The 115,343-nt window shown below is 36.1% G+C and carries 116 protein-coding genes, 1 tRNA gene and 2 pseudogenes (1 of these 119 running past the window's edge); 55 read left to right on the top strand and 64 right to left on the bottom strand.

Going from position 1 to position 115,343, the window contains the following annotated elements; translation table 11 throughout:
• From CY0110_RS03975 to CY0110_RS03930, 10 genes are all read left to right on the top strand, one after another.
• A protein-coding gene (locus tag CY0110_RS03975) for a glycosyltransferase (RefSeq protein ID WP_008274005.1) crosses the window boundary here: on the top strand, positions 1-711 show its 3' portion. It extends 207 nt beyond the left edge of the window; the window shows 711 of its 918 coding nt (coding positions 208-918); its start codon lies beyond the left edge, outside the window; the stop codon is at positions 709-711.
• 26 nt (positions 712-737) lie between these two features.
• Entirely contained in the window at positions 738-2,015 is a 1,278-nt protein-coding gene (locus tag CY0110_RS03970; RefSeq protein ID WP_008274004.1) for a glycosyltransferase, read from the top strand.
• 16 nt (positions 2,016-2,031) lie between these two features.
• Positions 2,032-3,057, top strand: coding sequence for a glycosyltransferase family 2 protein (locus tag CY0110_RS03965; RefSeq protein ID WP_008274003.1), 1,026 nt, complete (start codon positions 2,032-2,034; stop codon positions 3,055-3,057).
• Between the two features lie 5 nt (positions 3,058-3,062).
• Positions 3,063-3,638, top strand: a complete 576-nt coding sequence (locus CY0110_RS03960) for a Uma2 family endonuclease (RefSeq protein WP_008274002.1) — start codon at positions 3,063-3,065, stop codon at positions 3,636-3,638.
• Positions 3,632-4,729: an endo-1,4-beta-xylanase gene (locus CY0110_RS03955; protein WP_008274001.1), complete on the top strand. Its 1,098-nt coding sequence runs from the start codon at positions 3,632-3,634 to the stop codon at positions 4,727-4,729. The genes CY0110_RS03960 and CY0110_RS03955 overlap by 7 nt, the downstream gene beginning before the upstream one ends.
• Positions 4,730-4,818: 89 nt before the next feature.
• Positions 4,819-5,673, top strand: coding sequence for an ABC transporter permease (locus tag CY0110_RS03950; RefSeq protein WP_008274000.1), 855 nt, complete (start codon positions 4,819-4,821; stop codon positions 5,671-5,673).
• 1 nt (position 5,674) lies between these two features.
• A complete protein-coding gene (locus CY0110_RS03945; RefSeq protein WP_008273999.1) occupies positions 5,675-6,952 on the top strand; it encodes an ABC transporter ATP-binding protein in 1,278 nt (425 codons plus the stop codon).
• Positions 6,949-7,863: a glycosyltransferase family 2 protein gene (locus CY0110_RS03940; protein WP_008273998.1), complete on the top strand. Its 915-nt coding sequence runs from the start codon at positions 6,949-6,951 to the stop codon at positions 7,861-7,863. Before CY0110_RS03945 ends, CY0110_RS03940 begins: the two co-directional genes overlap by 4 nt.
• A 6-nt stretch (positions 7,864-7,869) precedes the next feature.
• Positions 7,870-9,429 carry a GMC oxidoreductase gene (locus CY0110_RS03935; protein ID WP_008273997.1) on the top strand — a complete coding sequence of 520 codons (1,560 nt, stop codon included), beginning with the start codon at positions 7,870-7,872 and terminating at the stop codon, positions 9,427-9,429.
• A 31-nt stretch (positions 9,430-9,460) separates the two neighbouring features.
• On the top strand, positions 9,461-10,228 hold the full coding sequence (locus CY0110_RS03930) for a sulfotransferase family 2 domain-containing protein (RefSeq protein WP_008273996.1): 768 nt from the start codon (positions 9,461-9,463) through the stop codon (positions 10,226-10,228).
• 72 nt (positions 10,229-10,300) lie between these two features.
• On the opposite strand, the gene CY0110_RS03925 is transcribed toward CY0110_RS03930, so the two are convergent.
• Together CY0110_RS03925 and CY0110_RS03920 are read right to left on the bottom strand one after the other, a co-directional pair.
• Entirely contained in the window at positions 10,301-11,476 is a 1,176-nt protein-coding gene (locus tag CY0110_RS03925; RefSeq protein WP_008273995.1) for a hypothetical protein, read from the bottom strand.
• Between the two features lie 6 nt (positions 11,477-11,482).
• On the bottom strand, positions 11,483-12,013 hold the full coding sequence (locus CY0110_RS03920) for a hypothetical protein (RefSeq protein WP_008273994.1): 531 nt from the start codon (positions 12,011-12,013) through the stop codon (positions 11,483-11,485).
• Between the two features lie 87 nt (positions 12,014-12,100).
• Between CY0110_RS03920 and CY0110_RS03915 the strand changes: the two genes are divergently transcribed.
• The 3 genes from CY0110_RS03915 (at position 12,101) to CY0110_RS03905 (ending at position 13,671) form a co-directional block, all read left to right on the top strand.
• Positions 12,101-12,985: a glycosyltransferase family 2 protein gene (locus tag CY0110_RS03915; RefSeq protein WP_008273993.1), complete on the top strand. Its 885-nt coding sequence runs from the start codon at positions 12,101-12,103 to the stop codon at positions 12,983-12,985.
• A 103-nt stretch (positions 12,986-13,088) separates the two neighbouring features.
• Positions 13,089-13,325 (top strand): type II toxin-antitoxin system RelN family antitoxin, encoded by a 237-nt coding sequence (locus tag CY0110_RS03910; RefSeq protein ID WP_008273992.1) that lies wholly within the window; start codon positions 13,089-13,091, stop codon positions 13,323-13,325.
• Positions 13,315-13,671 carry a type II toxin-antitoxin system RelE/ParE family toxin gene (locus CY0110_RS03905; protein WP_008273991.1) on the top strand — a complete coding sequence of 119 codons (357 nt, stop codon included), beginning with the start codon at positions 13,315-13,317 and terminating at the stop codon, positions 13,669-13,671. Before CY0110_RS03910 ends, CY0110_RS03905 begins: the two co-directional genes overlap by 11 nt.
• Here the strand turns inward: CY0110_RS03905 and mnmA are convergent.
• A complete protein-coding gene (gene mnmA / locus CY0110_RS03900) occupies positions 13,668-14,717 on the bottom strand; it encodes a tRNA 2-thiouridine(34) synthase MnmA (RefSeq protein ID WP_008273990.1) in 1,050 nt (349 codons plus the stop codon). The genes CY0110_RS03905 and mnmA overlap by 4 nt on opposite strands.
• Before the next feature lie 140 nt (positions 14,718-14,857).
• Here mnmA and CY0110_RS03895 point away from each other — a divergent pair, with 140 nt between their 5' ends.
• From CY0110_RS03895 to CY0110_RS03835, 13 genes are all read left to right on the top strand, one after another.
• Positions 14,858-15,478, top strand: coding sequence for an SPOR domain-containing protein (locus tag CY0110_RS03895; protein ID WP_008273989.1), 621 nt, complete (start codon positions 14,858-14,860; stop codon positions 15,476-15,478).
• Between the two features lie 149 nt (positions 15,479-15,627).
• Positions 15,628-16,623, top strand: coding sequence for an ABC transporter ATP-binding protein (locus CY0110_RS03890; protein ID WP_008273988.1), 996 nt, complete (start codon positions 15,628-15,630; stop codon positions 16,621-16,623).
• A gap of 15 nt (positions 16,624-16,638) precedes the next feature.
• Entirely contained in the window at positions 16,639-17,424 is a 786-nt protein-coding gene (locus CY0110_RS03885) for an ABC transporter permease (RefSeq protein WP_008273987.1), read from the top strand.
• 38 nt (positions 17,425-17,462) lie between these two features.
• A complete protein-coding gene (locus CY0110_RS03880; RefSeq protein WP_008273986.1) occupies positions 17,463-19,412 on the top strand; it encodes a Gldg family protein in 1,950 nt (649 codons plus the stop codon).
• A gap of 23 nt (positions 19,413-19,435) precedes the next feature.
• Positions 19,436-19,996, top strand: a complete 561-nt coding sequence (locus CY0110_RS03875; RefSeq protein WP_008273985.1) for a DUF4340 domain-containing protein — start codon at positions 19,436-19,438, stop codon at positions 19,994-19,996.
• Positions 19,997-20,104: 108 nt separating this feature from the next.
• Positions 20,105-21,796 carry a caspase family protein gene (locus tag CY0110_RS03870; RefSeq protein ID WP_008273984.1) on the top strand — a complete coding sequence of 564 codons (1,692 nt, stop codon included), beginning with the start codon at positions 20,105-20,107 and terminating at the stop codon, positions 21,794-21,796.
• Between the two features lie 442 nt (positions 21,797-22,238).
• Positions 22,239-24,050, top strand: a complete 1,812-nt coding sequence (locus CY0110_RS27865) for a hypothetical protein (RefSeq protein WP_008273983.1) — start codon at positions 22,239-22,241, stop codon at positions 24,048-24,050.
• A gap of 621 nt (positions 24,051-24,671) precedes the next feature.
• Positions 24,672-26,393, top strand: a complete 1,722-nt coding sequence (locus tag CY0110_RS03860; protein ID WP_008273982.1) for a hypothetical protein — start codon at positions 24,672-24,674, stop codon at positions 26,391-26,393.
• A gap of 379 nt (positions 26,394-26,772) precedes the next feature.
• The gene (locus CY0110_RS03855) at positions 26,773-27,618 is read left to right on the top strand and encodes a type IV pilus modification PilV family protein (protein ID WP_008273981.1); all 846 of its coding nucleotides are present in this window, start codon (positions 26,773-26,775) and stop codon (positions 27,616-27,618) included.
• Positions 27,539-28,147: a pilus assembly FimT family protein gene (locus CY0110_RS03850; RefSeq protein WP_408605570.1), complete on the top strand. Its 609-nt coding sequence runs from the start codon at positions 27,539-27,541 to the stop codon at positions 28,145-28,147. Before CY0110_RS03855 ends, CY0110_RS03850 begins: the two co-directional genes overlap by 80 nt.
• Before the next feature lie 9 nt (positions 28,148-28,156).
• Positions 28,157-29,578: a pilus assembly FimT family protein gene (locus CY0110_RS03845; RefSeq protein ID WP_008273979.1), complete on the top strand. Its 1,422-nt coding sequence runs from the start codon at positions 28,157-28,159 to the stop codon at positions 29,576-29,578.
• Positions 29,579-29,968: 390 nt separating this feature from the next.
• Entirely contained in the window at positions 29,969-32,218 is a 2,250-nt protein-coding gene (locus CY0110_RS03840) for a glycoside hydrolase (RefSeq protein WP_008273978.1), read from the top strand.
• Between the two features lie 75 nt (positions 32,219-32,293).
• Entirely contained in the window at positions 32,294-32,983 is a 690-nt protein-coding gene (locus CY0110_RS03835) for a glutathione binding-like protein (protein ID WP_008273977.1), read from the top strand.
• Between the two features lie 54 nt (positions 32,984-33,037).
• Here CY0110_RS03835 and CY0110_RS03830 read toward each other — a convergent pair whose 3' ends face one another.
• On the bottom strand, positions 33,038-33,604 hold the full coding sequence (locus CY0110_RS03830) for a DUF4126 domain-containing protein (RefSeq protein ID WP_008273976.1): 567 nt from the start codon (positions 33,602-33,604) through the stop codon (positions 33,038-33,040).
• A gap of 88 nt (positions 33,605-33,692) precedes the next feature.
• Between CY0110_RS03830 and CY0110_RS03825 the strand changes: the two genes are divergently transcribed.
• The gene (locus CY0110_RS03825; RefSeq protein ID WP_008273975.1) at positions 33,693-34,433 is read left to right on the top strand and encodes a DUF1995 family protein; all 741 of its coding nucleotides are present in this window, start codon (positions 33,693-33,695) and stop codon (positions 34,431-34,433) included.
• Between the two features lie 85 nt (positions 34,434-34,518).
• Entirely contained in the window at positions 34,519-35,208 is a 690-nt protein-coding gene (locus CY0110_RS03820; protein WP_008273974.1) for an SDR family oxidoreductase, read from the top strand.
• A 36-nt stretch (positions 35,209-35,244) separates the two neighbouring features.
• On the opposite strand, the gene CY0110_RS03815 is transcribed toward CY0110_RS03820, so the two are convergent.
• The 7 genes from CY0110_RS03815 to CY0110_RS03785 all read right to left on the bottom strand — a co-directional run bounded on the left by CY0110_RS03815 (position 35,245) and on the right by CY0110_RS03785 (position 39,272).
• Positions 35,245-35,691: an Hsp20/alpha crystallin family protein gene (locus tag CY0110_RS03815; RefSeq protein WP_008273973.1), complete on the bottom strand. Its 447-nt coding sequence runs from the start codon at positions 35,689-35,691 to the stop codon at positions 35,245-35,247.
• A 119-nt stretch (positions 35,692-35,810) separates the two neighbouring features.
• Positions 35,811-36,656: a uroporphyrinogen-III synthase gene (locus tag CY0110_RS03810; RefSeq protein ID WP_008273972.1), complete on the bottom strand. Its 846-nt coding sequence runs from the start codon at positions 36,654-36,656 to the stop codon at positions 35,811-35,813.
• A gap of 37 nt (positions 36,657-36,693) precedes the next feature.
• The gene (locus CY0110_RS03805) at positions 36,694-37,029 is read right to left on the bottom strand and encodes a metal-sensing transcriptional repressor (protein ID WP_408605569.1); all 336 of its coding nucleotides are present in this window, start codon (positions 37,027-37,029) and stop codon (positions 36,694-36,696) included.
• A gap of 218 nt (positions 37,030-37,247) precedes the next feature.
• Positions 37,248-37,748 carry a phosphoribosyltransferase gene (locus tag CY0110_RS03800; protein WP_008273970.1) on the bottom strand — a complete coding sequence of 167 codons (501 nt, stop codon included), beginning with the start codon at positions 37,746-37,748 and terminating at the stop codon, positions 37,248-37,250.
• Between the two features lie 119 nt (positions 37,749-37,867).
• Complete coding sequence (ribH, locus tag CY0110_RS03795; protein WP_008273969.1) at positions 37,868-38,419, bottom strand: 6,7-dimethyl-8-ribityllumazine synthase; 552 nt, start codon at positions 38,417-38,419, stop codon at positions 37,868-37,870.
• An 82-nt stretch (positions 38,420-38,501) separates the two neighbouring features.
• Positions 38,502-38,690, bottom strand: a complete 189-nt coding sequence (gene psbZ, locus CY0110_RS03790) for a photosystem II reaction center protein PsbZ (RefSeq protein WP_008273968.1) — start codon at positions 38,688-38,690, stop codon at positions 38,502-38,504.
• Positions 38,691-38,855: 165 nt separating this feature from the next.
• Positions 38,856-39,272, bottom strand: coding sequence for a hypothetical protein (locus CY0110_RS03785; protein WP_008273967.1), 417 nt, complete (start codon positions 39,270-39,272; stop codon positions 38,856-38,858).
• Between the two features lie 559 nt (positions 39,273-39,831).
• On the opposite strand from CY0110_RS03785, the gene CY0110_RS03780 reads away from it, so the two are divergent.
• The 4 genes and pseudogenes from CY0110_RS03780 to gcvP all read left to right on the top strand — a co-directional run bounded on the left by CY0110_RS03780 (position 39,832) and on the right by gcvP (position 46,407).
• A complete protein-coding gene (locus CY0110_RS03780; RefSeq protein ID WP_008273966.1) occupies positions 39,832-41,232 on the top strand; it encodes an aromatic ring-hydroxylating dioxygenase subunit alpha in 1,401 nt (466 codons plus the stop codon).
• 34 nt (positions 41,233-41,266) lie between these two features.
• Positions 41,267-42,322, top strand: coding sequence for a signal peptidase I (gene lepB, locus CY0110_RS03775; RefSeq protein WP_008273965.1), 1,056 nt, complete (start codon positions 41,267-41,269; stop codon positions 42,320-42,322).
• A 473-nt stretch (positions 42,323-42,795) separates the two neighbouring features.
• Positions 42,796-43,155 (top strand): annotated as a pseudogene (locus CY0110_RS28345) (transposase); the annotation flags it as partial.
• Between the two features lie 294 nt (positions 43,156-43,449).
• Positions 43,450-46,407: an aminomethyl-transferring glycine dehydrogenase gene (gene gcvP / locus CY0110_RS03770; RefSeq protein WP_008273963.1), complete on the top strand. Its 2,958-nt coding sequence runs from the start codon at positions 43,450-43,452 to the stop codon at positions 46,405-46,407.
• A gap of 82 nt (positions 46,408-46,489) precedes the next feature.
• On the opposite strand, the gene CY0110_RS03765 is transcribed toward gcvP, so the two are convergent.
• The 7 genes from CY0110_RS03765 to dxr all read right to left on the bottom strand — a co-directional run bounded on the left by CY0110_RS03765 (position 46,490) and on the right by dxr (position 52,504).
• Complete coding sequence (locus tag CY0110_RS03765) at positions 46,490-46,837, bottom strand: DUF5615 family PIN-like protein (protein WP_008273962.1); 348 nt, start codon at positions 46,835-46,837, stop codon at positions 46,490-46,492.
• Positions 46,838-47,152 (bottom strand): DUF433 domain-containing protein, encoded by a 315-nt coding sequence (locus tag CY0110_RS03760; protein ID WP_008273961.1) that lies wholly within the window; start codon positions 47,150-47,152, stop codon positions 46,838-46,840.
• A gap of 98 nt (positions 47,153-47,250) precedes the next feature.
• Complete coding sequence (locus tag CY0110_RS03755; RefSeq protein ID WP_008273960.1) at positions 47,251-49,743, bottom strand: COR domain-containing protein; 2,493 nt, start codon at positions 49,741-49,743, stop codon at positions 47,251-47,253.
• A gap of 2 nt (positions 49,744-49,745) precedes the next feature.
• Complete coding sequence (locus CY0110_RS03750) at positions 49,746-50,141, bottom strand: type II toxin-antitoxin system VapC family toxin (RefSeq protein WP_008273959.1); 396 nt, start codon at positions 50,139-50,141, stop codon at positions 49,746-49,748.
• Entirely contained in the window at positions 50,138-50,383 is a 246-nt protein-coding gene (locus CY0110_RS03745) for a hypothetical protein (protein ID WP_008273958.1), read from the bottom strand. Before CY0110_RS03745 ends, CY0110_RS03750 begins: the two co-directional genes overlap by 4 nt.
• A 607-nt stretch (positions 50,384-50,990) precedes the next feature.
• Entirely contained in the window at positions 50,991-51,206 is a 216-nt protein-coding gene (locus CY0110_RS03735) for a hypothetical protein (protein ID WP_008273955.1), read from the bottom strand.
• A 101-nt stretch (positions 51,207-51,307) separates the two neighbouring features.
• Entirely contained in the window at positions 51,308-52,504 is a 1,197-nt protein-coding gene (dxr, locus tag CY0110_RS03730; protein ID WP_008273954.1) for a 1-deoxy-D-xylulose-5-phosphate reductoisomerase, read from the bottom strand.
• A 131-nt stretch (positions 52,505-52,635) separates the two neighbouring features.
• On the opposite strand from dxr, the gene hisD reads away from it, so the two are divergent.
• Complete coding sequence (gene hisD, locus CY0110_RS03725; RefSeq protein ID WP_008273953.1) at positions 52,636-53,940, top strand: histidinol dehydrogenase; 1,305 nt, start codon at positions 52,636-52,638, stop codon at positions 53,938-53,940.
• 54 nt (positions 53,941-53,994) lie between these two features.
• Here hisD and CY0110_RS03720 read toward each other — a convergent pair whose 3' ends face one another.
• On the bottom strand, positions 53,995-55,245 hold the full coding sequence (locus CY0110_RS03720; RefSeq protein ID WP_008273952.1) for a hypothetical protein: 1,251 nt from the start codon (positions 55,243-55,245) through the stop codon (positions 53,995-53,997).
• A gap of 528 nt (positions 55,246-55,773) precedes the next feature.
• Positions 55,774-56,988: a (E)-4-hydroxy-3-methylbut-2-enyl-diphosphate synthase gene (ispG, locus tag CY0110_RS03715; RefSeq protein ID WP_008273951.1), complete on the bottom strand. Its 1,215-nt coding sequence runs from the start codon at positions 56,986-56,988 to the stop codon at positions 55,774-55,776.
• A gap of 139 nt (positions 56,989-57,127) precedes the next feature.
• Here ispG and CY0110_RS03710 point away from each other — a divergent pair, with 139 nt between their 5' ends.
• Both CY0110_RS03710 and CY0110_RS03705 read left to right on the top strand, forming a co-directional pair.
• Complete coding sequence (locus tag CY0110_RS03710) at positions 57,128-57,373, top strand: hypothetical protein (RefSeq protein WP_008273950.1); 246 nt, start codon at positions 57,128-57,130, stop codon at positions 57,371-57,373.
• 35 nt (positions 57,374-57,408) lie between these two features.
• Positions 57,409-58,281 (top strand): MBL fold metallo-hydrolase, encoded by an 873-nt coding sequence (locus CY0110_RS03705; RefSeq protein WP_008273949.1) that lies wholly within the window; start codon positions 57,409-57,411, stop codon positions 58,279-58,281.
• A gap of 99 nt (positions 58,282-58,380) precedes the next feature.
• On the opposite strand, the gene CY0110_RS03700 is transcribed toward CY0110_RS03705, so the two are convergent.
• Together CY0110_RS03700 and CY0110_RS03695 are read right to left on the bottom strand one after the other, a co-directional pair.
• Positions 58,381-59,166 (bottom strand): TrmH family RNA methyltransferase, encoded by a 786-nt coding sequence (locus tag CY0110_RS03700; protein ID WP_008273948.1) that lies wholly within the window; start codon positions 59,164-59,166, stop codon positions 58,381-58,383.
• Positions 59,167-59,193: 27 nt separating this feature from the next.
• A tRNA-Leu gene (locus CY0110_RS03695) sits at positions 59,194-59,277 on the bottom strand.
• 239 nt (positions 59,278-59,516) lie between these two features.
• Here CY0110_RS03695 and murA point away from each other — a divergent pair.
• Both murA and CY0110_RS03685 read left to right on the top strand, forming a co-directional pair.
• Complete coding sequence (murA, locus tag CY0110_RS03690) at positions 59,517-60,836, top strand: UDP-N-acetylglucosamine 1-carboxyvinyltransferase (RefSeq protein WP_008273947.1); 1,320 nt, start codon at positions 59,517-59,519, stop codon at positions 60,834-60,836.
• Between the two features lie 181 nt (positions 60,837-61,017).
• On the top strand, positions 61,018-61,902 hold the full coding sequence (locus CY0110_RS03685) for a branched-chain amino acid ABC transporter permease (protein WP_008273946.1): 885 nt from the start codon (positions 61,018-61,020) through the stop codon (positions 61,900-61,902).
• A gap of 73 nt (positions 61,903-61,975) precedes the next feature.
• Here the strand turns inward: CY0110_RS03685 and CY0110_RS03680 are convergent, their stop codons facing one another.
• Entirely contained in the window at positions 61,976-62,317 is a 342-nt protein-coding gene (locus CY0110_RS03680; RefSeq protein WP_008273945.1) for a 4a-hydroxytetrahydrobiopterin dehydratase, read from the bottom strand.
• A gap of 202 nt (positions 62,318-62,519) precedes the next feature.
• Between CY0110_RS03680 and CY0110_RS03675 the strand changes: the two genes are divergently transcribed.
• The 5 genes from CY0110_RS03675 (at position 62,520) to CY0110_RS03655 (ending at position 69,924) form a co-directional block, all read left to right on the top strand.
• Complete coding sequence (locus CY0110_RS03675; protein WP_008273944.1) at positions 62,520-63,116, top strand: Uma2 family endonuclease; 597 nt, start codon at positions 62,520-62,522, stop codon at positions 63,114-63,116.
• Between the two features lie 6 nt (positions 63,117-63,122).
• On the top strand, positions 63,123-65,276 hold the full coding sequence (locus CY0110_RS03670) for a Tex family protein (RefSeq protein WP_008273943.1): 2,154 nt from the start codon (positions 63,123-63,125) through the stop codon (positions 65,274-65,276).
• Positions 65,277-65,834: 558 nt separating this feature from the next.
• Positions 65,835-66,053: a hypothetical protein gene (locus CY0110_RS03665; protein WP_157464525.1), complete on the top strand. Its 219-nt coding sequence runs from the start codon at positions 65,835-65,837 to the stop codon at positions 66,051-66,053.
• A gap of 312 nt (positions 66,054-66,365) precedes the next feature.
• Positions 66,366-67,469, top strand: a complete 1,104-nt coding sequence (locus CY0110_RS03660; protein ID WP_008273941.1) for a glycosyltransferase family 4 protein — start codon at positions 66,366-66,368, stop codon at positions 67,467-67,469.
• Between the two features lie 163 nt (positions 67,470-67,632).
• Complete coding sequence (locus tag CY0110_RS03655; RefSeq protein ID WP_008273940.1) at positions 67,633-69,924, top strand: amylo-alpha-1,6-glucosidase; 2,292 nt, start codon at positions 67,633-67,635, stop codon at positions 69,922-69,924.
• Positions 69,925-70,066: 142 nt separating this feature from the next.
• Here the strand turns inward: CY0110_RS03655 and CY0110_RS03650 are convergent, their stop codons facing one another.
• Positions 70,067-70,807 (bottom strand): Crp/Fnr family transcriptional regulator, encoded by a 741-nt coding sequence (locus CY0110_RS03650; protein ID WP_008273939.1) that lies wholly within the window; start codon positions 70,805-70,807, stop codon positions 70,067-70,069.
• 63 nt (positions 70,808-70,870) lie between these two features.
• Here CY0110_RS03650 and CY0110_RS03645 point away from each other — a divergent pair, with 63 nt between their 5' ends.
• Positions 70,871-71,728 carry an arginyl-tRNA synthetase gene (locus CY0110_RS03645; RefSeq protein WP_008273938.1) on the top strand — a complete coding sequence of 286 codons (858 nt, stop codon included), beginning with the start codon at positions 70,871-70,873 and terminating at the stop codon, positions 71,726-71,728.
• Positions 71,729-72,463: 735 nt separating this feature from the next.
• Here CY0110_RS03645 and CY0110_RS03640 read toward each other — a convergent pair.
• The 6 genes from CY0110_RS03640 to CY0110_RS30320 all read right to left on the bottom strand — a co-directional run bounded on the left by CY0110_RS03640 (position 72,464) and on the right by CY0110_RS30320 (position 73,936).
• Positions 72,464-72,664 (bottom strand): hypothetical protein, encoded by a 201-nt coding sequence (locus tag CY0110_RS03640; protein WP_008273936.1) that lies wholly within the window; start codon positions 72,662-72,664, stop codon positions 72,464-72,466.
• A gap of 86 nt (positions 72,665-72,750) precedes the next feature.
• Positions 72,751-72,951, bottom strand: a complete 201-nt coding sequence (locus CY0110_RS03635; protein ID WP_008273935.1) for a hypothetical protein — start codon at positions 72,949-72,951, stop codon at positions 72,751-72,753.
• A gap of 78 nt (positions 72,952-73,029) precedes the next feature.
• Positions 73,030-73,227 carry a hypothetical protein gene (locus CY0110_RS03630; RefSeq protein ID WP_008273934.1) on the bottom strand — a complete coding sequence of 66 codons (198 nt, stop codon included), beginning with the start codon at positions 73,225-73,227 and terminating at the stop codon, positions 73,030-73,032.
• Positions 73,228-73,341: 114 nt separating this feature from the next.
• On the bottom strand, positions 73,342-73,476 hold the full coding sequence (locus tag CY0110_RS31325; protein ID WP_008273933.1) for a hypothetical protein: 135 nt from the start codon (positions 73,474-73,476) through the stop codon (positions 73,342-73,344).
• Positions 73,477-73,565: 89 nt separating this feature from the next.
• Positions 73,566-73,706, bottom strand: coding sequence for a hypothetical protein (locus CY0110_RS30325; protein ID WP_008273932.1), 141 nt, complete (start codon positions 73,704-73,706; stop codon positions 73,566-73,568).
• Between the two features lie 89 nt (positions 73,707-73,795).
• Positions 73,796-73,936 carry a hypothetical protein gene (locus CY0110_RS30320; protein WP_008273931.1) on the bottom strand — a complete coding sequence of 47 codons (141 nt, stop codon included), beginning with the start codon at positions 73,934-73,936 and terminating at the stop codon, positions 73,796-73,798.
• Positions 73,937-74,351: 415 nt separating this feature from the next.
• Between CY0110_RS30320 and CY0110_RS03625 the strand changes: the two genes are divergently transcribed.
• Positions 74,352-75,095 (top strand): peptidylprolyl isomerase, encoded by a 744-nt coding sequence (locus tag CY0110_RS03625; protein WP_008273930.1) that lies wholly within the window; start codon positions 74,352-74,354, stop codon positions 75,093-75,095.
• A gap of 256 nt (positions 75,096-75,351) precedes the next feature.
• Here CY0110_RS03625 and CY0110_RS29805 read toward each other — a convergent pair whose 3' ends face one another.
• The 7 genes from CY0110_RS29805 to CY0110_RS03600 form a co-directional block, all read right to left on the bottom strand.
• The gene (locus CY0110_RS29805) at positions 75,352-75,513 is read right to left on the bottom strand and encodes a hypothetical protein (protein ID WP_008273929.1); all 162 of its coding nucleotides are present in this window, start codon (positions 75,511-75,513) and stop codon (positions 75,352-75,354) included.
• Between the two features lie 63 nt (positions 75,514-75,576).
• On the bottom strand, positions 75,577-75,729 hold the full coding sequence (locus CY0110_RS30315; RefSeq protein WP_008273928.1) for a hypothetical protein: 153 nt from the start codon (positions 75,727-75,729) through the stop codon (positions 75,577-75,579).
• 18 nt (positions 75,730-75,747) lie between these two features.
• Positions 75,748-77,010, bottom strand: coding sequence for a nif11-class peptide radical SAM maturase 3 (locus tag CY0110_RS03620; RefSeq protein WP_008273927.1), 1,263 nt, complete (start codon positions 77,008-77,010; stop codon positions 75,748-75,750).
• A 166-nt stretch (positions 77,011-77,176) separates the two neighbouring features.
• Entirely contained in the window at positions 77,177-77,476 is a 300-nt protein-coding gene (locus CY0110_RS03615) for a Nif11-like leader peptide family natural product precursor (RefSeq protein WP_008273926.1), read from the bottom strand.
• Between the two features lie 44 nt (positions 77,477-77,520).
• Entirely contained in the window at positions 77,521-77,856 is a 336-nt protein-coding gene (locus CY0110_RS03610; RefSeq protein ID WP_008273925.1) for a Nif11-like leader peptide family natural product precursor, read from the bottom strand.
• A 4-nt stretch (positions 77,857-77,860) separates the two neighbouring features.
• Entirely contained in the window at positions 77,861-78,304 is a 444-nt protein-coding gene (locus CY0110_RS03605; protein ID WP_008273924.1) for a hypothetical protein, read from the bottom strand.
• Between the two features lie 20 nt (positions 78,305-78,324).
• Positions 78,325-78,555: a hypothetical protein gene (locus CY0110_RS03600; RefSeq protein WP_008273923.1), complete on the bottom strand. Its 231-nt coding sequence runs from the start codon at positions 78,553-78,555 to the stop codon at positions 78,325-78,327.
• A gap of 479 nt (positions 78,556-79,034) precedes the next feature.
• Here CY0110_RS03600 and psb34 point away from each other — a divergent pair, with 479 nt between their 5' ends.
• Together psb34 and pgr5 are read left to right on the top strand one after the other, a co-directional pair.
• Positions 79,035-79,205 (top strand): photosystem II assembly protein Psb34, encoded by a 171-nt coding sequence (psb34, locus tag CY0110_RS29800; RefSeq protein ID WP_008273922.1) that lies wholly within the window; start codon positions 79,035-79,037, stop codon positions 79,203-79,205.
• Between the two features lie 55 nt (positions 79,206-79,260).
• Positions 79,261-79,458 carry a cyclic electron transport protein PGR5 gene (pgr5, locus tag CY0110_RS03590; RefSeq protein ID WP_035798421.1) on the top strand — a complete coding sequence of 66 codons (198 nt, stop codon included), beginning with the start codon at positions 79,261-79,263 and terminating at the stop codon, positions 79,456-79,458.
• A gap of 72 nt (positions 79,459-79,530) precedes the next feature.
• On the opposite strand, the gene csaB is transcribed toward pgr5, so the two are convergent.
• The 5 genes from csaB to CY0110_RS03565 all read right to left on the bottom strand — a co-directional run bounded on the left by csaB (position 79,531) and on the right by CY0110_RS03565 (position 83,756).
• A complete protein-coding gene (gene csaB, locus CY0110_RS03585; RefSeq protein WP_008273920.1) occupies positions 79,531-80,571 on the bottom strand; it encodes a polysaccharide pyruvyl transferase CsaB in 1,041 nt (346 codons plus the stop codon).
• A 136-nt stretch (positions 80,572-80,707) separates the two neighbouring features.
• Entirely contained in the window at positions 80,708-81,244 is a 537-nt protein-coding gene (locus CY0110_RS03580; protein ID WP_008273919.1) for a DUF421 domain-containing protein, read from the bottom strand.
• Between the two features lie 169 nt (positions 81,245-81,413).
• The gene (locus CY0110_RS03575; RefSeq protein WP_035798461.1) at positions 81,414-82,364 is read right to left on the bottom strand and encodes an arsenic resistance protein; all 951 of its coding nucleotides are present in this window, start codon (positions 82,362-82,364) and stop codon (positions 81,414-81,416) included.
• A 44-nt stretch (positions 82,365-82,408) separates the two neighbouring features.
• Positions 82,409-83,086: an ElyC/SanA/YdcF family protein gene (locus CY0110_RS03570; protein ID WP_008273917.1), complete on the bottom strand. Its 678-nt coding sequence runs from the start codon at positions 83,084-83,086 to the stop codon at positions 82,409-82,411.
• A 10-nt stretch (positions 83,087-83,096) separates the two neighbouring features.
• The gene (locus tag CY0110_RS03565; RefSeq protein ID WP_008273916.1) at positions 83,097-83,756 is read right to left on the bottom strand and encodes a DUF2301 domain-containing membrane protein; all 660 of its coding nucleotides are present in this window, start codon (positions 83,754-83,756) and stop codon (positions 83,097-83,099) included.
• A 393-nt stretch (positions 83,757-84,149) separates the two neighbouring features.
• On the opposite strand from CY0110_RS03565, the gene CY0110_RS03560 reads away from it, so the two are divergent.
• The gene (locus CY0110_RS03560) at positions 84,150-84,911 is read left to right on the top strand and encodes a COP23 domain-containing protein (RefSeq protein WP_008273915.1); all 762 of its coding nucleotides are present in this window, start codon (positions 84,150-84,152) and stop codon (positions 84,909-84,911) included.
• Between the two features lie 183 nt (positions 84,912-85,094).
• Entirely contained in the window at positions 85,095-85,403 is a 309-nt protein-coding gene (locus CY0110_RS03555) for a hypothetical protein (RefSeq protein ID WP_008273914.1), read from the top strand.
• A gap of 190 nt (positions 85,404-85,593) precedes the next feature.
• Here the strand turns inward: CY0110_RS03555 and CY0110_RS03550 are convergent, their stop codons facing one another.
• The 3 genes from CY0110_RS03550 to trpD all read right to left on the bottom strand — a co-directional run bounded on the left by CY0110_RS03550 (position 85,594) and on the right by trpD (position 88,242).
• Positions 85,594-86,634: an AI-2E family transporter gene (locus tag CY0110_RS03550; protein ID WP_008273913.1), complete on the bottom strand. Its 1,041-nt coding sequence runs from the start codon at positions 86,632-86,634 to the stop codon at positions 85,594-85,596.
• Between the two features lie 220 nt (positions 86,635-86,854).
• Positions 86,855-87,184, bottom strand: a complete 330-nt coding sequence (locus tag CY0110_RS03545; RefSeq protein WP_008273912.1) for a hypothetical protein — start codon at positions 87,182-87,184, stop codon at positions 86,855-86,857.
• Positions 87,185-87,192: 8 nt separating this feature from the next.
• Positions 87,193-88,242 (bottom strand): anthranilate phosphoribosyltransferase, encoded by a 1,050-nt coding sequence (gene trpD, locus CY0110_RS03540; RefSeq protein WP_035798455.1) that lies wholly within the window; start codon positions 88,240-88,242, stop codon positions 87,193-87,195.
• Positions 88,243-88,431: 189 nt separating this feature from the next.
• Here trpD and CY0110_RS03535 point away from each other — a divergent pair, with 189 nt between their 5' ends.
• Positions 88,432-88,683: a helix-turn-helix domain-containing protein gene (locus tag CY0110_RS03535; protein ID WP_008273910.1), complete on the top strand. Its 252-nt coding sequence runs from the start codon at positions 88,432-88,434 to the stop codon at positions 88,681-88,683.
• A gap of 16 nt (positions 88,684-88,699) precedes the next feature.
• On the opposite strand, the gene menB is transcribed toward CY0110_RS03535, so the two are convergent.
• Complete coding sequence (menB, locus tag CY0110_RS03530) at positions 88,700-89,533, bottom strand: 1,4-dihydroxy-2-naphthoyl-CoA synthase (RefSeq protein WP_008273909.1); 834 nt, start codon at positions 89,531-89,533, stop codon at positions 88,700-88,702.
• A 106-nt stretch (positions 89,534-89,639) separates the two neighbouring features.
• Between menB and CY0110_RS03525 the strand changes: the two genes are divergently transcribed.
• Entirely contained in the window at positions 89,640-90,011 is a 372-nt protein-coding gene (locus CY0110_RS03525) for a hypothetical protein (RefSeq protein ID WP_008273908.1), read from the top strand.
• Between the two features lie 115 nt (positions 90,012-90,126).
• On the opposite strand, the gene CY0110_RS03520 is transcribed toward CY0110_RS03525, so the two are convergent.
• The 3 genes from CY0110_RS03520 to ahcY all read right to left on the bottom strand — a co-directional run bounded on the left by CY0110_RS03520 (position 90,127) and on the right by ahcY (position 93,105).
• Positions 90,127-90,867 carry a class I SAM-dependent methyltransferase gene (locus tag CY0110_RS03520; RefSeq protein ID WP_008273907.1) on the bottom strand — a complete coding sequence of 247 codons (741 nt, stop codon included), beginning with the start codon at positions 90,865-90,867 and terminating at the stop codon, positions 90,127-90,129.
• A 181-nt stretch (positions 90,868-91,048) separates the two neighbouring features.
• Positions 91,049-91,672 carry an exopolysaccharide biosynthesis protein gene (locus CY0110_RS03515; RefSeq protein WP_008273906.1) on the bottom strand — a complete coding sequence of 208 codons (624 nt, stop codon included), beginning with the start codon at positions 91,670-91,672 and terminating at the stop codon, positions 91,049-91,051.
• 155 nt (positions 91,673-91,827) lie between these two features.
• The gene (gene ahcY, locus CY0110_RS03510; RefSeq protein ID WP_008273905.1) at positions 91,828-93,105 is read right to left on the bottom strand and encodes an adenosylhomocysteinase; all 1,278 of its coding nucleotides are present in this window, start codon (positions 93,103-93,105) and stop codon (positions 91,828-91,830) included.
• 163 nt (positions 93,106-93,268) lie between these two features.
• Here ahcY and CY0110_RS03505 point away from each other — a divergent pair, with 163 nt between their 5' ends.
• The gene (locus CY0110_RS03505; RefSeq protein WP_008273904.1) at positions 93,269-94,123 is read left to right on the top strand and encodes a lysophospholipid acyltransferase family protein; all 855 of its coding nucleotides are present in this window, start codon (positions 93,269-93,271) and stop codon (positions 94,121-94,123) included.
• On the opposite strand, the gene CY0110_RS03500 is transcribed toward CY0110_RS03505, so the two are convergent.
• The gene (locus tag CY0110_RS03500; protein ID WP_008273903.1) at positions 94,115-96,331 is read right to left on the bottom strand and encodes an amino acid permease; all 2,217 of its coding nucleotides are present in this window, start codon (positions 96,329-96,331) and stop codon (positions 94,115-94,117) included. The two genes, CY0110_RS03505 and CY0110_RS03500, sit on opposite strands and share 9 nt — an antisense overlap.
• A 71-nt stretch (positions 96,332-96,402) precedes the next feature.
• Entirely contained in the window at positions 96,403-96,612 is a 210-nt protein-coding gene (locus tag CY0110_RS03495; RefSeq protein WP_008273902.1) for a hypothetical protein, read from the bottom strand.
• Positions 96,613-96,786: 174 nt separating this feature from the next.
• Between CY0110_RS03495 and CY0110_RS03490 the strand changes: the two genes are divergently transcribed.
• The gene (locus CY0110_RS03490; protein ID WP_035798452.1) at positions 96,787-97,773 is read left to right on the top strand and encodes a glycosyltransferase; all 987 of its coding nucleotides are present in this window, start codon (positions 96,787-96,789) and stop codon (positions 97,771-97,773) included.
• An 85-nt stretch (positions 97,774-97,858) separates the two neighbouring features.
• Here CY0110_RS03490 and CY0110_RS03485 read toward each other — a convergent pair whose 3' ends face one another.
• Entirely contained in the window at positions 97,859-98,863 is a 1,005-nt protein-coding gene (locus CY0110_RS03485; RefSeq protein ID WP_008273900.1) for a GGDEF domain-containing protein, read from the bottom strand.
• A 329-nt stretch (positions 98,864-99,192) separates the two neighbouring features.
• Complete coding sequence (locus CY0110_RS03480; RefSeq protein WP_008273899.1) at positions 99,193-101,667, bottom strand: phospholipid carrier-dependent glycosyltransferase; 2,475 nt, start codon at positions 101,665-101,667, stop codon at positions 99,193-99,195.
• A gap of 109 nt (positions 101,668-101,776) precedes the next feature.
• On the opposite strand from CY0110_RS03480, the gene CY0110_RS03475 reads away from it, so the two are divergent.
• Positions 101,777-102,706, top strand: a complete 930-nt coding sequence (locus CY0110_RS03475; protein ID WP_008273898.1) for a 2-keto-4-pentenoate hydratase — start codon at positions 101,777-101,779, stop codon at positions 102,704-102,706.
• Positions 102,707-102,822: 116 nt separating this feature from the next.
• Here CY0110_RS03475 and CY0110_RS30740 read toward each other — a convergent pair.
• Positions 102,823-102,958: pseudogene (locus tag CY0110_RS30740) on the bottom strand (IS630-like element ISMae26 family transposase); the annotation flags it as partial.
• A gap of 80 nt (positions 102,959-103,038) precedes the next feature.
• Here CY0110_RS30740 and CY0110_RS03465 point away from each other — a divergent pair.
• The gene (locus CY0110_RS03465) at positions 103,039-103,533 is read left to right on the top strand and encodes a DUF29 family protein (RefSeq protein WP_008273896.1); all 495 of its coding nucleotides are present in this window, start codon (positions 103,039-103,041) and stop codon (positions 103,531-103,533) included.
• A 111-nt stretch (positions 103,534-103,644) separates the two neighbouring features.
• Here CY0110_RS03465 and CY0110_RS03460 read toward each other — a convergent pair whose 3' ends face one another.
• The 3 genes from CY0110_RS03460 to CY0110_RS03450 form a co-directional block, all read right to left on the bottom strand.
• Complete coding sequence (locus tag CY0110_RS03460) at positions 103,645-103,914, bottom strand: YciI family protein (RefSeq protein WP_008273895.1); 270 nt, start codon at positions 103,912-103,914, stop codon at positions 103,645-103,647.
• Between the two features lie 264 nt (positions 103,915-104,178).
• Entirely contained in the window at positions 104,179-106,620 is a 2,442-nt protein-coding gene (pheT, locus tag CY0110_RS03455; RefSeq protein ID WP_008273894.1) for a phenylalanine--tRNA ligase subunit beta, read from the bottom strand.
• Positions 106,621-106,681: 61 nt separating this feature from the next.
• Positions 106,682-107,131, bottom strand: a complete 450-nt coding sequence (locus CY0110_RS03450; RefSeq protein WP_008273893.1) for a DUF29 domain-containing protein — start codon at positions 107,129-107,131, stop codon at positions 106,682-106,684.
• Positions 107,132-107,280: 149 nt separating this feature from the next.
• Between CY0110_RS03450 and pheS the strand changes: the two genes are divergently transcribed.
• Positions 107,281-108,285 (top strand): phenylalanine--tRNA ligase subunit alpha, encoded by a 1,005-nt coding sequence (gene pheS, locus CY0110_RS03445; protein WP_198139091.1) that lies wholly within the window; start codon positions 107,281-107,283, stop codon positions 108,283-108,285.
• Here the strand turns inward: pheS and CY0110_RS03440 are convergent, their stop codons facing one another.
• The 7 genes from CY0110_RS03440 to hpsL form a co-directional block, all read right to left on the bottom strand.
• Positions 108,286-108,741 carry a DUF29 domain-containing protein gene (locus CY0110_RS03440; RefSeq protein WP_050779956.1) on the bottom strand — a complete coding sequence of 152 codons (456 nt, stop codon included), beginning with the start codon at positions 108,739-108,741 and terminating at the stop codon, positions 108,286-108,288.
• Between the two features lie 31 nt (positions 108,742-108,772).
• The gene (locus CY0110_RS03435) at positions 108,773-110,233 is read right to left on the bottom strand and encodes a sensor histidine kinase (protein ID WP_008273890.1); all 1,461 of its coding nucleotides are present in this window, start codon (positions 110,231-110,233) and stop codon (positions 108,773-108,775) included.
• Positions 110,234-110,367: 134 nt separating this feature from the next.
• Positions 110,368-111,036, bottom strand: a complete 669-nt coding sequence (locus CY0110_RS03430) for an HAS-barrel domain-containing protein (protein WP_008273889.1) — start codon at positions 111,034-111,036, stop codon at positions 110,368-110,370.
• Positions 111,037-111,111: 75 nt separating this feature from the next.
• Complete coding sequence (locus CY0110_RS28340) at positions 111,112-111,282, bottom strand: NAD(P)H dehydrogenase subunit NdhS (protein WP_008273888.1); 171 nt, start codon at positions 111,280-111,282, stop codon at positions 111,112-111,114.
• 81 nt (positions 111,283-111,363) lie between these two features.
• Entirely contained in the window at positions 111,364-112,551 is a 1,188-nt protein-coding gene (hpsO, locus tag CY0110_RS03425) for a hormogonium polysaccharide biosynthesis glycosyltransferase HpsO (protein WP_008273886.1), read from the bottom strand.
• 32 nt (positions 112,552-112,583) lie between these two features.
• Entirely contained in the window at positions 112,584-113,618 is a 1,035-nt protein-coding gene (hpsN, locus tag CY0110_RS03420) for a hormogonium polysaccharide biosynthesis glycosyltransferase HpsN (RefSeq protein WP_008273885.1), read from the bottom strand.
• 17 nt (positions 113,619-113,635) lie between these two features.
• Positions 113,636-115,343 (bottom strand): hormogonium polysaccharide biosynthesis protein HpsL (gene hpsL, locus CY0110_RS03415; RefSeq protein WP_008273883.1); only part of this gene is annotated, 1,708 nt, incomplete at its 5' end.

The following is a 115,343-nucleotide window of genomic DNA, read 5'->3' as shown; positions in this document are numbered from 1 at the left end:
CAAGGATCTTATTCTGCTAGAAATAAAGGTTTGTCTCTAGCAAAAGGAGAAATTATTGCTTTTACAGATTCAGATTGTCTTCCTACAATTAACTGGTTAAAAAATGGGGTTAGTGCTTTATTAGCTCATCCTAATTGTGGATTAGTAGCAGGAAAAATAGAACTCTTTTTTAGAAATCCTAATCAACCCACTGCCATAGAATTGTATGAAAGTGTTACCGCTTTTCCCCAAGAAAAACTATTAGCTGAATATCATGGGGCTGCAACCGCTAATGTGTTTACCTATCGTAAGATTTTTGATGAAGTCGGTGGCTTTGATGATAGTCTTAAATCCAATGGTGATTTAGAATGGGGAAATCGAGTTTATGAGAAAGGATATGAGCAGATTTATGCTGAAGAAGTCTGTATTTTTCATCCTGCTCGGCATTCTTGGTCACAACTGTATCAAAGAACTATTCGCTTAGCATCAGGAAGTTTTCAAAGACAATCAAAAGCATTAACTTCTTCCTTACAAAAACAATTATTATTTTTAGGATATTTACGATATAATTTGACACCACCCATTAATTTTTTAATTAAAGTTTTTAGAGATCAACGCTTTCAATCTTTAGAGGAAAAATTACAAGTTTCTTTAGTGATGTTTTTTGTTAGGTATTGTAGTGCTTGGGAACTATTAAGAGTAAAATTAGGTAAAGAATCCGCTAGATTATAAAGATATAAAAATTCAATTAATTTAAAATGCGTATTGCTTTTTTAGTTCATGAATTCCCCACTCTATCAGAAACTTTTGTGATTAATCAAATGGTAGGACTGATTCAAAGAGGTCATCAAGTTGATGTTTATGCAGAAAAACAAGGAGATATTAATCATCTTCAACCCTTAGTTGAACAATATAATTTATTAGATAGAACCTATTATCTTCCTCTGATGCCAGAAAATTTATTCAAAAGGGTAGTAAACGGAATAAATTTACTTAGAAAATATCTAACATTAAATAAAAGAAAAAGCTTCAATAGTTTAAATGTTTGGAAATACGGATTTGAAGCTCTATCATTTCGCCTTATTTATATGCTGTTTCCTCAATGCGAGCAACCTTATGACATCATCCATTGTCAATTTGGAACCCAAGGTTATCGGGGTATTTGGTTTCGTAAAATGAATAGTCCTCAAGCTGATTTGATTACAACTTTTCGGGGAGAAGATATTAGTAAGTATATTGATACAAATGGTTCTCACGTTTACGATAGGTTATTCAAAGAAGGTAACTACTTTTTAACTAATTGTGATTTTTTTAAACAAAGAATTATTGACCTAGGTTGTAATCCTAATTTAATTTCTGTTCTGCGTTCTGGATTAAATTATCAAGCGTTTATTTTTAAACCTCGCTTTCTTGAAAAAAATGAAAAGATTTGTATTGCTACTACAGGACGGTTAGTAGAAAAAAAAGGGATTGAATATAGTATTAAGGCTGTAGCTAAACAAGCACAAATAACACCTAACTTAGAATATAAAATTATTGGAGATGGTGAATTAAGAGACTATTTTGAAAAGCTGATTAGAGAATTAAAAATGCAAGATAAAATTCAATTAGTTGGCTGGAAAAATGAACAAGAAATTAAAGAAATTTTAGATAACTCTCACCTATTTATTGCTCCCAGTGTCACAGCTAAAGATGGTAATCAAGACGCACCTATTAATGTTTTAAAAGAAGCAATGGCTATGGGTTTACCTGTGATTAGTACCTATCATGGTGGCATTCCTGAATTAGTTGAAGATGGTGTATCGGGTTATCTCGTTCCTGAGAGAGATGTTGATACTTTAGCTGATAAATTAAACTTACTGATTCAGCATCCCGAAAAATGGAGTGATATGGGAAAAGCAGGACGTGATTATGTTGAAAAACACTACGATTTAGATAAACTAAATGATAGGCTAGTAGAAATTTATCAGCAAGTTCTTACCTCAAATCAATCTTTACTTAACTTAAACTTAAATTCTGTAAATTTATCATCTTAAAGGAGGATTAATTTTAATGCTATTAGACCCTAAAGTTACCATTGTAGTTGTTCCTCGTGAGCGATTTAGTTGTAGCGAAGAATCCCTTGAAAGTATTTATGAACATACAACTATTCCCTTTAACTTAATTTACGTTGATGGTAATTCCCCTGAAAAAATTCGTAACTATTTAAAACAACAATCAGAAGATAAACAGTTTAAACTATTAAGGATAGACCATTACTTAACGCCTAATCAAGCTAGAAACCTAGGCTTAAGTCATGTTAAAACCCCTTATTTAGTTTTCATCGATAATGATGTAATCGTCAGCAAAGGATGGTTAAAAGCCCTGTTAACTTGTGCTGAAGAAACTAATGCAGCCGTTGTCGGTCCCTTGATGTGTCAAGAAAAACCTTTACACGAAACTGTTCATTTTGCGGGCGGTGAATCTCATATTTGGGTCGATAAAACAGGCAGAAAACGCCTGAGAGAAAAAATGTATAAACAGGGAAAAAAAGTTAAAGATTTACTTCCAGAATTACAACGAACAGAAACCGAATTAGCTGAATTTCATTGCGTTTTAGTTCGCCATCATATTTTCGATAAAATTGGGATTTTAGATGAAGCTTTGATGAATACCAAAGAGCATCTTGATTTTTGTATGACTGTTAGAGAAAAAGGTGAAAAAGTCTTTTTTGAACCTAGTAGCCTAGTGACTTATACCTTTGGCGAACCCTTAGAATGGAGCGATTTACATTACTATATGTTGCGTTGGAGTAATGCCTGGACATTATCAAGTTTGTACCGTCTTAGAGATAAATGGCAATTAAGTGAAGACGGATATTTTACTTCAAAATATAAAAAATTGGGTTGGCGACGGAAAATGACATTTATTGCACCCATTATCTTTAGACTTACCTTTGGGCTTTATAGTCCTAAATTAGAAAAAGTGATGATGTGGTTTGAACATCGTATTAATAATTATTTGACCCATCGTCATGCTTATCAGCAAGAGCAATTAAGTTCAGGCAAATTGAATAAAGCTACTGTTGTTAATAATTAGAAAATATGAATACTATTACTCTTAACTTTAATTCAGTGATTGACTTAGACGATGAGCAATTTTATCAGCTTTGTCAATCTAATCCTAAGCTTAAATTTGAACGGAATGCTAACAAAGAATTGATCATCATGTCGCCAACAGGAGGTATTACTGGAAAATATAATTCAGATATTAATACTGATTTAAACCTTTGGAATAGAAAGGCAAAATTAGGTATTGTCTTTGATTCTTCAACAGGATTTAAACTTCCTAATGGGGCAGATCGATCGCCTGATGCAGCATGGATAGCTTTAGAAAAATGGAATCAATTAACTATTGATCAACAAGAAAAGTTTGTTCCTCTATGTCCTGATTTTGTGATTGAATTACGCTCAATTTCTGATAATTTGATAACTTTACAGGATAAGCTCAAAGAATATATTGATAATGGAACCCGTTTAGGCTGGTTAATTAATCCTAAAGATAAACAGGTAGAAATTTATCGTCAAGGACGACCAAAAGAAATATTAAATCAACCTTCTTCTTTATCAGGAGAAAATGTTCTCCCGAATTTTATTTTAAATATTGAATCTCTATGGTAAAAATACCAAAAGTAACCCGAAGAAAAGCAATTTATTTAGGAGGAACAACCCTGGCAACGACTCTGTTAACAGGATGGCTTAGGCATCCCAAATCTTTAAAAGCTTATGCTGCTCGTAAAGGATTACTTTATGGATCTGCTGCTGCCTATTCTAAGCTATCTGAAAATCAAGAATTTGCTAGGCGATTTATAGAAGAGTGTGCTATTCTAACCCCAGAAAATGATTTAAAATGGCATAAAATTCATCCAAAACCCAACGATTATGATTTTAGTCGGGGAGACTGGTTAGCAGAGTTTGCTAAACGCCATAAGTTAAAAATGCGCGGTCATACTTTAGTTTGGCATCAGTCCATACCAAAATGGCTAAAAGAAACCGCCAATCCTCAGAACGCAGAATCAATCTTAAAAGAGCATATTATGACTGTCGCAGGTCATTATCAAGGGTTAATTCACTCTTGGGATGTAGTCAACGAAGCCATTGAAGTCAGAGATGGACATCCGTTAGGGTTACGGAAAAGTCCTTGGTTCCAATGGTTAGGCAAAGATTATATTGACATAGCGTTTCGAGTCGCAGCAGAAGCAGATCCCCATGCACTGCTCTTTTATAACGATTACGATTTGGATTATGATATACCCCATCAAAATGCCAAGCGTGAAGCCGTTTTAAATCTTTTAAGGAGTCTAAAAGAACAAGGCACTCCCATTCATGGACTAGGAATTCAAGCGCATTTATCAGGGCCAGAAACCCGTTTTAATGCAGAGAAACTAAAACAATTTTTAGCCGATGTGGCCAGCTTAGACTTAAAAATTATGGTGACAGAAATGGATGTCTATGATCGAGGATTACCTTATGATTACGAAAAACGCGATCGCAGAATTGCTGAGGTTTACGAAATGTATTTGAATACCGTTTTAGAAGAACCTAACGTCATTGGCGTATTAACCTGGGGATTAAGCGATCGCTATACTTGGCTATCCAAACATCGTCCCCGTAACGACAAAGCACCAGTGCGTCCGTTACCCTTAGATCGAGAATTCAAGCCTAAGTTAGCTTGGGAAAGTATAGCCAACAGTTTTGCTTCAAGTACCTAAAAATTAGACTCAATTATCAATGATTCAGAATTATAGTCCTAATTTAGTTTAATAAAAAAACATTATGATATTCCCAATTTTAGAAAAAAATGTTATCTAGACCTCGTGAAATTGTTCATACTCCCGATAGCTTACTGCGTCGTCCTCGTTTTTTATTTTCGAGTATGTGGCGCGATTTACTGGCCTCCCGTGAATTAGCCTGGCGACTGATGGTACGTGATATCAGCGCGCAATATCGACAGGCAATACTTGGGATCGCTTGGATATTTATTCCCCCCATTGCCACAGCACTTAGCTTTACCTTAGCCAAAGAAGCCAACGTTTTTACGGTAGGAGATACGGATATTCCCTATCCTGCTTATGTTATGTTCAGCACAGCCCTGTGGCAAACCTTTGTTGATTCACTCATGGGACCAATTCAAGCCGTCATTTTAGCTAAACCCATGTTAGCAAGGGTCAACTTTCCCAGAGAAGCCATTATCCTAGCCAAACTTGGAGAAGTGGTTTTTAACTTTGCCATTAAACTCGTTTTAATTATTGGTTTGTTTCTATTTTTTAAAGTCTCTGTCAGTTGGAGTGTTATTATCGCTCCAGTAGCCTTAATTCATTTGATTTTACTAGGAACATTAATCGGTGTTTTGCTTGCCCCCATCGGACTACTATATCAAGATGTCTCAAGAGGCTTAAATATGGCTACAGGATTATGGCTATTTCTTACCCCTGTCATTTATCCTGTTCCAAAAGAAGGACTGTTTGGCATACTCGTAAGTTGGAACCCTGTTACCCCTTTGCTAGTAACCACAAGGGAGTTAGCCACCACAGGAACCTTATCTAACCCCGAAGGATTTTGGTTAGTCAGTGGCTTTACCCTAATCGGTTTAATCTTAACTTGGATTAGTTTTCGTATCGCAATGCCTTATGTCGTCGAGAGGGTCACATCGTAACATGGTAATTAATATTCAACGACCGTTAGTATCAACATCTGAAGCAAAAGAACCGCCTGTACTCTCAGTTGAGGGAGTCTCAAAAAAGTTTTGTCGTGACCTCAAACAATCCCTATTTTATGGGGTAAAAGATATTGCTGCTGATCTCACAGGAGGAAGACGACACAATCATCGCTTGCGACGTAAAGAATTTTGGGCCCTTCGAGACATTAACTTTCAACTGCAACGGGGACAAGCGTTAGGATTAGTCGGGTCAAATGGAGCAGGGAAAAGTACCTTACTGCGTATCCTCAGTGGCTTGATTAAACCCGATACAGGCTTAGTGAGAGTTAGGGGACGTATTGCCCCTTTGATTGCATTAGGGGCAGGATTTAACCCCATTTTGTCGGGGAGGGAAAACATCTACGCCAATATGTCAATTTTGGGATTATCTACCCGTGAAATTAAACGAAGATTTGATGATGTCATCGATTTTGCCGAAATTTGGGAAGCCATTGATGCTCCTGTGCAAAGTTATAGTTCTGGTATGGCTGCAAGATTGGGGTTTGCCTGTGCAGTGCATATTGATCCTGAAATCCTTTTAATTGATGAAGTGCTGGCGGTAGGGGACATTAAATTTAAGATGAAATGTCATCAACGACTGGCAGAACTAAGGGAAAAAGGAACTTCTTTTATTCTCGTTTCCCATAATCCCTATCATGTTCTCAATGTTTGTGATAGCTCAATTTACCTTAAAAAAGGAGAACTGGTGTTACAAGGAGATTCTCAAGATGTCATTCGTCAGTATGAAGCTGATTTGCGTCTTGACGGTACAGAAAAAGCTCTAGGATGGATTAAATTACCCGAAAAATCAGCAGCAGAAAGTTTAGGATTAGATATTCTTTCAATTTGCTTTAACGATAAGAACGGAAATCGATTAGATACCCTACAAACCGGTGAATATGCCGAACTTTGCATCCAATGTAAAGCCCATAAACCCGTTGAAAATGTCAACGTAGGAGTGATGATTTCTTGTAGCTCAGGAGGAGGCGATCGCGTGGTTAGTATTACCTCTACTGCCGATCATCAAACTATAAAATTGACTCCTGGATATCACGAAATCTCTATGAAAATGCCTTACTGTTGTCTGTTAGCAGGGGTTTACAGTGCCAATATTTATTTAAAAGAAGGGGTGTTTTCCTTCGATAAAGTAAAATCTTTTCGCTTTCAAGTAGATTCTGAACAATCAACCAGTCGCAGCCTATTTTATCAGCCCCGTAGCTGGGAGGTTAACTCATGAGTCATCCCCCAATCAGTATTATTATTCCGACTCATAATCGACCTCATTTATTACCGAGAGCAGTTGAGAGTGCGCTTAATCAAAGCTACCAAGATGTAGAAGTGATTGTAGTCGATGATGCGTCACAACACAGAGCAACTCTCCCAGATGATCCCAGACTGCGAATTATTTTTTTAGAGAAGAATGTGGGGGGAGCAGGGGCGCGAAATATAGGAACTAAAGCAGCTAAGGGACGCTGGATCACTTATTTAGATGATGATGATTATCTATTGCCCCAGATGGTAGAACTTTCTCTATCAACCTTGGAAAAAACAACCGTTAATCCCCCGGTTGCTCTGATTTCAGGACTGCAAAAAGTAGATGAGACAGGTAAAGTTATCGCCAAGCGCATCCCTCCGACCCTTTGTCCTCAAGGCGATCATTTCTTTCTAGAAACCCCAGAACCGGGACGGTCTTTTCATACGAAACAAACCCTAGTGGTGGAACGGGATCTGATTTTGAAAATAGGGGGATGGGACGAAACCTTTCGCTCTCGTGTTCATTCGGAATTATTTTTACGACTTAATCCCCAATGTACGCTTATTGGTTTACCAAAGATAACCTATCATCTTTTTTCCCATAGCACCGATCGCGTATCAGGCAATTATAAGCTACGCCAAGAAAGCTTTCAACGTTTGATCAAAAAACACGAGGAGATTTTTAGCAGTCATCCTAAAATGTTTGCTGAATTTGTTTACAAACACGCTGTAAAATCCTATAAAATGCAGCAAAAAAAAGCAGCTTTTATCCATTTGATCTGGGCTTTAAAACTTCATCCTCCTCATATTTTTCTCCTGATATATTATTCTATTTTTCACCCCTTCTCAACCCGATTTCAAAAACAATTTTTAACCGTCTCTAATTCTTCTTAAATAAATATGATTACCGATATTTTAGAAATTAACGAACAAACAAAACTAAAAGGACAAGTGATAGTTTTGGGTTCTGGTATTGCAGGGGCCGAAGTCTCAACCCACCTCGCTCGTCATGGCCGAGACGTGATTTTACTCGAAAGTGGACGCGATCGCTTTGATCCTGAGATTCAAGCCTTAAACGATGTCATTTTTTTGGGTAAACGTCACCGAGAATTAAATCCCAATACCTACTATCACCGCTACTTACCCCCTGAGTTACGGGGAGTGAGTCGAGTGCGTCAGTTTGGGGGAACCAGTAACGTCTGGACAGGAAAATGGAAATATTTACAACAATCTGATTTCGACGGCAGAGACTGGGTTCCTAACAGTGGTTGGCCCATAGAGTTTAGCGATCTTCTAGACCATTATCGCTCCGCTGCCAAAGATTACGGGTTTGGTGATTTGGAGGCAGAGGCTGTACGCCCAGAAATTAGGGAACTTCGAGGCAAAATTGCAGCCTATGGCTTAAAAATGAGTAGTTTTTATTGGGAGAAAACCCCAACTCGTACCGCCATTCGGTTTGGAGAAGAAATGCGCCGTTCCCAAAATTTACAAGTGATTCAAGGAGCGACGGCAACGGAGTTAAAACTCGATCCCTCGGGTCAACGGGTTAATAGGGTGGTTTGTCGTTCCCTCGAGGGTCGAGAAATTACCGTTGAGGGTGATGTTATTGTGCTTGCGACGGGTGCGTTTGAAGCAGCTCGTCTGTTATTAGCCTCTAACCGTCAAATCTCTCATGGTATTGGTAATGCTCATGATCTCGTCGGTCGTTTCTACACCGATCATCCAAAACATCATACAGGAATTCTCATACCAGGTCATCTCACTCGACAATACGCCCATGAGTTACAATATGCCCCTAAACCTCGGTTTTGTATCTGTTTTGCTTTAGATGATGACACTCAGCGTGAACACGAGCTTCTAGAACACGTTTTATACATTAAGCCAATTTATGAAACCCTAAGCGATCGACTCAAAAGAATAATTCAAGGTCGGCCAGTTTGTCGAGATAATAATGGCGTGGTGTCCACCTACCGAGTTAAGTTTGTGACAGAGCAACTTCCTCAAAAAGCCAGTCGCATCAAGCTTGGAGAAGAAATAGATGCCCTGGGTCAACGAAAACTAGAGGTTGAGTGGTGCTTCACAGAACATGATCATCGTTCGATGGCGAAAACTTTGGAATTATTAACCCAACGGTTTGCTGATGCAGGTATTGGTAGATTCGAGTTTGGGGATGATCCCCCTTGTATTGATAATATGACCGACGCAGCCCATCAAATGGGGACAACACGCATGGCAAGTTGTCCTGAAGAGGGAGTGGTAGATATTAATTGTCGGGTATTTGGTACGGATAACGTTTATGTGGCGAGTTCTGCCGTGTTTCCAACGGGACCGTCCTATTCTCCTACTTTTACGATTTTAGCCCTTGCCCGTCGTCTTGGTGAGCATTTGCTTGAGATAACAAAGTCTCAACCTCTGACAACTTTAATGAATACTGCAAGCGCACAAAACGACCATCTTTAATCTAGTTTTATCTCTAAAAAGGTATGTGTTTATGAGAGTTGAAAGTTTAAAAGTTCAAGTCCAAAATATTTTAAGTCCTCCTAAGCCTCACATTATTTTTATGCACGTTCCGAAAACAGGAGGGACATCAATTGATAAATCTCTGAGAATGATTTATGGAAAAAAAAATAGTTATAAAGTTGATTCAATACTAACCACTAATGCAGTTAAAGCGGTGAATCAGAACGAGAAAATTAATAGTGGAATTGATAAATTTCAACTGAGAGAATCTCTATTAATTTATGAAATGGCAACAGGAAAAAAATATATTTCAGGACATTTTCATTTTAATACAGATATTTGGGAAGCCTATCACAATCAATATTCTTGGATTACTGTTTTAAGAGATCCAGTTAAAAGATATATTTCTCAGTATTTTTTTGATGCCTATAAACCAGAAGACCATGCCAGAGTTAAAGGGAGTTTAGAAAATTTTATTGACTCTGAACGAGGAAAGTTTAGAGGACAAAATTATATTAACTACTTTGGAAATTTTTCTCGCTATGATAGCACCAATTTGCAAACAAGGTTAGAGGTTGCTAAAACCAACTTATCTAAGTTTTCTTTAGTTGGTTTTTTAGATGATTTAGATCAATTTACAAATGATTTACAAGCTAAATTTAATTTAACTGTTAAAATTCCACACATGAATAAAAATCCAGTTTCTAAGCCTAAAATTGACGAATCAATTATAAAGAAAATAGAAGAAATTTGCAAATATGATTCAATATTTTACGCTTATGCCAGAAAAAAATTTTGATAGCTAATTTCATTAAAAAAGAAATACATCAGTTTTATCTCAAAAAAATTAATTTAGAATAATATAGAAACATCAGTTAACTTTAAATCTTAATTGACGGAATAAATCAATCAGTATAAGAATTAACCATCCTATAGAAAAAGGAAAAATGGGATACCAAATCGTTCTCCAATCAATTAAACCATTCAAATTAAATAAAGCACGAATTCCTATATTACTGTGCCATAGTACGCCTAAAAGAGTAGCTAAAAACAGAGACAATATAATTAACCACTTTGCTGATATTTTTTCAGTGAAAAACTTTTCTTCCTGATTACGAAAAAAGAAATCTTTAATTCCTTGCCAGTTGATAAAGATACCATAAGAAATCATAATAGGGGTAACACTAACCACAAACCAAAGACCATTAACTGCATGAAAAAATAGTGCTACTGCGACAAAAAAATCTCTAATTTTTCGGTTGATTACAGACAAAAAGAAGAAAGTTTCAAAAAGTAGGGTGGTAAGGTGACTACCGAGATAAATAAAAGGGGTTTGAGACATAAAAGGAGCTAACCAATTCAAAGGTAAATCATAGGTCGCTGCTTCAATATTCCTATTCAAAAAAAAGTTAGACATCATATCAGAATAATTTAGCCAGTCCCCACCGAAAGCAACTTTAAAAATAGCAGAATTTAAGAACAAAAATGATATAAGAATTAATAGAGCGCGACCTGGTAAAAAATACTCCCAGTTAGAGGAATGAGGATCAACCGAAGAACCTGTTTTATTCTTTTTAATTATTGCATCCAATGAGTAAGTTTTTCCCCATGAGTTCATTATTATCATAAAAAAGGGAATATAAAACACTAAAGGTGTTAAGGTTCTTTTGCCATCAACAGAAGCAGCTAATGCTTCAAGCAAACTACCAGTGAGCAAAACGGCGATAGTCGCCATTCTAGTTTTATAACCAAAAGCCAACAGCACTAAAGCAGCGACAAGAAATGATTCTAAAGTATAAAAAAATAAAGGTGACTGAGCCGCGCCAAAGTCTTTAAAAAAATATCTAACTAAATAAACTTGTTCTATCACATAAAAGTTAGGCATCCCGCTTAAAAAATCATAGGAAAGGTTACTTAAATGCCATAGATAAAATAACGAATATACTATTCTAAAAATTCCAACATTGCCCGCAGCATCCACTTCAGGTTGAGTAAACCAAGCATTGATACCATTATTTAAACGGCTAAACGGAGAATAAAGTTTCATAAATTTCTAATGGGTAATATCTTCTTGAGAGAAACTTCCTAGCAGAACCTCATTTGTCGGAGACTGTTTTTCAATGGGAGGAACAGTTAAAGGTTTCACCTGATAAGAAAGATTCCAAGCTTCAATGGTTTTAATTTTAGTGTCTTCACCGATAAAATTGGAAACAGCTTGCATTAAGTATCTTCTGCTTGCATCTCGATGATTAATATCGGTATTATTAAAGGCGTTTTCAACAATGTCGTGAGAAAGACTGTCGTAAGGAATGGTTAAAATGCGTTCTGGTTTGACAATATGAAGATTGCCTGCTGTGGTGTACACTCTAAGTTCTGTGACAGATACAGAGGGTTTAGGTTTCCGAAAACGGGCTGTATATCGACTATATAAAGCCCAAGAAGTAATTGGCCAGGTTGACTCTTTTCTCCCGACTACACAAACACCTAAAATAATAATGAGTAGGGAAATTTTTGTCAGTCTTAATGCCCATTGAGCATTATGATTAGTAACATATTTTGATTCTAAAACTTCTGTCTCTTCCATAATTAACCTACAATCTCACACAATTAGTCTATCTCATCAACTCATTTATAAAATTTATCTTTGTCCATCGGTTGTATCCATTAATTTATGAGTGTTTCTCCCTTTATATCCATTGTTATTCCCACCTATAATCGTCCTGAACGATTAAAAACTTGTTTAGAGTCCATTAGTTGTCTCTATTATCCACAAGAACATTTTGAAGTTATAATCGTTGATGACGGTAGCAAAGAACCCCTTAATAGTGCGGTTGAGCCTTATCAGAATCTACTTAATATTACGCTTATTCGTCAAACAAATGCAGGGCCAGCAAAAGCTCGTAATACAGGGGCCAATGCAGCTACAGGACAATATTTAGCCTTTACTGACGATGACTGCACCCTAGATAAAAATTGGCTCTTAGCCCTTGAAAATAGCTTCTCTAAGACTTCAAACGCCCTCTTAGGAGGAAAAACTATCAATGCTTTACCCGATAATCTTTATTCATCAGCCAGTCAATTATTAATCGATTATCTCTACGATTATTACAATCAAAAATCCGCTCAAGCAACCTTTTTTGCCTCTAATAATTTTGCTCTGTCTAGGGATTTATTTGAGAAAGTCGGACAGTTTGATGTGACATTTCCTTTAGCAGCAGGAGAAGATAGGGAATTTTGCGATCGCTGGCTTTTTCAAGGATATTCATTACATTATGTCCCTGAAGCAATCATTTATCATTCTCATCATCTGAGTTTAGCTAAATTTTGGCGACAACATTTTAATTATGGTTGTGGAGCTTATTATTTTCATCAAGTTCGTTCTCAACGAAATCAAACCTCCGTTAAAGTTGAACCTTTAGACTTTTATTGGAAATTATTAACCTATCCCCTTACTGCTAACTCACAGCAATCTTCTAAACTATTTCTTTGTACTTTATTATTTTTATCACAATTTGCTAATGTGTATGGATTTTTTATCTCCAAACTAAAGCAATAATTTTCTATTTCTTAGGTTAATCTTGATTAAAATTGGTAATACTGAGATTAGAATATTATACAATTACAAATCAATACATAAATTTGATTTTAAAGGCGAAATAATGCACACTATTCACATACAAGTTAAAGTCAATAGAGATCATGTTTTAAATGTTGATTTACCGAATGAAATCGCAGAAGGAACCTATGAGGTAGTAATTGTAATGAATCCTCAACCTGAAGACGATGATACTCCAGATGAGGTAGCTATAGAAGGAATTACGGAAGGACTCAAACAAGCCTTTACTAATCAAACCATTCCCATCAGTCAAATGTGGGAGGGAATTGATGTCGAATGAAGTACAACCTATTGAGATATACTTAACATCCCGTTTCAAAAAAGATATTAGTAGACTTGCTAAACGCTTTCGTTCAATTCGTAAAGATTTAGACCCTCTTATTAATCAATTACAAGCAGGAGAAACCCCAGGCGATCTAATTTCAGGTGTTAAATATCAAGTATTTAAAGTCCGTCTAAGAAACAGTGATATTCAAAAAGGTAAAAGTGCAGGTTATAGAGTTTTGTACTATCTTAAAAAAGAAACTAACATTATTCTAGCTACAATTTACGCTAAATCCGATCAATCAGATATCGAAAATAAAGTAATTGAATCGATTATTGAACAATTTGAACAAGAAAATTAAGTTTCAATAATTCCCCCACCGAGAACTATTTCTCCATTATAGAAAACGGCTGCTTGACCAGGAGTAATACCAAATTGAGCCTCGTCAAACTGTAATTTTACCCGATTATTTTCTATAGGAATAATGGTGACAGCAACCGCTTTTGAACGATAACGCACTTGTACTGCTGCAGTAATGGGAGAAGAGGGTTCAGCGATTGAAACCCAATTTAATCGTCCTACAGTACAATCAGAACGACCACCAGCAGCGCGGTTGCCAACAATCACCCGATTCATCACTGCATCTAACTTAACCACATATAAAGGTTCTGGTGCTGCAATTCCTAACCCTTTGCGTTGTCCAATGGTATAGTGATGAATGCCTTGGTGTGTACCAAGAACTTTACCATCAAGATCGACAATTTCTCCTTCTTTGGGTTTGATATATTGATCAAGAAAGCTGGCCATGGAGCCATGAGCTTCGATTAAACATAAATCTTGACTTTCTGGTTTACTAGCCGTTTTTAAGTCAAATTCTGCTGCAATACGTCGGGTTTCTTCTTTGGTTTGTTCTCCCAAAGGAAAAATAGTCCCTTTTAAAATATCTTGGGAAAGATCATATAAAAAGTACGATTGATCTTTATTGCGATCAATAGCTCGTAACAGTTGATATCTGTCCATTTGCTCATCGTAGCGAATACGAGCATAATGACCCGTCGCAATGCGATCGCAATTTAATTCCTCTCTAGCATAAGCTAACATTGGTCCAAATTTCACCGCACGATTACATTGAGAACAAGGTAAAGGGGTAACTCCGGACTCATACCCTGAGACTAAATAATTGATAATATTCGCTTCAAATAACTCTCTCGTATCGACAATATGATGGGGAACCCCCAACTGTTCACAAATAAAAGCAGCATCTACCATGCCTTCTGAACAGCATTGTCCTTTCCCTTTCATTAACCACAGGGTCAAACCAATTACAGTGTACCCTTGATGCTGTAAACTCGCTGCAGCAACCGAACTATCGACTCCACCTGATAAACCAACAACAACCTTTTTCATTGTTAAACGTTTCTTAAAAAGCGAACAATTAACCATAGACTGTTTCTAGGCTAACATTTCTAGTATTACAATGATGATTAACTAAGCCCAAAACAACAAAAATACTTTTTGCTGTTGACGGTGTGAGGATGTGTTTATTTATGGTTTATATGATGTTGAAAATTTGTGATCGCTTATTTATTGAGACTGTTCAACCTAGAACTTGGTTCCTTTCGTTTTTAAGACAGTCTTCAACTGGGATAGGTTGTTTACTGTTAACCCTGGGTTCAACCTCTATTACTTTGGCACAAACCACGTCTAACCGTGAGTTACCCCCACCGCCTATGCCGAAAATGGTGAGTCCTCAACCGTCTCCTGAACCCGCTCCTACCATGTCAGTGGAAGTAACTCCAGCCAGTGATAGTTCAACCCCTGTTAAAGAATATACCTTTGAAGCTCCCCAAACTTTACCGGCTCAAACCCTCGATAATGCTCCCCCCACATCTAGAATAGAGACTATCAATAACCAGTCAACTGAAAATCCTAGTTTTTATCGTGTTGAAGTAGCTGGTAATAACCCATCAATCTTATCTCAAGTTAAAACCGTTGAACCGATGGCGTTTATTCGTCAAAGTGAAGGGGTTATTCATGCTGGAATGTTTCAACACTCTCAACAGGCAGAAAAACGAGTACAAGAACTAAAAAATCAGGGAGTCAGTGCAACCATAGTTCCCGTTTATCAACAGACAAAAACTTCCCTATCAGTGGAAATAAAACCTTAAGCAGTGAACAGTTATCAGTGACCATTGAGACAATTTTGGTTAACTGTTCACCCGTTGAAACTTTTAAGTTTAACCAATAGTCTACTAAGTACACTCACTTAATTTATGATTAACTACACTATCATTAATGTTCCAATGCTTATCAATTCATGATTGAAGTCGAACACCTCAGTAAAATTTATGGGTCAACTGCAGCCATTGAAGATGTCGATTTTTCTGTAGAAAAAGGAGAAATTCTCGGTTTTTTAGGGCCAAATGGCGCAGGAAAAACCACAACCATGCGTATTTTAAGCGGTTATATTCCTGCTACGACCGGAACCGCTAAAATTGCAGGTTATGATGTTCATGAACAGTCCATAGAGGTCAGACGAAACATCGGTTATCTTCCCGAAACTCCTCCCCTATACCCTGATATGACAGTGGAAGGGTTTTTGAAGTTCGTGGCTAGAATTAAAGGAGTAGCATCCAGCGATCGCAATTCTAGGGTAAATTGGTCTATCGAACGTTGTCAACTCGAAGATAAGCGCAAAGTTTTGATCCGCAAGCTATCTAAGGGTTATAAACAACGGGTCGGTATTGCTCAAGCCATTGTTCATGATCCTCCAGTTATTATTTTAGACGAACCTACAGTGGGACTGGACCCCAAACAAATTATTGAAGTGCGTAACCTCATCAAAAGTTTAGCAGGAGAACATACCATCCTCTTGTCGACTCATATTTTACCAGAAGTAAGTATGACCTGCGATCGCGTTACTATCATCAATGGGGGTAAAGTTGTGGCAACCGATACCCCTGATAATTTAATGTCTCATTTAACAGCAAAAGGAGGTTATGAAATCGAAATAGAAGGAGATATCTTCAGTTTAGAACCTATGTTAAAAGATATTCCTGGGATTAGTCAATTAGAAATTAAATCTAATAGTCAAACAAAACGTCATCTTTTATCGTTAACCACTGACTCTAATCAAGAAATAGGAAAAGACATTGCTGCTTTAATTATTAATCAAGGGTTAGACTTATATGAAATGAAACGAACTCGTGCGACTTTAGAAGATGTTTTCTTAAATGTAATTACAGAAGAATCATCAATAGAAACACAAGAAGAGCAATCTTTAGAAACAACTGATACTGAATCACCTTTATAAATCATTATTTTTAAGATGATACTAACGAATTTAGCTGCTATTTTCCGCAAAGAATTTCAAAGTTATTTTACGTCTCCTTTTGCTTATATCATTGCTGCTGTTTTTTGGTTAATTGGCGGTTTCTTTTTTAGTGCCATTTTAGAACAAATCTTACAAACTCTTTCGTTTTTAGAACAAAGGGGTCAGTTATCAACTCCTGTAGATGTTCCTGGTCAATTTATAGATAATTTTTTCGGGGTAATAATTTCTCTTTTATTAGTCTTATTACCGGCTTTATCTATGGGATTATATTCCGAGGAAAGAAAACGGGGAACTTTAGAACTATTAGCGACTTCTCCTATAACAAACTGGGTGGTTGCTGTAGGAAAATTGTTAGGGGTTTTAGCTTTTTTTATTGTTTTAATGATACCGTTTTGGATTTATGAGATTATTATCTTTAGTAATGCTAGTCCTCCTGTTAATCTAAATATTATTTTGTTATCTCATGGATCACTGATTTTAATTGCTACGGCTATTCTTTCTCTGGGAATGTTTATTTCTTCTTTAACCGATAGCGGAATTTTAGCTTATATTTTAACGTTTATCTTAATATTATTTTTGTGGATTATGGATGCGATCACTGCTAATTTACAAGACCCTTTTAAAACTATTTTATCTTATCTTTCTCTCTTTGATCGTTATACAGATTTAGTGAAAGGAGTGTTAGATATTAGTAGTTTGGTTTTATTTGCCAGTTATATTTTATTAGGAATTTTCTTGACCGCACAATCAATAGAAGCATTACGCTATCAACGCTCTTAAATCTATATATAAAATATTTTAAACCTTATAATTAAAACATGAAAAAAGTAAGTAATTATAAAATAATTCTCAAATATCTATTTATTCCTGGGTTAATTTTAACCTTTGCTGGTTTAGTCCCTCTTTTCATTACTCAAACCCAGAGTATTCTTTATCTTAGTTTAGTGATTGTAGGAGGTATTTTCTTATTTATATGGTTAGTTTATCTATTAGTAACAGGAAGAAGTTTTTGGCAAAAAAGATCAACGCAAACAGGTACAAATGCATTTATTTCGATCTTATCTCTGGTTGTTATATTGGGATTAATTAATTTTATTGCAGTTCGTTATTCTCCCCGTATTGATTTAACCGAAAACCAACTTTATACTTTATCTCCAGAAACTCAAGAAATTGTTGAAAATATCGATAAACTCACTAAAGTTTATGTTTTTGATAAAGAAATTACTCCCCAGGATGAAGACTTATTAGAAAATTATCAACGTTACAATAATAACTTTAAATTTGAACTGGTTGACCCTGATATTAAAGTAGGACTCACTCAACAGTTTAATGTCCAATCATTAGGAGATGTTTATCTAGAATATGAAGATAAAAAACAATTGGTTCAAACCCTAATCGTTTTCAATCAAAGAGAACCTTTATCAGAAATCAAGTTAACCAATGCAATTGAAAAAATCAAGAAAGACTACATCCCAAACGTTTATATATTACAAGGTCATGGGGAATATTCATTAGAACCCTCTCCTGAAGGAAGTTTATCAGAAGCAACGAATAGTCTTGAAAGTAAAGGGTATGAAGTGAAACCCTTAAACTTAATAGAAAATGCTGGTATTCCTGATGATGCAGATGTCATTATTGTTGCGAGTCCGAAACGCGAATTATTTGACCAAGAAGTAGCAGCATTAAAAGAATATTCTGAACAAGGTGGAAACTTATTCTTATTACTAGATCCTAACGCAGATGCAGGATTAGAACCTATCTTACAAGACTGGGGAATTCAATTAGATAATCGTATTATTATAGATGGTTCAGGGTCAGGAAATGTTGTCGGTTTAGGACCAACCACTCCCTTTATTACTAGCTACGGAAACCACCCTATTACAGAAGAATTTGCCAATAGTATTTCGTTTTATCCCATATCTCGTCCCGTTGATACGGTTGAAGTAGAAAATGTTCAAGCAACCTCATTATTAGTCACCAACGAACAAATGTGGGCCGAAAGTAACTTAGAATCAGAAGAAGTTATTTTTGACCCTGAAGAAGATATACCCGGACCTTTTGATTTAGGAGTTGCTTTAACTCGTACCATTAATATTAATAAGGAAACTATCAATAATGAGACAAAAGAAGATAATAAAAGCGAAGAAGATAATCAAACAGAAAAGAACAACAGTGAAAAAAATAATAACACTATCAATGATCAATCTGATTTAAACAAAGAAGAAACAGAAAATAATAATAACTCTGAACAAACTGAAAACAATAATCAAAGTAATGAAAATAATAACACTATCGATAATCAATCTGATTTAAACAAAGAAGAAACAGAAAATAATAATAACTCTGAACAAACTGAAGACAATAATCAAAGTGAGGAGTTAGAAAATAGTAACAACTCTGACTCATCAGGTAACAATGACACCAATGAAAACGAAAAAGTAGAAAATTCTTCTAACTCTTCTAATAATGATCAAAATGATAATTCTGAAAAAGAAAATATAGAATCCCGTTTAGTCATTATCGGTAATTCGACTTTTGCCACTGATAGTTTATTTAATCAACAATTAAACGGAGATGTCTTTTTAAACTCTGTACAATGGTTAAGTAATCAAGATGAACAACCCTTATCAATTCGTCCTAAGCAAGCAAAAGATAGAAGACTAAATTTATCTCCTTTACAAGCTAATATAATCACTATATTGTCATTAGCTGTATTTCCCTTATTAGGTTTAATTGCTGCCGGAATAACTTGGTGGCGAAGAAGATAAAAATAGCAATCAATAGGTTAATTATGAAGTTAAAAAACACCACTTGGATATTATTAGGAATTGCCATTATTCTAGGGATAGGAGTTTATGTCTATGAATTACAAATAAATCCTCAACAAGAACAAATTGAAGCGACTAATAAACAACTATTTACTTTTGACGAAAAGGAAATTAAAGCATTAACCATTCAAACCGAAGATCAAACTTATAAATTTGAGAAAACCACTGATGAAAATCAACCTTGGCAAATGAAAGAACCTCAAAATACAGTAGCTAATGATGCAGTTATTTCTTTTTTAACTAATCTATTAGTTACCAATGAAAGTACAAGAAGTTTAACCGTTCCCGAAAATCAGAAAAAAGAATACGGTCTAGATAAACCCACAGCAACAATTACCATTGAACTTGAGAATCAAAAACAACATAAAATAATTTTAGGTAAGCCAAATTTTCAAGGAGAATTCTTATATGCTCAAATAGATCCCCCTTCTTCATCATCAGAAGAAATGATTATTAATTTAGTTCCAAAAAACTTTCAGTATGCAGTGGATAGACAACCAGAAGAATGGACTAAAAATAATTAATAATTGTTAAACATTTCTTTATATTTTACTATAAAAATGGGGAACGGTATTCTTATTTAACAAGTCTCATGAATAAAATGGGGAAACGAAGAAAAAACCATAGTTATTATGAATAATTTTCGTGCTATAAGTATAGGAATAGAAGACTACTTACATTATCAACCCTTAACAGGCTCTGAAAATAGCGCACAAGCACTTTATCGCTATTTCTTTGAAGAAGCTAATATCCCCCCTCACCAATTACTATTACTAACTGATACCTCTCCCTCCCCAGGAAAACGCTCAACCTATCCTAACCGAGATAACATTTTACAATGGATTAATGATAGTTTAATTAAAGTTGAATATTGTTGGTTTTTCTTTCAAGGATACGGTATTAATTATCAAGGAGAAGACTATTTACTGCCTATTGATAGTAACTTAAACAGTATTTCCCAAACAGCAATAAAAGTGCGATCGCTTTTTGACAGATTACAATCTAAGAGCCAAAACTTACTAATTATTTTAGACCTACAAAACCCTTTAAAAGACGGTAAATTGGGTCAAATGACCTTAGATATAGCTCAGAAAAAAGAGATTTCTTTGATTTTTTCCTGTCGTTCCCATGTTTATCAAAGTATCAGTGCAGAAAAAAGTATATTGATGAGTGCTTTAACCGAAGCTTTGCGCTATTATAGTCATCATGTAACCCTTCATAAGCTAGATTCCTACTTAAAAGAAAGATTAAGCTCTTCCCATCAAAAGAATTTTCCAGCCATCGCTCTTCCCATTATTATTAGTCCTGAAAAAGTTCGTCATCAACCCTTATTACCTACTGCTAAAAAGCAAGTAGTAAACAGTCAAGAAAATCGCAATTTATCTTTTAAAATTCAAGAAAAATTTACTCAAACTTCGACAAAAACTCCTACAAGCACCCTAATTTTACCCAAACTCCCACAACCCCCTTTAAAACCCCAACTATCGTTAAATGTTCCTCTGACGGAAACTAAGATTAAACCTAGTTCCCCTGCTGTTTCTTCTTTACCTTCTGTCTCTTCAACTTCAATAAAAAGCACTCAAACTTCACAAAAGTCACCTATCAAAAAATACTTGTTATGGATAGGGGGAATATTAGGAGCGACAGTCGTTTTATGGTGGATGTCGTTAAAAATTCGTCAACATCTTAATACTATTAATTACCAAAAAATACAGGAAAATCAACAAATTTTAGACTACGGAAAAATCTCCTTAAGTGTGCAGCAAGCATCACAGTATAATAAAGCCATTAACTATGCTCGACAAATTCAGCCCCATACAGCCCTATATCAGCAAGCTCAGGACAAAATTAATCAATGGAGTCAAATGATCCTCGATATTGCTCAAGGAAGGGCTATCATAGGAGATTTTCAAGGGGCGATCGCAGCCGTTAAACTGGTTCCTCCCGATAACCCAAAATTATATGAATTAGCACAACAGTCTTTAAAAGAATGGCAACACCTCAGTCAAAAACAACAAGATAATCAAGTTTTAATTGAAGTTGCACTATCTTTAATTAAACCCAATCAAGCATCATCTTATAATCGAGCCATTAGACTTTTAAAACACTTAGATAAAAAAGAGTTGGGCTATCATCATGCCCGAAAGTTAATTGAACAATTAAGTAAAAACATCTATCAATTAGCTCAAACCAGAGCAAAAGAAGGACAATTAATTTTAGCTATCGAAACCATTGAATTAGTACCAAATGATACTCAAGTGTATCCAATAGCACAAGAAGCAAAAATAAATTGGCAACAACGTCTGAATCGTTCATCTAACTAAAATATAGCAGTTCCCTTGCTTGTAAGGTACAAAGGTTATCGCTTTGAGGCAGAAGGCAGAAGGCAGAAGGCAGGAGTTAAGTGTGCCTCATGAGTCCGATAATTGTTATAGTCGTTCCTTTAATTGTCATTCCGAGAAAACGATGAATCTCAGTAAGATTACTTAGTTAATAGCTAAATTTAACTAAATCAATATTTTTTATACAAAATTTACTGAAGATGATAGGCTCAAAAATCCTTAAATTCACTGTTTTTATTTAATCAATTACTAGGAATAATAGAAAGGTGACCAAAATCACTAAATTATACTTCATTAAATCACTGCTATTAGTAACTAACCCTTTCATAATCAGCGTTAAGTATAACAATAAAAATTCCATCTATATTGTTGTAGTTCGTGTTAAACACTGCCAATTTTTTATAGTAACTTCAGGACAAAAATTATGAATACAAGATATACAGAAACCTTTTTATTTCTTTCTCGCCTCTCCCGTAGAAGTAATAAAGGATTTGCTTTAGGATTTGTTTTATGTGTTGGAGTTCTCATGGCAGGCACTGGAGCGGTCATGTTATTCAGAAGCAGTAGTGAAACCGAAAAAATAGCTGCTCACGAAGCCACTGCCAAAGGTAAAACCACTGGAGAAGTTGCCATTGCCAGAATGCAATATCTCTTAGGGAAATATCCCTTTTTAGCAGAAATGGATATGGATGATTGGCAAAATGCAGACGTTGAAGCTCAAATCCAAGAACAGATTACAAATAGTTGTGAAGCTCAAACTTTAACTCCAGAACAAATCAATACGAAAGTGAACAGTAGCAAAACTGAAATTGCTGGTTATATTCAAAAAAGTAGTGGGGAATATGAATGGTTAGAGATGAATCCCTCTAATTCTAACGAAGGTCAGTTTAGATTTGTAGCGTTTGAGCCAGCTATAGCTGGACAACAAATGGCAGAATTAACAATTGAAGCTAAAGCAAATGTCGGTAATGATTTAAAAGAAGCTCCCAGTAGATTAGTTGTTACAATACCTCTTAATCAAAACGAAGCAGAGATCGCAGAAGGAGCAAGTCCTGGGTTATGGCTTCAAAACGGTAGTGGTTTAGATGATATTGTTGCTGCCAATGTTTGGATCGGGAGTGGTGGCGATGATTGTAGTGTAACTGATGATGCCGCTAAAGTTGCTGAAATTAATACGAAAGTTTTGGGTGATAAGGGAGGTGTTCAGGAAGCTATTAAAGATGGAGAACTTACAGCCGGTACTACTTTTGAGCCACCTCAAGTCGCAGAACATAAGTTTCCTGATGAGACTGTGTTAAGTGAAACATACGCTGAACAAATCACTGATGCTGGCGTTACTCCTATTGATATTACTTTAGCTTTAGCAAGTGATCCCGATAACAATCCTTTGTCCACCATTGCAAGTCGAGTGAACAAATTTGTAGATAAAACTTTTACTAATATGTTGGGTGGTGTGGCTTTAGCTAGGCCAGGTCGTGGTAACAGCAATGGTAATAATGGTAACGGTGGTGGAAGTACCGGCGGTGGTGGAAGTACCGGCGGTGGTGGTAGTACCGGTGGTGGTGGTAGTACCAGTGGTGGTGGTAGTGGTAGCTGTGGAACCCAAGTTGATGCTACCAAAAATGGTAGTTTAAATGTTTTTCCTAGGTCGGGGGATACGGCGACTCGTACTCAAATTCTTGATGATGGGACAACACTTTGTATCTATGACTATAAAGTTGACAAAAATCTTGGCTCAGTTCAAGCTGCTATCAGAACAGTGGATGCGTCAGGAAATCGTCAACGAGTGATTTTCCACCTTTATGGTGACATCGACAAAAATACAGAAATTGCCCATGTTGGTAATGATGACCTGTCAGGTGTTTCAAAAATTAAAGATACTCCTAACTGTACCGGTTCCTGTAAGCCTGTAGATTTTCAGGTCTGGGGACATGAAACTACGTCTGCTTGTATGAACGGAAACAAAAAATTTCATGGTTTCCTTTGGGCCCCCCAAGCTGATATAGGAATGATGGGAACTGGTAACGGTAAAGGGGGTTTGAATGGCGTTGCTTTCGTTAAAACTTGGAATCAAACCTGTGGTTCTAATAGTAAAAGTGGCGCGCACGTGGTACAAACTGGAGAATGGGAAGACCTTGGACTCGAAACACCAGAGCCTACACCACCTATGACTGTTGGACAACCTGCTAGTGTCAAAACTGAACAATATTACCAAAGCAGTAGCAGCGATGGCTAGTAAGCACTAGATTAATTATTTCTAGTTCAAAGTTGAGATTTTTTCAACGAGATCATCATCCCAAATCCTGTTTTCATGCTCCCTTTTGTAGAGACGTTTAATACAACGTCTCTACAGTAGTATCGGGTCTAAAATAACGGAATTTTTAAGTAGTCTGATCTAAACCCAATTAACCATATACCGCTACGGGAAAGGCAAAAGTCAAAAGGTACAAAAAATGTTTTAATCTATTTTTATACTGTTATAAACATTTGCCAGAAACACTATAACTCGACTACTATCTGGTTTAAACTGTAACCTTTATTTTTTTCTAAGCCTTATCAGTACCATTACATAATTAATACTTAAACTTTAATTAATCAACAATTTTTTATACAAAATTTACTGAAATCCTACTTTTGAAAATCCTTGATTTTACTGTTTTTATTTAATAAATTCCCAGTAATAATAGAGATGTGATCAGTATCACTCAATGTCCCCATTAAATCTATTAAATCACTGCTATTAGTGACTGCCTTTTCCATAATAACCGACAGATATAGGGGATAAAAACTGGATCTATATTGCTGTAGTTAATGCTAAATACTACCAATACTTAATAATCATGTTAGGACGAACATCATGAAGAAAAGATATACAGAGACTTTGTTATTTCTCTCTCGTCTCTCCCATAGCAGCAACACAGGTTTTGCTATGGCATTTGTTTTAATTGCCGGGGGGATTATGGCAGCGACAGGAGTTGCTATGCTATTCAGAAGTAGTAGCGAAACTGAAAAAGTAGCTGTCCAAGCAGCCACCGCTAAAGGTAAAACAACTTCAGAAGTTGCTGTTGCTAGAATACAATATCTCCTTGGGAAATATCCCTTTTTAGCAGAAAAATCCCTCAACGATTGGCAAAATGCAGATGTAGAATCTCAAATCAAAGCACAGATTAAAACGACTTGTGACGGTCGAAGTTTAACTGAAACACAAATTAACGCTAAAGTTCAACAAAGCAAAGGAGAAATCGGTCAGTACGTTGCAACAAACAGTACAGAATCAGAATATCAATGGTTACAGATGGACCCATCCAATCCCGATAAAGGACAATTCAGATTCACAGAGTATGCACCAGCGATCGCCGGACAAAAAATGGGGCAATTAACCATTGAAGCAAAGGCTAATGCCGGTAATGACTTAAAAGAAGCTCCCACCAAATTAGTTGTCAAAATACCCCTTAATGAAACCCCTCCCGATATCCAAGACAGTCCAGGGTTATGGGTTGAAAAAGCCAGTGGTGTAGATGATATCCTTGCTGCTCATGTGTGGATTGGTAGTGGTGGCGATGACTGTAGCGTTACCGATGACGACGCTAAGATTGCTGAAATTAATGAATTAGTCTTTGGCGATCCCAGTGATAGTAACAATAAAGGAGGTTTGGAAGAAGCAATCACAGATGGAGAAGTTTCCGCAGACACTAGCTTTAAGCCAGCTAAAGTGGCAGCACACAAGTTCCCTGATAAAACAAAATTAGATGAAACTTATGCCGAAAAGGTCACAGGTGCTGGTGTAACTCCCATTAATATTAATACTGCTTTTGTGAACAATATTAATAAGACAGGAGGCAATAACACAGTATCTTATAATCCCTTACCCACAGTTGCGACATGGATGAATGGCGTTTTTGATAAAGGCTTTAATCACCTGTTTGGTAATGCTGCAGTTGCATCTACCTCTAGCTGCGGAACCCAAGTATCAAGTACCCTCAATGGCACCGATTTGAATGTCTTTCCTCGGCCTGGGGATACCGCCACTCGCACCGAAACCACCCATGATGGCCAAACCATCTGTGTTTATGATTATGAGATTACCAAAGACCTCAAAAATGTAGGGGTTGTGGTCAGAACCCTTAATGCAGAAGGCAAGCGTCAGCGAGTTATTTTCCATCTCCACGGTAACATCAACAAAAATGCTGAGATCGCTCACGTGGGTAACGAAGACCTCACTGGTACTGCAAAAATAAAAGATACCCCTGATTGTACTGGTTCTTGTAAGCCAGTGGATTTCCAGATTTGGGGACACACCACCACCTCTGTTTGTTTAAATGGAAACAAAAAACTCCATACATTTCTCTGGTCTCCCTTAGCCGGTCTGGGAGTTGCTGGAACAGGGGATGCAAAAGGAGGTCTTAATGGCACAGCTTTTGTTAATAACTGGGATACAAACTGTAGTTCTAACAGTAGTTCTGGGGCCCATGTTGTACAAACTGGGGAATGGTTAGATTTAGGACTCGAAACGCCAGAAATTACACCACCTATGACCGTTGGACAGCCTGCTAATATCAAAACCAAACAATTTCAATAAGCAGGGAATCAACTTTTGAAGACTTGATTTTTGCTCCACAATAAGCTGGAGAAATGCCTGTACTGGGAATGGAAAAGATGGTCTAAAGGGACGTTTAGAGAAGGAAATGGCCAACCAATCTTGTGCTTTTCATAGGGTTTTTCAGTTGAGTGGCCATGACTTCTAGTCCCAGAAGACTTAGAAAACACTGGAGAGGGAAAAGACAAGGGGGATTTTTCTTAAAGATTTGTCTATCTACGTGAATAATGTTGTCAAACAACCAAAAAAACGATAGTTCAAACCGAAAAATGGGAAAACTTAAGGTGAGAACCTATACCTACCTCTCCTCTGTTATCTAACACATCCACCCAGAAGCATAACCAGAGATAACGTTAATACTATGAACAAACTACTATTAACTCTCATACTGAGTCGCTCAAAACCGAAAACTGATCAAGGGTTTAGTCTTTTTGAAGTTACCATCGCCATTTTAGTGTCCTCGGCCTTTTTAATGGGAACCTTACAAGCGATGACCATTAATGCTGTCATGCGAGTTAAATCAGAAAGACAAGCTCAAGCTAATTTTTTAATTCAACAAGATATCGAGAGGTTACAGGCGGCCGCTAGCACCATGGATCTTGATTATCTTGAATCTCTCGAAGGTCAGAGTTCAGATCCTCACCCTGCGGATACTAGCGATAGCTCAGCCATTTGTTACCCTTCTCCTTTTGCTTCCAATCTAAAAGATTTACGTTTTGGGGCTTATTTGGTTAGGGAATTAGATTCTGTGTTAGCCAATGATTCCGATACTAACACTAGATCCGATCCGGCCATTACTGCGAATACGGTGTTTTCTTCAGCCCCAACCTTTAATCAACTTAAGACAGATGCCAATGACAATGTTCTCTTTGATAGTAATGGGAAATCCATGCCGGACAGCGAAGCCAAAAAAGACACTAACAATAGCAACAAAACAGTAATTGTTCAAATTGTTAATGATCAAGAGAGTCTTATCAATAAAGACTATCGTCTTGTACGAATGATGACTGTAGATAGTGCCACTTCATACCAAGTTTTACAAGTTTATTACCGAGTCGGAGAACCCTATGACCCCACCGATACGAACCAAAGAGATAACGACAACGACAAACTACGAGATGACGAATCTGGTCAAACCTCAATCATCGCCGAAAACTATACCGAAGTTATTCCGGCTGCTGTGGCTGAGTGCGGTTTCTCACCCTAACCAGGGAGTTACCCTCCTAGAAGTGGTAATTGCTGCAGTCATTACTGGCATTATTGCAGCGATCGGTACTCCTAGCTTAATGGGAATGCTACAAGGGGATCAAGTTAAGCAAGGACTTGATCAAATTCAACTAGCGTTACAAGATGCTCAAAAACAAGCTATTCGTAACTCTAAAAAATGCACCATTATGGTAGAGAAAAAGACTGGTGATGATCACTTTTCGATTGATATTAAAGATCCTACCCTTCCAACAAATCAAGGTTGTTTAGGTACAAGTGATAGAGAATTATCTAACAATGTTGACATTACCATGACTAGCACGATGACCACTGGTGTCACTTTTTCTTTTAAAGGGAATATGGCTGGTACAGGTAAAACAATTGTTGTTAAACCCGCCAGAGGAACAGGGGAAAAAAGATGTCTAGTGATTACTCAAGGACTTGGCATGATGAGAACAGGAATTTACGATTCAAGCGCATCTGATAATCCTCCTACTGCTGCTAATTGTAAAAAAATAACAGACAATTAAGAAAAAATTATGTTAAAAATTTACCTAAAACTTTTACAAAAATATCGTCCTTCTGCGGGTTGGACTTTAGCTGAATTAATGATTGCTACTGCAATGACTCTTGTCGTTGTCATGGTTGCAGGGTTCGGTTTAATTACAATTTTACGAGAAAATAAAGTAGCCAATGCCACTGGAGAAATGCAATATGATCTTAACAGAGCTACTGAGTTTATTTCCGAGGAAATCCGTAGTGCCAAAACCATTGAAAATAACATAATTGATGTCGAGGACTACGCGCCAACCTTTTTTGAGAAACATCCTGGAGCCACTCCGATTTTAGCTCTCAAAATTGACGGGGTTTATGAACGAGTGATTTATTATGTTGATGAAGTGGCTAGTAATGAAGTCTGGCGCGGTCCGGGAGTAATTAGACGTTTTGGACCAGCTTTTAACGATGATGGAGAGCATAGTGAAGCTCAAAAAAGAGATCCTGATCTCTGGCAGAGTACCGCCCTTGTGGACATGATGGTAGTAGACTTAGATTCTACTCAAACACAGTGTAAAAACTTACCTTTCGATCCCAGTGAAAGCGATGGTGTTAATACTTACATTGCCACTGATGATGAAGGTAAAAAATGGTACCGTTTCCCCCAAGCAACAGCAGATGTCAAGGGATTTTTTAGTTGTATTCGAGAAGATAAACAATTAGCCCAACTTAATGTTTTAGGTACCAGTCTCGATGAATTTCAACATTTAGGGTACGATAAAGACGATATTGTGCAGAAAAAATCTCGTTATTCCGAGAAGATGGAGTACGCTGTTGCAACAATGACTCATGCCCGTTCCGAGTCGATCGGTAGTGGGGGCGAAAATGTACCTAGTTTTAAAGCAAATTCATCTATTGTTTTTGAAGAAGATGGTCAAGCATCTATTCAAGTCCTTTATGCTGATATTCCCTGTTCAGATGATATTACGACCAGTAACGACATCACAATCAGTTTTGTTACAGACTCTGGGAGCGAGGGGACAGTTAGTGGAATCGGCACAGGTTCAGCAGTTTCCTTTACCCAAGGGCAAGAAGCTAATGCTCATATAAAAGAAAACACATTTTGTACCCGTGACACTACACTCTATGACATTTCGGTCAATGATTCAGATAGCGTTAAGTTTGTTACTAATGATAACAGCGATCATACTAAATTGAGTGATATTATTCCTAGCCCATCATCAACCATTATTACTAAATTAAGCCAACAAGGTTTAATTAGAGAAGCTACTGATGGTTCATACGATTTTACTCTTCCTGATAACATCGTTCTCTACTTTGTAGAGTTTGAATTAGTCAAAAATGAAACGATCTTAGACCCGATTCTCAATGAGTACATTCAGGCCGAACAAACTGATTCCCCTCATTTTGATGATGCTATCTATTTAGTGGAAATGACGAAATAAAATAAACTATCCCAGGTTCACCATAATAACCTGGGATTAAAGTCAGTGAAAAGGTTGCTCTTCCCACTTCTCTCCAAAACGGTGCGCTGGTAGAGTCAACGAGATGCAAAATATCAGCCAAGCTATTGACATCTATAAACTATTATAGTAAGTAAAAGTGTGGCCGTATTCTCCCATAAATAAGGGGAGGTTTCAGGTTAATCTATAAGGTATAGCAGTTCGAGTCTGGGTGTTAAAAAAAGGCTGGTTCTCACAGTTCAGATCAATAGAGAACTGAGCCAATGTACAGGCTTTATTTTCCCAAGCCATTACATAGATGGAGGTGTCTACCTTCACTCATCACTCTACTTTTGCTACTACTCATCACAACCAAAGAGATTAAAACTGATAATGGCTCATCCTCTATACGTTGCATTTATTTGGCATCAACATCAACCTTTGTATAAGTCCCGTGAAGCGATTGATGATCCTAATGGACAGTATCGTATGCCCTGGGCCCGCTTACACGGTATCAAAGATTATTTAGACCTAATTCTTGTTTTAGAAGAGTTTCCTAAGCTACATCAAACCGTCAACCTCGTTCCCTCTTTAATTTTACAGTTAGAAGATTATAGCCAAGGAACAGCCCTCGACCGCTACATGGCCTTAACCTTAACTTCCGCTATTGATCTAACTGATGAAGACAAAGGATTTATTTTTGACCACTTTTTCGATGCTCATCATCGCACTTTAATTGATCCCTATCCTCGCTATTCTGAGTTAAATCTGCAAAAACACGATAACGGGCGAGAATGGTGTATGGAAAATTGGACTGTCCACGATTATAGTGATCTCTTAGCCTGGCATAACTTAGCGTGGATCGATCCCATTTTTAGAGAAAAAGATCCTCAAATTGCAGCTTGGTTTGAAAAAGGCAAGGGCTTCTCTTTAGACGATCGCAAAAAAATCATCGCTAAACATCGGGAGATTATTGGCCAGATTATCCCCCAACACAAAAAAATGCAGGATTCAGGGCAGTTAGAATTAATGACAACTCCCTACACTCACCCTATTCTCCCCTTATTAGCGGATACAGATTCAGGACAGGTAGCCATTCCTGAGATGCAGTTACCCGAAAAACGGTTCCAATATCCTCAAGACATTCCTCTACATCTACGCAAAGCCAAAGAAATGTATCGCGATCGCTTTGGCAAAGAACCTAAAGGACTTTGGCCTTCAGAACAGTCCGTTAGTCCTGCTATTTTACCCTATGTTGCCCAGGAAAAATTTAATTGGTTATGTTCCGATGAATCCGTCTTAGGATGGAGTGTGGAACATTATTTCTATCGGGATGAAACCGGGAACGTTTGTGATCCTCATCGGATGTATCTTCCCTATCGTCTCAAAACAGACTACGGAGATTTAGCCATTGTCTTCCGAGATCACCGTTTATCTGATTTAATCGGCTTTAGTTATAGTGGCATGGAACCCAAGCACGCGGCCTCTGATTTTCTTGGCCATTTACAAGCCATTTCTCGTTCTTTGGTTGAACGTCAAGAAAGCGAAGAAACCAGCCTTGAAGATCCCTGGTTAGTTACCATTGCCTTAGATGGGGAAAACTGTTGGGAATATTATCCTGATGATGGTTTACACTTCCTCAGAGCCTTATATTCTCAATTGAGTGAAATTGATGATATTCAATTAGTCACTGTTTCTGAATTTATTGAGAAGTTTCCCCCGAAAGCAGAAATTCCGGCACATAAGTTACACAGTGGTTCCTGGGTAGATGGTAGCTTTAGCACTTGGATCGGTGATCCAGTTAAAAATAAAGCTTGGGATCTTTTAACCGAAGCCCGTGACATGATGGAAAAACACCCTGAAGCCACCGAAAAAAGCAACCCTGAAGCCTGGGAAGCCCTATATGCTGCTGAAGGTTCAGACTGGTGTTGGTGGTTTGGAGAAGGGCATTCTTCAAGTCATGGGGCGTTATTTGATGAACTCTACCGTGAACATTTACGGGGAGTTTATTCAGCCCTTGGTGAACCCATTCCCGATAATTTATACGAACCCTTAGATGATCATACCAAGAAAGGCGATCGCAGCCCTGAAGGATTTATTCAACCTGTGATCAATGGTTATCCCGATGAACAAGACTGGGAAAAAGCCGGACGCATCGAAATTGGGGGATCAACCGGAACCATGCACAAAGCTAGTACGGTGCAACGCCTCTATTATGGTACGGATCATCTCAATTTTTATCTACGGTTTGATGTGAAAATGGGGACGCAACCGGGCAGAGATTTACCCAATGAGTTACATTTACTGTGGTACTATGCGGATACTGATGTGTTTACCAGTACCATACCGTTAGGGGATGTTCCTGATGAAGCCCCACTTAACTATACTTTCCATCATCATGTCGGTATTAATTTAGTCACTCAGTCTGCTTGGTTACAACAAGCTTGGCATAGTAATGATTGGCATCCTAAAAATCATCGCATTGAGGTAGCCTTTAATCAATGTTTAGAAATTGCTATTCCTTGGGGTGACTTACACAAAGAACCGGATGCTTGGTTACATTTAGTTGCTGTATTTGCTGATCACGGTAAGTTCCGCAGCTTTTTGCCGGAAAACAAATTAGTCGAGTTGAAAGTTCCTTAAATCTTCAATAAATTGGTAGGAACAATTGAATTAATTGTTCCTACTTCCTTAAAATAACAGCAAAAAAGAAATTATATGATTGATCTTTACTATTGGACAACTCCTAACGGCCATAAAATTACTATTTTTTTAGAAGAAGCTCAATTAGACTATGAAATTAAATTAATTAATATTGCTAAAGGCGAACAATTTTCTCCTGAATTCTTAGAAATTTCTCCTAATAATCGTATTCCTGCTATTATTGATCATTCTCCAGAAAATAGCGGTCAACCTATTAGTATTTTTGAATCTGGGGCGATTTTATTCTATTTAGCCAAGAAAACTAAACGCTTTTTACCCACAGATATACGGGGTGAAATTGACGTTATGCAATGGTTATTTTGGCAAATGGGGGGACTTGGACCCATGTTAGGTCAAAACCATCATTTTAGTCAATATGCTCCTGAAAAAGTTCCTTATGCTATTAATCGATATGTTAAAGAAACAGAACGACTTTATGGGGTATTAGATGAACAATTAAAAGATAAAGAATACATAGCAAAAGATTATTCTATTGCAGATATGGCTGTCTATCCTTGGATAGTACCCCATCAACAACAGAAGCAAAATTTGTCAGATTTTCCTAATATAAAAAGATGGTTTGAAAGCATACAAAATCGTCCTGCGGTTCAAACAGCTTATGAAATAGCGAAAAACCTGAAAACAGAAGCAACCATTACAGAAGACTCTAAAAAGATATTATTTGGTCAAGGAAGACGTTCGTGAAGTTAAAAGTTAGAAGTTAGAAATCAGAACTTTCATAAACTTAATTTTTTCTCTTTATTCTCCTTCAGGAATTGAACTGCTTTGACGATACCATTTACGCCAAGCAGTAGAACTTCTAATGGCTATCCATAATAACATTAAAGCAATTAATCCCCCATTTTTGGGGGCATCAAAAGCAAACAAAACTAATAAAATGCAAATAATATCTTCAATACAAATCACCCAAATAGGTAAACCCCTTAAACGAAAAAACCAACCCACTTGAACCAACTTTAAAACAAAAGCCAATAATCCTCCAATCACACCAATTAACCATAACGGACTCATGTCTAAATTAGCCATTTTGACCACAGCAACAGCTAATAATCCCCCAACTAAGGGACTAAAAACTAGCTGTATAATCTGTAAAATTCGCTGACCGAGTAACTTTTTTGACCCAAATAATTCAAACAATGACCAACTGGTTAGAACCCCAATCAAAACTTGAGGGGGAATAGCAGAAAGTAGAGGAACTTGTGACCATAAATCACTACGAAGTAAGCCAATAATTAATAAAGGTAACGCAATTCTCATTCCGGCTGCGGCCGATGCAGAAAGGATCGCTAAAATACCAATAATCATCTGATGTGACTCTTACCATGAAGTCGTCTATTTTCTATTGTCTCGTACTCTTGTACAATAATAGCGATCGCTTTTTACTAACCCCATCATGGTTGAAGTTCCCGACAGTTTAGAACAAGCCGTAACCCAAGCCAAAGAAGCAGCAAAACTCGCCCTAGAAGCAGGAGTAGAACGTATTTGCTTAGAAATTGTTATCCCAGAAATTGCTCTACAAGCCCAACCTTTAGCCTTAGAGTTTACCACCTTATTTGAGGGACAAGAATCAGGGTTAAAAGTAATCTTTCCCGATACTGGGGCTGCAGCTTTAGCCAGACGAGACTGGGGAGAAACCCCTTTTCAGGTAACTGACTTGGGGAGTCGGGCGACTTCTATCGAAAAGAAAATTTCTGAGGCAGATGAAGCCTTTTTATTAGTCAGTCCCTCTTCAGTTGAAGTGGAAATCGTAGAAAAATTATGTAATTTAGCTGGCCATCGTTCGGTTATTCTCCTCATTCCTCAGTTAGAAGATGTCTCTATTGTAGGCATTGGCTATGCTGCTAGGCAACTCCGAGAACGCTTTATTAGTACCTTAGAATCGGTTTATTATTTTCGACCTTTAGATGGGGTGGTGGTGTTACGTTCTTATCCTTCTCCCTGGTTGGTGTACTTAGAAAAAGAAGAGGGTTATGAATTAATTGCTGAACAAGGTCAAAAACCGATGGGAGAAGCTTTAGATACTTTAGTGAATAATGCGTTGAAAGGAGAAGAGGATAATAGTGATCAACCGCAGGCCAAAAAGTCAGGCATTTTCGCCAGTGTACAAAGTTTTTTGAAGGCGTTGAGTCAGTAAACAAAGGGACAGAAACAATGATAATTCACACTAGATTATTCTAATAATCCATTTAGTAAAAACTGAAGATTATAGGGAGTAAAAATTGAAACCAAACAAATCATTAAAAATTGTAGTTACAGGGGTGACTAAGGGGCTAGGAAGAGCATTATGTGAAGGATTAATTGAAAGGGGACACACTTTAATCGGATGTGGTCGTTCTGTCAATGAGATTGAAACACTTAATCATTTATATCCGAAACATCAATTTGATGTAGTGGATTTATCCAGTAATCAACAAGTGCAAAGATGGGGTAAAAAAGTGATTGAGAAATGGGGAACTCCCGATTTTTTAATTAATAATGCAGCCGTTATCAATCAACCCTTACCTTTGTGGGAAATTAGCGACCAAGAATTTTCTCAACTAACTGATATTAATATTAACGGAGTCGTAAGAACAATCCGAGTTTTTTTACCTTCAATGATTGAAGAAAACAAAGGGGTTATTATCAATTTTAGTTCAGGATGGGGGCGTTCTACATCCCCAGAGGTAGTGCCTTACTGTACTAGCAAATGGGCGATTGAAGGCTTATCCCAAGGATTAGCACAAGAAGTGCCTAATGGTATCGCCATCATCGCTTTAAATCCAGGAATTATTAATACAGAAATGTTACGAACTTGTTGGGGAGACAACGCCCTAACCTTTGAGTCTCCTTCTCAGTGGTGTCGAAAAGCTATTCCTTTCATATTGAACTTAACAGCCAAAAACAATGGCCAATCTCTCACGGTACAGTAAAGTTAAGAGGTCAACAAAAGTTGACCCCTAGTAAGTTTATCCAATATTAACTTTTACGACTTTGTTGCGTTCTTCTTCTGCTTTAGGCAGATTTAGATGAAGGATGCCATCTTTATAGTCTGCCGTTACATTGTTATTTTGTACTCGGCTAGGTAAAGGAATGACTCGATGGAATTTACCGTAACGGAATTCAGTTCGGGTTGTACCATTTTCTTCTGTTTTTTCTTCTGATTTCCGTTCTCCTTTAATGCTAACAGAGTCTGCTTGAACTTCAACGTCTAAATCTTTTGCTTCTAACCCAGGAATTTCTAGTTTAAGATCGATCGCTTCTTCTGTTTCGTTCATTTCTGCTGCTGGAACGAAGGATAATTTATTAAAATCGCCGTTACTTAAACCACTGGGAGAGAAACTTTCAAATAAACGGTTCATTTCTTTTTGTAGAGAGTCAATTTCTCTGAAAGGTTCCCAACGTACAAGTGCCATATATATTAACCTCCGATTTAGAACTTTCTCTTATCTTGTGAAGTTTGACTGGTTTTATCTCCCTTCACTATTCATAATAGCTCACATTTTCTTGATCTTATTTCGGTTTTAAACACTGTTTAGGCGTAGATTTCCGAACTATTAGAAGGGGTTAAATAATCGGCGATTGCTTCAACGAATCCCGTGAAGGAATGATAGTCTTTCCCAACAATATCAACGGTTAATCCTAGTTTCCTAGCATTACCTGCCGTATAGGGACCAAAACAAGCAATTAAACATTGTTTAAAGAGTTGAGTATTGTTTACTAACTGCAAAAAACTTTCTATTTCTGCGGTACTACTAAAAGCAATAACATCAATTTTTCCCTGTTTAATTAAGTCGATTTCCATATCATATAAAGAAGTCTCTAAACATCGAGTTTGATAAGCATACACAGGGTTTATTTTCATCCCTAATCTTTCCAATGCTGTAATAAAATTAGGAATAATATCAGGTTCAGAAATACCAATCACTTGAGGAATAGGAATTAAAATACTTTGTTTCTCAATGTTATCAATTTTAGCGAGTTCTGATACAATGCCTAGGGGACTGGGTTCCTTGGGCATTATAGCAACTTTTAATCCCATTTCTTTTAATCTTTGGGCATCTTTTCCAATGGCAATTAATTGACAGTTATCTAAATAAGATCGGGGAATATTTAAAGTTTCTAAGCGATTGATAAGTGCATTAATTCCGTTACGACTGGTAAAAGCAATATAATTAAATTGACTAATATTATTTAAACAGTTATCTAATTTTTTATAGGAGGATAAATAACAAGTTTCAATGGTAGGCATTATAATAGGAACTCCCCCATAATTAATAATTTCAGTAGCTAAACGAGAGACATAATTACGAGGGGCTGTTATAAGAATTCTTTTGTTATAAAGAGGAAGGGTTTTACTGGCTAATAGATTATTCTTCATGGTTAACTATTAGGAAAAAAAGCCTCTCATGACTCCTCTAAGGTAAAAATCGATCTAACGCTGCTTTTAATTCTTCTAATTCTTCTTCTATGTTACCTTCTTGAGCAGCACGGGCAACACATTCATTCAAATGTTCATCCAAAATAAGACGAGATACCCGATCAATTGCTCCTCTAACTGCAGCTAATTGAATTAAAACTTCAGGACAAGGGCGACTTTCTGAAACCATTGTTTTTACGCCTCTAATATGTCCCTCAATGCGAGACAGACGGTTTATAATTTGTTTTAAAGAAGCCTCACTATGAACGTGCTTATGAGGAGTTCCGTTATCGTGATTATGGGTATGGTTTGGTTGTATTTTAGTTTGAGTCAATGTTTTACTTTTCACTGTAATTTTTGACAATAATTTTACTGTAGATGAGTTGGATAGGTAGTGACCGATAAATCAACAACACTATATTAAGAATAATTACAAAAATCACCTAGATTTTTTCATTTGTTCCTAAGTATTTAGTATGACATATTTTTAAGGATTTTGGTTAGTAGTAATGCTTTAAGACAGACAATAAATTTTAACTACTGACTGAAAACTTATGTTGAAGATAAATCTTTTAGATTTATGGTTTCGTAACGTTCAAAAGGTTGATGAATCCAGGGATTATTCGACAAATATTCTACATAATAATCGGGTTGAAACTGAGAACAGCTTTTATACCAAATAACGGCAGTACGGAGTTCTTGAATAGGGGAAGCATAATCATGCAACCATTGAGAGACTGCTTGTAAGCTTACCCCAGAATCTACTAAATCATCCACTAATAAAACACGAGATCCTAATTGTTCATCAGTCATGGCTAAATGTTGACCAATTATCAGTTCTTCACGGGAACGATTATCTTCTCCCCCATAGGAAGCAGCAGCAGCGATCGCTAAAGGAATATCATAAAGACGACTGAGAATATCCCCAACCCTTAACCCTCCTTTAGCAATACAAACAATTTGATCAAATTGCCATTGAGATTGATAAATTTTCACTGCTAAAGTTTCAATATGCTGGTGATACTCTTCCCAAGAAACATATAAATCTGACATAGAACATTTAATAGTGAAATGATCAACATCTATTCTGAACTTGAGTTGTATATAAGGCGATTTTTCCTTACCAGTCTAAAAAAAACACTCAAATCTAGACTGCAAACCTCAAACTCAGCTTATTCCGAAATCATAGGGTTTTTCATTTGAGATACGGGTAAAGACGCTTGAGAATTATTCGGTGTTACTTTGCCCTGTAACTGGCCCATTAAACTCGCCATTTCTAGGGCATTTAGAGCATAATTCCAGCCTAAATTACTCTTAATTCCTGCTCTTTCTAAAGCTTGCTGCATGGTATCGGTGGTTAAAATGCCAAACACTACTGGGGTTCCTGTTTGAAAGCCAACTGCTGCGATCCCTTTAGCTGCTTCTGCTGCAACGTAATCGAAATGGGGGGTATGCCCTCGAATAATTGCCCCTAAACAGATAATAGCATCATAATTGCCCGATAAGGCTAATTGACGAGCTACTAGGGGAACTTCAAAACTGCCAGGAACCCACACATAGTCCACTTGAGTTCCGTGGGGGTTAACATCAATGCCATGACGCTTTAAACAGTCTTGACATCCCCCTAAGAGTTTATCCGTCACTAAATCATTAAAACGACCAATGACAATGGCAAAACGCAAAGCGGATGGATCTTGGGTAAAGGTTCCCTCAAAAATGGTCATAATCTTAGCTTGAAATGTTCTACAAAAAAATCCCCATCTCTAAGCATAGCTAAAGATGGGGCATGATGCTGTGGGATAATTATTAAACTACTAGGAAGTTTAAAACAGCCACTAACAACACTAAGCCGATCCAAATGGCAGACCCAACATACAATAAAGGCTTAGACTGATCCCAGTTTTGGGGAGAAGCATAAGCAACGGGAACCGCAACCACCATGACAAAGGAAAAGAAAACGAGAGCAGTTAAGACAAGTTGAAAGATAATAGACATAATGAGATTTTTCCTGGAGTTCTCCTAAAAAAAGATGAATTGATAGTCAACACTGAGATCAAACTATCAGATTTTTTGCTCAAAATTAGCTTTATTATCTGTCTACCCCGAACTTTTGGCAATAACTAACCCCCCATATTGTCTTGGGGGGTTCAAGATTTTGTACTAAAAGACGATGTTATGTTTGAGTTCGTTAAACAGCAGGCGAGTGGCATAGAAGCATAAACGGATTATACCATCCTTAACCTTAGCTTTCTTTTTGGTCTTCATGGTGTCCCATTTATTGCCTAATTTTTTCCCTATTTCTGTATCAAGGCGACGGGGTGGTTGAGGACAAATACGAGTCACGTACCATATATAAAAGTGCGATCGCATTAGTCGAGAGTTAAACCATTTCACAGATTCTTTATCCCCTGATTGCTCAATACGACGGGATAAGCCTAAATAGGATTCAAACTGCTGTAAACTGCGGTGGCGTTTCTGTTTGCCATTGTTAGGGGTCTCTACCCATTCAACCACAGGGAAACCATTAACTAAGAACTTCTCAAATGGATACACTTTCATCAACACCAAAGCTTCCATACCAATGCCCCAACGAAAGTCTTTAAAGAGTTAGAAAGACGATGGTTAAAAGATTCAGAAGTCAGAAGGAACCATCAAAAGAAGTTACAGAGCAAGATTAACGCCATTGAGTTCTTTTTAGGACAAAAGTTTGAAGATTACAAGCGAAAAGACACTTACCACTAAATAAGCGATCGCTGTGGGCTGGTGCAACGGTAGGATTAAGTTGACACAGGTTCAATCTTGCTTTTGACTGCTTCGTGTTTAACGTCTCCGTCATATTGTTTCAAAGCGTTTCTTAAAGCGGTTTTAGCTGCGTCTGTTGTTGTTATTAGACTCATAATGATTAATTTATTTACATTTTGTTACAATGTAATTTAGTTTACGCCTTCAACTTCAAAACAGAAAACTATTATTTTTTGACTGTTTATCCAATAGTTGAACATAAATGAACAAAACTATGCTAAGAAAAATCAAAAATATTCTTTTCTTCTCACTTCTGTGCGATAGAACTGGAACGGAGTGAGGAACTCCTGGCTCCTAATTTTACAGTTAACTTTATTTTTTTGACATACTTATCATGACTATTAATAAAACCCTTACTTCCCAAGAAAATCCTTTAATTATAGGAGGAAATGATCCTGATCAGTTTGACTGGAAAGAGGTTTGGTATCCTGTTCATTATATCGAAGATTTAGACAAAACCAAACCCACATCATTCACTTTATTAGAGAAAAATATTGTTATTTGGTGGGATAAAAAAAATAGTCAGTGGTGTGTCTTTGACGATCAGTGTCCCCATCGTTTAGCCCCTTTATCAGAAGGTAGAATTAACGAGTCAGGTTGTTTAGAATGTCCCTATCATGGATGGGCATTTTCAGGACAAGGAAACTGTGAAGTAATTCCCCAACAAAAGCCAGAAGGAAACGCAGAACAATCTCCTAGAGCATCCGTTAACACCTATTCTACTAAAGTAGCGCAAGGGTTATTATTTGTCTATGCAGGGAAGACAGAAAATGCAGCAAAAACCCCTATTCCTTTAGTAGATGTTTTGGAAGAAAGCTCCAGGGAATGGGTTTGTCTAAATACCTTTAGAGATATTCCTTATGATGCTTTAACCTTAATGGAAAATGTATTAGATTCGAGTCATATTCCTTACACTCATCATAAAAGTGTGGGCAACCGTTCCAATGTTTCTCCCGTAGACTTAGAAGTAGTTGAATCAGGAAAATGGGGGTTTAAAGGAGTCTGGGAAGAAGGACCCCGAAAAGGAACTTTAGGAAAACAAACCACCCACTTTTTTGCCCCTGGAATGATGTACCATGATCTCACATCTAAACAATTTGGTAGAACCCTGACGGTTGTTTATGCGACTCCCATTAGTAAAGGAAAATGTCGTTTATTTGCTCGTTTTCCCTTCAAATTTTGTTCACCTATTCCTAAATTCTTCATTAACTTAACCCCCCGTTGGTATTCCCATATTGGACAAAATGGAGTGTTAGAAGATGATCAAATTTTCTTACATTATCAAGAACGTTACTTGGAAAAAAAAGGAGGAAGTTCTAACGTTTCTAAAGCCTTTTATTTACCGACAAAAGCCGATTTGTTTGTCTTTCAATTACACAGTTGGATTAATCAATATCAAGCACAGTTATTCCCAGAACAGCCCCTAAGTCCCGCATTATCCTCCGAAACTTTGCTTGATCGCTATCATTCCCATACTAAAGATTGTAGTAGTTGTCGTACTGCTTTAAAGAATATACAACGAATTAAAATAGGAGTTTCGGTCGCTACTTCTTTGATCTGGTCATTAATTGTTATTTTATTATTAACTTTTGATCATCCTTCTCTTTGGGGTATGATATCATTAAGTGGAACTGTGCCTTTGGGTGTAATTATCTGGTTAGGTTTAAATCGGCTGGAAAAGCAATTTTATCAAGGTCGAGAAATTCCCCCAAGAAACTTACCTGATAAGAAATAATTTCTCAAAAATTACCTAATAATTATTCAAATTAGTGTATAAAAATTATAATAAAGATCCTTGGTTGGCTGTTAATTTATCCATGTTTTTTCCTGGACTAGGTCAGTTTTATGCTGGCAATTACTTACAAGGATTTTTATTTTTTAATGGTCAAATTCTTTGGTTAGTACTGACAGTTTGGCATATTTTTGCAGCGAAGGGAAATACTGTCACTGGTTTAATTTGTTTAGGAATTACAATTATCTTCTACTTTAGTAGTTTAATAGAAGCTCATCTTAGTATTTATAAACAGAGAAATGATCCTAACCTAGAAAAAATACCTCGTAAACATAAGAATGTTTGGTTTGCTATTTTTATCACCCGAATTTTACCAGGATTAGGTCATCTTTATCTCCAAAAATCTATCATTGGCCTACTAATATTAACCGCTAGTTTAATTGTAATGGGAATTGATGATCTGTATTCTAACTTATTATTGTTCAGTCCTTTGATAACCTCTTTAACGATTTATCATACTTACCTAATTTTTCCTCAGAAACATAGGGATAGGAGAGGGTTGTTAATTGCCATTATGACAGGAATTATCTTTATCTTAGGAGTGATGGTTAATTATTATCCACAATGGTTAGAAAAACGCTTTGATAAATTTCTCATTCCCAGTAACTCAATGCAACCTACATTACAAATAAATGATATTGTTTTTGTGAAAAAATACCCTGATTATGGGCCAAAAATAGGAGATATTGTGGTTTTTACTCCCTCAGAAAACATCAAAAAAGCTGATCCTGACGTATCAGATTATTATATAAAACGGGTTATTGCTACACCAGGCAAAAAGGTAAAAATCCAACAAGGTCAAGTTTATTTGAATAATACACCGATTCAAGAACCCTATATTGCAGAATCACCCCAATATCAGTTGGAATCTATGATCGTTCCTGCTAACTATTATTTAGTTTTAGGGGATAATCGTAATGATAGCTTTGACTCCCATGTCTGGGGACTTTTACCTAAAGATGTGATTGTTGGTCAAGCTTATAAAATTGGCTGGCCACCGAAAAGGATACAATCATTAGACAGTTATCGGTAAGCAGTTAAGTTGTTAAGTATCTAAACCTCCAGTTCAGACTGTAGGTGAATAGAGAGAAAAGGTTTAATCGTTTGTACTAATCTGATAAATGAGAATTTTAAATCCACAACAGGTTATCAGTCATCAGTTATTAGACTGAGTAATAATTTGTTACAATTGAAGGTAATGGGTTCAGCAATTTCTCGTAAAACAATTAACCCAAATGGGTGAGCTACCTGGGGGAAGTGCAGAGGAAGGAATTTTCTTAAGATAAAGTGTATAAGTGAGATCGCACTAGCTGATTTCCAAAAAATAATAAATGTCTTTCGTTTAGTTTGAGCAGGAGCAACCCCATGGAACTTATTTCACTTTCTTTAATCTTAGCCGGAACCTTTATAGTAGATTTTTTGCTTCACAATAATTAGCTCTTCATGGGGCAATGTGTGTGTAATATAGTCTTAATTAAAATAGCTCTTTTCTAGCTACACTAATGGAAAAGAGCTATTTTCATATTTGGTGCTTTAAAAGAGGGAAAAATCTTTGCTCCTTTAATTTTTGAGGGAGGATGTAATAAAAGTTTATTTGAAGCTTGGTTATCTCAAAGTCTAATTCCTCAATTAGAACTAGGAGATATCATTATTGTAGATAATGCCACTTTTCATAAGGGAAAAATTATTCAAGAAATTGTAGAAGAAGCTGGATGTGAACTATGTGCTTACTCTCCAGATTTAAACAAAATTGAAAATGGGTGGTCTGTTTTAAAAACTTGGATGAAACAAATGTTACCTAAGTTTGAAACAGTTAGAGAATGTGTAGATGCTGCCTTTAGAAACTGTCCTAACGTTTTTGCGTAGTGCTATAGAGTGATAAGAAGAGGAAGAATAAAATAGTTTTTAGTTATTTAGTATGATGATATTATTCAAAAAATATCAGAAATTATGATATTTGTGGGGTGGGCAAAGAAGCATTAATATTAATAATTGTTGGCCTATTTTTATCTTGCCTACCTTTCATTTGTTATAGACAAAAAAATAAATCTTAATCATAATATTGAATAAATATTGCAGATTATTGTTACAAAAGATTACAATAAGGAGCCAAGACGCTCATTTGTGACACCCTAAATAAGAAAAACCATCATCATTGATATGCCTAACTTGGATATTACAGCAAATCAAACTCAAACCAACGATAATATAACCTCTAATCTAGATAATATACTTTCCCCTACTGATAGATTTAGCGATCGCCATATTGGTCCCAATAGCCAAGAAGTTGATAAAATGCTCAAAGTGCTAGGCTTTTCTACTTTAGACCAATTGATGGATGCAGCAGTACCTAAAGCCATCCGCCTAAGCAAACCTTTAAATTTACCTGAAGCACAAAGCGAATATGCAGCGTTAGCTCAATTAAAGTCTATTGCTTCTAAAAATCAGATATTTCGCTCCTATATTGGCATGGGTTATTATGACTGTATTACTCCCCCAGTCATTCAACGCAATATCTTAGAAAACCCTGGTTGGTACACGGCTTATACTCCATATCAAGCGGAAATTGCCCAAGGAAGACTAGAAGCTCTGTTAAACTATCAAACCATGATAGTAGAGCTAACTGGACTCGAAATTGCTAACGCTTCCTTATTAGATGAAGGCACAGCAGCAGCAGAAGCTATGAGCATGAGTTATGGTTTATGTAAGAACAAAAAGGCAAATGCTTTTTTTGTAGACTCCCATTGTCACCCCCAAACCATTGAAGTTATTAAAACAAGAGCTTATCCTTTAGATATTGAGTTGATTATTGCCGATCATCGCTTTTTTGATTTCGATACGGAGATTTTTGGCGCATTATTACAATATCCAGCTACCGATGGCAGTCTTTATGATTATCGCACCTTTATTGAAACGGCACACGATCAGGGTGCAGTAGTTACTGTTGCTGCTGACCCCTTGAGTTTAGCACTCTTAACACCCCCTGGAGAATTTGGCGCAGATATCGCCGTAGGCAGCACCCAACGCTTCGGCGTACCTTTGGGATACGGTGGACCTCATGCAGCCTATTTCGCTACGAAAGAAGCCTATAAACGCCAGATTCCAGGGCGTATTGTGGGAGTCTCTAAGGATGCACAAGGAAACCCTGCTTTAAGATTAGCATTGCAAACCAGAGAACAACATATTCGTCGTGAAAAAGCAACTAGCAACATCTGTACAGCGCAAGTCTTACTAGCAGTTATTGCTGGAATGTATGGCGTATATCATGGCGCAAAAGGGATCAAAAATATTGCTCAAAGAATACACAAATTAACCGTAATTTTAGCCAAGGGATTAAACAAATTAAGTTATACTATCAATGACGAACCCTTCTTTGATACCGTTAAAGTTGGGGTGGGTGATGCGAGTGCAAAAGCGGTAATTAAAGCAGCAGCAGAACGGAAAATAAATCTAAGATTATATAAAGAAGGAGTTTTATGTATTAGCTTAGATGAAACCACTACCGTTCATGATGTAATTGAATTATGGCAAATTTTTGCAGCAAAAGATGAATTACCTTTTACTGTTAAAGAAATAGTACAGCAAGTTAATTTTGACTTTCCTATCTTCTTCAAACGGACTTCAAACTATTTAACTGATCCTGTTTTTAACCAGCATCATTCTGAAAGTGAATTACTGCGTTATTTACATCAATTAGAAAACAAAGATTTAGCGTTAAATACCTCCATGATTCCTCTAGGATCATGTACCATGAAACTAAACGCAGCAGCTGAGATGATGCCAGTCACTTGGCCTGAGTTTGGAAAACTTCATCCTTTTGCCCCTTTATCTCAAACTGAAGGCTATCAAATTCTTTTCCAACAGTTAGAAGAATGGTTAGGAGAGATAACAGGATTTGACGGTATTTCTTTACAACCTAATGCTGGTTCTCAAGGCGAATATGCAGGGTTACAAGTGATTCGCCAATATCATGAAAGTCGAGGAGAAACAAACCGAAATATCTGCTTAATTCCTGAATCAGCACACGGGACAAACCCTGCTAGTGCAGTAATGTCAGGAATGAAAGTCGTAGCAGTTAAATGTGATAAAGATGGGAATATTGATATTGCAGACTTAGAGAAAAAAGCCGAAAAACACGCCGAAAACTTAGGGGCTTTGATGGTAACTTATCCTTCCACTCACGGAGTATTTGAAGAAGGAATTATCGATATTTGTAACATCATTCATCGTCACGGTGGACAAGTTTATATGGATGGAGCTAATATGAACGCTCAAGTCGGGTTATGTCGTCCGGCTGATTTTGGGGCCGATGTTTGCCACCTCAACCTGCATAAAACCTTCTGTATCCCTCATGGGGGTGGTGGTCCAGGAATGGGCCCCATCGGCGTAAAAGAACATTTAATCCCCTTTCTTCCTACAACTAACATAGAAAAATACACCAACCCCGACAGTAATGGTAACGTAGAAACATCTATAGGAGCCATTTCCGCAGCCCCTTGGGGTAGTTCTAGTATCCTGGCCATTTCCTGGATGTACATCGCTATGATGGGGGAAAAAGGGCTGACTGACGCAACAAAAGTGGCTATTCTCAACGCCAACTATATGGCTTCTCGTTTAGCTGACTACTATCCTATCTTGTTCAAAGGTGCATCCGGTTGTGTTGCTCATGAATGTATCATTGATTTACGTCCCTTGAAAAAGCAAGCAGGGGTAGAAGTAGATGACATTGCTAAACGGTTGATGGACTTTGGTTTCCATGCGCCTACGGTGTCTTGGCCTGTTATTGGTACAATGATGGTAGAACCTACTGAAAGCGAAGACTTGGATGAGTTAGACCGTTTTTGTGATGCTATGATTACTATTTATCATGAAGTTGATGCGATCGCAAATGGTACAATCGATCCAAACAATAACCCTCTGAAAAATGCTCCCCATACGGCACAAGCAGTAATTTGCGGAGACTGGGAACGTCCTTATTCCCGTGAAAAAGCAGCTTATCCTGCGCCTTGGACAAAAGAATATAAGTTTTGGCCAGTCGTCGGACGTATTGATAACGCTTACGGAGACAGAAACCTAGTTTGTTCTTGCGAAGGAATGGACGCTTACAAAGAAGATTAAAACATTGTAGGGTGGGCATTACTCACCCTATATTAATTATCTTATTCGTTAAAGATTGTACAATATGAATGGTATTTGACAATTAAAGAGGTAAATATTGTACTTTATTGGCAAATTCTTCCAATTTTCCTAATTTGGCAATTAGTTCTAAATCTCGAATACAATCAACGATAGATATCATTAGTTGATGACCATAAATAACTCCGACAAATTCGATACCTTGTACTTGACGATTATTCGCTTCTATCAAAAAGTCTTTATCTTGACTAAAAATAATTCTTTTTAGGGCAGTTGCACGGTCTAAAATTATGACATCATCTACACCTGAATAACCATCTTCTTGAACAGTTAAAACATCAATTTCTCGCAAACGTAATCCTATTGTAATTGCACCATGTACATTTTCATCCATATAAAGGGGTAAAGTCAATTAGAGAACTCCTTCAGCTTTGAGTCTGGTTACAAAGGGAGAGTCTCCTGCTTGAGAACGCAACTTTTTAACGTATTCAACCTCTTGTTGAATCTCTTGGTCTAATTGTTCTTTATGTTCCCAATAATAAGCGAATGCGGAATGAATTTGACTCATGGTTAAGTGACGATGATTAATCTGTATTTCTTCAGGTGTCCAACCATAAGCCATTTTTGCCATGACAAGATCAATGACTTTGAGGGTTGAACCTGTAATTATGGCTGTACCCTGTTCATTTAGGTTAATGTATTTATAGTCTGTAGAAATTGAAGCCATTGTTATTAATTTACGTTTCACTCTATTGTAGAAGAAATAAACTGATTTCATCTAGAGACGTTTCATGAAATGTCTCTACAAAAGTGGGATATTAATAATTAATTTTCGGTAAACCCTTCGGCAAAACCGATTAATCCTTGTCCTAATGCACTATTTTCGCTGTAATGTTCACCAATTTTAATAACAGCTTGTTTGCTTCCTTTTAACCAGCGTTTACCATCAAAAATATATCTAATAATTGCCCATCGGTTAGATTGATTCTTTTGAATCTCTGTAAACTCAGCATCTATAATTTCTGTTGCTGTTGTTTCGCTAACTTTAGGATATTTATTATTTAATTCGTTTAGTATTTTGACTACTTCATCTAGTGCATTTGCAGTAGAAGGGTCAGAAGCGTACTTTTTGCCAATTACTTCACCTAAATTAGTTTCAGTAATATTGACAACTTCAGCATTAATACTATATTTACCACTATCTGACATTTGACTTCCCTCTTTATTTTTAGGTGAAATTGGATCAGGTTTAGTAATATCGTTAACTAAACTCTGTACATCTACCATATCATAACTATTAATACATTGAATTGCGGGACGTTTATCGTCAATGAATTTATTAAGGACATTCCAAGGATAAAAATGAGGAGACTGACTGCCTTTACATTTTGAACAGTTACAGGGTACTAAAGTTTTATATTTAAGACGTTCATAAGAGTCGTGAATTTTCCCTAATTCATGTCTAACTGTGGTTAATAAATCTCGTTTACGACTTCCTGACACTCGTATACGAATTTCTCCTTTATGATAGCGATAAAATTCAATAATTTCTGCTCTTGCACCATCTTTAGTCAAGACAACTCCCTTTTTCCAAACACAAATTTCATGTTCAATCATTGCATGGGTTTCTACTATAAAACGGGTTAAAATTCCTTTAGGCATAAATTCATATTCATAGCGCAAAAGTAGGTTATTTTCTTCATCCCAATCATATTCCGGTTGTTGAGGACTTAATAATTGAGGTGCAATATAATTTCCTGGTTGACTGGGTATTTCATAACAGAGTTTAAAGTTCATCATTAACCGCAAAAGTTCACCGCGCATGGTGATATATTTTTCTTCATTCCAGATATTGTTTAGATCATTTTTATCAAATTTCCCTAAGTTTTTTCTAACTTTTTCATTATCTAAGACTTTATAAACCGCATCAGTTCCCCAAGCAGTATTGAGAATAATAGTTTTGTTTAAAAGATCATCTTTTTGGAAGTGTAAAAATACCCCTAAGTCATGAAAATAACCACTTAAAACTAACATATCTTGTAATTCTTTAAATCCTTGTTCTTTACAGATGTTTAAATATTCTTCAAGACTGATATAGTTATGTTTATCTTTTTCTAATACTTCTCGAACTTTAACCCAATATGCCGGTAATTCTGTGCCAACATGAGGTAAGTTACTAATATAATGTTGAATCTTATTGAGAATTTCAGGTAAACCACGATTAGTTGCTAAATTAGTGGCTAAAGTTTCTTTAAAATTAGTAAATTCTGCTCTTAATTGTCGTTCATTAATGTCTCGTTTACGTTCTTTTTTTTCATTTTTGATAACTAATACAGGACTATTATTACTCAATAATTTAACCATATTTAACCAGTAATAATAGTCTGTATCTTCTCTGCGAGTGTCAGCAACTAAGGCATAAAGGGATCTTTCCGTGAGAAAAAACTGATGAGTTTCATGATAAATTTCTTGTCCTCCAAAGTCCCAAATATTGACTCTAAATTCTTCTCCATTATTTAGAGTAAAAGGCCATTGAATAACATCTATTCCTTCTGTTGACTCCTCATCTGTTTTAAGTTGATAATTATCATCTTTTATTTTTTGTGCTAAAGTAGTTTTCCCGGCTCCTCCTTCTCCAACAATTAAGAGTTTTGCTTCATAAAGATGATCAATATTTTGTTCAAGTTGTTGTTTATAGAAGTTAATAATGGCTCTAGTTTTTTTTCGTTCAATTTCAGGAGGAAGATTAGTTATTTGATTATTTCTAATAACCAGCGAAATTAGATTATCGAGGTTTCCAATTTCAGGAGGAAGGTTTGTTAGTTGATTACCTGATAGATAAAGTGAAGTTAGCTTATGGAGTTTACCAATTTCACGAGGAAGGTTTGTTAGTTGATTATTTTCCAGATAAAGTGAAGTGAGATCATAGAGGTTCCCAATTTCAGGAGGAAGGTTTGTTAATTGATTACCTGATAAATGAAGTGAAGTTAGATTATAGAGGTTACCGATTTCAGAAGGAAGGTTTGTTAGTTGGTTCTTTTCCAGATAAAATATATTGAGCTTAGTGAGGTTACCAATTTCAGAAGGAAGGTTTGTTAGTTGGTTCTTTTCCAGATAAAGTGAAGTTAGATTATAGAGGTTACCGATTTCAGAAGGAAGGTTTGTTAGTTGGTTACCCAACACAGAAAGTGAAGTGAGATTAGTCAGTTTACCAATTTCAGGGGGTAGAGACGTTAATTTTTTAAATGAAAGGCTCAAAGATTTTCTTTTATCTTTTGCTGCTTTTTCAATAACCTGTAATAATTCTTCCTCTGTCATAATCAACTCTCAATCGTTTTAACATAAGGATAAGCAAGTATTTTATTATCTACAGTTAGTAAAGAGACATTATAAATTCTTGCTGTTGCTACAATAAGCCTATCAGCCGGATCTTTATGAAAATCACCTGGAAGTGTATAAGCATCAATAGCAATGTCAGGCGTAATAGAAAGAAGCTGTACACCTTTTTGTGCTAAAGCAATTTTAAACCATTCTTGAATTGAACAGGGAAGAATTAATGTTTTTTTGTTAACCAGTCTGCTAATTTCAATTAAACTAATAGAACAAATCCCTAAACCTTGTGGTCTTTCCCGATTAATTATCTCTTGATAATAGTTTGTTAGTCTTGAATCATTATGATTCCACCATACGAAAATATGAGTATCTAGAATGATCACGAATCATTCTCCTCAAACTCTTCATTTATTTCCCAATCATCAGGGGAAATAGCAGGTTCACTAGGATCAGCTAAATAAGCATAGGGTTTCATATTTGTTAAAGGATTAACAGAAAATTCTTTTTTAATCATAGATTGATCTTGTTTGATAGAATCAATAAAATCACTGACTAAAATAAGTTTTTCACTAGATAATTGTTCTAATTGTTGAGCAATTTTTTGACGTAATTCTGGATAATTCATTTTAAGTTTAGTTGAGTAGAATAGGTTAGACAGCTATAATATAGGTTATAATAATACCATAACAATCCGTTGCAACTCACCATTCCAGTTAAAATAATCCACTACAATTTTTATAATTATACATCAGTCATCAGTTGCAAAAATATAAGGCAAATGAAACAATGAAATATCATTACAGCATGGTCATTCAATGGTCAGAAGAAGATCAACTATTTTTAGTTCATTTACCTGAGTTTCCTTGACAACAATTTCACACTCATGGCAAAACTTATGAAAAAGCTGCTAGAAATGGACAGGAAGTTATTGAAACATTTGTAGAAATGCTGATAGAAGAAAATTAACTCTATATAATGAGTCCGATTTAAACCAAACATTGAGTATATTTTAAACTTTTGCTTTTTTATCTTTACTTTTTGACTTTGTCCAAAGAACGAGGTAAAATCACAATTAATAAATTAATATAGGAGTAAATTAAAAATGACAGAACCTCAAAAAGAAAAAAATATTATCCCTGTTAGTCCACAAACAGCAGTTTTAATTATTAGTTTACTTATTTTATTACCATTATTACTAACTGGATTTTTTTCCCATTAAGAATAAGAGAAAATTAGCGGTTAAACAGTTCTTGAAATCTTTGGGGAAGATTAATAACTTCTCTAAATAAATCTTGAGAATCAATCCCGAAACCAACTTGCAGAAGTAGTACAATAATTGCTATGGTTAAAGCTGTGGTAGCTGTTGACTTAACGAAAGTAAAAAGCCAACGAAATACCAACCAAGATACTAATAAAGCAGCAATAAATAGAATTAAATTGATGGGCATATTATCAAGTTTAATCTACATAAATACTGTTATGGTAACACATTAGGGCTTAATATTATTAAGCCTCTACAATACTATATTCTTCCAGATTATGACAGTTACTATTTTACAGAAACAACTTTACTTTCAGTTCCTAACGCTTCAGCCGCCATTAAAACAGTTTTTCTTGCCCAACTATCTGCTTCTAAAATATCCTCTAAACTAGGTTGAGCAGAATTATGATCCCTAAAACTATCACAAGTTTGTTCAATGACTTTAGGAATATCTAAAAAGGCAATTTTTTCAGCTAAAAACAAAGCAACCGCTTGCTCATTGGCAGCATTTAAAACCGCCGGCATTGCCCCTCCTGCATTACCTGCTGCATAAGCTAACTGCATACAAGGATATTTATCATGATCCGGCTCTCTAAAGGTTAAACTACCTGCTTTTACTAAATCTAATGGTTCCCAATCTGTATAAATTCTTTCAGGCCAAGACAGAGCATATAATAAAGGCAGACGCATATCAGGCCATCCTAATTGTGCCAAAACGGAAGTATCTTGTAACTCAATTAAAGAATGAATAATACTTTGAGGATGGATAACAATATCAATATTTTTATAGTCCATTCCAAACAAGAAATGAGCTTCAATAACTTCTAACCCTTTATTCATTAAAGTAGCAGAATCAACCGTTATTTTTTGACCCATTGACCAATTAGGATGTTTTAGGGCATCTTGTACCGTAACATACTTTAATTGTTCTACTGGCCAATCCCTAAATGCACCACCAGAAGCCGTTAAAATAATGCGTCGTAAACCATCACTCGGAACCCCTTGTAAACATTGAAAAATAGCTGAATGTTCTGAGTCTGCCGGTAATAATTTCACCCCATGTTTTTCAATTAAAGGTAATACCACAGGGCCCCCTGCTATCAAAGTTTCCTTATTAGCTAAAGCAATATCTTTTCCTGCTTCTATCGCTGCAATGGTAGGCAATAAACCGGCACATCCAACAATACCCGTAACCACACTTTCAGCATCACCATGACGAGCGACTTCTGTAACCCCTTCCTCTCCTGCTAAAATGATCGGAGAATAGTCCATAGTTGCAATGGCATCTTTGAGGCTTCCTAGTTTGCTCTGATCACAAATAGCTACAATTTCAGGACGAAACTGTTTGACTTGCTTTGCTAATAACTCCACATTAGAACGAGTCGCCAAACCCACCACTTGAAATTGATCGGGGTATTGCTCAACAATATCAAGGGTTTGAGTGCCAATGGAACCAGTAGAGCCAAGGATAGAAATCTTTTTCACGATACTGCATTATTAAACTGGGGATCACTATCACTATAAAGCGATCGGGTGCATCTGCAAAGGGTTGTGACATTGACAGATAATACATATTAAAATAAATAAAAAGAGACCAACGTATCAGGAGAGAAGTAGTGGTCAGAATTCTTAAACTTGCCCAAATGACAGCCAAGGATCTTGCCACAGTAAAGCGACGGGCCGAGTTAGACATCGATCAAGTGATTCCCATTGCCCAAGAAGTAATAACCGCGATCGCGCAAACCGGAGACAAGGGACTGATTCAATATGCCCAAAAATTTGACTATGCAGGGGCAACCCCAGACAATATAAAAGTAACCCCAGAAGAATTCGACCAAGCGCAACATCTCGTCGAACCAGAGGTTACAAAAGCTGTTGATCAAGCTTTTCGCAATATCAAAGAAGTCCATCAACGGCAACTGCCTGAAGAAATGAACCTGGCTGAAATTGATACTGGTATCTTTGCAGGGGAAAAAATTACTCCCATTCCTAGCGTCGGGTTATACGTTCCTAGGGGAAAAGGGGCTTTTCCTTCCATGATGCTGATGTTAACCATTCCAGCTATGGTTGCAGGGGTTAAACAAATCGTCGTTTGTACCCCTCCTGATAAAGAAGGTAACGTTGAACCGGTTTCTCTTTATGTTGCCCAAATGGCCGGGGTAACAGAAGTCTATAAACTAGGGGGAATTCAAGCTTTAGCCGCCATGGCCTTAGGTACCACTACCGTCCCCAAAGTAGATAAATTAACGGGGCCTTGTAGCATCTACGGCGCAGCAGCTAAACGGGTGTTATTCGGTACAGTAGATGTCGGTTTACCTGCCGGTCCCAGTGAGTCCATCGTTTTAGCAGACGAAACCACCGATCCCCAACTGGCAGCCCTCGACTTATTAATAGAAGCTGAACACGGGCCCGACTCAGCAGCCCTTTTAGTCACCCACAGCGAAGCCGTTGCTGAAAAAGCCAGTCAGTTTGCCAAGGAATACTTAGAGAAACTTCCCCAATGGCGCAGGGAGTTTTGTCAAAAAGGGTTAGATGCTTATGGAGGGATTATTCTCACTTCTAGCTTAGAAGAATCGATCAATTTTGTGAACGATTACGCCCCAGAACATTTAGAGGTGTTAGTAGATGATCCCTTAAGGTTAGTCGGAGAGATTAAAAACGCAGGGGAAATTTTATTAGGGAAATATACCCCTTCTTCTGCTGCGACCTATGCGATCGGGGTTAACGCTGTTTTACCCACGGGAGGGTTTGCCCGTTCCTATTCTGCTGTCTCTGTCTATGATTTTCTCAAGCGATCGACTGTTGCTTATTTGACATCCCAAGGATTTGATCGCGTTAAGGAAACCAGCAAAACTTTAGCCCATTACGAGGAGTTTCCGGCTCATGGGATGGCTATTACAGAACGAGATCAATTATTGTAAAATCAGGATTCTTTATAAGGGGTTTAGCACGGCTAAACCCCTATTGAGTGCTTTCTATTTTCTAAGTTTTCCTTGCTTGTAACGAGTGGCAAAGCCACCTAACGTTATCGCTAATAAGCCATGAATTAGACTAGGTTCAGGAATCGTCGGAACCCCTCCTGTACCAGTAGAAGTTCCTGTACTTGTACCAGTGGAAGTTCCTGTAGATGTTCCTGTACTTGTACCAGTGGAAGTCCCTGTAGATGTTCCTGTACTTGTACCAGTGGAAGTTCCTGTAGATGTTCCTGTACTTGTACCAGTGGAAGTTCCTGTAGATGTTCCCGTACTTGTACCAGTTGTTGTAGCAGCTATAGGGAAGCTTGGAGGCAAAGGACCAAAAAGAATGTTACCAGCAACAAAAAACGGACTGAGAGTGCCAGGAAAACCAAATGTAGCGTCTAAAGCTAGATCAGGGAAAGATAGAGGATCAGGATCAGTGAGAGGTGGATTGGAAGGACTGCCTTGAGGAACGCCGAAGTAACCTTGGGGATGATCACCACCACCAAGATTTAGTTGCAACTCCAACATCGGATCTACTGCGGCCCCTTCATTCGGAACTCCGTCAAGATTCTCATTAGGAACAACTACTTCACCAAATAGAGGACTTGTACTAACATCATTGATCCAGGCTTGATCTGAGGCATCAGTGTAAGATACTCCTAGGCGAAAGAATCGTTCAGGATCATTTTCATCTAAGATCAAAACATCATCTAGTTCGTCATCGGGAGTCAGAGGATCATCAGGATCATCGAGGGCTAAATAAGCAAAACCATTAACAAAACCTAATAAGGGATTCGGAATTTCAGTACCAGGGTTATCAGGATCATCAATAAGTGGTTCGAGGGTAATTCTTCTCAGGGGTATAGGGATATTAGTATTTGGATCAAGGTTCAGAGGATTACCATTGCTGTCCACTTCCCAAAGTCCTATTTCATGGACGGTTTCTGGAACAGTAAAGAAACTTTCTCCTTCTGGTAAGACAAAATAATCGTTAGGACTATTCGGAAAAAGATTAGCTCGAGACGCAAAAACGCCAAAAGCCGTCATTTCTAAATTATTATCATTAGCAGCAGGGTTCACTGAAAATTGATAACCTAGTGTAGCAAATCCTCCAACAGCTCCAGCAATATCAAACGATGGATTATTTGTTCTATTTAAAGTGGGTTCATAAGAAACAGTAGCTGCTTTAGCACTAACAGCACTACTTAAAGAGAAAATGATACCTAAAGATAGGTTACTTAAGTATTTTTGTTGACAAATACCCATACAATTATTTTGATAAAAATTACTCTACTAAGCCAATACTATCAATGGTTTTTTGATTCAAATCTTTCTCAAAAATTAAAAAATTAAACTGTATTTTTAATGTAAAAGAGAATTACAAAATAAAATATTGATTTGCATTTTTTAGAAAAAAAATAACTATATACAGAAAAATAAACAAAGCTTAATGCGTCAATTTTATTTTTTGATTTTGATGTTAATTAAATTTACAAACTGCTTAAATTTAGTAAAATTGATTAATATTCTTTGAAAATTTGCTACAAATATTTATTAAGTTTTTTATACTATTGATTAACATTGCCCTGTTCGTTTAGATTTTTTTGATTTTTGTGAGTAGATGACAAAAAAAATTGCCTCAAAAAGAGACAATCTTAAGATTTTTTCCTTATTTATTGTGGTCAAAGATCACAAGATATGAAGTTTATTTGCGAACTTGTTACCTTATCTTGAGAGACTAGGAGATTAAGAAACTCAAAAACTGATCACGGGTCACTGATAACTGGTCACTAATTAAGGGTCTATCCAACGACCATCGACTTTAATTAAGTTAATTAATTCTTGTACCCCTTGGTCTTCAGGAACCTTTTTAATTTCTTCTCGACCTCGATACAAAGAAATATAACCAGGTTGTTTACCGACATAACCGTAGTCAGCATCGGCCATTTCTCCAGGTCCATTAACAATACATCCCATAACAGCAATATCTAATCCGGTCAGATGTTTAGTTGCTTCTCGTACCTTATGTAAGACTTCTTCAAGATTAAACAGGGTACGACCACAGGAAGGACAAGCGACGTATTCAACCATTGTCTTACGTAGACCCAACGCTTGCAAAATGCTATAACAAACGGGAATTTCTTTTTCTGGAGCCTCGGTAAGAGAAACACGAATCGTATCTCCGATTCCTTCTGCTAAAAGGGTTCCAATACCAGCAGTGGATTTAATACGACCATATTCTCCATCTCCTGCTTCTGTCACCCCTAAATGTAGGGGATAATCCATTGCTAACTCATCCATGCGTTTCACCATCAAACGATAGGCCGCTAACATCACAGGAACACGGGATGCTTTGAGAGAAATGACTATATTGTAAAAATCGAGAGACTCGCAAATACGAATGAATTCTAGGGCAGATTCAACCATTCCCTCTGGAGTATCTCCATAGGTAAATAACATTCTTTCCGCTAAAGAACCATGATTAACCCCAATTCTCATGGCTTTTCCTTGATCTCGTAGAGAAATCACCAGAGGTTCTAAGGTTTGACGAATTTTTTCCCCAATCTCTTCAAATTCTGCTTGAGTATATTCGCTACGGGTGGGACTGGGTTTTTCAAAGACGTATAATCCTGGGTTAATTCGTACTTTATCCACGTGCTTCGCCACTTCTAGGGCAATTTTTAAGCCGTTGTGATGCACATCGGCCACCAACGGAACCGGTTGATACACTTGGGCTAATTTCTCTTTGATGGTCGCTAACGCTTTAGCGTGGGCCATACTGGGAACCGTTACCCGAACAATTTCACAACCCATTTCATGTAAACGACGAATAGCAGACACAGACCCTTCAATATCGAGGGTGTCCTCATTAATCATGGACTGGACAACAACGGGAAAACCACCGCCAATGGTGATATCTCCCACTTTAACCGGACGGGTTTTGCGACGATGAATAGTGGTATCAAATTCAGGTTTAGAATTAGTTTGGGGTGTTTCGAGAGTTTGCATGATGGGTAAATATAAAAAAATTTGGTAGCGAATTTATCCAAGTCCTATTTTAATACTCCATTGTCTTAATATTTGTGTCTGTGGTTGTGATTATCAATAATTTGCTTGATACTTAAAGTTAGAGAGCATTAAAAAAAGAATGAAAGAGACAATTTTAACGTGGTTGAACCGCTTATTAGTAGCAGATGTGTTTTTAGTTTTTCTGGGATTTTTTTGGTTTGTGGCCGCGGTTATTGGTCGTTCTGTGGGGGTTCCCCTAGGTTTGGATATTTGGTACAAACTCTGGCTACCTTTATTTAATCCTGCTATTGGGATTCTCTTTTTAGGAGCTATTCTCAGTTGGGGAATTAGCAAAATTTCTCAAAAACTCGATTCTAATACTTAAAGAAGCTAACCCTTTTTAAATCATCAAATATAATTATGGCTACCTTAGAAAAACGTCGTCCGGAAAATATTTCGGGTAATTTTTATGTTGATAGTAGTTGCATTAACTGTGATACCTGTCGTTGGATGTCTCCTACAGTGTTTCATCGAGAAGGAAATAAGTCGGCCGTCTATCATCAACCTAGCAAAACAACAGAAATGTTAGAAGCTTATGAAGCTTTATTGTCTTGTCCCACTGCTTCCATTGGAACAGTAGAAAAACCGAAAAGTATAAAAGAAATTCAGGAAAAATTTCCGTTACCTATTGCTGAAAATGTTTACCATTGTGGTTATCATTCCGAAAAATCTTTCGGAGCAGCGAGTTATTTTATTGAACGAGAAGAAGGTAATATTTTAATTGACTCTCCTCGCTTTTCTCCTCCCTTGGTGAAACAATTAGAAGCAAAAGGAGGTATTAAATATTTATATTTAACTCATAAAGATGATGTCGCAGATCACGAAAAATTTACCAGTCATTTTGGTTGTGAAAGAATACTCCATACTGATGATATAATTAACAAAACTCAAGGAGTTGAAATTAAATTATTAGGGGACCAACCTATTCATTTTGCCTCTGATGTACTTATTATTGCTGTTCCTGGCCATACTAAAGGTCATACCGTTCTTTTATACAATGAAAAATATTTATTTACAGGGGATCATTTAGCTTGGTCACCTTACTTTAATCATCTGTATGCTTTTCATCGTTTTTGTTGGTATGACTGGTCAAAACAGATCACTTCTATGAAAAAATTAGCTAATTATTCTTTTGAATGGGTATTACCTGGTCATGGTCGTCGTTATCATAATGATAGAGAAACAATGGAAAAACAAATGACACAATGTATTCAGTGGATGGAATCTCAGTAAAAGTTTAAAATTTTTCAAAATATTCTAAGAACAAGAAAAAGGCAACAACCTGAAAGAAAAGAATATTAATTAACTCCGTGACTTCCGTTGATTTTTTTATTAGTTAAATATTTTCTGTCGTTTAGCTTCATACAACAGTAAAGCCGTAGCAATAGCAACATTTAATGACTCGACACCTGGCCCTAAAGGAATACTAACGAGATTATCTGCTAAGGAAATTAAGGAATTTGATAATCCTGACCCTTCATTTCCTAATAAAATTAACGTGGGTTTGGTAAAGGATAATTGCCAATAACTTTGAGTTGCATCTGGTAATGTTGCGATGATATTGATTCCCTTATTTTTAGATTTTTTTATAACAGTTGTTAAGTCTGAAGTAACGAAGATAGGCACTTGAAACCAAGAACCAGCAGACGCTCTTAAAACTTTTGGATTATCAATATCAACACTATCATCACTCAACCAAATAGCATCAATTTCCGTTGCAGCAGCAGTGCGAATAATAGTCCCCAAATTACCTGGATCTTGTAATCTTTCTATGACTAATCCTAACTGAAAATCCGTAATTTCCTCTTCTGTACGGGGTTGAAACAAAGCTGTTGCCACTACCCCATCCGGATTAACCGTAGTCGTTATATTACTCAAAACCTCAATAGAAACTAATTCAGACCGTTTGACCCGTTTAGATACATTTTCCCACAATTGAGGATAGCGATCGCGCCATTGCTCCGTATAACATAGGGTCATCAAGGAACAACCTTCCTGATAAGCCGTCTCTACTAAATGAGTTCCCTCCAAGAGCAATAGATTTTGTTCGCGCCGTCCCTTAGTACGATGTAACTTCCGAATCTGCTTGATTAGGGGATTGCGAATGCTGGTAATCATTGCAGTTTGAAAAGGTCTGATGGTTTATGCGGAACTCGGGACTTGAACCCGAAAGTCCGAAAGGACACTAGAATCTGAATCTAGCGCGTCTACCAATTCCGCCAGTCCCGCATTTTAATTCCCAATTTATCATAATATCATCACTTAAACTGTCAGTCAAATCCTAAGAGGATTTCAGTTAAAAAGCCTTTAAAAAAGTCTAAAATCTTTAACATAAAAATAATTTAAGCGGAACTTTAACTAGACTTTTTTAATCATTCAGGTTACATTGAAAGCGAATTTAAGCCAAAACTATAAAAAATTCATAGTTTTGAGTAATCTAATCATAAAACAATCTTATATATTGATCTATGACAACTCCTTTAGAAGAACAACAATCTGTATTAGAAATTAAAGGTCAGACCCCTCTCAAGGGTGAAGTTCATATTAGTGGAGCCAAGAACTCTGCTTTAGTGTTGATGGCAGGAGCGATCCTTTGCTCAGAAGACTGTCGTTTAAGAAACTTGCCTTTGTTAGCGGATATTGAGCGCATGACCCAAATTTTAGCAGCCATTGGGGTCAAGCTCAACAGAAATGGTGATGTAATTGACATTAACGCCCAAGACATTGGACAAGATCAAGCGCCGTATGAATTAGTATCTCAACTTCGTGCTAGTTTCTTTGTCATTGGTCCATTACTCGCCCGTTTAGGAATGACTCGCGTGCCTTTACCGGGTGGTTGTGCCATTGGTGCTAGACCCGTAGACCTTCATGTACGGGGATTACAAGCGATGGGGGCTGACGTTCGCATTGAACATGGTGTGGTTCATGCTTGTGTCAGAGGCAATCGCAAACGTCTTCAAGGAGCTAAAATTTATTTAGATTATCCGAGTGTCGGGGCAACAGAAACCATTATGATGGCGGCCACCTTAGCAGAAGGAGAAACCATCATCGAAAACGCTGCTCAAGAACCTGAAATCATTGACTTAGCTAACTTCTGTCGCTCGATGGGAGCCAGAATTAAGGGGGCAGGAACTAATACAATTGTTGTTTCTGGGGTTGAACGTCTCCACAGTACAGACTATTGTGTGATTCCCGATCGCATCGAAGCAGGAACCCTATTAATTGCGGGAGCCATCACCCATTCAGAAATCACCCTTAACCCTGTTTTTCCTGAACATTTAGCCTCTGTCATTGCTAAGTTACGGGAAATGGGTCCCCAAGTTGTTATTGAAGGGCCAGATCGTTTAAGACTGGTTCCTGCGCCTCTAAGAGCAACAGATATCAAAACCCTACCTTTTCCTGGGTTTCCTACCGATATGCAGGCACAGTTTATGGCTCTGTTAACCTTAAGTGAAGGTAGCAGTATGGTCACTGAAACCGTATTTGAAAATCGTCTGCGTCACGTAGCTGAGTTGCAACGCATGGGAGCCGATATCCGAGTCAAGGGGAATATTGCCTTAGTCAAAGGTGTGCCTTTCCTCTCTGGTGCGCCGGTAATGGCTACTGACTTACGGGCTTCTGCTGCCTTAGTGTTAGCAGGTTTAGCAGCCCAAGGAACCACCATTGTACAAGGGTTACATCATCTTGATCGGGGTTACGATAATTTAGAAGGTAAATTACGCAAATTAGGGGCTAACATTCGCCGTGTTAATGTGGTTGATGAACCAGAACATTCCATCGTTAACTAATATTAGTTAGGCTTAAGTACAGTTTCCTGGGCATACTGAGTGACTAGAGTTAGTATGTCCAGTTTTTTGGTTAGCTTTATTCATCCCTATCTTCTTAAAAAGTTGAGGATGAATGGCGACATCAAGATAAAATCAAGTCTAAGGCTCGATGAGTAGATGTGAGTAAGTTTTATATAGGGGAATGGAAACATCAGAACTGATTTTAAGGACAGCACAAAATTTATTTGATGGCTTAGCCATTGGCAGTGTCATTGCTCTAGCTGCAGTAGGGTTAACCCTAACCTATGGTATTTTACGGCTTTCTAACTTCGCCCACGGAGATTTTATGACCTTGGGAGCTTATTTAACCTGGTTAGTGAATACCCAAGGGTTAAATTTAGGATTATCGGTGATTGTTGGTGCTACAGGAACCATAGTCGCTATGTTAATTTCAGAATTTTTATTGTGGAAACCTATGCGCGATCGCAGGGCAACGTCAACCACTCTCATTATCATCTCTATTGGCTTAGCCTTGTTTTTGCGTAACGGCATTTTAATGATTTGGGGAGCGAAAAATCAACGGTATGATATTCCCTTGGTTCAAGCTCAAAAATTTTTGGGGTTACAATTAGCCACCGATAGAATTTGGGCAATCATCTTATCAATTGTAGCGATCGCTGTTTTACATTTAGTGTTACAAAACACAAAAATTGGTAAGGCCATGCGAGCCGTAGCTGATAATATTGATTTAGCTAGGGTTTCAGGCATTAACGTCGAAAAAGTTGTACTCTGGACTTGGGTAATTACAGCTATTTTAACCACCTTGGGTGGTGTAATGTTGGGGTTAATTACCAGCACCGTACGACCCAATATGGGATGGTTTTTAATTTTGCCTATGTTTGCTTCTGTGATTTTAGGGGGTATTGGCAACCCTTACGGTGCGATCGCTGGCGGTTTAGTGATTGGAGTTGCTCAAGAGTTAAGCGTACCTTGGTTGGGGCCTGATTATAAATTAGGAGTAGCTTTATTCATCATGATTTTAATTCTTTTGATTCGTCCTCAAGGCATCTTTAAAGGGACTCTTTAGCGGACAATAAATCCTAGCAAAATTCATCATTCAGCTAATAGCAATTCTCTTTATTATCAATAGAGATTATTAGTTATTGAGCAGCAAGATCATCGGTTCTGGCAGCCATGATAAAATCGTTACGATGCAGTCCGTTAATGGCATGAGTCCACCAACTCACTGTTACTTTTCCCCATTCTGTTAGTATAGCTGGATGATGCCCTGCTTGCTCAGCAGATTCTCCTACTTGTTGGGTAAACGCTAATGCCTTTTGAAAATCTGGGAATTTATAAGCTCGTTCTAAATGTAGTTCTTCAGAAACTTCTTTAACTTGCCATTGGGGAATTTCTTTTAACAATTCATTCATTTCCTCTTCTGTAACTTTTGCTGCGTTACCGGTACAAGGGATACAATTTTGTTTTGATAATGGTTCCATTAGAATTTAATTATTATTCTTTCTTTATGTTGGCAATAACTTAAAATAAGAGTTAAAAACCTTGTTTATAATAGATGTAGCATTGATCTATAGTGTGACTTAATTTTTAGAAAATATTGAAATAATATCGCACTACAATATAATGAGTAGTTACATTATAACGAAAGTCTTATCATTTGAAATAACTATAGGATAATTATTTATGACAACTACCCCTATTTTACCCTTGAGTCTTGAAGATTTTCTCAAGAAACCCGATATTGATGAATCGCCAGCGTGGGAATATATTAATGGTGAAGTAATACAAAAACCAATGCCTCAAGGACAACATAGTAAGCTTCAATATAAACTTTGTGAAACGATTAATCAGGTTGCTGAAACGTCTAACATTGCTTATGCTTTACCTGAGTTACGCTGTAATTTTGGTAATCGTTCTATTGTTCCTGATATTAGTATATTTTATTGGGACAGAATACCTGTAACAACAGAGGGAGAAATTGCTAATCTATTTAATTCTTTTCCTGACTGGACAATAGAAATTCTTTCTCCTAATCAAAAATCTACTAAAGTAATTGATAATATTTTATACTGTTTAGAACATGGTAGTCAGTTAGGTTGGTTAATTGATTCGGATGAAAAATCAATCTTTGTCTTTCAACCTCAAGAAACGCCTAAAATTTATAAAGTTGATTTATCTAATGATGAAGCACAACGGAAAACTTTACCAAGTTTAGATAAAATACAATTAAATTTAACAGCTAATAAAATCTTTAGTTGGTTACAAATGAAGACTAAATAATTAATTATGATTGATTACAACAAAATTATTGCTAGTGAATTATCTTTAAGACAGCAACAAGTTAAGAATACCCTTGAGTTATTAATTGAAGGTGCAACCGTTCCTTTTATTGCACGTTATCGTAAAGAAAAAACAGACTCACTAGATGAAACTCAAATTAGAGATATTGGGGAACGTTATACTTATTTAACTGAGTTAGAAAAGCGAAAAGAAACTATTTTAGAATCTATTAAAAGTCAAGATAAACTAACCGATAAATTAAAACAAAAAATAGAATCTTGTTTATCGAAAACTGAACTAGAAGATTTATATTTACCCTATAAACCGAAACGAAGAACAAAAGCTACTATCGCAAGAGAAAAAGGATTAGAAAAATTAGCAGAGTCAATAAAATCTCTTAATCGTCCTAATGCTAAACCCCAATCTTTAGAAAGACTAGCACAAGAGTATATCTCAACAGAAAAAGATGTTGATACCGTCGAAGAAGCGTTACAAGGTGCATCGGATATTTTAGCTGAAGAAGTAGCCGAAAAAGCGAATTTAAGAGCTTATTTAAGAGACTATTTAATGCAAGAAAGTATGTTTATTTCTAAAATTAAAAAAGATTATCCTGAAGGCAGTACAAAATATGAAATGTATCGAAATTTTCAAGGGAGTATAACTAAAATTGCTCCTCATAATATCTTAGCTTTATTTAGAGGCGAAGCAGAAAAAATAATTTCCCTTGAGATTGATTTTGATGAAAATTTTGTACTTTCTTATTTGGGGAGCCAAGAACTTAAAACTAGAAATAAACCTATAAAATCCTTTTATGAATCGATGCTTAAAGATTCATTTAACCGTTTAATTAAACCTTCATTACTTAGAGAAGTTAGAGCGGAGCGAAAAAATTGGGCTGATATAGAATCCATTAATACCTTTGAAATTAATTTGAAAGAATTACTATTATCTCCTCCAGCAGGAATGCAACCAACCTTAGCCATTGATCCAGGGTTTCGTACAGGATGTAAAGTAGTTATTTTATCAGAAACAGGTCAATTTTTAGACTATCAAGCGATCTTTCCCCATAGTGGTGAAAGTAAACAAAAAGAAGCAAAAAATATACTAGAAAAATTAATTAAAAAATATAATATTCGATTAATTGCGATAGGAAATGGAACCGCTTCTAGGGAAACCGATCAATTTGTTGGGGAAGTCATTAAACCATTAGAAAATAAACCCATCAAAGTTATTGTCAATGAGTCAGGAGCATCTATTTATTCAGCAAGTGATCTAGCAAGAGAAGAATTTCCAGACTTAGATATTACTGTTAGAGGTGCTATTAGTATTGGCAGAAGATTACAAGATCCTTTAGCAGAATTAGTAAAAATTGATCCTAAATCGATTGGAGTTGGACAATATCAACATGATGTCGATCAAAAACTATTAAAAAAGAACTTAGAGGAAACAGTAGAAAGTTGTGTTAACTATGTGGGAGTTGATCTCAATACAGCATCAAAAAAACTGTTAACCTTTGTCTCAGGAATCACTCCAACTATCGCAAATAATATTGTTAGTTATCGTGATAAAAATGGAAAATTTAATACTAGAAAAGAATTACTAAAAGTGTCTAAATTAGGACCGAAAGCCTTTGAACAAGCAGCCGGCTTTTTGAGAATTAGAGAAGGCAAAAACCCTTTAGATAATACTGCAGTCCATCCTGAAAGTTATGAAATAGTAGAAACAATTATCAAACAGTTAGGCGTATCATTAGCTGATATTAATAAAGTTGGTTCTCGCTTAAAATCTCTAGATTTAAACGACTTTGTCACTGAGACCATCGGTTTACCCACCTTAGAAGATGTTATCGCAGAATTAGAAAAACCAGGACGAGATCCCAGAGAAGAATTTAAGTATGCAACCTTTAAAGAAGGAGTAACAGAAATTAGTGATTTAACCGAAGGAATGATACTAGAAGGTGTTATTACCAATGTGGTTAATTTTGGCGCATTTGTTGATATTGGAGTTCATCAAGACGGTTTAATTCATATTTCTCAATTAGCTAATTATTTTGTTAGTGATCCTAAAGAGGTGGTTAAAGTGGGAGAAGTGGTTAAAGTGAAAGTTTTAGAAATTGATCAGAAATTAAAACGGATTAGTTTATCGATGAAAGAGGTTTAACTAATAGAGTAATAAAGAATAATTAAAAGGAAACTGTCATGGCGAGGCAGTAAAACCGTGACTAAAGATTTTATAGATTGCTTTGGGAGGATAATGACAAGAAATGAAGCTATAGTAGTGGTTCACACCCCTCGCAATGACAATCAAGAAATAAAGATGAACTGTTAAGTTGACACCAGTGACGGGAGAATCACTAGCTAATTTGGTTATAAATTAACAATCTTATATTTCCCTGATAATGCTTAATATTGTCGTTATTTCTTGTTATTTAACAATTGAACCTTTTTGATAAAAACAAAAATTAATTTTTATAAACAAACCCAGAAATTTTTATAAATACTTCGTTAACGTAGAAATGATAGTGACTAAAGGAATGGCTCCATCTAATTGCCTAGACTTATACAATTCACTCTTATGTCTAAATATTATTAGAGTGTTCTTCCCTATGTCTAAAGTTAGAACAGTCGGGAGTGATGAGTATAAGAAGCATAGCTTGTGAATTTGATAATTCAATGACTTTTTAAAATTTGTACTAAAAAAAGAGAAAACCGAGGGGAAATGATGAATAATAGTCATTTAGTTAAAGAACATTCTCACCAAACTGTTGATGAAAGCGATAGCGATAGATATGAAAATAGACATGAAAGCAGTCTTTATCTAGAAAATCAACCAGTTTGTCCCTGTTGTTCTTATAATTTACTACGTCATATTAGTTTAGAAGGGGTTTACTGGTATTGTAGTCACTGTCATCAAAAAATGCCCCCGGCACATCACTAACTTTTCTAACTAAATTGATAAGTTTAAACTTATTTCTTTCGATAGAAGTTATAAATATTATCTCCTGTTTAAATAAGAAATAGATATGAATGAAAAGGAGATAATTAAATCATTTTTCTAGAAAAACCCCTGACATAAATGCAGAATTTACAGACTATCAAGGGTCTTCCTTTCATAATAAGACTTTTAATCATTGATAGTTTGAATGGAAGGGATAAGTTTACCAAGAAACGAACTCTCATTGAGAGATTACAAAACACCTCTTGGATTTGTTTTGATATTCAATTTTGAAAATAAATAGGAAGTTTGATAATGAAAATTGCCCAAATTGCTCCCTTATCTGAGACCGTTCCCCCCCCTGCTTATGGCGGTACTGAATTAGTCGTTAGTTTATTAACTGATGAATTAGTTCGTCGGGGTCATGAAGTTACCTTATTTGCCACAGCAGATTCTCAAACCTTAGCCACCCTTGAACCTGGAGCAAAAACCGCACTTCGCCACTCAAATCTCAGTTCAGAAGAATGTATGATTTACACACAGATGCAACTAGCTCGGGTTTTTGAGAGGGCTGATGAATTTGATCTGATTCATTCTCACGTCGGTCAAGATGCGTTTTCTTTTGCTGATCGAAGTACCACCCCAACAGTCCATACTATTCACGGTTATTTCCCTCCCTTGAGTAAGAAGTTGTATAAGCAACATTATGATCAAAACTTTATTAGTATTTCTGAAGCGCAACAGAGATATATCAAACAATTAAATTATGTTGGCACTGTGTACAACGCCATTGACATTGATCGATATACCTTTAACCCTGAACCAGAAAACCCACCTTACTTAGCCTTTTTAGGTCGAATGTCCAAATGTAAAGGGCCTCATATTGCCATTGAAATTGCCAAACGGACTCGCATTCCCCTAAAAATAGCCGGTAAGATCGATCACTCCAATGAAAAATTCTTTCATGAAAAGATTGAACCTTTAATTGATGGTGAACAGATTATCTTTGTTGGAGAATTAACTAGCAAAGAAAAAAATCAATTCTTAGGCGGGGCTTTAGCAACCCTATTCCCCATCAGTTGGAATGAACCTTTTGGCCTAGTAATGATTGAATCGATGATTTGCGGAACCCCTGTTATTGCCAGCAAAAGAGGCTCAACCCCCGAAATCATTGTTGACGGTAAAACTGGTTTTCTTTGTGACGAAGATGACATCAAAGGAATGAGCGCTGGGGTTTGTCGTATTGTTGAGATTAACCGTGAAGACTGTCACCGTCATGTCACCAAGAACTTTACCGTTAAACAAATGGTGGATGGATATGAACAGGTTTATGAAAAATTGCTCAAACAATCATCCTCTAAAAATGAGAATGTTTTCTCGATGATGTCTAATGCCATTAATGAACTATCGGCCAAATAGATGTTAAGTGAAGTTATGTTAACGTTGTGTCACTTCAACCCGCAACAAACTTAACTTTGTATACAGGATAAGGACATTGGTTGAAGCAAAGATTAGTTATAGTTGATGTTCTTCTCCTCCCCATCGTTGCCTAAGATGGGCTTGATTTTCCATAGATTTTGAAATGAGTGAACAAAGTATCAACAATACTCAAGACAAACAACCCCTTAAACTCCTTAATCTCGGTGGTAGAACCTTTGCCCCCTCCGAACAAGTTCCCATTCCTGAATGGCCTTGTACGACCACCCAACGAATTCAACCCACTTTAACCCTAAAAGATGATGATTTATTCTTAATTACGGATCAATTAGGGAATATTAGTGGTTGTGAAGCGGATCATGCCCATCTTAGTTTAGGACTCCTTTGCAAAGATACCCGTTTTCTCAGTCGTTTAGAATTACAAATCGAAGGACAGGCCCCCATTTTGCTTAGTAGTACCGCAAGACAGGGGTTTGCTCTATCTGCTTTATGTGCGAATCCCTACATAGAAGGGAAAATAGAAGCGGAAACCATAGGAATTGAGCGAAATATTGTTTTACAAGGGGCGTTATTTGAAGAATTAACCCTAACGAACTATAACACTGAAGCAGTTGACTTTGAGATTAGTATCAGTTTTGATGCTGATTTTCTCGACTTATTTGTGATTCGTGGGGCTGTTCGCCACGCCAACGGAACCATCCTACGTTTGGTGGGAAAAAGCGAGATGGATTTTAATCATGCTTCCCAGGATATTCACGGCGTTGTCGAAGAAACGGGAGAGTTAACCTTAGCCTATCAAGGGTTAGACGGCATTTTCATGGAATCCCGTATCCGTTTTGATCACCGTCAACCAGACTATTTTAAAGGGTATACTGCCATTTGGCAGATGCAATTAAACCCCCACGAAACCCAGTCCGTCGGCTATTGTTTACAGCCCTTTGTTGATGGTCAATTAGCTTCTGCTGTTAGTCCTCCGGCGAACTTCAAGCAAGCGTTAGCGGCCGAATTAAGCGAAGAACAAAAATGGCGCGATCGCGCAACCAAAATCCGCACCGATAACCAAGAGTTAAACTTAATTATTGAACGGGCCGAAGAAGACATTTATCTGTTGGGTCAAACCTTTGGGGAAGGTAAAGTTCTCTCCGCCGGGGTTCCTTGGTTTTCTACGTTGTTTGGTCGTGATTCGATTATTGCAGCAGCCCAAACTCTGATCTTTTCCCCAGAAATTGCCCGTCATACCCTATTGACTTTAGCCTCTTATCAAGGTCAAGTTGACAACGAATGGCGAGAAGAACAACCCGGAAAAATTCTTCACGAAATTCGTTTCGGAGAGATGGCCCGATGTGGAGAAGTTCCCCATACCCCTTATTACGGGACGGTAGATGCTACGCCATTATGGATCTTATTGTATGCTCAATACTATAGCTGGACCCATGACGATGAACTGTTAAAAGGACTCTGGGATAATGCGTTAAAGGCGATGGACTGGATTGATCGCAACTGTAAAGAAACTGGTTATCTTCCCTATCAATGCAAGTCCCCAGGGGGTTTACAAAATCAAGGGTGGAAAGATTCGGCCAACTGTATCGTTGACAGTCAAGGCCGTTTAGCTGAAGGCAATATCTATCTCTGTGAAGTGCAGGGGTATGTGTATGGGGCGAAAATGGCCTTGAGTCGGTTAGCGAGACTAAGAAAAGAACATGATCTGGCTAACAAGTTGGAAAAAGAAGCCCATGACCTCAAAATTCGCTTTAACGAGGATTTTTGGCTACCAGAAGCGGAATATATCGCCCTGGGGTTGAATGATGACGGTAAGCCTATCGATAGTATTACCTCTAACCCTGGTCATTGTTTGGGTTTGGACATTTTGTTACCAGATAAAGCCCAAAGTGTGGCCGAACGGTTACAGGGGCCGGACTTGTTTAGTGGTTGGGGAATTCGGACCCTTAGCAGTCTTTCTCCAGCTTATAACCCGATGGGATATCATTTAGGGTCTGTTTGGCCTCATGATAACGGGATAATTGCCGTTGGTTTGCGATCGCTTAATCGTGTGGAACAGTCCCTAGAAGTCGCCCAGGGAATTATTGATATGACGGTTCATCAGCCTTATTTCCGTCCCCCTGAACTGTTTTGCGGTTATACTCGTCTTCCCCATAGCAGTCCGGTGCGTTATCCGGTAGCTTGTACGCCTCAAGCTTGGGCAACGGGAACTATTTTCCAATTTTTGCAGATTATGGCTAATTTAATCCCTGATGCTGCTAATAATTGTTTACAGATTGTTCATCCTTCTTTGCCAGATTCAATTCAATTTTTATGTTTAGAAAACCTCAAAATTGGTCAAACTTTGTTAGATTTAGAGTTTGAAAGGTCGGGTAATGCAACCGCTTGTCGGGTAGTTCGGAAAAGGGGTAATTTAAGGGTGATTATTGAAGCTTAATTTCTTCAATAGAAACCCATCAAGTTAACTCATTTTCTTCTCGATGATTCCACTAAATTTTTTCTGATGCAAACTCCTCTATTTTGATCGGTTTAGTTTTAGAAATAGGACTTATAACCAAGGGGATAAGAATGTTCATATTTCACAGTGAAAATTGAGTTTCAACCCTATTCATTTTCCAAAAAATTCGATTATTTTTATCAACTTCAATAATACCTTGTTGTCGCAGTTGTCCCATTAAACGGGTAACATTAACTCTAGTAGTTCCAATGGCACTGGCAATTTGAGCATGGGTTAAAATATAAGGTAAAAGATAACCTTTTTCTGTTCTTTCTCCTTCTTCTGTTGCTAATAACATTAACAATCCCATTAAGCGATCTATTGTTCGTTTTTGGGCTAAAATACTCATCCATATCAATTGAGTTTGATGTTGTTGCCTAAATAATTCTAAAACTTTAATATAAATATTTAAAGAGTCAACTAATTCATGCCAATATAACCAAATGACTGAGGTTTGCTCAATATGGGCTTCAACTCGAATAATACTATAGGAATGTTCGACAATTTCAAATGGTTTGTTGACTCCTAAAATTCCTAGAAAAATTTCTTCTATCGTCTCATCTTCTCTCGGTTGATGTTCCTCATTAATACAAGCTGACCCCATCAAACGCACAGCCCCTTTATTAACAAGATATAATAAACCAGGACGAGTGGGAATAATTTGATCTTTATGAAAAATTCGTTGACGACAATGAGAACGTCCCCAGTTATACAATTCTTTTAAATTGTTAAAAGGGGCTTCTTTTTGTGTAGTTAATAATGATTCAGAAGAAAACTTTTGATCTGATTGATTATTAAAGTAGTGACTCTCTCTTCTTGTCATAAAAAGCCCAACTCTTAAATAATTATCGTTAAGAAATCCTTATTCTAACTAATTTTGCTTAAGATGACAAAAAATAGAATAATTAAGAATATTTATCCTTTAACCATTAAAATAACTAACCTTTCTATTCAGCAACAATTACAGCAATTTCTTATTACTCAACTATTAAAGTTAGATAACTCAAATTTTACTAATTTTCTGAGCAACAATAATCCTATTTCCATATACAGATTACCTAAGATTGATTCTATTAGTTACCGTTGTGCGATCGCTTTTCAATTATCTTCTTATTCTCCCCTCACGTTAGCAGAAACTATTTTTAACACCCTACAACAGCAACCCAACCATTCAGGTGCTTTAAGCTTTACCGTAACACTCCTTGATCCAGGTTGGTTAGAGTTTACCCTGTGCGATCGCCGTCTATCTCTTTGGTTACAATCTTGGCAAAGTTTTGCCTATCCTCGCAAAAGGTTCACTTTAAAGTCAAGAAATCATGACAATTTATGTCCTCTCGAATACACCTATGCTCGTTGCTGTACTTTATTACGTTTAGGGGATAAAGAAGGACTTATTAAGCTGGAAAAAGAAATTTTTGAGCCTTACCAATGGCCATTATCAACGTCTCAACCGATTCCTTGGTCTAGCTTAGTATTGAATCAATTTGAGCGATCGCTAATTTCTCAAATTATTACTACTGTTGATCGATTAGAAAATAAGTCAAATCGTGATGAGATAAAATTAGGACTAGCATTAAGTGAGACTTTCCTCAGTTTTGAGCGTTACTGTCGCATTTTTGGAAAAATAAGTGGACATAACTCTCATTTATCTCAAGCAAGACTCGGTTTAGTTGCTATTACGCAACTTTTGCTACAAGGTTTATGGTTATCACACATGGAGCAGCTTCCTCGTGACAGATTGTAAACACAAGTAATAAATCAAAAATAAATCTTAAGTAACGTGACAAAATCCAAAGCTTCCTATATAGTTATATTTAGTGTGAGGAGCGAACCAGACAAGAGAGCCGAGACGAAACACGGAAAGTCGTCGGCTCTCTTTCTGATCTAATATTAATTCTCAAAAATATAACAATACAAAAATTAGTTAAGACGTTTTTTGCATCTTTAGCTGTCACTCCGAAAAACAAGGAATCTTATTAACCTCCTAATCATAATTTGTAGCGTTATAGTTAGAGACATGAAAACTGTCCGTAGCGAATGTAGCGATAGCGAAATGACGCAATCTTTGGTGTTGTTTGTGTGATTGATTGCTTTCGGGATTTTTTAGTGAGAGTCAAAGGTTAATATTAAAGTTTCTTCTATACTCACAGTGATTTAAAGATTAATTTATTACAAGAAGGGGAATATATTAAGTCTTTAAGCAGTCCCAATTTTCCTAATATTCTTATTGTAGAATTGATTAATCAAGCTGTTGAAAAAAATCAACAACTTGGTAAAATTGAAGCAATCAGAAACTTTAAAAATTGGCTAAGAGGAAATTTTGATAATAACTTAACTTAAAGTTCATACGATCAAATATTAGCATTTAATCTTTCTCTTATTTCATTAATTATAAAAAATTAGCTTCAAAAATAATTAAAATTAGATCAAGTTTTTGAAGCTAAATAAGTTTGAAAACTATAACATTAGGACGGTTACATTATTTTGCAAAGTATCCCATAACAATTATCCTTTTTTGTAAACCACCCGTTAAATTCTTAGCATCTTCGTTTGAAATATCAATTAGATGCTCCTCTAAATCTAAACTTTGTTGTCTTCTTGATACTGCTTTTTCTACCGATTCACAGATAAGATTATCAATATCAATCTGATTTAGAAACGATTGAGATTTTTCGTTCATGTCTAACTCCTTAGTTATTGAAAATTAGTGTCTAATTCAATTAAAAGCTACTTTATTTTCGCTCTTAAAAGGCAAAAAATAACTTTCTAAAAAAGATCACATTGTACCATTCCACAAGTATGTGGAAAACCACCCTTGATCTTTTTCACATCCTGGTCTGAAATCTCTACAATATCGTTTTCTAACTCTAAATTCTGCTGTCTTCTAGAAACTGCATTGTCTACAGATTCAGAAATGAGATCATCAAGATCGATTTGATTTAGATTTGCCGTTAATTTGTCGTGCATACTTGACTCCTGAATGAATTATTTAATCTCTTTCCAGAGAAATTGACATGAAAAAACCAGAAGTAAATCTGACAAAGATTATTCAAAAAATAGTCCTAGAATAATTGGAAATTCTAAACCACCTTTGATATTCTTCATATCTTCGTTAGAAAGTTCTACTAAATCATCTTCTAACTCTACATTTTTCTTCCTTCTTGATACTGCATTTTCCACAGATTCAGAAATGAGATCATCAAAATCGATTTGATCTAGATTTTCTGATGATTTTTCCTTCATAATTGACTCCTGATTTAATTACTTAATAGTTTTTGATGAGAAGAAGTTAGCTTCAAAAACTAGGGAAAACTAATAACTTGTTTTTGAAGCTAATTAAACTTCTTAATAAAATTCTTAGAATCTTATTGTAATTTTAAACATAACTTCTACTTCACCACCCTTCACTAATTTTTGTTGATGAGGTAAAACATCAGTAATTTGGTTTTTGTTGTTGATTTTTTCGAGATCAGAAATGATAATGTTAGACATGGCAAAATTTCTCCAGTGTATGCGTTTAATAGTGATAACATGATTCAAGAAACAATCATGTATTATGTCTCAGTAAAATTGATTAAATTTTACTTTTTGATTTTGATAGTGATACTAAATTCAACTTCAACACCACCACCCTTAACTAACTGTTGTTGATGAGGTAAAACATCAATCATTTGGTTTTTGTTGTTGATTTTTTCGAGATCAGAAATGATAATGTTAGACATGGCAAAATTTCTCCAGTGTATGCGTTTAATAGTGATAACATGATTCAAGAAACAATCATGTATTATGTCTCAGTAAAATTGGTTGAATTTTACTTTTTGATTTTGATAGTGATACTGAATTCAACTTCAACACCACCACCCTTAACTAACTGTTGTTGGTTAGCTAAAACATCAATCATTTGGTTTTTGTTGTTGATTTTTTCGAGATCAGAAATGATAATGTTAGACATGATAAAAGTCCTCTACAAGTTAATATTTTTTTGATTTGAGTCTTAAGAGAAATCTGTTTAACTCTGTATATATTATTATTCACATTTTTATAAAATTCAAGAGATTCATCACTATCTTTTTGTTGGTAATTAAAGTAATTATTTCTCTTTTACAAGCTAATTTATATCTAAAAAATTATTGTTGGACTAGAAAATATTAATTTTAGTTAGTTGGATGCTTAATTTAGTTTTGATGTTTAAGAAAAAAATCAAACAATTATTTCTTAAATAAAGCTGATTTTTTATTTTTTTTAGGCTTCGGGTTTTTCTATAAAAATAACTGTTTTAATTAAGGAAAATGTTAATCATTAATTTACAAACGCCGTTAAATTGCTGTATTATAAAATAATAGATATTTCAGGGTTAAGTTAATATTATGTCATTATCGATCACTGTAGCTGTAGAAGAAATTATTAAAGAGATTAAATTATCAGGAAAAATGCGAGAGATTACAGAAGGATTAATGAATCGTAGAATTATTACCCAAGAAGCAGAACGTGCAAATATTAAAGTAGAAACTGAAGAATTACAACAAGCAGCCGATCAATTTCGTTTAAGACATAATCTAGAAAGTGCAGATCAAACCCATCAATGGTTGACAAGAAGTCAACTTTCTATAGAGGATTTTGAAGAAATACTTCATTTTAGTATTATTTCTGGAAAGTTAGCAAAGAATCTTTTTGATGATAAAGTTGAACCTTATTTTTATCAAAACCAATTAAATTATACTGAAGTGATTATGTATGAAATTATCTTAGATGATGAAGACTTAGCAATGGAATTATATTATGCTATTGATGAGAATGAAATTAGTTTTTGGGATGTAGCTCATCAATATATACAAGATATAGAATTAAGACGGAAAGGTGGATATTTAGGAAGCGTTAAACGTCAGGAATTAAAACCTGAAATCTCTGCTGCTATTTTTGCTGCAAACCCTCCTCAATTACTGAAACCTATTATGACATCTCAAGGAATTCATTTAGTTTTTGTTGAAGAAATCATACAACCAGAATTAGATGAAAAGAAACGTCACAAAATTTTATCTGATTTATTTTCTGAGTGGTTAAAAGGAAAAATTAATCAAGCTGACACTAATGTGACTGAATCTACTATATAGCAATTTCCATGCTTTGAACTAAAAGGCAGAACTTAAAATTGTTGGTGTGTCTCATGATTTTAAGAAATGCTATATCAAACTAATGACTTGTCCTAACATATTTATCGTGATAGAATCAGCTATTATTATGTAGTTAAACTGTCATTTTTTTTAGCGAGTACACAAAATTAATTGCACATTTGGCTAGACTCAAACCCTTATTATATAAGCATTATAAGAAATTAGAGTGTGCAATTAATTAACTTTAGGTACTTAACTATTTGATATGAATAACTTTTCCGTCTTCTCCACCACTATACAATGTTAAAGAAATTTTTGAGAAGATAATACCTCCTGTAATCTGTTTAATTTCTTCACAATTAATTGCATAAATATAGGTGTCCGAGTTATTTAATTCATTAATTTTAACACTAGACATAATTTAAAATTGCTCCTTATGAAATTATTTTTACTGAATATCAACAATTATCAAAAAATACTACTATTTAATGATTTTTGCTTCTTTTTCAATCCTATCTAGAGCTTTTTTTGCTTTAAATAAAGCTCGTAAATAAGCTACATTACTTACCCAAGTAGAACGAGGTAAAATGGGCTGATTTAATTCCTTGTTAGATTGAATCATATTATTTTCCATAATAAATTTCCTTCAAAATTAGTGATTAGCACCAACTAAAGATAAAGATTTCTCTTGCTCAATTGCCCAACTAACTGGCCATTGAATTTTATCAGCCGTAAAGCGTAATTCATCTTCTGGCAAGGGACTATTAAAAGGTTGTTCTATTAACTCAAATACGCCATTATCAAAAGGATTACCTTTGGCTTGATATTTGATAAAAAACTGTTCACGGATACCCTTTTTTTGCTGAGTTAAAGCGCGATGATGACAGTAGGGATTATTACCTCTTTTATCAAAGAAAACATGAGCCGTCCAACTGCAACCGCCTCGACATAATTCTGCAAATTCACAGGTTTTACAGAAACCCCAAAGATGGTCAGTTCCTTGAGGGGTTCCAGCCCCTAAATTAAACCGTAATTCTTCCGTTTCTTCAATAATTGTTCTCAAAGAATAATCGCGAATATTGCCCCCAGTATAAGCAGAGGTTGGCAAAGAAGGACAGCCTTTAATAGCACCATCGGCTTCAATTCCTAAGGTAGAAAGTCCAGCATTACAGCCTTGCCAAAATGACCAAGCATCACCCCCACGTAGTAATCTTTCATAAGGTCCATAATAACCAATGTTATTACCTGCTTGAACACGAACTCCTTCTTCTTTTGCTCGTTGGGCAACTTTAGCAATCATGGGATAAACATCTAATAATTCATAGGGTTGTAAAAGAATATGATTATTATCAGCAGCCCTACCCATAGGAACCGTTAATTGAATTTGCCAAGCAGAAATTCCAGCATCTCGAAGACGTTCATAAAGTAATGGAAATTCTGGAGCAGAAAGACGATTAATTTGAGTATTACAACCAAAAGTAATCCCGGCTTCTTTTAGGTTTTTCATGGTTTTAAACGCCCATTGCCAAGCCCCTGGTTTTCCCCGTTGATAGTCATGGGTTTTTTCTAACCCATCAACAGAAACAGAAACCACTTTAATTCCTGCTTCTTTCATACGGCGAGCGGTGTCTAAAGTAATACCAAAACCGCCGGTTGTCATACCACAAACCATCCCCGCTTTAGTGATAGCTTGAGCAATTTCTAACCAGTCAGAACGTAAAAAAGCTTCTCCACCAATTAAGGTGACTTCTGTGATACCAACCTCCGCCATTTGTTGCACTAAATTGAGTGCTTCTTCGGTTGAAAGTTCCTTGGTTCTATTCTGTCCAGCGCGAGAACCACAATGTTGACAAGCAAGATTACATTTAAGGGTAATTTCCCAAACCGCATGACTAATTCGACGATATTCTGCCATAATTTCTTTAACTCCACGACTTAATTAAATCAATGATTGGTATAAAATAAACTAATGGAAAAAGGTCAGTTTGTTGTTGTACATAAATCTATTTTTTAAAAGAAATGTTTTCAACAACAAACCTTCACTGAACCTATTTTAAATATCTAAAGTAAATTCTAGAAATTTAAAATAATTTAGGTGGCAAACCATATATAGCTACATGATTCATTCTTAGTCCACCAAAAACGGCTGCTAGTTCTTTTTCATTTAGTTCTTCTAGAGTGTCTTGTAACTTGAACTCCTTTTCACTAACTTCTAAAAGTTCAGCCGTGTAACTTTGCAACTCTTCTTGGGTGAAATCATAGCCAGCTTTTTTCACAAATTGACTACATTCTTCTTTATTTTTTACGGTTTGAAGACCAGCGCGAAAAGTCTCATCTTGAGATAATCTTTGGTAAAAACGTTGAACATTAGATAAAGACATTACCGACTCCCATTATTGCTTCAGATATGAATATTTAAGTTATTTTATTGGTCAATAATGACACCATAAAGAGGTTGCGGTTCAATCGGCCAAATCACACCATACAAGGCTTGAATGGGAGGAGAAGGCATTTTACGACGAATTCCTCCAAAAACAGCTTCTAGCTCCTTTTCATTAAGGTCGTTTAATTCACCTTCATTGAGACTAGATTCTAGTAGTTCAGAGGTATAATTTTCAAACTCTTCTTGAGTAAAATGATAGCCATATTCTTGTACTAATTGGCTACATTCTTCTTTACTTTTTACCTCGGCAAGTTCAGAGCGAAACTGCTCATCTTGGGCTAATCTTTGATAGAAGGCTTTGACATTTTCAACAGACATGATGTTATTCTCCAATAGCAGTGGGCATTGATACTTTACGAACTAACTCCGAAGCGTTGTAATTATCAGTAATGACTTGAGGACAACGCATACAAGCTGCTTTTCCTTCTTGTTGAAACCAGCGACAATCTCTTCGGATCGGACAAGCTGGTAATTTATCTTCAACTAGGGGTAATTGTTCAACAACTCGCTGAGCTAAACGGCAGTGACTACCATCAAAATGCTGACATTTATTAGTAGCACAAGGACTAGCTGTACGAAATACTTCTGCTGGTGTTACAGGTGCAGTTAAGACGATTAATTCCTCGGTTATAGGTTGAGGTTTTTTGAGATAAGTAACATGGGGTTCTTCGACGGTTCCACTCACAACACCAAATGCAACACTTTCAGGTAATTCTGGTCTAGAACTCGGACATAAAGTTTTTTCAGAAGACTGATGATGTTTCATTGATAATCTCTTCATTAAAATTACGAAGGAAAAATAGGCTCTTGAATAATCATTCCTAATGTAGTAAGAAAAGAATTCTTAGGTGAAGAAGAACTTAGTCCTCCCTCGATATATTTTGCTTCTTCTTCATTGATATCCTCTAACGAATGTTCCATGAATTCTTGTTTTCTTTGGGCTGCATTAGCGACTGATTCTTCAACTAAATCAGTAATGCTAACTTCACCTAAATGTCTACTAAAATTTTCGTTCATAATGTTACCCTATTCAAATCTTCAAATGAATGAGAACAAGTTTGTTCTTGATTTTATTTTGAAAATTATTCTCTAAAATGTCAATGATAATTCAGCTATATTTTGTGGATAAACTAAACAAATTATTTCCTTTTTTTTAGAGTCGTTTAATAATTTTACGGATTTTTAACCTCATCTACTAACTCATCCTGTGTTCAAAACAGCCAATAAATAGACAGGATAATGAATTTGATAACTTTTTTGGCTCGCTACACATTAACTTAATTATCAAGAAGCAATTCAAAGAATTTGTTCTGAAAAGTAAATGGTTTGCTCGTCATTTTATACCTTGTTGTTCACACCTCAAACGTTTTGGTGTGTCTCCTACTCTGATAATTTTTCCTTATAAAAGGTATTAACAATTATTTGTCAAAGATACTTTACAAAGCTTTACATTATTTGTTACATTGATTTACATAAGGATAAACGAGGAACACACCATGTACACCACCAGTGACGAAAACGGCATTCTCAATAACTTTGCTAATGAACCCGATATGTATTACGCAGTTTATCCGACACAAAAGCAGCAACGGGGTTACTTAGTACAAGGTGTCTTCGCAGCATTATTCATTGTTGGTTTAGGCGTTGTTGTTACTCTCGTTAGCTAATTTTTCTAGAATAAAACTGTTATTTTTTACGACTTAATAAGTAAGGATGTTAATCATGTTCGCGCCTATCGTTGTTTTATTACGTAATCAGATGGGTAAAGTAAAATTTAATAAGCTGCGGGGTGAAGCAATAAAAGTACGCTCCCAAACTATTACTAATTTCTGTGAAAGCGTTGGTATTGATAGAACAGCTAGACAAAATATGATCAGAACTGCCAGAGATAATGGTAAAAAATTAGGTTTACTGGCTTAATACTGACAAAAAAGTTTCCATTGCATTGGATTTCTCCTGCCTTACCCTTGGTGTTATCATCAGGGGTTTTTATTAATTAATGATCAATTTTTTTAAAATATCTTGGTGCATAAAAGCGCGATCAGTCAAAGATTGAATCCGCTCTTTAAGTAACGGTTCTCCATTAACAAAATATTCTAACCAAGCGGTACTAATAATATTAGGATCACTCGGAAGTTTATCTAAGTTCCATCCAGGAATTTCTATTTCTTCCATTAAATGATTAACTTTAGGATCATAACTAAGGGCGAAACACTTACACTCTTCAGAAGCAGCCATAATTAAACTATGTAAACGCATTCCGATAGTCATTTCTACCCCTTTAAAAACCCCTTTTAATTCCCTAGGGTTTTCTAATTGAATTATCTTATAATTTCCTGGCAATTTTCCTGCAATATAACGGGCTATTTGTAAATCTTGAGACGATTGAAAAGGAACTAACAAAAGACAAGTATTAGTGGCTTTTTGGAAATCAATTAAAGCTTGAGTTAATATCTTTAAACGTTCAGAAGTTAACAGTGGATGACTCCGTAAATTAACAGCAACTTTAGGGGCAGGTAAATCTGCTAAACCCGATACTGATTTAGCCGTTAAAGCCCAAACAGGATCAGGGGCAATAAGGGGATTAATATGCCATTTTGATAACAATTCAGCAGACTTATAATCCCTAACACTAACTGCAGTGCAACCTAATAAAACTTGATGAGTTAACCAACGAGTAAACGGATTATTTAATGGGCCAATTCCTTGCGCCCAAGCAATGGTTTTTAAACCTTTTTGTTGAGCTAATGCCATCAATCCTGCATAATAAATAGGACTCGCTAAACTGGTTACATCCTGCATTAAACTACCCCCACCCCAGATAAAAATATCAGAGTTTTTTAGGGTGTCTAAGATAGGAAATGCAGAGCGATTAGGGCAAGTTTTCACTCCATATTGTTCGTGGGTTTTACGAGGATTAGCTGAGAGGACAATTGGCTCAATTTCCGAGGGTAACATCTGCAACAACGACATTAATAAGGCTTCGTCTCCACCATTTCCTTTGCCGTAATAACCACTAATAACTGCCCGCATTTTTATCCTAATTATTAAAAAACCAGAGGTATAAGCATAATACCCCAAATTCTACAAGTTGCGAGATAAATTTTTTTTGAGACAATGGTGAATTGATTTCGTAGGCAAAAACGCTCGTTTTAAAGAAGCGATCGCTTTAAGATACAATTACCTTAGATCGATCAGAATTATAACCTTGAACATCTTTAAAAGCAGAATCAGAGTCGCTGGCTTTTTCCTTAATTACACTAAAGCTACCATCAGTTTCTAATACAACTGCTTCGACATCTTCTATGGCTGAAATACCATTAGCGCGTATGGCAGCTAATATTTCTCCCTCACTAACTCTTTCATTTTTGATAGCAGAATCAATAATTTTTCCTTGATATAATAGTAGGGTTGGTTTGGCTTTAATTAATTTTTGTATAACAGAAGAACGCGCAGCTATCCAAGTTAAAAGATATTGAAAAAGTACCAATAAACCGAATCCAACAAGACCTTGAGCTAAAGAGGTGCTTGATGACAAAAGCATGGCCGCTAAAATGGAACCAAAGGCAATGGTCACAACGAAATCAAACGAATTCCATTTTGATAATGTTCGTTTACCAGAAATACGTAATAAAATGATGACACCAATATAAGCAAAAATTCCTACAATGGCTGTGTTAAATAAATAACTTAAACTATTGAACATATTGGCTTTATCCCTTTTGCTGTCTATATTTATGCTTTTACTAGGTTCTGATAATATACTCGTTTAAGCATCTATCTTGAGAATGAAAGAAGTTTCTCAAAAGTTATAGAAAAATCGCGAATATTGCTTAACTCTATCTAAATTAATAACTAAATTATATGTTTAAAAACTATTTTGTTCTAGGTCGCAATAGGAGTAATATCTGTGAAACCACAACCAGAATAGGTAATTCGATCAAGGCACCAATGACTAACACCAGAGCAATCAAAGGACGATCTGAAAATGCAGATGTAGCGATCGCTAAGGAAAGGGGCGAATTACGAGCCAGGGTTGTGCAGTTAAAGCAAGCGGTTTCTTCATAGCTAAAGTGAGCGAAACGTCCAATAGTTTGACCTAGCCAAAAGTTAATCACGAAGAATATCGAGATCGGCAACAGCATTTTTGGTAGTAACTCTGATTGTTTAATCAAAATTTCTCCTTGCGAAGCAAACATAGCAGCGATAGCCACACAAAGAAACAGCCATTGGTTAGCAGCAATTTTATGTATCAAGCAGTGTCCAATACGATTGTATGGTTGGATTAGACGTTTTGAGATAAATGCCAAAATCATCGGCACGACAAAAACCAACATAACACTTTTAAGCAGCATCGTTGCATTGATATTTACCAGTTTTCCAGCAAATACCCAAAGATACACAGGTAAAAGAATGACTTGTAAGAGCAGATTCCACGGCAGAAGAGCAGTAGCAAGAGCAACATCCCCTTGAGCAAGGCTAGTAAAGATAAGATACCAGTCTGTACAAGGTGTCACTATCAACATCATCAGTCCTACCCAAAGATCGGGGTTATCTTTTAAAAAAATTGCTCCCAGTCCCCAGGCAAAAATAGGAGTCCAGAGAAAGTTGATTGCTAAGCTCAGTCCAGTCACTTTGTAGTTTTGAAATCCATTCGCTAAGCGATTAAAGGGAATATTCAAAAATACTCCATAGAGCATCACCATGAGAGCCGGAACAATTAAATACACGCCATTTTCAGAGAACCAATGAATGTGTTTCAATGTTAGCCCAATAAAAATAGCAACAATGACTAATAAGATTTGTAGCTTTTCAGGCCGACTCAAGACAGAAACCTCCATTGTATTTAGAAGCCTGAAACCAAAACAGATCAATTTTCCATTGACCAAATCAGCTTAGTATAAAAATAGGCAATGGTTTCCATTATCATAGATTTTACCCCTGTACTGGTTTTCCACCATGACTCAGAATAAGAAGGGGAAAAAGCGATCGCTCCCACTTTGATCTCAGGTTTTAATAAAGTTCTAAAGATTAACCAACTGCGACGGGTATGAACATCATGGGAATAGATGTTGATCGCCTTAATATTCAAATCTGAATCTAATAACCATTGTTTAACGACCTTCGCACTGGCCGCGGTTCGGTTAACAGAGACAGTTTTATTAGGAACTGAAACAACTTGATTAGGATCTAATCCTAAAGCGATCGCTGTTGCTGCTGCTAAGTCAGCGAAGGTTTTATAGTCACTTAAATATTTACCCCGTCCGATCTCATTACCTGTGGTGATCATCAAACGATAATTCTTATCTTGAAACTCTGCGATCGCTCCTTCTATAGTTATATCGGGAACCCATCCCTCTATGACCATAACATCTGCATCTATAGGACGAGAAACCCTCAAAAAGGGATGAATAGAAAGGCTAAAACTAATTAAGACTAAAATTAGTACCAAAATAAAAAATAGCCATCCTCTGAGGGTTAATGTCCATTGTGGTTTATATTCAAGTAATCCCCAAAATTTGTGATTAGGAAGTTGCGATAACAGCATGATTGATCAATTAAGAAACAGAGGCAGATTGTTGTTGTTTGAGGTAAGTGAATACGGACTTATCTCCGATATCAGGAATTAAGGGTTGAATAGCTTTCCGTAACGCAAAAATAATAAATAAACCTGTCCAGATTCCCAGTAAAGCTTGTTCTACCTCCATAGATAAAATTCCGAATAAGTGACCTAATAAAAGGATGGGAACTAAGGGGGTTAATAATTTCGTTTCGAGACGATTGAAGCAAAAAGCCTCTTTAAAATAGATGCCGGTTAAGGCAACGAAAACAAATCCTATCCCTAGTAAAGTAAGTGGAGTTTTGTAAACACACAAACCTAATGGCTCTTGACAAGATATAGACAGAATTATGGCGGTTATGATTCCAATCCCCCAACAGACTTGTAAGAAACGATGGAGAGGGATCAAGTAAATATGAATAGTTATTAAGCTAATGCCTAAACCAAGGCAAAATAAGGTAAATAGGGGAGTGAGTAAAGTGAGAGTTAAAGAAGTGCCTCCTCTGACTAAAATTAGGCCACTTCCCAGAGCAAAACTTAAGGCCGACAATATTAATCCAGCGCGATAAATTTTCACTTCTCTTAGGTCTTCTGGGGTAATAGTATATTGTCCAAATTGTCCTTGATAAATTTCTAAGGGTTCAGATGTGGTCTTCATCGTTCTCTTCTATTATTTTGACGATTAAATTGTATCGTTTTTTTGCAGAAAAGAAACTACTTTTTATTTAATTATAAAATTCACATTAAATTTAATAGGTTCTCTGATTATTTGAGATAAGATTATACCTTAAAAATAGAAGTTTATGGATAAGATTCGCCAGTAAAATATCGAATTGTAAAATAATGCTGTGAATGTCAATTCTGAACAAAATAAAAGAGCTAGAATAATTATAGTAATAAGTAAGGTGCTAGGCAGAGAGAAACAATTTAGCGACCTATAAAGTGTGGTGTGAGGTAGTGAAAGTCCCATAAACTAATATGTTTAGGGCAATTTGAATAACACAGCAGTTTGTTATGAAAACACTGCTCCTTACACTCTTTGGAGGTCAAAATGGTTAACAATTCAGTTAAGTTTATCGCTTTAGGTACATTAGCCGCTGTTGGTGCATTAGGATTTGTTTCCGAAGCGCAAGCTCAACACTTTAAGTATCCCGAAACCCGCATGGTTTCTGAAGGATCAACTTCTCCTGTTGATTGGGACAGCAATCCTGGCCCTCGCGCTTTTGAGCGTACCATCCGTAAAGTAGCTTTTGAATGTGTACCTCAAGCAGATGGCTCTTATGCCACTGAAGAAAAGGTAGTAGAAATCACCTTTAATCCTGCAAAAGCTGCACCTGTTGGTAGCACTTTTGATCCTCATAACCCTTATAGTGGTGGCGTTTATTCACGCGAGGATGTTTCTACTCAGTACATCGCATTGGGTGAATTAACTGGACAACCCATGATTCTATGGACAGAAGATCGTCCCTCTAATCATCCTGACGGAGTATACACTCCTCAAAGCCGTTGTGAAACCATCAGTGCGCGTTTAACCAATCTCGCCTACGCCTTTGGTGAAACCACTCCTGTAGGTGTTGCACAAGCATTCAGTGAAAGAATGGCCACAGGTATCGTTAATGGAGAAAGAGTTATCTTTATGTCCTACGATCCTGAAAACGTTTCTACTGATAACGTTGTCTTCACATTGAAGCCTGAAAACGGATTAACCTTTGCTGAAGCGCAAAGAACCCTTGCTCAGTTCAATAATTCTATTTCTCCAGCAATTGGTGGTTTAGAAGAAGATCCCGCCAAACTTCCTCCTATTGTTGAGTAGGTTTACCTGCAGGGAAAGACATTCAATAGATATATTCTTTCCCTTATTTGCTAGAGAGTTAGTATGCTACTACTCTCTATTTTTTTTGCAATTTTTTATTTAGAATTATCATAACTATCTAAAGGGTGATGAATTTGAAGAGTTGACTAGGTATATTGAATTTAAGCGTAATCAATTTGAATAATGAACTTAGAAAATATTCCTCAACAAAGCCAGAAACTAATGAATAATGTTGCTAATACCGTCGAAAAAACAGGCAAAAAAGTGGCTCATCAAGTTTCTAATATCGCCAATGATAAAGCAGAAGAAGTTACCGAAGAGGCAATTCAAACAGCCGTTGACCAAGCTTTGGATATTTTACAAGTAGCTGGAGAAAAAGTAAGGGAAAAAAATCTTAATGGTGAGAGAGTTACTCTAGAAGTTGCTGTTGGTGTGGTTAACGTCGCTCATCTGAAAATAACGACCGATGTACCAGGAAAAGACAAAAAATAAAAAACTTGATAATTTAACTAGCTATCAGCTATCAGCTGAAATACTGAGTGCATGAGTGCTTTTTTAAGCTTATTCCAAATTCACGTTATTCACGTTAATTAATATGAAGTGGAAATAGGAATGCTATCAATAAATTCTCTCCCTGCTCCTGCGCTCCCAACCCCCCTGCGGTCTTTTGTAGCAAACATTCTTAATGTGATCGCTTTTTTTTATTCCAGTTGCTTAAAATGTCTTGAATTAAGACCTCTTCAATCCATACCTGAGCCACCACAGCTAATGGTAATGCCAAAAATAAACCAATAAAACCAAAAAAGATGGCAAATGAGGCTTGAGCTAGTAAGGTAACGGCTGGTAATAAAGATACTTGCTGCTTCATTACTAAAGGAGTCAAGATATTACTTTCTGCCTGTTGAATCAGAATATAAAGTATCAATACAGCTAACGCTTTCCAAGGTGCATCGATTAAAGCCAGAACGATTGGAGGAATACAGCTTAAAGCAGGACCTAAATTTGGAATAAAGGTTAATAAGCCAGCCAAAAGCGCATTAGCTAGAGAAAGTTTGACTTGCAGAATTGTCAATCCCAACCAGCTAAGAAGCGTAATAACCAGCATATTAAACAAAATTCCCTTAGTCCACCCCACTAAAGCAATTTCGCTTTTTTTGAGAATTTTGGCAGCACGACGGCGATAAAAAGATGGGAAAAAAGCGAGAAATAAGCGTATATAAGGTCGAGGACTGGCAAGTAGCATAATCATTACCACCGTCACCAGCAAAATATTTAACAGAACACCCAACGAACCTGAAAAAATACTATAGAAATTGCCAACAAGCTGGGTGGCAATGCCAGGTAAATCGCGAGTCAGATTTTCTAGCTTTTGAATTTCTCCGACAAGCTGTTCTGGGACTGTTTCTTGCAACCACATCAACCAAACCCCAATCTTATCTACAACCAGAGGTAATAAGTAAAGGGATTGTTGTACCTGGTCGATAAAAGGCGGAAAAATTAACCACAGAAACACTGCAAATATTAATGCAAGTAGGAATAAAGCCACAAAAATTGCTACACCACGCTTTTTTATCCCTAACTTCATCAATAACTGAACTAAATAATTAATTGCCGTTGCCAAGGCGACAGCAGCAAACGTCAGCAGAATAATAAAGCGAATTTGCCATAAAATATAAATGGCGATTAGTAGCGCAATTACACCTACAAAGTTACTGAAATACAAAATATTACCTACTTTATTTGATCAAAAAGTTATTTTGATTGTTATAAAAGCTGACTGAAAAAACTAAATTGTTTTAGACAATTAATACTACTATCATTATTAGATTATTTTCACATCATCCAAAAGGTAGATAATAAAGACATCAATGAGATTAAACAAGTCAATAAAAAATTAACACCAATCTTAAGCATATAACACAATAGACAAAGCTTAACCATTTTTACGGCAAGTCTACTTTTCGTAATATTTTTAATGCTGTTTCTTTATCATAGATTTGTGTCAACAATCCTGATAACCAGTCTGTTTTAGCCCCAATATTATTAGCTTTATGCTGTTGCCAAAGCTTTAGAAAACCATATACTTGCTCATCAAGATTTGGGATTATCCGACGAATTTTATCCATAAACTCATGAGTACCACCAAGTAAACCGTAATATTCATGAGAAGTCATCAGTCCCCATTTTCCGGAAGGTGAGTAAAGAACATTTTCAGCATTAAAGGCAGAACCAAATATTTCATATTTGAACTCGTTCTCTGTTAAAGGACGCATAGATATTTTTAATCCTGCAAAAATTCCACTAACCGAGTTAACTTATCCCAAGCAGTTCCACTTTTTAGGATATCTTTAGCCGTTTCTACCGCTTTTTGATGATCTTGCCAAGGAACAATATTACCCACTTGTAAAGCTAAAGCTGCATTTAAAGCCACTGCATCCTGTTGCGCTTGTGTTCCTTTCCCCTGCAAAACGTTAGTTAAAATAGTCGCATTTTCTTCGACATTTCCCCCTTTTAAAGCGGTTAGAGGAGCAGATGTTAACCCTAATGCTTTGGGGTTAATTTCTCCTAAACTAACTTCGCCGTCTTTCAAAAAAGCCACATCGGTAATGTCTCCTAGTCCCGCTTCATCTAGGGTTTCGCGGCCATGTAATACCATTGCTTGGGAAATTCCCAATTGATTTAAAGCTTGAGCCACGGGACTAATAAACTGAGGATGATAAACCCCAATAATTTGACCTGTGGGACGTAAGGGGTTGACTAAAGGTCCTAATAAGTTAAAAATAGTCCGAACTTTCAGGGTTTTTCGTAACGGCGCAACGTGCTTCATGGCAGGATGCCAACCGGGGGCGAATAAGAAGGTAATCCCCACTTTTTCTAACGCTTCGGCGACTTTTTGGGGATTAGCTGAGAGTTGAACCCCTAAATATTCTAAAACATCGGCAGAACCCACTTTACTCGAAGCCGAACGGTTTCCATGTTTTGCCACTTTTACCCCGGCTGCAGCAGCAATAAAAGCCACCGCCGTAGAAATATTAAAGGTAGAAGCTCCATCTCCTCCAGTTCCACAGGTATCGATAACAGGAACATCATGAGAGATGGGTGTCTCTTGCATAGACTGTTGTTGCAACACTTGGGCCATTCCTGCTAATTCATCGGCCGAGACTCCTTTTGCTTGAAGGGTGACTAAAATAGCCCCAGATAACACAGGGGGAATGGCTTCGTTCAACCACTCCTGCATCAGTTGGCCTGCTTGGGTTTGGGATAAAGACTGACCATCAAGCAGTTGTTGCAATAAATTTTGTGTAAATTCTAAAGAATTTTGAGTGACCATTAAACAGTGAACAATGAACAATGAACAGTGAATAGTGACCGATAAATTCACCTGATAACTGGTAACTGATAACTGACAACTGGTCACTGATTTCACCATACCCCATTTTGGGCTAACTCAAATTGAGGCCATGAAAATATTAGCAAATTAAACGGGAATACTAAGCATAGAGAGTCGATATTGATCCCTATGACACCAGCGCACAAGTCCCGAAGAAGTATTGCAGTCACAGAGACTGGAAAACGTAAACTTAGAGAAGCACAAAAGCAAAAGGGTGGTAAACGTATCACCTATGAAGACATTGAAGAAATCTTAAATTTTAAGGTATCTCGCAGTACCATTGAACGATTTTTTCGGGGAAAAGCGGTGGAAATTGAGAACGCTATTAGCATTGTCGAGGTTTTGGGTTTGAACTTGGAAGATGTGGTTGACCTTATCTAAATATCGCAAAATGATTTTAGGGTAACCAGGGATATTGCCGAAAATTAGGGGGACGCTTCTCTAAAAAGGCTTGTTTTCCTTCTGCTCCTTCTTCTGTCATATAGTAGAGTAAGGTAGCATTGCCTGCTAATTCTTGTAACCCTGCTTGTCCGTCACAGTCAGCATTAAAAGCAGCTTTGAGACAACGAATGGCAATAGGACTCTTGGCTAAAATTTCTGTTGCCCATTGAACCCCTTCTGCTTCTAATTGGTCTACGGGAACAATACAATTAACTAATCCCATGTCTAAGGCTTCTTGGGCGTTATACTGACGACAAAGAAACCATATCTCTCTCGCTTTTTTTTGTCCTACAATACGAGCTAAATAACTGGCTCCAAAGCCACCGTCAAAACTACCCACTTTTGGACCAGTTTGCCCAAAAATGGCGTTATCGGCAGCAATGGTGAGATCACAGATTAAATGTAAGACATGGCCACCACCGATCGCATATCCAGCTACCAAGGCAATAACCACTTTAGGAAGCGATCGGATTAATCTTTGTAAGTCTAGCACATTTAAACGGGGAACCCCTGCATCGTCTATATATCCGGCTTGGCCCCGCACACTTTGATCCCCACCAGAGCAAAAGGCATATTTTCCATCGGTATGAGGTCCGGCACCGGTAAGTAAAATAACCCCAATGTTACTATCTTCTCTCGCATCACAGAAGGCATCATATAATTCAAAGACAGTTTTAGGACGAAAGGCGTTGCGTTTGTGGGGACGGTTAATGGTAATTTTGGCGATCCCATCGGCTTTATGATACAAAATATCTTCGTAAGTTTTGGCAATTTGCCAGGTTATTTCCATCGGTTAGGGCAAAATAGCATCAATAGTCCATTAAACCATGATCTGAGTTACAAAATTAGAGCTTAAACTAACTTTCGATTCCTTTACCATAATAGAGGTTAATCCGATGAACAAGTATAATAATCTTTACTGTAAAGTATTTCTTGATACTGATATTAATAGAGAACAGTTATTGCCACTGATTGCTAAATTAATTAATGGTAAAGTATCTCGACGAGAAATTGAAACTTCTATTGCTAAAATTAGCGTTAGAACTAATGATGATTTTGATGAGAATCAAAGAGAGGAATTTCCTGATGGATTTCTTTACTATCGTTTTTTTTTAGATATAGAACCATTAAAAGATACAGACCAAAAAGTTTATATAGAGACTTTATCCCACTTTTTAGAATCTCTTTGGTCACTCAACTATAAAGTTGTTGCTGCGTGTGATTTTGAGGAAGAGTTACCCCGAAAAGGAGGATATAATTGGTTGTAAGCTTAACTTTAATTCTGAGTATGTTTATAATATGTTTTTTGATTCTTGATAATAATCTCGTTTGGCTTCAGATAAATTTTTTTCTCAAAGGGTTTGAAATCAGATAAATATAATTTTATTTTTTAGCTACTAGAAAAACAAAGCGATCGCAAAATTCCAAATTAGAGACATTAGTATAGTTTTCTCTCATTTCTATTAATCCTTGCTCAAGTTCTTCATCGTTAAATCTTGATAATAAGGACATATATCTATTTTTAACCATGTTAAAATACTTTTCTTTGGAGATAGAAACATTATAATCTATAAAGTTTACTTTTGTTTTAAAACCAATATTTTCACAGAGATTAACTAAATCATTATAGTGAGGTTGTACGGATTCATAAACGGATAATGCTTGTTTAAATAAAGGATATTCAATAGTAGGAGGAAGTAAAATAATTAATAATATTCCTTGTTTATTTAATCGATAAAATAATCCTTTTAAAAGTTTTTCTTTATTATCGATATGATGAATCATTTCTTTGATTAAAATTTTATCATAGTTTCCAGGCTCATTAGCAAATTCTACAGCATCTTTAACTACTGTTTGATAATAACTATTATTTGGTATTTTTTCTAGCATTTTATCAGAAGGATCAACACAAATAATTTTATTTTTTAGGTTAATTTGCGCTCGAATTTCCTTACTATAAATTCCTGTACCACATCCCAAGTCTACTAAAATATCTGTAGGTTTTAATTGTAAATTTTCAATAATTGCTTGAGTCAAAAAATTAATAAACTGAGAAGAATCACCCCAAAACTTATCATATTGACTAGCTAAGTTTTGATAATGATTTTGAATTGAATTTTTCATAACATTATCTATTTTAATTAAAATCAATGTTAATTTTTATAAAAAAATCAGAAGACAAATATCAAAATAAACTGATATATTAAATATTGTGACTCCTGTTCGCTAGAGCCGAAGGGGAGCAAGAAACTCCTGACTCCTGACTCCTAAATTCTTAACCAAACTATCATTAATTAGGTTCCTTTTAGCGACCTAAGGATTCTTTAATTATATCGACTAAGCTAGTTCCGCCCCAAATAGCTACCATAATAATAGAAGTAGAAAGAATGGCAGCAAGACAACAAATAACCAAGCCTCCCAAACTAATAAACCCGTCATCTTCTTGAAGTCCAAAAGCCGTTACAAAAATCCCGATCGCAGGTAAAGTATTAGTTCCAGGAATAGGAATCATCATAGAAATTGACATTAAAGCAATAGCAATACCAATAATAATTCTGCCAGGAATACTGGTACAAATATAAGTCATTCTTGGACGGGTTAATGCTTCAATTCTTTGTAACCAAGGATTCCCTTTTTTAATAAAAGCTTGAACCGTTTTTAACTTCATTGAGCCTTTCATCATCCTTTCAGGAAGCCAAGGAATTTTTGCTCCTGCAATCAATTGAATAGCCAATAAAAACATTAAAATTCCAAAGGGAATAGAATAACCAGGTGCCGGCACTGGTAAGGCAGAAGGTAACGCCAAAATAACGAATAAAAAACCAAAAACCCGTTCTCCAGCCAACTCTAAAATATCAATTAATTTTACATCTGAGGAGCGTTCCTCCTCAAAAAAATAACGATTTAATTCTACTGATAATTTTGCCATAATGCTTTTATTGAGAGATTAAAAAAAAGATTGAAGATCAATATACCACATAAAAAAAGGGGTAGGAATAACCTACCCAACAAGATTTGAAAAATTAACCGTCACCGACAAAAGACTTCTGATAAATAGCCCCTTGTCTTCCATATGATGAGGAATTAAGTTCCAACAGTCCAAGAATTGATATATTCGTCTTGTTCAGGGGTTAAAGTATCAATTTCAATGCCCATTGCTTTAAGTTTTAAGCTGGCAATTTCTTGATCGAGTTCTTTAGGAATATTGTAAATACCGGGTTCTAATTTGCCTTTATTTTGTACTAAATATTCGCAAGCAAGAGCTTGGTTAGCGAAACTCATATCCATTACTGCGCTGGGGTGTCCCTCAGCAGCAGCCAAGTTGATTAAACGACCTTCTCCGAGAACAACAATGGCTTTACCATTGGGTAAGGTATATTTTTGAGTAAAGTTACGAACTTCTTTTACTTCAGTGGCTTTTGCCCCTAAAGATTTTAAATCAATTTCAATATCAAAGTGACCAGAGTTACAAACCATTGCACCATCTTTCATCACTTCAAAATGTTCGGGACGGATAACGTGCTTATTGCCAGTTACAGTAACAAAAACATCTCCTTGCTTAGCTGCTTCAGACATAGGCATCACACGGAAACCATCCATTGCAGCTTCTATCGCTCTTACAGGGTCAATTTCAGTCACAATAACATTAGCACCAAGGCCACGAGCGCGCATCGCTACCCCTTTACCACACCAGCCATAACCAGCGACTACAGCCACTTTACCTGCCAAGAGAACGTTAGTAGCGCGGATAATACCATCAAGGGTAGATTGACCGGTTCCGTAGCGGTTATCAAAGAAGTGTTTTGTATCAGCATCGTTGACATTCATAGCAGGGAAGGTAAGAACCCCATCCTTTAACATCGCCACAAGACGAACAATACCAGTGGTGGTTTCTTCGGTAGTACCGATAATGTCTTCCATCTGATGTTGACGCTCTTTGATCAAAGTCGCAACGACATCACTACCATCGTCAATGATAATATTGGGTCGATGGTCTAGGGCAGTTTGAACATGACGATGATAAGTCGCGTTATCTTCCCCTTTGATAGCATAGACAGGGATATCATAATCAGCCACTAAACAAGCAGCCACATCGTCTTGAGTAGACAGAGGGTTACTAGCAATAAGTAGCGCATCTGCACCGGCTGCTTTGAGAGCGATCGCTAAATTAGCGGTTTCGGTGGTAACGTGACAACAAGCGGTGACACGAATACCTTCTAAAGGCTTTTCTTTAGCAAAACGTTCTTGAAGTTGGCGCACAACAGGCATTTCGCGAGCAGCCCATTCAATGCGTTGTTTTCCTTGAGGGGCAAGATTTATATCTTTAATGTCGTATTTAGCTTTAGTTGGAGTTGCAACCATAGGAGAAGTTGTCCTTAATCAAAATGATGTGCTAACAGGCCAGTTTAACGCAAGATTACACTTTTACGAATCTGTGGCTATTTTAATGAACAGTGACTGATTGTAGAAATTTATCAAGATATTGCAGTAACATAAGTTTACAAAGCCTATCAGAATTAGCTCGATGAAATCCCCAAAAACCTCTCATCAAGGACAGGGTTGGTCTCTGGATGAACGCGACCCTAAATTTATAGAACAGGTAATGCCTTACTGGAAATGGTTTTATGATCACTATTTTCGGGTCCAAACTGATGGTTGGCATCATATACCCCCTCAAGGTCCAGTTTTGTTAGTGGGGTCTCATAATGGGGGTTTGGCTTCCCCTGATACGTCAATGATGATGTATGACTGGTTTCGTCATTTTGGCACAGAACGTTTATGTTATGGGTTAATGCACCAGTCTGCTTGGCAGATTAACCCTTCTTTAGCAAAGCTGGCAGTGAAAACTGGGGCAGTTCGGGCCCATCCTAAAATGGGTATTGCAGCCCTTAAACGGGGGGCTAGTGTGTTAGTGTATCCGGGAGGCGCGCAAGATGTATTTCGTCCCTATAAAGATCGTCACAAAATCGAATTAGCAGGGCGTAAAGGCTTTATTAAACTAGCATTACGAGAAAAAGTAACTATTATTCCCTTAATTTCTGTGGGGTCACACGAAACCTTATTTATTATGGGTGATTGTTATGAACAAATGAAAGTATTACATGAGTGGGGAATGCCTTGGTTGAATGATTTTGATCCAGAAGTTTTTCCGATTTATTTAGGTTTACCTTGGGGAATTGGTATTGGTCCGGCTCCTAATTTTCCCCTTCCTATTCCTATTCATACCCGTGTTTGTCCGCCAATTGTGTTTGAACGCTATGGAAGAGAGGCAGCCCGCGATCGCAGTTACGTTAATGCTTGTTATGATTTAGTGGTAACTAAAATGCAGCAAGCTTTAGATCAATTAGTGATTGATAGTGGAAAGGAATCACTATGCTAAAGCACTTTCGCTACCTGAGTCGCTCATAAACAAACAAGACGAACCAGTCATAGTGATTATTTGGTTAACAAAATGAAAATCGGGAGTGGATTGTAAGCCAATAAAGTCCATATCTCCTTGGGGGGTTTGGCTGATACAATTAGGGAATTCACCGACAATAATTAGATTGTTAGCGGTGGCTGGAATCCGACATAAGTCCCTTAAACTTTTAATATAATTATCAGCTTCTTTTCTATCTTCTTCTTTAGGGATCACTGAAATAATATTTAATTGAGCTTTCCAGGCTTTTGATAATCGTAACGCCATCAAAATAGCTAAGTCTATATTACCTTTTTCTAATCGTTCAATCATGGGTAAATCTTCTAATTGAGGCCGAATCCACAAATTGATCACTTCCATTCTTCCTAACCCGGCACTGGGATGTAGTCCTAATAACATAACTCCCACGTCTAGCAGTTTTGCTTCGTTAAAAACGGGTAATAATTGGTCCCAGTCACTGGCTTGATCAGGAAATCTTAGAAAGAGAATATTAGGGCGAAAAAATGCACTTTGCAAGGCTTGTAAGGCAGCGATCATTCCTTCACTTTCTAGCTCAACTTTCATCACTGAAATGGTAGTTAACAGTTTATGGTGACGAAAAGAACTGGCTAATTCTCTAAGCTGTAGGGATAAGGTTTCTCCTTGATTATTGGTTACAATTCCTAGTAGTTGTAAAAAGCCTTCGGGTTGGGATAAATCTAATAAAAGTCGAAATTCTCCAAGTAACTGTGAACCGTCTTCAATAGGGACTAAAAAAGTGGGTTTCCAGGCTCGAACATTGGTTAAATCTAATTGAATTACTTTCATAGCTGACCATTGAGCGATCGCTGTGAAAATTCCGCTTCTAACGTCAGCAGGTCGTTTTTCTTTGGGTAAACTAACTAACCGCAAATAAATAGCTAAAACAATAGCAATAGCCACTAAACTTAGAAAAGGACGAATAACTAACATGGCTAATATACAGCCTAGAATTCCATATAAAGGCACAATAATAGGAACTTTAAACGTAGGTCGAAAGTTCATCAATCCTAAGCTAGATTCAACTAACACAACTAGGTTAATTGTGGCATAGGTTAAAAGGAAAAATAGGGTGATTAAAGGAGCGATCGCATTTAAGTCTCTTAATAATAAAGCAAGCAAAACAATACCCGCACTCACCAGTAAAGCGCGACGGGGTTCCCCATTTTTCGACAGTTTAGCTAACCCATTGCCCCAAGGAATTACCCCATCTTTGGCTAAGGCTGTTAAGATACGGGGTGCGCCAACTAAAGAGGATAAAGATGCACTAAATGTGGCTGCTAATAACCCCATTAAGACTAAGAATTGCCATCGGGATTTTTCGACTAAAATGGTATAGTTATTGATGAGTTCTTGAGGCGGTGCTGCACGAGCCACCCACCAACATAAAATGACATAAATAATGGTACTTAAGGCAATGGCTGAAAGAGTTCCGATAGGAATATTTTGACGACTATTTTCTAGCTCTCCTGACATATTAACCCCTGACATAATTCCTGTGGTAGCAGGAAAAAAGACAGCAAAAACACCCCAGAAACTAATATTAGAAAAATCTCCCCAATCTTGCCACGTTTGATTACTTTCCCAGGTAAGGGAACTAGAAAATATTGAAAATAAAGATAAAATAATTAAAATTAAGACTAAATATTGAACCCGAAAGGCAAAACTAGCACTAATATAAGCAATTATAAAAATGACTAAAAAAACGGTAAAATCAATCAGTAAAGGGGGATGCTCAGGAAATAAAAATAACCATCCTTCTCGAAAACCAAAGATGTACATCGCAGCAGCTAACGCTTGAGAAACAAACAAAGGAACCCCCACACTTCCCCCTATTTCTAACCCTAACGACTTAGAAATCATCGCATAAGGTCCCCCGTCTCCCATACGTGTATTGGTGGCAATAGAAGCAATAGAAAGCCCTGTAGCTACGGTAATACTCACTGATAAGAGGACAACAGTTAACCCTCCCCATAAACCAGCATTACCCACAACCCAACCGATTCTTAGGTACATAATTGCCCCTAAAATGGTTAGTAATGTAGGCTTAAATACCCCTTCAAAAGTGTTATACTTTTTCGGAGGAGAGGTAGAAGTGTTAAATTGTGACGGGTTAAGAAATTTTAAAATTTTCTTAATTTTAAAAGACATAATTAAAAAGAATATTCTTCTTCTTTTATTGTAATGCCATATTTTGAAATGATAGGAATTTTAACTTAGTTTTAGACACTTAATTTGAGAGCATTAACGGGAACTTCATCCCAGGAATCTACAGTTCTTAAAGTAGCTACCCATCCTTCTTTTTTTTGGTCTTCTGTGAGATTATTTACCCAAGTTTGATGACAATCTTCTGCTGCATTTTGATCACAGCAAGCAATACAAGAATAGACGATTCCAGAAGGATCAATTTGTTCGTTTACCCAAATGGTCATAATATTTGATTATTGTCTTAGCTTTTATTTTTATATTCTTTATTATAGCTGAAGATTTGCTCATTCTGAATCAAAAAATATAAATTAGTTTTAAAGTGATAAAATAATCAGTAGTGATTTACAGCTATTCCTTTACCTTCATTAATTAAAGCTAAAAAGATGGGAAAAATTAATATGAGAAAACTATATTTTTTAGTACCAGGAACAGGAAAAAAATTTGCTTGTGGGGGACTATTTGCAGAGTTAAAAACTTTTGAATTGGCTAAACAAGTTTGTCCCTCTGAAATAGTGACTTATCGAAAAAAAGAAACGGACAATCTTTTTTTAGATGATGTCTTAAAACAAAACAATTTAGATGATGTTATTTTTGTTATTAGTTGGGGCTTTGATGTTCCTAAACTAGCTCAAAAATTAAAGTATTATAATGTTATTTATCATGCCCATAGCGCAGGATATGGCTTTAAATTACCTTCTAGTATTCCTATTATAACGGTTAGTCGTAATACTATGGGCTATTGGGGACAAAAATCCCCTAATACATTAATCTATTATTTACCTAATGAAATTTCTGATGAGTTTAATCACTTAAATATAAATAGAGATATTGATGTATTAGTCCAAGAAAGGAAATCATCAGATTATTTATTAAAACAATTAATTCCTGCTTTACAAACTCGATGTAATGTCGTGGTTATTAATCATTTTGTAGATGATTTATCAAAGCTTTTTAATCGTTCTAAAGTATATCTTTACGACTCAGCTGAATATTGGGCGCAACAACGAGTCAGTGAAGGATTTGGACTGCAACCGATGGAAGCTTTAGCTTGTGGTTGTCAAGTCTTTTCGAGTGTTAATGGAGGACTTTCTGATTATCTTGATCCAGGGTTTAATTGTTATAAAATTGCAGGGTATTCAACTGAATATGATGTTAAACGGATTTTAAAATCTGTTCATTCATCCAAAAAGTTAACTTTATCACCTCAAATGTTAGCAGAATATCGAAGTAAAAATATTATCAAACGATTAGAAACTATCTTAGAGGAAATCAACTTCTTTTTTGATCAAACATCACAGTTAAAGGGAGATATTCGAGAATTAACTAAAATAAAGATAAGTCAATTATTAGTTAGAAAAATTGTCAAAAAATTATTTTCTAACTAATTAGCAATTAATTGAATTAAACAAAATAGTAATGTTATTTCTTCTCCATATTTTACTTTTTTCTTTTTTCAGGAGGTTAAAATTACTAAATCCTTGGTTTTACGAATACGGTTTGTAATTTTGCTTCATTAGGTGTGGAATGTAAGTTTAACTGTTTCTGCTTAATTTTCTGTTGATACATTTTTTTATCAGCCTTTTCAATAGCTAATGACAAAGGAAATTTATGGGAATATTTCTGCCATCCAAAAGAAGCTTGAATGTTAAGTTTTTCTAACTCATCTTTAATTCTTTGAATTAATATCTTTGTTTGACTGGCATTAATATCGACTAATAAAATACCAAACTCATCTCCTCCGAGTCGAGCCACAAGATCACAAGAACGAATATTTTCTTCTAGACACGCTGCTGCTGTTCGTATTAAGCTATCTCCGGCAGCGTGTCCATAGTTATCATTGATGTATTTTAAATTATCAAGATCAACAATAATAACACTTAATGGTTGTCCAAATTGTTTAGCCCGCGCTTCTTCTGCAATGAGTAAATTATCCCATCCTCGACGGTTATAAAGATTAGTTAAACTATCTCTTTGAGCCTCAGCTTCTGCTCGTTCATAACGTCGTGCATTTTCTTGTGATAATAATTCGTAATTTAGGATAGTTGTTAATAATTGAGCTTGCAATTCAATTAATTCTTTCTCCTGTAAAATACTTTCCGATTGAGCGTTAGGATCAATTGCACATAATGTTCCAAATAAACTCCCATCAGAATTATGTAAAGGGATACCTATATAAGACCCAATATTTACTTTTTGATTAATGGGAGCTTCTACATAAGCAGAAATTTTTTCTGAAATAGGGGCAATTCGTGGACCTAATCCTTCAATCATACGAGAACAAAAAGAATCAGACCATTGAAAGACATCTCCTGGACTAATACCATATCCATGATCATGAGCTTCTAAAACAATCCAATCTTGCCCTTCAACTCGTGTAAACATCCATAATTGAAAACCAATGCGTTTATGAAGGAATTCAAGAACCCCTTGAACGGCAGTTTCAAAGTTTAGAAAAGAGGAATTTCTAGTATTCATAATTGTAAGAAATAATTATATTTTTTTAATTCCTATCTTAAGGAATCTCATCTTAATAATAAATTTAAGCTAATTTTATTAATAGGATATAAGTATTGATTATCAGAAATTTGCTTCGTATAAAAATTAGTATATTTACGGTTGTTAGGGTTAGGGCGTGTTTGAAAGGTTTCAAACTGAGTAAAACTACTCAGAAATTTTAATGATTAGCTATCCTTTAGACAAACAAAACTTAATAAAAGAAAAAAGTTTAATTAGAGTTATGATAACGTAAATACGGAAAGGAGTCATTCAAAAAATATTTACTCTTTTGGCTTATGATAAAACCTTTAAGTTAAAAGTTTCCAACCTTTGATTAAATTACCTTGCATCAGTGCTGAAATGCCTTCTAACATTTTAAATTCTTCAATATTAGGTTCCATTTCAAGAGCCGGTTTTAGAGCTTGTTCTGCTGCTCTGGGTTGCCAATTATATAAATAGACAAAAGCAAGATAAGCATGGTGGTAGGGGTTATTTGGGGCAATATTAATCAGTCGTTTTAAAGCTGCGATCGCTCCTTGAGGATCTTCTTGTAATACTTGAGATAATACTAACCCATAAGTCCAATCTAATTGATGGTTTTGAAGCGAATGATCTAAGCGATAGTTTAAGGCTATTTCTGTCTGTTTAAGATAGTCTTGAATGGGATCATATTGATTAAAACGACCAACTTTAGTAAAAATAGTATCTAACCCTGATATACCTTCCCCTAAATTTATAGAAACATTGCGTAATTGAGTTCCTAAATCTAGTTGAGGAGAAGGTAAAGGATTGAGAGTATTATTAATAGTTAAAGTGACATCAGGTACAGAAATTAAATAACTTTCATTCGTTTTACGATTTAGATAAATTGCCCTTAAACTATAATTACCATTCTTAACAGTTTGTACTGGCAACATTGACATTGTTTCACTTACTTTAAATCCTTGATTATCAGGGAAATTTCCCCATAACATACCTTCCCCAATTCCATGATCATGTATCCAAGCGATTTCATTATTTTCTACTCCTTCAGTATACCAAGATAATAACACTAAACCATCTTTTAATTCTTGCCAATTTCCTGACCATTCATAAGTAATAGGAATAGGATAATTAGAGGAAGCTTGTTGAGGAATAATCACTTTATCTAAGTGAATTTTATCAAAAGATTTAGTAATTGGCTGAACTGTAACAGATGCTTGCTGACGATGATATAATTTGACTAAACTTTGATCAGGCATCTTCCAGGTTTTAATCAGATTAAAGTCTGAATTATTATTTAAAGTCTTAGCAAATTCTAATTGATTTTCTCTAGCAAATCCATTGTCTCCAGTTTTGCTTAAGAACCAATCAAAAGAATGACTATCTTGTTCAATATATTCCTCTTTATTTCCTAATTCTCTTCCATAAACCTGAAAATTAGCTAACTGACCATAATAATTAATAGTATTATGATTAATATTATCAGTGTTAGCAATAACTCCTAAATTAATTCTTTGATAAGGGGTTGTTTGTTGTGCTGTTTTAATAATATCTTTGACAGGAACTTCTTGACCTAAATAGGGACGAAAAGAAACACCTGGACTTAAGAATAAAGAAAATTGCTCACTTTTTGGAATGGGAAATAAATTAGTTATCATTACCACAATAGCAAGTAATACAGTTATCCATCGAACAGATTGCCATTTTCCTCGCCATCGGGTTAAACCATAGCCAAAAAACACAGCTAAAATAGGCAGGTAAGACATAATATAGCGTGTATCTTTATTAAAAATGGCCGAACAAATTAAATAAGATCCAACAAAATAAATTACTAACCATTGTATACTATTGACTACTTTTTTATTATCAATATTATCTTTATCTTTTGGGAATTTGCCTAATAAATGTAATAATAATCCCACTACAGGAACTAATAATAATACCCAACCTACAGCTAAGGGTAAATCTTGCCAGTAATAAGTCCAAGCAGCTATAGTATTAAGGGGGGGATCACCTTCATAAGTGGCAGGAATAGCATTAGAATTTTGGACTGTACTAAATAAATAAATCCAGTTCGTTCGATACCAAGGAAACCATACTAAACTAGATACCAGAAAACTCACCCATAATTGTAGAACTCTTTCCCATTTTTTTTGCCATAGATAAGTAATTGCCAACCAAACTAAAGGAGTAAAAAGAAAAAACATAACACTTTGTTTAGTTAATAAAGCAAGTCCCCAACCAAGACCAAAAATTATTGTCCACAACCATTGCTTTTGTCTATTATTTTCAAATTTCCATACTGTTAAACAGCAAAAAGAAGCAACGGTTAACGTCATTAAAGGAGTATCAAGAAGAAACTGTAAACGGGTTTGATATAAACGAGGAAATAATAAAGTTAACCCTGCACTCCATAACCCAACTTTAGAATTAAATAAGGTTTTTCCGATGATATAAACTGAAACAATTAAAATTCCGTTATATAACAAATTAGACAGTAAAGCTTGATCATTTCCTAAGCCAAAAATTTTCTGAAAAAATGCCCCAATTATGTAAGTTATAGGAGGATATTTTGTTGATATCATCCAAAAATTACGCCACCATTCTCCATTAAAGATTTCAAGAGAATTTAAACTATAATAATATTGTAAAGACTTGGTTAAATGATTACTTTGATCCCAAGCAGGAAGAGACTGATCTAAAATTAACCATAAGCGATCGCATAAATTACTTCCTAACCATATTAAACCTAGAATTATCCAAATACGAGCTTGAGAGGCAGAGAATTTTTTCCGTAACATAGGTAATGGTTATAATTAAAGCTTTAGATTATAATCTACTCAATTATAGACGAAAGTTTAGATATAATTGTTCTTTTCAGTATCCACTCTCTTAAATTAACTATTATTGATGAATAAAATTAAGTTATTTTTTCTTGTTTCTCTTATTATCTTTCCTTTATATAAGGTAACAGCACAAACAAAAACAATCAATGATAATAATAAACCTGATTTATCCATTTTAATAAGTGATTTACCGTCAATCAATCTTGAAAGTATTGCTCAAAAAATTGCTAATGCTTACTTAAAAAAGCAAATGATTACAGACTTTAACGATAACTTGACATCAGAAGAAGCACAAATTATACAAGAAAAAGTAATTAATATTTTAAGTTCTTCTCAAGGGGAATTAATTGGTTATAAAGCAGCATTAACTAATAAAAAAGCACAAGAAACTTTTAACGTAACTCAACCCCTATTAGGTGTATTATTAGAGAATATGTTATTACCATCAGGAACAAAAATTCCTGCTAATTTTGGAGCAAAACCAATGGTAGAAGGGGATTTGATGGTAAGGGTTTCTAGTGAAAAAATCAAGGAAGCAACCACACCAGAAGAAACGTTACAATATTTAGATGCAGTGATTCCTTTTCTAGAATTACCTGATTTAGTTTATGACAAAAATATCAAAGTTAATGGTGAAATGTTAACCGCAATTAATGCAGGTGCAAGATTAGGTGTTGTGGGTGATATTATAGAGTTAACTAAAGAAATAAACACAAATAACAATCTTAAAAATATTTCTGTTACCTTAATAGATGAATCAGGAAAAATAATTGCTCAAGGGAATAGTAACGCTTTGTTAGGTGATCCTTTAACTGTCGTGTTTTGGATCAAAGAAAAATTAAAATCCCAAGGAAAAAGTTTAAAAAAAGGTGATTTGTTGTCATTAGGAAGTCTTACCCCATTGATACCAGTAGAAACAGGAAAAATGATCACTGCTCAATATATCGGTTTAGAGAAAGATAAGGTAAGAGAAATAGTTGTTAGTTTTGAATAGATTAACTCCTGATTCATCTTAATTATTTCCTAATACTCCACTCGTTTATGTTGAACCCCTAGATTTTCTTCTTGCTCCGCCTTTACACTGAGGAAACTTCAGCGCAGGCGGTGCGCTTTCTCCAGAGCATACAAAGTTTTCTTTAAGACTATAATTCAACTTTTGATTTATTCTTCCTATTGTACTTTTTCCTACTTTGACTCCTGTGGCTTTTTCTAGTAACTCAGATAATTCTTCAAGAGTAGCATCATTAAATAGTCTTTCCTTAGTGTACCTCATGAGTATGGGAAATGCTATAGAATAGCTAGAGACTAGATAAAGAATTCTCTCTAATGAATAATAATTTATATGAAACTGATTATGATTTATGGCTAAAGCAGCAAATAGAAGCCGTAGAAAAAAGAGATTCTGATGCTTTAGACTGGGATAATTTAGCAGAGGGACTTAGGGATGTGTCCAATTTTCCTCGTAATTTGATCAATGACTATTTGATGATGTTGCTTTTATATTTGATGAAAACTGCCGTTCAAAGAAATGTTTATTTAGATTTTAATAGTGAATGGATGATTAATATAGCGCGTCATCGAATTCTTATTAAGAAATTAATCAAACAATATCCTAAAACCTTAGATTCTTATTTACAAACAGCTATTACCCCCATTTATGCAGAAGTCCTTGAATTACTGTTATTAGAAAAAGACTGGAAAAGAAATAAAACTTATGATTATCCAAAATTCTGTCCTTTCACGATTGAACAAATATTAGATCAAAATTTCTTTCCTAATGATCAGAGAATAGCCTTACCGAATCATCAAGTTTCTGATTGAGAAATAACCAATAATCCATAAACAAGATTTTATCAAGTATGATTTTTCTACAGCTTGAGTTGAAAATGTTTTAACTCAAATTGAACTAGAAGAATAGACTTTGAAAATATCTTAAAAAGCTTGTATCCATTCTTTTATTTCGTAGTCTGTCCAAATCCCATTTTTCCAATAAGGATCATTTTCAATTAATTCTTTGACTTTTTCAGAATTTTCTGCATCATAAATTCCGAATACTTTAGTATTATCTTTAGTAGGCCCGAGGGTAATTAAAATACCTGTTTCTTTTTGCTGTTTTAAACCGTCTAAATGATCTTGACGATAAGGAGTTCTTTTTTCTAAAGCATTTTCGCAGTAACTACCAAATAAAATATATTTCGGCATAATTTTTAAGTGTTTTTGGAACTATACTATATTATAATAATCTTACAGAATCTTGAGATAAAGTTTAGCTAAAATAAAATCAATGTCATGACGGAAAGTACACCACCTGATGCTAATCAATCTGATAATAACAGATATCAATAATTCAGATATTAAACATCAAAATGAGAATTCTGAATAACTCTGACTTGGTGCGTTACGACGGATATTTATGTTCTTGTTAGAAATAAAATTATCGCCGTCTAACCCACCCTACAAACTTTTTTAACTCCGTAAAGTGACAGCAAACTGTTTAACTAAAGTCTGACGAATCTTATCATGAACGGGTTCGACATCTTCATCGGTTAACGTGCGATCGCCTGAACGATACGCTAAACTAAAAGCTAAACTTCTTTGTCCTTCGGGGACGTTTTTCCCTTGATAATCATCAAATAATTCGACTTCGGTTAAGAGGTTTCCTCCTGCTTTATTCATGGTTTTTGTTAAGTCTGCAACGGGAACATCTAAAGCAGCAAAAAAGGCTAAATCTCTCTCTACTGCGGGATAGGTAGAATACAGTTCAAAATGGGGTGTCAATAAGTTATCTTGATTAAGAACTTTCATCAAACAACGAAAATCTAACTCAAACCCATAAACTTCGTCCATTAAGTCTTTTTCTTGACGTAGTTGGGGATGAATTTGTCCAAAAATCCCTAATATTTCCCCATTTAACCATAAAGAGGCAGTTCTTCCAGGGTGTAACCGCTCGTCTTCACTGTCCGGTTGATACTCTACTGATACCCCTAACCGTTCAAACACGCTTTCTAGGATACCTTTGGCCTCATACCAAGTCATCGGTTTAGGTTTACCGCTTCTCGTCCAACGACCTTGAGGCAATAAATCACCCCCCATAATACCAGCGATATTATCCCATTCTGCTCTTTCTCCATCAATCTTGCGGAAAATACGCCCAATTTCAAAGCCATTTAATGCACCGTTTCCTTGGGACTGGTTATAAGCAAAAGCATCGATAAGACCATCTAAAAGATTGGTTCTTAAGGCGGAATATTCAGCAAATAAGGGATTACTGATAACAATGTCTGCTTTTTCTGGTTTAACTAAAGAATATTGTACTAATTCTGTTAAACCCACCCCTCGGAATACTTCTCTTACCTTGCGTTGGGTTTGATATTCAATAGAGAGTCCGCCGGCTTCAGTTTTGTCGGGAAGTTCATCACAAAAGCGATCGTAACCATAAAGACGGGCCACTTCTTCGATCAGATCAATTTCTCGTTCTAAGTCACGATAACGATAGGAAGGAATAGTTACAGACCAAACTGTGTTTTCGCCTGCTACTGGGGTTAACGTACAGTTTAAGTCCCCTAAAATGCGTTCTACGTCTTCTGCTGCAATGTTGGTCTTTTGGCCATCTTTTTCAACGGGGCCTAAAACATGATGGATGCGATCAAGACGTAGTTTAATGGACTCAGATGATCGATCTGGACGATGATCACTCATTCTTTGAGTCACAGGGGTTCCTCCTGCTAACTCCGTAATTAAAGCGATCGCCCTTCTACAAGCTAATTCTAACTCAGAATAATTAATGCCTCGTTCATATCTTGCAGATGCTTCACTGCGTAAACTTTGACTACGAGAAGAACGACGAATGGTAACTTGTTCAAATAATGCTGCTTCTAAAAGGATGTTTTGGGTTTCCTCAGCGACTTCTGTTTCTTCTCCTCCCATAACACCAGCAAGGGCGACGGGAGTATCATTAGCCGTAATGAGTAAGTTAACTGGGTTTAACTTTCTTTCTTGACCATCGAGGGTTTTGAGGGTTTCTTTGTCGTTAGCAAACCTTACCCCAACGGTTAAATTATCTTTATTTCCTGCAACAGTTTCTAACTTCTGGAGATCGAAAGCGTGAAGGGGTTGACCCCATTCTAATAAGACAAGGTTAGTAATATCCACCACATTATTAATAGGACGAACCCCGGCTGCTTCTAAACGTTGCTGTAACCACTCAGGAGAGTCGGCAATTTTTACCCCTTGGATCACGGTTCCGATGTAAGTGGGACAAGCGTTACCGTCACTCACTTTTACGGTTAACGGATAACTTTGTTCCCCTGATAAAGAAGTTTGAGGCGGTTGAGGTAAGTTTAACTTTCCTCCCGTTAAGGCAGCTACTTCCCTAGCTACACCGATCATACTCATGGCATCGGCCCTGTTAGCTGTGGGGGTGATGTCTAAAATAACCTCATCTAAGCCCAAATAAGGACGGGCATCTGCCCCTAATTTTAGGTTATTTTCTTCAAAAATATGAATTCCTGCCGATTCTTTCGTTAGTCCAACTTCTGCTAAAGAACAGATCATGCCTTCTGACTTAACCCCTCGCAGTTTCGCCGATTTAATTTTCAGGTCAATTTTGGGTAAATAGGTTCCTAATGTAGCGACAGGAACATAAATATCAGCTTTAGCGTTAGGGGCCCCACAAACAATGGTAGAGGGGGTTTCTTGCCCAATATCCACCTGACAGACGCTTAATTTATCAGCGTTAGGGTGAGGTTGACGGTCTATAATCTTACCGATCACAACCCCATCGGCCCATTGACGACGATCTTCGATGTCATCCACTTCTAACCCGGCGATGGTCAAAAGGTCGGCTAATGCTTCGGGGGTGAGGGTGACGTTAACGAGTTCCCGCAGCCAGTTAACGGAAATTTTCATAGTATTTTTGTATGATGCGATCGGTGGCCAGATCCTAGTTTACCAAACAATTAAGCTGTTGCTAATGCTCCCAGAACTTATGGTTTAATAATTCATCAATATTATCTGAAAAAGGATAAACAACGGGAAAATCTGTATCAGGATAACTATCAATCATATTTTCTAAGGCTATTTGATAACTTTTTGGTAAAATTTCTTTGATATAATTTTTTAAACTGGGTGAATCTTCTAACTCTAATTTTAACCTTTGACGAAAGTTTCTAATTTCTATTTCCCAACCTCGATAACAGTCAAACATCATTACATAACGTCGTTTTAATAAATGTTCTAACAAACGAATTAAATAACTTCTAACTGCTTTGCGTTGACTTTTCCCCAAAGACTCTACCTCTTCAATTAAATTATCTAAATCAACTTGTGAGAAATTACCCGATTTTAATTGTTTGATGGTTTCTTCTATCCATAAAGCAAAATCTTGGTTATAAAGGGTTTTATTGCTGGTTGAAGTCACTCTTTTGTCCTCGAAATTATACCAATTATTTATAGTTTAATTAATTCAATTTTTCATTGAGTTTCTCATGTTCTCTACATCTACTATGCCACAGTGCCAAACTTCGCTACACTAGAATGGGTGTTTAAATTTTGTCCTATCCCAACTCAATGTCCACAATGTCTAATACTCTAGAAACAGACTTACAAACCCTACAACAAGAGGCAGAAAAAGAGATTACTGCCGTCGACAGTTTAGAAGCATTAGAACAACTGAGAATTAACTATTTAGGGAAAAAAGGCAAACTCTCCCAAATTTTACGGGGAATGGGTAAATTAAGCGCAGAAGAACGTCCCCGCGTTGGTTCTTTGGCAAATGAAGTCAAAGAAGCTTTACAAGGTAATTTAGAGAAGCAACGAAACACTCTAGAAACCGCTAAATTAAAGGAACAATTAGCAGCCGAAACCCTTGATGTGACCATGCCAGGGATTAGTCGCTCTTTAGGTCGTCTTCATCCCCTTAATAGTACCATAGACCGAGTATTAGACATTTTTATGGGGTTAGGGTATCAGGTAGCTACTGGCCCTCACGTAGAAACGGACTATTATAACTTTGAGGCGTTGAATATTCCCCCAGATCACCCGGCTAGGGATATGCAGGATACTTTCTTTTTAACTGAAAATCTGTTGATGAGAACCCATACGTCTCCTGTACAAATTCGTTACATGGAAACTCATGAACCGCCTATCCGTATTGTAGCCCCAGGTCGGGTTTATCGTCGAGATACAGTAGATGCCACCCATTCGGCGGTTTTCCATCAAGTAGAAATTTTAGCGGTGGATAAGGGTTTAACCTTCACTGATCTTAAGGGAACCATTAAAGAATTTTTAACCCAAATGTTCGGGGAAGAATTGCCAGTCAAATTTCGTGCTAGTTATTTTCCGTTTACTGAACCCTCAGCAGAAGTTGATGTCCAATGGAAAGGAAAATGGTTAGAGGTGATGGGTTGTGGAATGGTTGATCCAAATGTCTTAAAAGCTGTGGGTTATGATCCTGAAATTTATACAGGGTTTGCTGCAGGGTTAGGGATCGAACGCTTTGCGATGGTATTACATCAAATTGATGATATTCGCCGTCTTTATAATAGCGATATCCGATTTTTGAGTCAGTTTTAATTAATTTTCTGGCAATCTTCTCATTAAATCTTCAAAACCATAAGGACATTGATCAGGAAGGGTTAATTTATATTCACTCAATACCAATCTTTTAGCCCTTTCATATTCTTTATCTATATCTATCTTGTTTAACAAGGTTTTAGTTAGTCGTCTTTCAATTTCATCTTGAAAGTTATTAACTTCAGTTTTCCAGTGGTTTCGAGGATAAGTATCAGGGGAATAGTCGAGTTTTAACTTATATTCAATTAATCTTTTAACCAAGCTGCTAACAGCATGAATTTGTTCTTTTCCCAAGTCTTCTATTTCCTCTTTTAAGTTATTCCAGTCAAGAGAGTTTAGATCATGATTTTTTAATGCTTCAGCTTGTTGAATCGTCCACTTTACAAAGTCAGTGTCATAAAGATTCATCATGTTTGTTATTGTATGGGTTTTTGTTGTATCGTCTATGAAACTCATGAAATATACTCCTTAATATCAATGAAGCTTGTTAAGTTAAGGGTAAAAAGATCGTAAAAATCTCCCCTTGTTGCGATCGCTGACGAACAATTAATTTCCCTCCCAAACGATTAAAAAGGTTTTTGGTCACATCTAAATTTAAACTAACACTACCAGTTTCTGGTTGTAACAATAACAGTTGTCCTAATGCTTTAAAAGGATTATGTTGTCGATATGATTCTGTGTGAAATTGTAGCTTTAATTGATGCCCTGCGGTACTCACTTGTACTTTAATTTGTCCTCCACCAGAAAGACTACGGGTACATTTTTCAATTAACCCAGTTAAGACTTGATCTAACATTCCTGGATCACTCACGACTTGAGGCAATTTTTTCGGCATTCCTATCTCTAAATCAACATTACGCCTTTGTGCTTGTCGCTTCCAATGGGGAATAGATTGATGAAATAGGCTATCTAACGAGGTTCTAACTAATTCTACCGAAGGATTTTGAGATTCTTTACTTTTTAATTCTGTGGCACGGAAAATAAGTTCCATTCGGTTGATTTGTTCACTACATTCTTGATCAATATTTTCTAATAAGCGAAGCATTTTGGAGTCTAAATCTTTATTCCTCAATAGCAACCGAGTCATAGTACGGATACTGGTTAAAGGCGTACGAATTTCATGACTTAAGGCTTGAAGTAAGGCGACATCGGTAGCTTCTTCAACGGTAGAAGTAGTGAAAGAATTTTTCTGAGATGAAGAGGCTTGATCCTTTATATTTTCTAAGTCTTGACTATAATTATTTTTTCGAGCGAGAATAGGAGAAATTTGAGGGAAGTAATGAAGTAATAAACGACTAAATTCTGTAACGACTTGGTAACTGGGAGTAGAAGGGATAAATTTTTTAACTAATTCGTCTAAGTCGCAGAGTTGGGGATGATTGACTAAACTTAAACGCGATCGCAACCCTAACCATCCCTGATAGACGACATCAGGATCGAAAGAAAATTGAAAGACCGGAAGTCCTAAGTTATCTTCCCCTAAAACCATTAATAAGGAGAACCGAGAGGTCAAAACTAAACAAAATTGTTCAGTGGCCAAGGGATCTTGAGGAAACAAGGGAAATTCTCTAACATTGGGTCGATAGTTTCCATTTTCAGCGTCAGCAAACCCAGGCAGTTGAAATTGTTTCCAACTGTGTTGACTCGGTTGCAGGGTAAAAATACCTGTCCGTACTGCATGGGTGAGATCAGGATGGCATAAAATAGGGGTCGGGGCTGATAAAATTAATCCTTGAGGGTTCTTATTGTCGGATGTTGTGGTGTCTAAGTAAGATAGGAGTAAGATTTCTAAGGAGGCGATCGCACTAACCCATTGTCCTTGGGCTTTAAGTCGTTGTTCTTCTATTTCCATCGCCGTCGGTTCCCACGGAGAAGGGACGATATTCACCCCTGAATCACGGTTAATAATATCACTTAATTTTTCTAATAAAGCCTCAGAAATCATCATAAACTTCTCTTACTTAACATATTCACCTCTAACTTTCTTGATGATAAACGGATTGAGAAATTTACAACAGTAGTAGAACCGAACAGTATGAGGGGAAATTTCCTCTAATGTGTATAATGTGTACAATTATACGATTAAAGGGTAACTTGACTGAGAATGTATTGAAGGCGATCGTAATCATCCCTTAGTAAAATACTGAGGGTTCTGCCTACTTTAACTAACCAATTTTTATCGGCTTTTCTTAATAGATAAATATCTCTAATAGCAGCAGCAATTAAAGCATCCACGGGGGCATCTCGAACTTGTAATAATATTCGTAAAAATTCCACTTCTTCACTAAAATTGATGATTTCTGCTGCTTCACAACGATAAACCCCTTGATGAATTTGAGGGGGACGAGGGGGTAAATATTGATAGGCTTTACCCAAATTATAACCATTACCATTTTTTGTACTTTGAGAATTTTCAAAACCGACAATGGTGCCTTTAAATTCTGTTTTTAACATGGCAAAGATTTGCGGTTGTTGTTGTCGTAACTCTTCTAAGGATAACCCCAACGCCCTCGCACGATGCACCGAATCTATGGGAGTTGTGGTGGCATAAGTAACAACAGCTAGGATTTTATTTCCTGACTCTTCGTCTAAGGATTTTACCCAACTCCCAAAGGGTGGCATCACAGGAAAACTTAAGTCTTCGGGTTCTAAACATTGAGCTAAAAACTGTGTGGTTGATGTTTCGATAACCTCAGCAATATGATCAGGATGATGATTATCTGTGGTAAATTGCGGTAAAGGAAGGCGCATAATAGCAATGACAAGGATAACTAATGATTTTTACCTTAACCGATTTCTATAGTTTTGATTTAGTTTGCTTGCTCATTAAACCGCTTCTATTTCTGATAACTGGAAAGTTACTAATTTATCCCAGTTTCCCCCTTCAAATAAAACAGCAGCTTTCCCATCGCTGACTCGCTGAACTAATCCTTCAAAGCGATAATAGGTATCGTTAGGGTTAGTTACTCTGACCGTTGATCCTGGTAAAATTAACATTATTTTTATTGATTAATTTTTCTTTTGAATGATAGCATATTTTTTCTTAGTTAACAATAATAATTACATTCTTTTTAGAACTTATTTATTAATTTTGCTAATATCACTAATAGACTGATAAAATTTTAGTGTTTTTTCAGCTAATGCTTTGTTAGTATAATTTTCTAATACTCTTCTATAACCTTTTTCCGCTAGTTTATCAGTCAAAGCTGGATCTAACATCAATTGATTTAAACAGTTTTTTAACTCTATAGAATCTCCTTCAGGAAAAATTAATCCAGCATCATTAATGACATTAGGTATTTCTCCAGAATCTGAACCAATAACTGGTACTTTACAAGCCATTGCTTCAATTAACACATGACCAAATTGTTCTTTCCAACCTACAGCAGTTAATGTTTTAAATTGATAAGTAGTTTCTGATGGTAAAACTAATACATTCATCAAATTAATATACTGAGGTACTTGATCATGAGCCACACTTTCAATTATCATTAATTTATCTTTTATACCAATTTTTTTACTTTCTTCTATAATTTGGTTCTTAAGTTCTCCTCTTCCTAATAATAAAAGTTTCCAAGTTTTTTTTTGTAAAGATTTAACAGCTTGCAAAAGAGTTAAAATACCTTTTTCTTTAACAAATCTACCCACAAAGCCAATTACAAAATCTTCTTTTTTAATCCCTAATTTTGTTGCTAAATCTGGTTGCTTTTTAGGTGAAAATAAAACTTCATCCACTCCTAATTGTGGCATAACTTCTACGGCTTTATCATAACCGTGATCTCGTAAAATATCAGCAGCATCTTGATTTCCTGCCACTAATCCATGACTATTCCTTAAGTTGTATTGTTCTAGATAGGAAATAGGAAATTTTGACTCATAGGGAAGATTCCACCAAGTAAAAAATACATTTTTGGCTTTTAGATTTAACCATTTATTGAGAGTAATTAATTGAGCATAAGCAAAAGATTTAACGCCTTGTTCTACTTGAATAATGTCTGGCTTAAATTTGTTTAAGAGTTTAATAATATCCGTACCAAAGGTTAATAATCCTTGATTATTTTGACTAAAATTATAAATAGGGATAACTTTAAAATTACCTTCTACACGAGGTTGGGTTTCCATTATTTTGTTTTGAACGCCTCCTGGTTTCCATTTTTTAGGAACAACAATAATAACTTCAATCTTAGGATCTAATTGTGCTAAAGTTTTGAATTTTTCACAATTAAGATCAACAATATAAGTATGACTGACTACTAAAATTTTCATAATTAATAATTAATTTGATAAATATTTAAGACTCAAGAAACAGATTTTAAAGATTTATTACTTTGTAATTGCTGATTTTTTATATCATTTTTACTGTAAATTTGTCCATCATTCCATTGAGATACCAACATTGTTTTAATAGCATCGATAAGCCCTAAAATGTAAAACAATAAACGTACTATAATTTTAATCGGAGAACCGCCTTTATTACAAGGGGGATTACCTAAAACATGACAATCAAAAAGTTTAGTATAAAGTCGAAATTGTTGTAATAAAGTTAAGTTTTTTAGTGCCATTAAAAAATGGTTATGATAGAAAGTAATTTGGTAAGAAAAAGAACGGGTACTGATATCATGACAGCCTCCAGTCTCTTCTCCTAAATGAACTAGGTAAGCATCAGGTTCGTACCAAATTTTATAATCTGTTTGACGTAAATGTAAGCAAAAATCTGACTCTTCTCTAACAGCATTACCTCTAAATCTTTCATCAAACCAAATATTATATTTAGTAAAAATTTCTCGTCGAAAAGACATATTACAACCACGAGTAGAAATAACTTCTTGGGGTTTTGTAGTATGAACTAAATCAATATAATACCAAGCAATACCAGGATCCATCGCTTCTGGAGGTAATATTTCTATAGTATAAGGGTCTTCAGAATTGTTTATTTTGTCAGAATCAGCCAATTTCATTCTATCTAAAACCCTTCCAGCAACGGCTCCAATTTCTGATTTTTCTTGATAGACTTTTGTATGAGTATGTAGGTAATTAGCTGGTAATTGAACATCATCATCAATGAAAATAATAATATCGCCTTGAGAGCGACGAACCCCATAATTCCTAGCTGCTGGTAAACTTGCCCAACTGACACGAAACCATTTAATTTTATTAGCTTTAGCCAAAGTTTCCAGATAATTTTGAATAGTAGGATCGTGGGTTTCTGTTTGATCAATAACCAAAATCTCAAAATGCGGATAATCTTGTTTAAGAACATCCTCTAGAGTATCTTTTAAAATTTGTTCTCTTCTATAAGTTGGAATAATAATTGAAATTGAAGGATAAGACATAATTTTTTAAGTTAAAATTAAATAACTGATGGAGTTTTGTTTTTAGTTTTAACACGCTTTTTAGCTGCGTCTTCTGCTGCTTTTTGGGCTTTTAATTTAGCTTGTTCCTCCTTATCAATTAAGGGAAGTTTGAAGATTACACCTGCAAAAAACCAATAATAAATAGCCACTGGGTCAGTATCTAAAGGATACCAATAAGGAAAATAACTAATAATTAGAATAAATACCCAAAAACCAGAGGCAAAACTCCGTAAACTTGGATCTTTTAGAGGGCGATAAGCCTTAAAGGTTAAAAAAGATAAATGAGTTACAAAAATCATGAAAGCAACTAAACCTATATAGCCTATTTCAAATAATAGTTTAGGATGATAAGTTTCTACCAGAGCAACATCTCCAAAAATTCGAGTTGAGTTAGTTGCTGAACCTAAACCCCATCCCAAAATACCTTTTTGGTTGCTCATGGCATAGTCAAATTGATTTAGGATAAATAGATAGGGTGGAGACGCATTCCATCGGGAGACAAAACTATCAATTCGCTCTTGAATAAAGTCAGGATTAATAAAAGAAAATGCTATAAATAAGACAGTAGATAACCCAATCCCGATGGGAATAAACCGTTTTACATCAGCAATTTTTCCTGTTAAAAATAGCATAATAATTATAAGGGCTGGTACAAGAGCTAAAGCCAATCTTTGACCACAAATAATTGCATTAACAAACACCATCGCCATACCAACTAAACCGCAATTTCGCCAAAAAAATGCAGTGTCACTAAAGGCAACAGAAAAGCAAATAGCTGCATTAGCAACCAAAAACCAAGCCCAATGCCAAGGGGAAACAAAAGTTCCCGGTAATCGAATTTGTCCTTGACTAGGTGCGTATAAAAGAGAGCCTCCTACAAAACATTTTGCATCAAGTTTCGGTTTAAATAAATCTTCTCCAACTAAATGGTCAGTTCCTGCACACCGCCCTGTTTTTAGCATCCAATATTGAATAAATGCCAATGCACAACAAATAATGGCTAAAACGACTAATAAGCGTCCTAGAAAAAGTAATCTTTTTTTATCTTGAATTAAGTAATAAGCACAAAAAATTAAAGGTACGTAGCCTAATAATATTTTTAAACCAAGTATTCCTTGAGCAAAGGGTATGGACTCTTTACAAGGGGTTTTAATAACGATTCCGTTTTCATCTAGAATGAATTCTCCACTAGCATCTCGCAAAAATTTCTCGTATTCACCAAGGGAATCGCAAGTCGGTAGCAATTGTTTAAATCCATTAACAAAGAATAAAGTTAATAAGGCGCAAATCAATAATAATATTAAGGTTATTAATAGAGGTTTTGAAACAACAATCGGCTTTCTTTTTCGTCGACAATCTTGCATTAAACCCAATAAAGCAGGAATATAAAAGCCATCTTTAGAAAGCTGAAAAAGGGCATTACCACCACCAATCCAATAGGTAACAGTTCCACTAAAGGGCATATAGATCAAGAAAGCCCATAAAGCTGTGCGAGGATAATTGTAACAAAGAACAAATGAAGGAATTAATAGGGCTATCGATGCACCAATCTTAGGACTAATAGTAAAACTAAGAGGAACACCAACCAGGATAGCAAAAAATACGGAGAACCCAATCAAGCCCATTAGTTTTCGCTTAGCTTCTCTGGCTTTACGTTTCTGTAATAATTTGTCTTTGATGTCAACGGATAACGTCTCTTTTTGT

Origin of the sequence: Crocosphaera chwakensis CCY0110, assembly GCF_000169335.1 — a bacterium.
In the GTDB taxonomy this organism is placed as follows: Bacteria; Cyanobacteriota; Cyanobacteriia; order Cyanobacteriales; family Microcystaceae; genus Crocosphaera; species Crocosphaera chwakensis.
This window is presented reverse-complemented; position numbering and strand designations above follow the sequence as displayed.

Coding starts and splice junctions, on each gene's coding strand:
- CY0110_RS03615 (WP_008273926.1), bottom strand. CDS start 77,476: ATGTCTTTATCTAATGTTCAACGTTTTTACCAAAGATTATCTCAAGAT.
- CY0110_RS03875 (WP_008273985.1), top strand. CDS start 19,436: ATGAAGTTAAAAAACACCACTTGGATATTATTAGGAATTGCCATTATT.
- CY0110_RS03650 (WP_008273939.1), bottom strand. CDS start 70,807: ATGACAAGAAGAGAGAGTCACTACTTTAATAATCAATCAGATCAAAAG.
- CY0110_RS03500 (WP_008273903.1), bottom strand. CDS start 96,331: ATGTCTTTTAAAATTAAGAAAATTTTAAAATTTCTTAACCCGTCACAA.
- CY0110_RS03910 (WP_008273992.1), top strand. CDS start 13,089: ATGCACACTATTCACATACAAGTTAAAGTCAATAGAGATCATGTTTTA.
- CY0110_RS03860 (WP_008273982.1), top strand. CDS start 24,672: ATGAAGAAAAGATATACAGAGACTTTGTTATTTCTCTCTCGTCTCTCC.
- CY0110_RS03720 (WP_008273952.1), bottom strand. CDS start 55,245: ATGGGTATTTGTCAACAAAAATACTTAAGTAACCTATCTTTAGGTATC.
- CY0110_RS29805 (WP_008273929.1), bottom strand. CDS start 75,513: ATGTCTAGTGTTAAAATTAATGAATTAAATAACTCGGACACCTATATT.
- CY0110_RS28340 (WP_008273888.1), bottom strand. CDS start 111,282: ATGTTAATTTTACCAGGATCAACGGTCAGAGTAACTAACCCTAACGAT.
- CY0110_RS03630 (WP_008273934.1), bottom strand. CDS start 73,227: ATGAAGGAAAAATCATCAGAAAATCTAGATCAAATCGATTTTGATGAT.
- ispG (WP_008273951.1), bottom strand. CDS start 56,988: ATGCAAACTCTCGAAACACCCCAAACTAATTCTAAACCTGAATTTGAT.
- CY0110_RS31325 (WP_008273933.1), bottom strand. CDS start 73,476: ATGTCTAACATTATCATTTCTGATCTCGAAAAAATCAACAACAAAAAC.
- CY0110_RS30325 (WP_008273932.1), bottom strand. CDS start 73,706: ATGTCTAACATTATCATTTCTGATCTCGAAAAAATCAACAACAAAAAC.
- CY0110_RS03950 (WP_008274000.1), top strand. CDS start 4,819: ATGTTATCTAGACCTCGTGAAATTGTTCATACTCCCGATAGCTTACTG.
- CY0110_RS03505 (WP_008273904.1), top strand. CDS start 93,269: ATGAAATCCCCAAAAACCTCTCATCAAGGACAGGGTTGGTCTCTGGAT.
- CY0110_RS03600 (WP_008273923.1), bottom strand. CDS start 78,555: ATGAACGAAAATTTTAGTAGACATTTAGGTGAAGTTAGCATTACTGAT.
- CY0110_RS03555 (WP_008273914.1), top strand. CDS start 85,095: ATGAACTTAGAAAATATTCCTCAACAAAGCCAGAAACTAATGAATAAT.
- CY0110_RS03430 (WP_008273889.1), bottom strand. CDS start 111,036: ATGCGCCTTCCTTTACCGCAATTTACCACAGATAATCATCATCCTGAT.
- CY0110_RS03855 (WP_008273981.1), top strand. CDS start 26,773: ATGAACAAACTACTATTAACTCTCATACTGAGTCGCTCAAAACCGAAA.
- CY0110_RS03885 (WP_008273987.1), top strand. CDS start 16,639: ATGATACTAACGAATTTAGCTGCTATTTTCCGCAAAGAATTTCAAAGT.
- psbZ (WP_008273968.1), bottom strand. CDS start 38,690: ATGTCTATTATCTTTCAACTTGTCTTAACTGCTCTCGTTTTCTTTTCC.
- CY0110_RS03605 (WP_008273924.1), bottom strand. CDS start 78,304: ATGAAACATCATCAGTCTTCTGAAAAAACTTTATGTCCGAGTTCTAGA.
- CY0110_RS03675 (WP_008273944.1), top strand. CDS start 62,520: ATGACAACTACCCCTATTTTACCCTTGAGTCTTGAAGATTTTCTCAAG.
- CY0110_RS03870 (WP_008273984.1), top strand. CDS start 20,105: ATGAATAATTTTCGTGCTATAAGTATAGGAATAGAAGACTACTTACAT.
- trpD (WP_035798455.1), bottom strand. CDS start 88,242: ATGGTCACTCAAAATTCTTTAGAATTTACACAAAATTTATTGCAACAA.
- CY0110_RS03625 (WP_008273930.1), top strand. CDS start 74,352: ATGTCATTATCGATCACTGTAGCTGTAGAAGAAATTATTAAAGAGATT.
- CY0110_RS03895 (WP_008273989.1), top strand. CDS start 14,858: ATGGTTTATATGATGTTGAAAATTTGTGATCGCTTATTTATTGAGACT.
- CY0110_RS03460 (WP_008273895.1), bottom strand. CDS start 103,914: ATGCCGAAATATATTTTATTTGGTAGTTACTGCGAAAATGCTTTAGAA.
- CY0110_RS03670 (WP_008273943.1), top strand. CDS start 63,123: ATGATTGATTACAACAAAATTATTGCTAGTGAATTATCTTTAAGACAG.
- murA (WP_008273947.1), top strand. CDS start 59,517: ATGACAACTCCTTTAGAAGAACAACAATCTGTATTAGAAATTAAAGGT.
- ahcY (WP_008273905.1), bottom strand. CDS start 93,105: ATGGTTGCAACTCCAACTAAAGCTAAATACGACATTAAAGATATAAAT.
- CY0110_RS03570 (WP_008273917.1), bottom strand. CDS start 83,086: ATGCTGTTATCGCAACTTCCTAATCACAAATTTTGGGGATTACTTGAA.
- CY0110_RS03835 (WP_008273977.1), top strand. CDS start 32,294: ATGATTGATCTTTACTATTGGACAACTCCTAACGGCCATAAAATTACT.
- CY0110_RS03760 (WP_008273961.1), bottom strand. CDS start 47,152: ATGGCTTCAATTTCTACAGACTATAAATACATTAACCTAAATGAACAG.
- CY0110_RS03465 (WP_008273896.1), top strand. CDS start 103,039: ATGAATAATAATTTATATGAAACTGATTATGATTTATGGCTAAAGCAG.
- CY0110_RS03960 (WP_008274002.1), top strand. CDS start 3,063: ATGAATACTATTACTCTTAACTTTAATTCAGTGATTGACTTAGACGAT.
- CY0110_RS30320 (WP_008273931.1), bottom strand. CDS start 73,936: ATGTCTAACATTATCATTTCTGATCTCGAAAAAATCAACAACAAAAAC.
- CY0110_RS30315 (WP_008273928.1), bottom strand. CDS start 75,729: ATGGAAAATAATATGATTCAATCTAACAAGGAATTAAATCAGCCCATT.
- CY0110_RS27865 (WP_008273983.1), top strand. CDS start 22,239: ATGAATACAAGATATACAGAAACCTTTTTATTTCTTTCTCGCCTCTCC.
- CY0110_RS03520 (WP_008273907.1), bottom strand. CDS start 90,867: ATGAAAAATTCAATTCAAAATCATTATCAAAACTTAGCTAGTCAATAT.
- CY0110_RS03815 (WP_008273973.1), bottom strand. CDS start 35,691: ATGGCACTTGTACGTTGGGAACCTTTCAGAGAAATTGACTCTCTACAA.
- CY0110_RS03845 (WP_008273979.1), top strand. CDS start 28,157: ATGTTAAAAATTTACCTAAAACTTTTACAAAAATATCGTCCTTCTGCG.
- CY0110_RS03935 (WP_008273997.1), top strand. CDS start 7,870: ATGATTACCGATATTTTAGAAATTAACGAACAAACAAAACTAAAAGGA.
- CY0110_RS03545 (WP_008273912.1), bottom strand. CDS start 87,184: ATGCGTCCTTTAACAGAGAACGAGTTCAAATATGAAATATTTGGTTCT.
- CY0110_RS03535 (WP_008273910.1), top strand. CDS start 88,432: ATGACACCAGCGCACAAGTCCCGAAGAAGTATTGCAGTCACAGAGACT.
- CY0110_RS03970 (WP_008274004.1), top strand. CDS start 738: ATGCGTATTGCTTTTTTAGTTCATGAATTCCCCACTCTATCAGAAACT.
- CY0110_RS03640 (WP_008273936.1), bottom strand. CDS start 72,664: ATGAACGAAAAATCTCAATCGTTTCTAAATCAGATTGATATTGATAAT.
- CY0110_RS03810 (WP_008273972.1), bottom strand. CDS start 36,656: ATGAAGAATAATCTATTAGCCAGTAAAACCCTTCCTCTTTATAACAAA.
- CY0110_RS03660 (WP_008273941.1), top strand. CDS start 66,366: ATGAAAATTGCCCAAATTGCTCCCTTATCTGAGACCGTTCCCCCCCCT.
- CY0110_RS03785 (WP_008273967.1), bottom strand. CDS start 39,272: ATGGAAGCTTTGGTGTTGATGAAAGTGTATCCATTTGAGAAGTTCTTA.
- CY0110_RS03565 (WP_008273916.1), bottom strand. CDS start 83,756: ATGAAGACCACATCTGAACCCTTAGAAATTTATCAAGGACAATTTGGA.
- CY0110_RS03945 (WP_008273999.1), top strand. CDS start 5,675: ATGGTAATTAATATTCAACGACCGTTAGTATCAACATCTGAAGCAAAA.
- CY0110_RS03480 (WP_008273899.1), bottom strand. CDS start 101,667: ATGTTACGGAAAAAATTCTCTGCCTCTCAAGCTCGTATTTGGATAATT.
- CY0110_RS03680 (WP_008273945.1), bottom strand. CDS start 62,317: ATGGAACCATTATCAAAACAAAATTGTATCCCTTGTACCGGTAACGCA.
- ribH (WP_008273969.1), bottom strand. CDS start 38,419: ATGACCATTTTTGAGGGAACCTTTACCCAAGATCCATCCGCTTTGCGT.
- CY0110_RS03925 (WP_008273995.1), bottom strand. CDS start 11,476: ATGAAACTTTATTCTCCGTTTAGCCGTTTAAATAATGGTATCAATGCT.
- mnmA (WP_008273990.1), bottom strand. CDS start 14,717: ATGAAAAAGGTTGTTGTTGGTTTATCAGGTGGAGTCGATAGTTCGGTT.
- CY0110_RS03435 (WP_008273890.1), bottom strand. CDS start 110,233: ATGATGATTTCTGAGGCTTTATTAGAAAAATTAAGTGATATTATTAAC.
- CY0110_RS03665 (WP_157464525.1), top strand. CDS start 65,835: ATGATGAATAATAGTCATTTAGTTAAAGAACATTCTCACCAAACTGTT.
- gcvP (WP_008273963.1), top strand. CDS start 43,450: ATGCCTAACTTGGATATTACAGCAAATCAAACTCAAACCAACGATAAT.
- CY0110_RS03825 (WP_008273975.1), top strand. CDS start 33,693: ATGGTTGAAGTTCCCGACAGTTTAGAACAAGCCGTAACCCAAGCCAAA.
- pgr5 (WP_035798421.1), top strand. CDS start 79,261: ATGTTCGCGCCTATCGTTGTTTTATTACGTAATCAGATGGGTAAAGTA.
- CY0110_RS03840 (WP_008273978.1), top strand. CDS start 29,969: ATGGCTCATCCTCTATACGTTGCATTTATTTGGCATCAACATCAACCT.
- CY0110_RS03440 (WP_050779956.1), bottom strand. CDS start 108,741: ATGAGTTTCATAGACGATACAACAAAAACCCATACAATAACAAACATG.
- hpsO (WP_008273886.1), bottom strand. CDS start 112,551: ATGAAAATTTTAGTAGTCAGTCATACTTATATTGTTGATCTTAATTGT.
- CY0110_RS03745 (WP_008273958.1), bottom strand. CDS start 50,383: ATGAATTATCCAGAATTACGTCAAAAAATTGCTCAACAATTAGAACAA.
- CY0110_RS03800 (WP_008273970.1), bottom strand. CDS start 37,748: ATGTCAGATTTATATGTTTCTTGGGAAGAGTATCACCAGCATATTGAA.
- CY0110_RS03620 (WP_008273927.1), bottom strand. CDS start 77,010: ATGGCAGAATATCGTCGAATTAGTCATGCGGTTTGGGAAATTACCCTT.
- CY0110_RS03705 (WP_008273949.1), top strand. CDS start 57,409: ATGGCTACCTTAGAAAAACGTCGTCCGGAAAATATTTCGGGTAATTTT.
- CY0110_RS03930 (WP_008273996.1), top strand. CDS start 9,461: ATGAGAGTTGAAAGTTTAAAAGTTCAAGTCCAAAATATTTTAAGTCCT.
- CY0110_RS03780 (WP_008273966.1), top strand. CDS start 39,832: ATGACTATTAATAAAACCCTTACTTCCCAAGAAAATCCTTTAATTATA.
- CY0110_RS03475 (WP_008273898.1), top strand. CDS start 101,777: ATGAATAAAATTAAGTTATTTTTTCTTGTTTCTCTTATTATCTTTCCT.
- CY0110_RS03495 (WP_008273902.1), bottom strand. CDS start 96,612: ATGACCATTTGGGTAAACGAACAAATTGATCCTTCTGGAATCGTCTAT.
- CY0110_RS03880 (WP_008273986.1), top strand. CDS start 17,463: ATGAAAAAAGTAAGTAATTATAAAATAATTCTCAAATATCTATTTATT.
- hpsN (WP_008273885.1), bottom strand. CDS start 113,618: ATGTCTTATCCTTCAATTTCAATTATTATTCCAACTTATAGAAGAGAA.
- CY0110_RS03940 (WP_008273998.1), top strand. CDS start 6,949: ATGAGTCATCCCCCAATCAGTATTATTATTCCGACTCATAATCGACCT.
- CY0110_RS03955 (WP_008274001.1), top strand. CDS start 3,632: ATGGTAAAAATACCAAAAGTAACCCGAAGAAAAGCAATTTATTTAGGA.
- CY0110_RS03580 (WP_008273919.1), bottom strand. CDS start 81,244: ATGTTCAATAGTTTAAGTTATTTATTTAACACAGCCATTGTAGGAATT.
- CY0110_RS03735 (WP_008273955.1), bottom strand. CDS start 51,206: ATGCCCATCAATTTAATTCTATTTATTGCTGCTTTATTAGTATCTTGG.
- pheT (WP_008273894.1), bottom strand. CDS start 106,620: ATGAAAATTTCCGTTAACTGGCTGCGGGAACTCGTTAACGTCACCCTC.
- CY0110_RS03635 (WP_008273935.1), bottom strand. CDS start 72,951: ATGCACGACAAATTAACGGCAAATCTAAATCAAATCGATCTTGATGAT.
- CY0110_RS03905 (WP_008273991.1), top strand. CDS start 13,315: ATGTCGAATGAAGTACAACCTATTGAGATATACTTAACATCCCGTTTC.
- CY0110_RS03710 (WP_008273950.1), top strand. CDS start 57,128: ATGAAAGAGACAATTTTAACGTGGTTGAACCGCTTATTAGTAGCAGAT.
- psb34 (WP_008273922.1), top strand. CDS start 79,035: ATGTACACCACCAGTGACGAAAACGGCATTCTCAATAACTTTGCTAAT.
- CY0110_RS03700 (WP_008273948.1), bottom strand. CDS start 59,166: ATGATTACCAGCATTCGCAATCCCCTAATCAAGCAGATTCGGAAGTTA.
- CY0110_RS03655 (WP_008273940.1), top strand. CDS start 67,633: ATGAGTGAACAAAGTATCAACAATACTCAAGACAAACAACCCCTTAAA.
- CY0110_RS03915 (WP_008273993.1), top strand. CDS start 12,101: ATGAGTGTTTCTCCCTTTATATCCATTGTTATTCCCACCTATAATCGT.
- CY0110_RS03920 (WP_008273994.1), bottom strand. CDS start 12,013: ATGGAAGAGACAGAAGTTTTAGAATCAAAATATGTTACTAATCATAAT.
- CY0110_RS03525 (WP_008273908.1), top strand. CDS start 89,640: ATGAACAAGTATAATAATCTTTACTGTAAAGTATTTCTTGATACTGAT.
- CY0110_RS03610 (WP_008273925.1), bottom strand. CDS start 77,856: ATGTCTGTTGAAAATGTCAAAGCCTTCTATCAAAGATTAGCCCAAGAT.
- CY0110_RS03755 (WP_008273960.1), bottom strand. CDS start 49,743: ATGACAGAGGAAGAATTATTACAGGTTATTGAAAAAGCAGCAAAAGAT.
- CY0110_RS03515 (WP_008273906.1), bottom strand. CDS start 91,672: ATGGCAAAATTATCAGTAGAATTAAATCGTTATTTTTTTGAGGAGGAA.
- pheS (WP_198139091.1), top strand. CDS start 107,281: ATGTCCACAATGTCTAATACTCTAGAAACAGACTTACAAACCCTACAA.
- CY0110_RS03890 (WP_008273988.1), top strand. CDS start 15,628: ATGATTGAAGTCGAACACCTCAGTAAAATTTATGGGTCAACTGCAGCC.
- CY0110_RS03830 (WP_008273976.1), bottom strand. CDS start 33,604: ATGATTATTGGTATTTTAGCGATCCTTTCTGCATCGGCCGCAGCCGGA.
- CY0110_RS03560 (WP_008273915.1), top strand. CDS start 84,150: ATGGTTAACAATTCAGTTAAGTTTATCGCTTTAGGTACATTAGCCGCT.
- CY0110_RS03685 (WP_008273946.1), top strand. CDS start 61,018: ATGGAAACATCAGAACTGATTTTAAGGACAGCACAAAATTTATTTGAT.
- CY0110_RS03965 (WP_008274003.1), top strand. CDS start 2,032: ATGCTATTAGACCCTAAAGTTACCATTGTAGTTGTTCCTCGTGAGCGA.
- csaB (WP_008273920.1), bottom strand. CDS start 80,571: ATGCGGGCAGTTATTAGTGGTTATTACGGCAAAGGAAATGGTGGAGAC.
- CY0110_RS03645 (WP_008273938.1), top strand. CDS start 70,871: ATGACAAAAAATAGAATAATTAAGAATATTTATCCTTTAACCATTAAA.
- CY0110_RS03490 (WP_035798452.1), top strand. CDS start 96,787: ATGAGAAAACTATATTTTTTAGTACCAGGAACAGGAAAAAAATTTGCT.
- menB (WP_008273909.1), bottom strand. CDS start 89,533: ATGGAAATAACCTGGCAAATTGCCAAAACTTACGAAGATATTTTGTAT.
- CY0110_RS03485 (WP_008273900.1), bottom strand. CDS start 98,863: ATGAATACTAGAAATTCCTCTTTTCTAAACTTTGAAACTGCCGTTCAA.